This window comes from Polluticoccus soli (genome assembly GCF_029269745.1).
Taxonomy (GTDB): Bacteria; Bacteroidota; Bacteroidia; order Chitinophagales; family Chitinophagaceae; genus Polluticoccus; species Polluticoccus soli.
The window spans coordinates 2,302,198-2,417,540 of the sequence record NZ_JARJHT010000001.1; the positions used below are offsets into that span (position 1 = coordinate 2,302,198).

Below are 115,343 nucleotides of genomic sequence, written 5' to 3' on the forward strand. Positions count from 1 at the left end.
TTGCAAAAGCTTTCATCAAAAACTTTGGACTGAAACGCGGTGCGCTTGCATCTACAGTTGCACACGATTGCCACAATATTATTGCCATAGGTGTTGATGATGATTCACTCTGTGCTGCAGTGAATGCCCTCATCAAAGCAAAAGGTGGTATCTCTGTAGCAGAGAATGCTAAAACGATACATTGCATGCCGCTGCCTGTTGGTGGATTGATGGCAACCGACGATGGCTATAAGGTAGCTGCTGAATATTCGAAGATAGATGCCAAAGCAAAACAGCTGGGTACTCCGTTAAAGGCGCCGTTCATGACGCTTTCGTTTATGGCGCTGCTTGTCATTCCTGCACTAAAGCTGAGCGATAAGGGCTTGTTTGACGGAGCGAAGTTTAGTTTTACAAATGTAGAAGCATAGAAAAAGCCCTCCGGTAGGGAGGGCTTTTTTCGGTGGTGCCAGTTGTTTCCAACTGGTCTTTTATGTGGTGTTAGGTGTTTCCACCTGACGCATTAATTCTTGTAGGTCTTAAGCGCTGCTTCCAGGCAATCCATTGCTCCGTTAATGTCTTCGTTGTTCAACACATAAGCAAGGCGTACCTCGTTTCTTCCTTTACCCGGAGTGGCGTAGAAACCTGCAGCAGGGGCCATCATCACCGTAGCGCCGTTGTGCGAGAATTCTTCCAGCAGCCACTGGCAGAATTTTTCGCTGTCCTCTACAGGCAGTTGCGCCATAGCGTAGAAGGCGCCGCCCGGCACCGGGCACTGAACGCCCGGCATAGCCTGCAGGCGTTTTACCAGCAGGTCGCGGCGAGAAGTGTATTCGGCATGTACACCGTCGAAGTAATCAGAAGGCAGGTCAACCGCAGCTTCGCCCAGTATTTGAGCAAATGATGGCGGGCTCAGCCTTGCCTGTGCAAATTTCATAGCAGCATCCAGCACTTGCTGGTTGCGGGTAACGAAGGCGCCGATACGGCCGCCACATGCACTGTATCGTTTAGATATTGTGTCCAGGAGTATTGCATGGTCTTCCAGTCCTTCGAGTGAAAGGGCTGAGATGTGCCTGCGGCCATCGTAGCAAAACTCGCGATAAGCTTCGTCGCTGAACAGGAACAGGTCGTGCTTCAGACATATTTCCTTCAGTACATCCAGCTCTTCGCGGCTATACAGGTAGCCGGTTGGGTTGTTAGGGTTGCAGATCATGATCGCTTTGGTGCGAGGCGTTACAGCCTGCTCAAACGCATCTATCGGCGGCAGTGAGAATCCGTCTTCAATACCTGAAGGTATCGGAACGATCTTTACGCCTGCGCTGGTAGAGAAGCCATTGTAGTTAGCATAGAACGGCTCTGGTATGATGATCTCATCGCCCGGGTCCAGGCAGCTCATAATGGCAAACAGGATAGCTTCCGATCCGCCTGTAGTTACGATTATCTGGTTGTGGTTAACGTTGATGTTATTGCGGCTGTAATATTCTACCAGCTTTTTGCGGTAGCTTTCAAAGCCGGCGCTGTGACTGTATTCCAGCACCTTCATATCTACGTGGCGCACTGCGTCAAGAATGGCAGTAGGCGTTTCAATATCAGGCTGGCCTATGTTCAGGTGGTACACCTTAGTGCCTCTTTTTTTGGCAGCTTCTGCGTAGGGTACCAACTTACGTATCGGGGATGGCGGCATTTGCGCGCCACGATGAGAAATTACTGGCATGGGCGCAAAATTAGACAAACCTGCGCTTATTCAGCGGCATTTACGCATAAAAAAATAGTCCCGCATTATCTGCGGGACCATTTATTCAAAGTTAGAAATTCGCTTAGTTCTTGGCTTTAGAAGCGTTTTTAGTAGCCGGGTCTTGTGCTGCTACAACCGTTCCTTTGATGTTGAGCGTATAGCGCTCAGAACCGTTAGGGTTGTTTACAGCGTTAGACTGGATGTACACTTCTTTAGCAAATGGGCTAACGTGACCTTGTGTGGTGTAAGTAACCTTTATCGAGCCTTTTTTACCAGGCAGGATCGGCTCTTTAGGCCACTGGGGAACGGTGCAACCGCACGACGCAGACGCATTTTGAATGATCAGCGGGGCATTACCCGTGTTCGTGAATTCAAAAAGGTACTCAGCCGCCGGGCCTTCTTTCAGGGTGCCGAAGTCATGGGTGTCGCCACCTTTGAATTTGAACATCGGACCATTCTTTTTGTCTTGCGCCTGCAGACCGAAAGTGGTCACAGCAAGGAGCATCAAAGTAACAAACAACTGTTTCATATCTCTTCTTCTTATCGGTTTACTTAGTTGGTTTTGATCATTGATGTGTTCGTAGGTACTGATGACTCAGGTGCTTTTTCAACTTCACCCTTGATGGTCAGCATTTTCGTGCCAGCATTCGAAACTACAGTGATAGTTTTTGTGAAAGCATTAGGACGGCCTACTGTAGAGTAAGACGCTTTTACTTTTCCTGTTTGGCCAGGCAGTACAGGTTCTTTAGAGTAAGAAGGTGTAGTGCAACCGCAAGAAGCGTGTACCTGCTGGATGATCAGCGGCTCTTTACCTTTGTTCGTGAAAGAGAATTCGTATTCAGCAGCAGGACCTTCAGGTATCGTACCGAAATCGTGAGTTTCTGTTGCAAATACTACGTCTTCAGGTTTCAGGTTGCTCGCAGGTGCAGTTGTAGTAGCAGCAGGACCATGATCGTGTCCGTCGTGGCTGGCAGCGTTAGCAGCAGCAGCTTTTTGCTCTGGAGTTTCAGGAGCAACAGCAAGTTGTACAGCTTGTGCCTTTGGTGCTTTAGTTTTGTTCTTGTTTTGAGCGAAGCTGACAGAGGCAGCCATTAAAACAACACCTAATGAGAGGATCAGTTTTTTCATATTATCTGGCGTTTTGAAAATGTTGATTACTAAATGAGTGACTACAAATTTAACACATAAGACAATAACAAAGTGCATCACGGTTTGTTAATCAGTTGCCAAAAATATATATTTTAAATCCAAATAAACCTGCGTTGACGCTATATGACGACCAATTTTGAAGATGATATTAAAAACTGCATAAAAGTGCTGGAAGAGGGGGGAACCATACTCTATCCTACTGATACCGTGTGGGGCATCGGCTGCAATGCGCTTGACGAAAATGCCGTGGATAGGGTATTTGACCTGAAACAAAGGCCTCGCCAAAAAAGCCTGATCGTGCTGCTGGCCGACGCCCGGGATATATTGAAATATGTGGCAGCCCCGCACCCCGATATTATCGAAATCGTAGAAGGCTTTGAGGCGCCTACCACGGTGGTGTACGAGGGGGCTTTGGGGTTCCCGGAAAACGCGGTGCACGAAGACGGCAGCATAGCCATACGCGTTACCGACGACCCGTTTTGCAAGTCGCTGATAAAACGTTACCAGAAACCTATAGTTTCCACCTCTGCCAACCTGAGTGGTGAACCCACGCCTGATGTGTTTGGCAAGGTGAGTGACCAGGTAAAAAACGGGGCAGATTATGTGGTAAAACATAGGCAGGACGATAACGAGCCCAAAAGCTCCTCGCGCCTCGTCCGTATCAACGAGGACGGGAGTTTGGACATATTGCGCCCGTAAATCCCGCCCGGTGTTTGTAGATTTGCGCGCAATGGATATTTCGGCCACGCAGGAGGAAAAAATAATATTTGAACGGATAGCCGTCGCTTCTAAAAAACTAGGCGTACGCAGCTACCTGATTGGGGGCTTTGTGCGTGACAAGATATTAGGCAGGGGCTGTAAGGATATAGACGTGGTATGCGATAGTGACGGTATCGAACTGGCCCACGCTGCTGCGGCGCAGTTCCCAAACAAGCCCACCGTCAGCTTCTTTAAAAATTTTGGTACTGCTCATTTCAGGGCGGGAGGTTTTGATATTGAATTTGTAGGCGCGCGCAAAGAATCTTATAAGCACCATTCACGTAAGCCGGAAGTAGAGAAAGGCACACTGGAAGATGACCAGAAACGTCGCGATTTTACGATCAACGCTTTTGCGATCAGCCTGAACGAAGAAGACTATGGCAAACTGATAGATCCGTTCAATGGCCTGACCGACCTGGAAAATAAGATCATCCGCACGCCACTCGATCCCGATATTACTTTCAGCGATGACCCCCTGCGTATGATGCGCGGTATTCGTTTTGCAACGCAGCTTGATTTCAACATTCATACCGAAACGTTCGATGCCATTCGTCGCAATGCGGAGCGTATCAAGATCATTTCGGCCGAGCGTATAGCCGACGAACTGAATAAGATCATACTGACGCCTAAACCATCGGTTGGTTTCGACTTGCTTTACCGTGCTGGTTTACTGAATCATTTCTTTCCGCAAATGGTTGACCTGGCCGGGGTGGAAATAGTAGAAGGCAAGGGACATAAAGACAATTTCTACCACACCCTGCAGGTGCTGGACAATGTTGCTGCACGAAGCACTGACCTCTGGCTGCGTTGGGCTGCCATATTACACGATATTGCCAAACCGCCTACCAAACGTTTTGAGGTCGGTCATGGCTGGACATTTCACGGACACGATGCTGTGGGGGAGAAGATGGTGCCGCGTATCTTCAAGCAGCTGCGCTTGCCGCTGAACGAAAAGATGAAGTACGTTGCCAAGTTGGTAGGACTGCACCTGCGTCCCATTAGCCTGAGCAAAGAAGACATTACCGACTCGGCCATGAGGCGCCTGTTGTTTGATGCAGGCGAAGACCTGGAAGACCTGATGGTGCTGTGCGAAAGCGATATCACTTCGAAGAACCGACAGAAAGTGAAACGCTACCTCGAAAACTTTGAGCTGGTAAAAGAGCGCCTGAAAATAGTAGAGGAGAAAGACCGCATCCGCAACTGGCAGCCACCCATCAGCGGCGAGGAGATCATGCAGATATTCAACCTGCCACCTTCGCGCAATGTGGGCACGTTGAAAACCGCGGTGCGTGAAGCTATTCTTGACGGTATCATTCCGAATGATTATGATGCGGCTTATGCGTATTTGATGCAGAAGGCAGAGGAGTTGGGGATCAGGAAGGAGAATGCGTAAATGCCATTAAAGTGCTGTACGCGGATCAGAGATACATTCATTTCTCACTTTGATGTTGTGATCTTCCAGGGCCTTTTGTAACGATAGCCAGGTTTTGTCGCGCAAGCTCCCCGCCCGGTAGCGCGCGGTTCTGAAATCCTTTAAAATTATTCGCATGGAATTAGGTTGTTTCGGTTCTGTTTCAAATGTGACTTCTGCAATATCCTTTAAAGCATACAATTTCTTTTCCCAGAACCAGTAATGGTTGCGTACGATGAGATGATTATTCGTGATTTGGAAATAATGTAGAAGCCAGCAACTAAACGTAGACCAGAAAATACAGAATATTCCAATGAAAACTAGAGAAATGACAGATGCAGTTTCACTTGCAATTTCTTTAACGAAAATGCTGACAAACATCGCCAACATACTCCATAGCATAATACCGCGAAGGCTAAAAAGCGCATTACCCTTGAAAGTGCTTATGGCATCGGTGGTAACTGTTCTTTCTCTAGCATTTGAATCTACAGAATAATGATTTTTATTTCCAATTACTAACTCATTTAAAAGCAGTTTGACCTCCCACAGATTGGTGTACATATCATCGTAAACCAATCTTTTAGTCCCATCTCTCATCTGAATCGTGATACCCTCCATCCGGAAGTTGATAACATATGGGAAGTTAACCTTCCCAGTCAGGGATACCGTTTCAATTTCATTGAGTGGATATATTTCGCGTCCAATTGTAAGCGATTGATCATCCATCTTAATAATTGGTACATTTTTAAAGTACCTGAATGGTGTATAAATAGCAGCAGCAATCATCAATATTGGGCCAACTAATAGCAAATACTTCTTAGTCTCTTGGTTGTTATTTTCAATCTCATTGAGGAATATAAATAGGCAAGCGGCGCCTATTGCGAGAAAAGCACAAAATCCCACTACGACTGAAAAATAGAAAGTAAAGGGGGGTCTTCGTGTGATAATTTGATTCATGCGTGTAACAACCAAAATAACATCGATTATCCAATAAAAAAAGCCCGCACATCGTGCGGGCTTTAATATTATCAAGAGTGATCTTATACGTGTTGCTTAAAATACTCCAGCGTCCTCTTCAAACCTTCGTGCCTGTCAACCTTAGGTTCCCAGTCGAGTATCTCTTTGGCTTTGGTGATGTCCGGCTGGCGTTGCTTAGGGTCGTCTTGCGGCAGTGGCTCGTAAACGATCTTTGATTTTGAATCTGTCAGTTTCAACACTTCTTCAGCAAACTGCTGCAGGGTGATCTCTGAAGGGTTGCCGATGTTTACCGGCATGTGATAATCTGACAACAGCAGGCGGTAGATACCTTCCACCAGGTCGTCAACATAGCAGAACGAACGTGTCTGCGAACCATCGCCGAATACGGTGATGTCTTCGCCACGCAGCGCCTGGCTCATGAACGTAGGCAGTGCACGGCCATCATCGAGTCGCATGCGCGGGCCATAAGTATTGAATATGCGGATGATCCTTGTTTCAACACCGTGGAAGTTGTGGTAAGCCATCGTGATGCTTTCCATGAAGCGCTTGGCTTCATCATACACACCGCGCGGACCTATCGGGTTCACATTACCCCAGTATTCTTCGGTTTGCGGGTGTACCAGTGGGTCACCATATACTTCTGATGTAGAAGCTACCAGTATCCTTGCATTCTTCGACTTGGCAAGACCCAGCAGGTTGTGTGTACCCAGGGAGCTAACCTTCAGCGTCTGTATCGGCATCTTCAGGTAGTCTATCGGGCTGGCCGGAGATGCGAAGTGCAGGATGTAATCAATGTTACCCGGTACGTGCACGTACTTAGATACATCGTGGTGGTAGAACTGGAAATCCTGCAACGGAAAGAGGTGCGCAATGTTCTGGATGTTACCTGTCAGCAGGTTGTCCATCCCGATCACTTCATAACCTTCTTTGATGAAACGGTCGCACAGGTGAGAGCCAAGGAAGCCTGCTGCGCCGGTAATGAGTATGCGTTTTTTAGCCATGTACTGGTTAAACTGTATAGTGTGATGTATGATTAATCCAGGTTACCTCTTTCCCTTACTACAGTACCTTCCGGAACGTCAATGGTATACCTGATGTTCTCGTGAACTGTTTTGCGGCCAATGCTTTCGTAGTAGAAGCCCAGTTCCTGCATTTTTTCAAGCGTATACACGTTACGGCCATCGAATACCATTGGGTATTTCAGCGACTGGATGATGCGTTCGAAGTTCGGGTTGCGGAACTCGCTCCATTCGGTTACGATGATCAGTGCGTCAGTACCTTCCAGGCCATCGTACTGGTCTTTTGCAAAAGTTATTTTCTCACCAAAGATGCGTTTCACGTTTTCCATCGCTTCGGGATCGAACGCTGTTACCTCAGCGCCTGCATCCAGCAGGTCTTGTATCAGTTCCAAAGCCGGGGCTTCGCGGATATCGTCAGTTTCAGGTTTGAACGCCAGGCCCCAGATAGCAAAGTGACGGCCGCTAAGGTCATTGCCGAACGCATCGCGCACTTTTTTGCCAAGGATGGTTTTCTGCTTTTCGTTCACTTCCATCACGGTGCTGATGATCTGGAAGTCATAGTCCATTTCACGTGCAGTTTGCACCAGTGCTTTCACGTCTTTAGGGAAGCAGCTGCCACCATAACCCACACCCGGGAACAGGAAGCGCTTGCCGATACGGCTGTCGCTACCGATGCCTACGCGCACCATGTCAACATTGGCGCCTGCTTTTTCGCACAGGTTAGCCATTTCGTTCATGAAAGAGATACGCATGGCCAGGTAAGCATTGGCTGCATACTTGGTCATTTCAGACGAACGCTCGTCCATGAAGAATATTGGGTTGCCCTGGCGAACGTAAGGCTGGTACAGTTCTTCCATGATCTTCTTCGCCCTGTCAGACGAAGTGCCGATCACTACGCGGTCAGGCTTCAGGAAGTCATCAACTGCCACACCTTCGCGCAGGAACTCTGGGTTAGAAACCACGTCGAACAGGTTCCTGTCCAGTTTCTGCTCCAGTACAGCAGTTACCTTTTCGGCAGTGCCTACAGGTACGGTGCTTTTATTTACAATTACTTTATAGCTGGTAATAAGCGTGCTCAGTTGGGCTGCAACGTCCAATACATATTGCAGGTCGGCAGAGCCATCTTTACCCGGAGGGGTAGGCAGCGCCAGGAAAATAACCTGTGCATCTTTGATACCTTCTGCCAGGTTGGTAGTGAATTCTATGCGGTTGTCGCGGATATTGCGCTCCAGCAGCACGTCCAGGCCTGGCTCATAAATTGGTGATTTTCCGCTTTTTAGCTGGTTTACTTTGTCTTCATTTATATCGATACAAACCACGTTGTTGCCGGTCTCGGCAAAGCAGGTACCTGTTACTAATCCCACATACCCGGTACCAATGATCGCTACTTGCATAAGGTTTCGAAAATATTTGCGGCAAATGTAGTTTATTTTTTCTGCTAATGCCTTATCCCATACGGCTTTAAAAGCATGGAAGAAAATTATTATTGATTACCTTTAAACCTATTCGATTTCACCACGTCTCAAGTATCAAATATTTTATCTTATGAAACTGAATTTTCCCCTTTACACCGCCGCAGTTTTTGTGGCCTTGCTCAGTCTCAGCGCCTGCAAAAAAGACAGGACCAGTGACAACACACCAACCACACAAGAGGAAGATACACAGTATGCAGACGACATGGCCAAAGCCGACCAGGCGTTTGACGAACTGGACGGGATCGCCGACCAGGCTGATGCCCTCGGTAACGTGGCGCTGAAAGGCGGCTCCAATCCGCTCGGTGGTTGCGCTACGGTTACCAAAGACACTGTGGGTACCCCTGATAGTCTGACTATCGACTTTGGCAGTACCAACTGCCTGTGCAAAGACGGCCGCTACCGTCGGGGGAAGATCATTATTACTCAAACCGGCCATTATAAAGACAGCGCTTTCAACCGCACTTTTGGGTTCAGCAATTATTACGTGAACAATAACCAGGTATACGGCAGCAAGTCGGTAACCAATATGGGGCATAATTCAGCAGGTCACATGTTCTATAGCATAGTAGTGGATGGCCACGTGGTCTTGAACAGCACTAATGATACCATCAGTCATATTGCCAACCGTACGCGCACATTCACGGCAGGTGAGAATACCCCCCAGCTGTCGGACGATGAATATGACATCACAGGTAGTGGCAGCCATACCAAAGCCACAGGTAAAACATACGCAATGAACATTACCAGCCCGCTGCATGTTGCGCTTAATTGCAACTGGATAAAATCGGGTTCTATTTCTATCCTGCCACAGGGCGCAACCTTCCCGCGCGTGTTAGATTATGGCAATGGTAACTGCGACGATTCTGCAACCATCACGGTAAATAATAAGTCTAAGACGATAATCCTGAAGTAAGAAACTAACGGCGGCATAGAACTATGCCGCCGCTGTTTTTTATAAGCATTGAAGCAGCACATTTGCTGCTTTTTTTATTTCTTCTTCGGTAATGGTAAGTGGTGGCGCGATGCGGATACACTCGGGTGCAAACAGGAACCAGTCGGAGAATACCTTATGTTCGATGCAGGTCTTGATCACCTCCAGCACTTTTTCGCTGCTCTCCAGTTCAATGGCCATCAGCAATCCCTTGCTGCGCACCGATTTGATAGAGGAGTGCACTATTTGCTGGCGGAACAAGTTGCCTTTTTCTTCCACTCCGTTAACCATTCCCTCGCGCAGCAACACCTGCATAGCTGCCATACCCGCCGCACATGATACCGGGTGCCCACCGAAGGTGGTAATATGTCCCAGCACGGGGTTATTGGTCAGTGTCTGCATGTTTTCATGCGAAGAGATGAACGCACCCAGCGGCATGCCGCCACCCAGTGCCTTTCCTAATAATAAGATATCAGGGATCACATTATAATGCTCAAATCCCCACAGCTTGCCAGTGCGTCCAAAACCACACTGTATCTCGTCGAAAATAAGGAGGGCGCCGGTTTCCGTACATTTTTGTCGCAGCTTGTCCAGCCATTCCTGTTTGGGGGTGATGACACCTGCCTCGGCCTGTATGGTCTCTATAATCACACAGGCAGTCTGCTCATTAATGGCATCTATTAGTTCATCACTGTTATAGTCATAGTGCCATACGCCCGGTAGCAACGGCCGGTAGGCATTGCGCCAGTATTCGTCACCCATAATGCTGAGTGCGCCCAGCGTAGAACCATGGTAGCTTTTATTACAGGCGATCACATCTGTGCGCCCTGTCACTCTTCTTGCCAGTTTTAAAGCGCCTTCCACCGCCTCTGCGCCGGAGTTGGTGAAATACACGCAATCCAGGTTTTGGGGCAGGTGTCTGGTCAGTAGTTCGGCATAGGCCACCTGTGGGGTCTGTATCAGCTCGCCATACACCATTACATGCAGGTATTTGTCTGCCTGGTTTTTGATGGCGGCTACCACCTCCGGGTGCCGGTGACCTACGTTGCACACGCTGATGCCGCCTATCAGGTCCAGGTACTTAGTACCGTCGGCATCCTGCAGGTAGTTGCCATTGGCATAAACGATGTTCAGGCCCAGTGGTTCGGGGGAGGTTTGGGCCATGTGCTGCTGAAAAAGCTGGCGAATGTTCATATGAGGGTTCAAAATTAGCTCATTACCATCTATATGAAAACAGCTTCCTGATAACCATTTGGTAATCAAAAAGCAACAAATCCCACTTGATTTTACCAGACTTAATATTCGCTTAACATTCAAATGATGTTCGCGTAACATTCGCGTAAAGTGGCGGTAACATTCACTTGTGAATTTTGCGGCAACAAATAAACTATATGCGATTAATCATTATCTTTTTGATGACCCTGGCTTCTTTCCAGGCGTTTGCCAATGGCAAAATTGCCGGTAAAGTAGCAGACGAAAAGACCGGCGATGTTATTATTGGTGCCACCGTAATGGTGCAAGGCACAGGCAAAGGCACGGCTACCGACGTAGACGGCCATTTCCAGTTGGAAGTACCTGCTGGAACTTACACTGTAGAAATAAGGTACATCGGCTACCAGCCCAAAGACATCAGCGATGTAGTGGTGAAAGAAGGTGAAGTAACCAACCTCGATGCCATTATCTCTGAAGACAGCAAAACAACTCTTAAAGACGTAGTAGTTACCGCTTCGCTGAAAAAAGAATCGGTGAATGCACTGTACATCATGCAGAAGAACAGCGTATCGCTGTCGAGCGGTATCTCTGCAGACGTGATACAGCGTACACCTGACCGCAACACAGGCGAAGTGCTGAAGCGCGTGAGCGGCGCCAGCGTAAAGGATAATAAGTATGTCGTTATCCGCGGCCTGAGCGATCGTTATAACCTGGCAATGGTGAACAGCGCCCTGATGCCCAGCACGGAGCCTGATAAAAAAGCGTTCTCTTTCGATGTGATCCCCTCTAACCTGATCGACAACATCATCATCAATAAAACGGCTTCTCCTGATCTTCCTGGCGATTTTGCTGGTGGTATCGTGCAGGTGATGACTAAAGACGTTCCTGAAAAAGATTTTTTCAACGTAGGTGTTGGTTTGGGTTATAATACACAAACTACTTTCAAAGATTTCCGCTCGAGCGATAAGCAAGCTGCTGGCCTGGTTCGTTTCCCGGGTAGCAGTTCAGAACTGCCTTCTGAATTTGGTGATAGCTATAAAGACTATAAAAAACTGCCTGAAGACAAACAACTGGATGCAGCAAAGCAACTTCCTAACGATTATAAGGAAACTGTAGCTGCAGCTATGCCTAACGTTGCGGTACAAGCTTCTTATGGCAAAGCCAGCAACCTGAAGAACGACGGCAAACTGGGTACTGTTATCGGTTTGTCATACCGTAACAACCACAATGCTATTCCAAATTTCATCCGCGGTAAATACGAAACTGAGCGTGTGAGCAGCTACAGCACTGATGATATGTTCCGCAATTCATCGAACCTGGCTGCGCTGGCTAACTTCTCTTATGTAAAAGGCAAATCGAAGATATCGTTCAAGAACCTGTATAATAAGATGTACGACAACACTTATTATGAAAGGAATGGTTACACTACCAGCAACAACCAGGAAGTTAAGTTGTTCTCTTTCGTACCATCAGAGCGCCAGGTGTTCAACACACAGCTGGAAGGCGAGCACGCTATCGGCACTAAGAACAGCAAGCTGACGTGGAACCTGAACTATGCTAACCTCATGGCCAATCAAAACGACCTGCGCACTGCCTTCTACAGCCGCAACGTTAGTTTTGACGCGAACGATGAACCAATATCAGAAACAAGCAGCCCCTATAAGATCGTAGATCGTAACAGCCGCCGTTACTTTGGCAACCAGGTTGACCACAACATTGGTGCAGGCGCTAACTACTCAATGCCATTCCAGGCGTTTGGCCAGAAACAAACCGTGAAAGTTGGGTACATGGGCTTGTACAAAACAAGAACATTTGCAGCCCGCGTATTCCAGTACGAGCCACAGAGCACACTGGATGACAACATTGCCATGCAACCTGTTGGACAGATATTCTCTGAAGAGAACATCGGTGTTCCGGGTGGTTTCAGGTTGAGCGAGATCACTAACCCTACTGATAAGTATGATGCAAGTGGTATGCTGAACGCAGGTTATGCGATGATGGATAATAACCTGGGTGACAAATGGCGCCTGACATGGGGTGTGCGTTTCGAGTCGTACACACAAACACTGCAGGCGATCGACCAGTCTGGTGGTAAGATCAACGACCAGGATATCTTCAACGACATCTTGCCTTCATTCAACCTGTCGCACAACATGAGCGAGAAATCTAAATTCCGCTTCGGTGCTTCACGCACAGTAAACCGTCCAGAGTTCAGGGAGATCGCTCCATTCCAGTTCATCGACTTCGAGAACCTGTGGACAATTACCGGTAATCCTGATCTGAAACGTGGTAACATCAACAACGTTGACCTCCGTTACGAATACTATCCAAACCCGGGCGAAGCGATCACTATCGGCGCATTCTACAAAGGTTTCGAAAACCCGATAGAAGCTAAGATGGACGACCAGTCGAACCTTGACCTGCTGATCTTCAGCTACCAGAATGCAAAAGCAGCAAGTTCTATTGGTGCGGAGTTCGACGTCCGCAAAACACTGGCCTTCCTCGGCGAAGCTAACTGGCTGGCAAATACTACACTAGGTGCAAACTTCACTTATGTACATTCTAAAGTGGATGTGTCTAACATCACTGGCGTGAGCAGCGACAGGCCGTTACAAGGTCAATCTCCTTACCTGGTTAACTTCTCAGCGCTATACAGCGATCCGAAATCAGGCCTTGGTATCAGCGCGATGTATAACCGCATCGGTCAGCGTATCGCAGTTGTGGGTAACAGCACTATTCCTACTACATGGGAAAATGGTCGTGACGTAATTGATCTGCAACTGAGCAAATCGCTGCTGAAGAACAGGGCTGAAATAAAGTTGACTGTTGCAGATATCCTGAACCAACCAACAACGTTCTACTGGAACACTGATGGTAAGAATAGCTATTCTCCGGGCTCAAGCAAGATCGGCAACGGCAACGACCAGATCTTCCAGCAATACCGCATGGGTACAACATTCACCCTTGGCTTCAACTACAGGCTCGGTAAATAAGTTTGAACAGATAAAGTAGGTTTCCTAACACCATATCACGTAAAGGGCGAAGTTCATCTTCGCCCTTTTTTTATTACAGTAAATTCCAACCCCTATCCCCCTAAAGGGGGAACGTAGAATGACATATTCCCCCTTTAGGGGGATAGGGGGTAATAACAGGTATTACGGTTCGCTACACCACGTTTTCGTATGGCTCGCAATACTTAACATAGGCGTAACCTTCGCGTAAAATAGCCGTAACACGGGCAGGATACTTTTGCATCAAAATCAATACTACGATGAAGTTTCCTAAACTGTTACATTTCATGCTGATCGGCGCACTGGCTGTATCTGCAGTTTCTTGCAAAAAGAAAACAACTGACGACGACACAACTCCTGAGACCAATGTTCTTACTGGCGACGTTACAACCAACAAAAGCCTGACTGCTGACAAAACCTGGACACTGAAAGGTTATGTGTATGTAAAATCAGGTGCTACACTGACAATACCTGCTGGTACTGTCATTAAGAGCGATGTGGTAGAAAAAGGTGCTTTGATCGTTGAGCCAGGTGGTAAGCTGGTAGCTGAAGGTACAGCTGCAAAACCTATCGTTTTCACTTCTGGTGTTTCTAAAGGCCAGCGCCGTGCAGGCGACTGGGGTGGTATCATCCTGCTGGGTAATGCTCCTACAAACCGTTCTACTCCTCCAACAATCGAAGGTGGTGTTAACCGCACTTATGGCGGTTCTAACGCTGCTGATAATTCAGGCGTACTGAAATTCGTTCGTATCGAGTTCGCTGGTATCGCTGCAGCTCCAAACTCAGAGATCAACGGTCTTACCTGCGGTGGTGTAGGTAGCGGTACTGTTATCGAGAACGTAATGGTTGCTTATGGCAACGACGACGCTTTCGAATTCTTCGGTGGTACTGTAAATGCTAAAAACCTGATCGCTTACGCTTGCTCTGATGACGACTACGATTTCGATTTCGGTTATACAGGTACTATCACTAACGCTATCTCTTTCAAACACCCACAGGTTGCTGACCCTGCTGATGCTTCTAATGGTGTTGAGTGCGATAACGATGGTACAGGTACAAGCGCTACTCCGTTCACACATCCTAAACTGTCTAACTTCACTTTTGTTGGACCTAACAACGCAGCTAATACACAAGCTAACCACAACTTCGCTAACCGCTGGCGTCGTGCATGTCACTTCACTATCGAGAATTCGATCATGATCGGTCACCAGAAAGGTGGTTTCTCTATCGAGTCTGAAGGCACGCTGACTTCTTACCTGACTGGTACTTCAGTTTTCAAGAACAACCTGGTATACGCTGTTTCTTCTGCTTTCAAAGGTGCTGATTCAACTGCTACTGCACAGATCACTGCTAAGGCTCTTGCTGATGGCAACGTGAAACTGGCTAAAGCTGAAGATGCTGGTCTGACAGATCCTTTCAAAGTAGGTGCTCCGAACTTCGCTCCCAAAGCTGGCTCTGATGCTCAAGTTAAAGGTGTTGGTGCTATCACCGGCACAGACTGGACAACAGGTTGGGCTAACTGGGATCCAAATAATGCCGACTATTAATCGCATATAGATAGGCAATTTACGGCCGCCCATTTCTGGGCGGCCTTTTTTGTTTTTATTCAAACGGGGAGTTGGTGGGACTTAGGGGTTTCTTCTTCCCCTCTTGAGAGGGGCGTGTGAGAGCAATGTGCGCAAGCGGGGTGTGTCCTGTACAACATATCAGGCAGAAAGAGTTCCTGCCCGCACTAACAATCACATAAAAAGATTAATTTCCAGGCACAATGACTTACAGACTATCTAAAACACAAAAAGGCATCCTTTGGACCCTTCTTGGATTTGCTGGTTATTTTATCGTAAAATACCTGATGCTATAAGTACTGTCGTTTTATGAGCTGTATGTGTCCATGCAATATATGCAGGCTACTTCAGCAACGCATCGTACAAATTATAGTTCTCCTCATCAAAGCAAACAAACCGCACTTCTTCCAGTTTGCCTGGGTGTTCTCCGTTAAAACGTTGTACTGTTTCCACTGCGATCTTTGCTGCCTTGTCTTTCGGGAATCCGTATACGCCCGTACTGATGTTTGGGAAGGCTATAGTGTGCACATTATATCTCACCGCCAGCACCAGGCTATTGTAATACGCGTTAGACAGGAATTGACCTTCCTGGTTGTTGCCTCCATGCCAGATCGGACCCACGGTGTGTATCACATATTCCGCCGGCAGCCGGAAACCTTCCGTTATTTTGGCTTCGCCGGTAGCGCAGCCATTTAGTTTTCTGCAGGCGTCCAGCAGGCCGGGACCTGCCGCAAGGTGTATCGCCCCGTCCACACCTCCGCCCCCAAGCAGGGAAGTATTGGCTGCATTCACAATTGCATCTACCTCCTGTAAGGTAATGTCACCTTTTATAACGCTCAGTTTAGCCATGTATTAAAGTTAAGCCGATTTTTAGATGTGTATCTTTAATTTGTTTTAATTTATTAATTGTAGTATATTTGCTATTATTATAAACCCGGCAAAGCAATTGCCACAAAAACGATACCATGAACCCTAAACAACAGGCCTTTGTCTGCGAGATGTTACGTCACGGCAACAGGGCAGAAGCGTACAAGGCCGCTTACCATTCAACATCAAACAACCAGCATTCGCTCCAATCAGCTGCCAACAGGCTGATGAAAAATCCGGAAGTTTCAGGAGCAATCCGTTCCGTGCACGAGCGCATTTACGCCGAAGTGCAGGAAGAATTGAAAGCGCGCATTACACGCGAGGTGCTCACTGTTCAGCGCAAGCGCGAGCTGCTGGCGCAGATAGCCGAAGGCGAGTGGATGCTACAGCCACCACCCGCTGATATGTCAGAACAACGTACAGCTGTTTTGATCCCGACCCTAAAAGAACGGCTGAAAGCCCTCGACATGGATAACAGGATGACTGGTGCATATGAGAAGGAAGAGACAACAAAACACAACAATACGCAACAAGAGCCGCCTGATACCGCCAACAATGATGAGGCTGTTACTCTAGTTCCCGCAACAGAATCTGTACAGCAAACGCCGCAGCCACTGCCACACATTAGAATGCCCTTTATTATTCCCGTCGTTGATACTCACGATCCTCAACTCAATAGACCGGTAACAAGCACAACAGTGTTGTTGCAGCAGCCACCGTGGTTGCAACCCGTCAGGGTATAACAGCTCACGTCAATGGGGGGATACTGCTTGTTATTGGCAAAGCATTAACACCGCTTTGCCATAGCATCGCTAAATTTGATATTGAAAGAAGATTATGAGACACCTACTCCTGGCTTTAGCACTCAGCACCTTGACCTGCACTGCCTTCGCCCAATCGCCAACCGAAGATGCACCTGGTAATGCGCCATTTGTAATGGGCGCTGTTCATAAAATAGCTTCGCGCCAGTTGACGGAAACACGAACGATAAATATCTACCTCCCCGACGGGTATAAAACAAATGACACGGTATATTACCCTGTGATCTACCTGCTCGATGGGTCGGCTAACGAAGACTTTGTGCATATCGCCGGACTGGTGCAGTTCTTCAATATGATGCAGCTGATGCCGCCTGCAATTGTGGTGGGTATCGCGAACATCGATCGCAAGCGTGATTTTACTTTTCCTACAACGATTGAAAAAGATAAAACTGCATTCCCAACTACAGGTGGTTCTGAAAAATTCATATCATTTATTGAGCAGGAACTACAGCCGTTCATCGAAAAGAATTACCGCACCAATTCGTCAAAGACCATTATTGGTCAGTCGTTGGGCGGATTGCTGGCTACAGAGGTATTGTATAAAAAGCCCGCGTTGTTCAATAACTACATTATCGTTAGTCCCAGCCTATGGTGGGATGCACAATCGCTGCTGAAGCTAAAACCTGAATTTGCCAAAGCAGCACAGAATACCAATATCTACCTGGCCGTAGGCAAAGAGGGTGAAGTAATGGAGCGCGACGCGAAAGAATTGTCTAAGATCGTCAAGTCAAATAAGAGCTTCAACACAACATTTCACTACATGCCCGATGAAGATCATGCAACCATACTGCACCATGCAGTATATGATGCCTTCAAAGAAGTGCTGTCAAAGACCAATTAATGCACCAGCTGGTTCTCCAGCTCACGAACAACAGTCTCGTTTACTTTCAATGTATAAGCGGCCGTGTTAAGGCGGGTTAATGCCTGGACGTAACCATTCTCAGCTTCGCGGGTTTCCAGCGTAGTTGCAATTCCTACCCTGAAGCGGGCACGTTGGATGTCCATGTTCTCGCGGGCATAGAGGATGCTTTGGCGTTCGAGGCGGTAAGCGTCTACGCTCACTTCGTAGTTACGCCATGCAGTGCGGTACTGACGGCCCAACTCAGTGTTTTGCCTTTCGTACAGCAACTGGTCGCGCATTGATTGCAATGATGCTACACGCGCCTGCCTCCTGATATTGCCACCCTGGAAGATGGGCACAGAAAGGTCGAGGCCGGCAGATGGGCCACTGCTTTTGTTGAATAGCGAGAAGCCTGCTTCGCTCTTGCTATAGTTGTAGTTATAAGCGCTGCTCAGGTCGAGCGTGGGCAGGTAGTAGGTCTTAGCAATACGGGAGTTCAGTTTTGATATTTGCGCACTGCGGCGAAATACATCCAGCGTCAGGTTCTCGCCCTGTAGGCGTGTATGGTCGGTTGGTTGCAGCGTGGTGTCAATTTGCAAGCTGTCATCTACATCGAACGTAGCGTAAGGGTCGGTACCCATCAGTGCGTTCAAGCTGGCAAATGAGTTGTTGAATGCAGCTTCGCGATACAGTGAGTCGAACTGGCGGGCGTTGTAGTCTACACGAGCCTGCAGGTAGTCTACCTTGGCAGACGTACCGGTCTCATACTTCACCTGCGAGAGCACCATACGCGTTGTGGCCAGTGCAAGAGCGGTATCAATAGTAATGGCTTGCTGCTTTTGCCACACCACCTCCGCATAAGCCTGTATCACTTGCGATACCGTACGCTGCACCTGCTCTTTAAGTTGCATATGCGCCAGGTCTTCCTGCATGTTCAGCTGCCTCTTTGTAAGGAACATGCGGCCACCGTCAAAAAGTCTCCAGTCAAGGTCTATTGAACCGTTGTAGGCAGTTGATCTCGCGCCTTTGCGTATTTGCTCGGTACCGTTGGCGAACTGTGTTTCGGAGTTGGTGCTGGCTACGTTGAGTCCGGCGTTGCCGTTGATATTGGGAAGAGCACCGGCATTACCCCAGGTATTATTGACGGTAGCCTGGTCGGCGGCCACATCAGCTATGCGTATGTCGTAGTTATGTTCCAGCGCGCGGGCTATGGCATCCTCCAACGTGAGTCGTTCCTGCGCCTGTGCACCAAAACCTATAAGTAACAATATGAAACTAAGCCTGCGCATGTACTATTCAGATATTTTGTCGATAGCGGTAACTGCCTGCACCTTCCTGCGCGAGAGGAAGGTGTACATTACCGGTAGGATGAATAAAGATAAGATCAGGGAGAATGCCACGCCATACACGATCACCACGCCCAGCGGTATGCGGCTGGTAGATGCCGCACCCAGCGAAAGTGCCAGCGGCAAAGCACCGAATATCATCGCAAGGCTGGTCATGAGGATAGGGCGCAAACGCATGGTCGCAGCGGTAACCGCAGCTTCCACTTTCGATTTGCCCTGGTCGCGTATGTGGTTGGCATATTCCACTATCAGGATACCGTTCTTGGTCACAAGGCCAATGAGCATGATCATGCCGATCTGTGAGAAGATATTGAGCGTATGCCCAAACAGCCACAGCGACAGCACGGCGCCGGCTATCGCCAGCGGCACGGTCAGCATGATGATGAGCGGATCGATAAAGCTTTCGAACTGTGCAGCGAGGATAAGGTATATCAGCACCAGTGCCAGCACGAAGGCAAACAAAGTGTTCGAAGAAGATTCTACATAGTCTTTTGAAGCGCCGCCCAGCGAGGTGCTGAAGCTCTCATCCACCACGCCACGCTTCTTCAGGCTTTCGTATATCTTGTTCATCTCTGCGATGCCGTCGCCAATAGTTTTGCCGGGTGCAAGGCCTGCAGATATGGTAGCCGACTTGTAACGGTTGTAGTGGTAGATCTGCGAAGGGCTGGTGGTCTCCGCCATCGATATCAGGTTATCGAGCGAGATGAACTCGCCGATGTTGTTCTTTACATAAATGGTTTTCAGGTCAACCGGTGCTTCGCGGTCCTGGCGGGCTACCTGCCCCAGTATCTGGTACTGCTTGCCGTTCATGGTGAAGTATCCGAGGCGGCCGTTACTCAAAGCCAGCTGCAGTGTCTGTGATACGTCTGCAACCGACACGCCAAGTTGCGATGCTTTGGCGCGGTCGATAGAAATGGTCAGCTCTGGTTTGTTGAATTTCAGGTCAGCATCAGTACCCTGGAAGGTCGGGTTCTTAGCCACTTCATCAAGAAACACCGGAAGCGCTTTGGTCAACTTGTCAAAGTTGATGTTCTGCAGCACGAATACCACGGGGTAAGCGCTACCACCACGCTGCACAGAGATGGTCTGCTCCTGTATGGCGAAGGCCTTACCAAAAGTGAACTTGCCAAAATTGCGGTTCACCGCCTGTACGATCTCTTCCTGTGAGCGGGTACGTTCGTTAGGTTCTTTCAGGCGCACGTTGATGAAGCCGGTGTTCACAGCGCCCGAGCCCGAGAAGCTGGGAGCCGTAACTGAAAGAACTACTTCTTTCTCTGGCACAGAGTCGAGCACTACGCCAACGAGGTCGTCCATGTACTTATCCATCGCGTCGTACGAGGTGCCTTCTGGTGCTGATATCTGCGCACGGAAACGGCTGCGGTCTTCGAGAGGTGCCAGTTCCGATTGCAGTTGGCTGCCGATCATAAAGATCACAGCAAAGCAGGCTGCGATACCTGCAATGGCTATCCACTTCCGTTTCATGACCCATTCCACGCCGCGGCGGTAGTTGTGCTCCATGCCGGCGAAGAATGGTTCGGTCTTTACATAGAAACGGGAATGCTTGTGCACCTTGCGGGTCATGAGTACGTTCAGTACCGGTGTCAGTGTTAGCGATACGAAAGCTGAGATCAATACAGCGCCTGCTACTACCACGCCAAACTCCTGGAAGAGTCGCCCGGTAAAACCTTGCAGGAAGAGAATGGGTAAGAATACAACAGCCAGCGTGATGGAAGTAGAGATAACAGCGAAGTATATCTCCTCGCTACCTTCTTTGGCAGCGCGGTGTTTGTCCATACCCTTCTCAATACGTTTGTAGATGTTCTCGGTTACCACGATACCATCGTCCACCACAAGACCCGTAGCGAGCACGATGGCCAGCAGGGTGAGGATGTTGATGGTGAAACCCATCAGGTACATGATGAAGAAAGCGCCGATAAGGCTCACCGGTATATCTATCAAAGGACGAAGGGCGATCAGCCAGTCGCGGAAGAAAAGGTAGATAATGATGATCACTAACACGAAGGAGATCAGGAGCGTTTCTTCCACTTCCGAGATCGACTTCTTGATATAGGTAGTGGTGTCCAATGCAATGTCCACCTTGAGATCGGCTGGTATGTCTTTCTTTAAAGCGCCATATCGTTTATAGAATTCGTCGGCTATGGCCACGTAATTGGAACCGGGTTGTGGCGTCAGCGCCAGTGCGATCATCGGGATAGCGCTTTCCTTCAATACTGACTCCTCGTTCTCCGGGCCGAGTACCGCTTCGCCAATGCTGCGCAGCTGTACGTCGACGCCGTTCACGTTCTTTACAATAAGGTTATTGAAGTCTTCTTCGGTATTGAGTCGGCCAAAGGTGCGAACAGACAGCTCGGTATTGGCGCCAGACAGCTTGCCCGAAGGCAACTCCACGTTCTGCTTGCTCAGTGCAGCCTGTATATCCTGGAAAGTGATGCTGTAGCCGGCCATCTTCAGCGGGTCTAGCCAAATGCGCATGGCATAACGCTTTTGGCCCCATATCTGGATGCTGCTGACGCCAGGGATGGTTTGAAACCTTTCCACCAGCACGTTCTCGGCATACTCAGTCAGCTGCAGTTGGTTGCGGGTGTCGCTTTGAACGGTCATGGAGATGATAGGCGAGGCGTTGGCATCGGCCTTCGATACTACAGGCGGTGCGTCGATATCTTGCGGCAGACTGCGTATGGCTTGCGATACTTTATCGCGTACGTCGTTAGCAGCCGCTTCGAGGTCTATGCCAAGGTCAAACTCCACCGTGATGTTGCTGGCACCCTGTGCGCTTGTGGACGACATGGTCTTGATACCGGCGATACCGTTGATGGATTTCTCCAGTGGTTCGGTGATCTGCGTCTCGACGATGTCGGGGTTGGCGCCCGCATACGAGGTACGTACGTTGATGATGGGCGGATCGATGGAGGGGTAGTCCCTCACCCCGAGGAACATAAATCCGATAACACCGAAGACGATGATAATGATATTGAGCACGATAGCCAGGACAGGGCGGCGCAGCGATAATGAAGGAAGACTCATGAATTACTGTTCTGGAAAACCAGCACAAGATACGGACTTACGAACTTAGCACGAGTCCCCCCAAACGCTTGAGATTCTGAGCATAATGTTAAAACCGGCTGTGGTATTAAAATAATTGTTTTATTGATGAGCATGGAAAATGCCTGAAAAGGTTGATAAACAAAGGATAATAGCAAAAATCATCAACTGCAAAGAACACATGAGTTCTATAGCCGTATTTTAATTAACTATGAAACGGCGCCTAAATATTTGGGCTTTCGCCGGGGCCGTTTAACTTTGGCGCATCATTCTAACCAAACAAACATTCTAGAATATGGCACATTCACTTCCCCAACTTCCATATGCTTTCAACGCGCTCGAACCACACATCGATGCAAAGACTATGGAGATACACCATGGCAAACACCACCAGGCTTATGTTGACAACCTGAACAAAGCACTGGCTGGCTCTGACGGCGAGAACAAATCGCTGGAAGAACTGATGGCAAATATCTCTGCTTTCCCTGCTGCGGTGCGCAACAATGGCGGTGGTCATTATAACCACTCACTGTTCTGGACTATCCTTGGACCTAACGGTGGTTCACCTTCAGGCGATCTCGCGACTGCTATCAATGACGCATTCGGCTCGCTGGACGGTCTGAAAGAAAAAATGAACGCTGCAGGTACTACACGTTTCGGTAGTGGCTGGGCATGGCTGATCGTTAAAGACGGTAAGCTAGAAGTAACTTCTACTCCTAACCAGGACAATCCCCTGATGGATGTTGCTGAAGTAAAAGGTACACCCATCCTCGGCATTGACGTTTGGGAGCACGCTTACTACCTCAACTACCAGAACCGTCGTCCTGATTACCTCAACGCGATCTGGAACGTGATCAACTGGGAAGAAGTTGGCAAACGCTATAGCGCTGCTAAGAAATAAGCTTTAACTACTAGTTTATATAGAAGGGTTGTGTGCAAGCGCAACCCTTCTGTTTTACAATAATATTCGCGACCTTCCGTTCTAAGCTCAAACTACTGTTATGAAGAAAGCGATTCTATCTGCCCTATTGCTCAGCCTGGGCGTTACTGTGTTTGCGCAAGAGGCAAAGGAAGAAACACCTGCCACCAGGAAGTTGCCGGAATTCAGGAAGCATGAATTAGGCATCATGCAGCAATCTGGCGGGAATGATCTGGGCGTTAATCTTGTAGGTGCCCAATATAAAACATGGCGCGATGAACATCATGGCCTGCGATTCATTGCGGCCTACGGCAATCATAATTCGTTCGCGAGCTCAATCGTTTCGCTAGGGTCGGACAGCCTTACAGAAGTTCATTCGGTAACGAAGGTGAATATGCCGGTAATAGGAATGGGCTTCGAGATGCAGCGCCACTTCTGGAGGAGTGTATATTTCTCTGCGGCAGTGGATGTATGGGGCGGGTATGGCAGTGGCAACGTTGATACTTTCTCCTCCACACGACATCGCACTGCTGCCGGTCCGCCAACCAATACTTATGGAGCATCGTTTATTCCTCAGGATGTAAGCATGTCGATGGTTGGGATAGCCCCATCTGTGGGTGCCAAGATACTTACCAATCGTGTAGCATTTAACCTCGAGCTGATGCCGGTGCAAATGGTATTCAAGAGCCTGAACTACGAAAAAGCTCCGTCATCGAGTCTGTTCAATTTCGATGCGGGCATGTACCTGTCGCGGCTTTCTGTGAGCTACCGGTTCTAACTCTATTGTAAGTCCATCAACATAGCACGCGCCTGTTGGTTTTGCGGATGCTTCTTCAGCAGGTGCAGCAATGCTTTCTTTGCCTTGCCATCTTCGGAATTGGCATGATACACCACGGCAAGGTTGATGAGTGTCTGCTCATGGTCGGGATTGAGCATCACCGCGCGTAGCAAATGACTGTAGGCCATGGTCATATTGCCTTGCTGTAGATATAGATAGCCAAGGTTTGTATTGGCCGACTGGTAGTCCGGGTTCTCTGAATAAATAAAGCTGAATACCTTTTGAGCTTCAGCCGGTTTGCCCAGCGCCAACAGGCAGGTGCCATACTTGTTCTGAAAATCGAGTGAATAAGGCCAGATATCAGTTGCGCGCTTATACCAGGGTAGGGCCTTGTCCGCCTGTTGCAGGTTATAATAGCTCTCGCCAATGCGGTATGCTGCCCATGCATCATTGATGTCCTCAGGTTTGAGGGGCGCACCGTACTCAACCACCTTATTATAGTTGTTCAGCAGGAAATAGGCGCGGATGAAATCGCGGTTCTGCTTCTTGGTGGCTTCGTCTTCCTGCTGCGTGTTCAGGTAGCGCAATGCTGAGTCGATGAGACCTGTATTGCCGTTATAGCGTTCGTAGAACTCCATGAAAGCACGTGCAGTTGTGATGGCGTCTACGTTATCATTATTAAAGCACTTCAAGCCAAGGAAGGCTGTGATCTTCTTCTCCAGAGTGTCCTGCAGCGGGCGCTTGCGTATGTAGTGGTCTGTAACCGCAACGTGCGGTATATCGATACTGCCATTTCTTGGCATGTGGCAGGTAACGCAGTCGTCATTCTTCGCAGCTCGCACCGCCATATTTTCTGTGCAGTGCGGTTGTTTCGGTCCGGCGTGGCAGCTATTGCAGGCGTTGAGGTATTGTGTGCGCGGAGTCACTTTCACACTTACGTGCGGATTGTGACAGGTGATGCAGCTCATCTTGCCTGAGTTTACATAACAGGCGCTCTTCTTCATTCGTTCCACATGTGATGCCATGATCATTTTGTCCTGGGCTCCTTCATACTGTGGCATGAATACATTCATCACTTCAGACAAATGCATACCCGGACGGAAGTCAAAGAAGTTTTTGCCATCGTTCAACACGGCAATGCCTTGGAGGTGACAACGCTGGCAGATGTTGTTCTGCATTTCAGTTGACAGCCTGCGCGGATTAACGATAGTATAGTCAGGTCCTTTGGATGTGTCTACGATATTACCTGCACGCTTTTCTTTCACGTGCAGTTCACCGGGCCCGTGGCAACGTTCGCAATCGATGCCGCGTTTCAGTGAAACGTATTTATTCTGGCTATTAGGGATGAACTCGGGCAGACCATTGTGACAGGTCATGCATTCGCTTTCTATCAACCTGCTGAAACGTGTGTTAGTGCCGTTCTCAAAACCCGGGGCAAGGTCCCATTTGCGTTTCTGGGTATAAAAGGTAATGGGTGCCTGGTACAAATAGCCATTGGAGCTGAAGATGTGCGAGTTCGTATGTTGCCCTGAGCCGATGATGTAATCGATCTTTTGCACACGCTTATGTACCGTGTCATTGCCTTCGGTGCGGAACTCCAGGAAATACAAAGAATCATTTTGCCAGAAAGGTTTGTAATAGAAGTCCAGGTCTTTATCGTACACAATAGCATGTGCAGAAAAATCTGCGGCGGACTTTTCATGGGTTGCATCGCCGAACGATTGCCCCATCCCTGTTTGGATGAAGGTCTGGTAAATGTTCTCGTGGCAAGTACGGCATTCCTGCATGCCCACATACCCGATCGTTGTGTCGTATACGCTATTCCAGGGAGATGAATGTTCTCCATCGGCCTGTTTGCCTTCCGGTGTATTGCAGAAAAATGAAGGCAGAACTATTGCAAGGATAGCGCCAACGAGTAAAACAGTTCTGATGATTTGTGTCCGCATAAGCAGGGCAGAAGCCTTCACAAAATAAGAGAAAAGCAGGCACTTATCCTGCATTCATTACATATGCGATTGTATGATGTCTGCCAGCTGCATGGCCGACAAGCTACCCAGGGCCACACCCATGCCGCCCATCCTGTAAGCACCAAATATGCGTTTCGAATGTGCCTTCACTATTGGCTGCTTGGTAGCGCCAAAGGCCATTATGCCTGCCCAGCGCATTTCAATATGGTAGTGGACCCCGGGGATAATGATATCATGCAGTTTCTGCTCAAGGTCTATTTGTATGAGTGAGTTCAGTGCTATATCGGTAGTTGTTTCGCCTTCAAAGTCTAGATTGCGACCTCCGCCTAACAACACGCGTCCGTCTATTTCACGGAAATAATAGTAGCCTTTGTCGAAGTGATAAACGCCTTTGAACTTCAGCCCGGGTATTGGTTGCGTTACCAATACCTGCCCGCGTCCCGGTGTTACATCCTCGCCTGGTAGCAGCTGTGTGGTAAATGCATTAGTACAAAGGCTGAGACTGTTAGTATGAAGCACGAGGTCATTGCCACGTAAAGGGTCGCTGACTGATACAGCAACGTGTGTTTCGTATTCGTCGAATCGTGTGACCTCCGCTCCGGTCTTGATCTCTATTCCTCTGCTTGTTGCCAGATCAGACAGGGCCCGGAGCATTTTGCCTGTGTGCAGTTCACCCTCGCAGGTATTCTCGATCAGCGCTTTTGTGTAGTTCTCTGAAAAGCCAAAAGGTTTGATCTTTTGACTGGCCAACCTAAAAGCCGGCTTTTGTGTTATCGGCAGTAGCAATTCATTTAGTCGGTCTATATGATCTAATGCGCCTAGTTCTGCATTACTTATCAGTTCATAGCTGCCATTTTGGGCATAACCTATCGTGGCATCTCCCAGACGATTGCGTAGACGCTCCAGGCCTTTTTTGCGCTGGTCAAACAGTTCTACTATCTGTGCTTCACTCGAGTATTGACTATCGTCCAATAATTCGGTAAGACTGCCCATGCAGGCAAAACCAGCGTTGCGGCTGCTTGCGCCAGTTGGAAGCAATCCGCGTTCTAACACCAATATACGCGCGCCAGGGAAGCGGTCTTTCAGTTCGATAGCAGTGCTGAGGCCCACTATGCCTGATCCTACTATTATATGGTCGTATTGCAGAAAGCTTTGCTGTTCCCAGTAACTGAGCATGTTGTCTTATTAGCTATTCAAAAGTGAAGAAATTAAAGTGAAAAAGCTAAAAACAGCCAGAGTTATTGTAATTTGTACGCATGAGATATCTGCTAAGCCTGTTGCTGGTATTGCCTTTGGGTGCGTTTGCACAATTACAGAAATTCGGGTTTGAGGGATTTCGCAACCACGATTGCATCAATTTTGTGATAAGTCAGTTTGCCAAAGGCAATGATTCGGTGGTGTGTACGTTGCCGACGAAGATCATGAAACCAGGCACTAAGACTATCTATATTATGAAGACCGACTACTTGAAAAACGTGCCCGAGCATGTAGGAAACTATGATATAAGGGTAGTGGATGTAGAGCAAGACGCTAAAATGCTGTACCATCAGCAGCAGGATAGTAATGCTGTGATCCTGTACCTGAGCGATGGATTGGCCAAACTCTCTTATTGGACCGTTTGGGTAATGCCTATGAATGTGACACGTAAGACTTTTAATAAATACAAGACAGTATTCGACAATAGCGGCGGCTTCAAGTCTGTATTTTTCTTCAATGACGCTACCGCCAAATTTACTTTTGACCGAACAGAGTGTTTTTAGCCACAGGCTTTGCCTGCAGCCTTCTATTCAATAGTTTTGCGCCATGATTGATCTAAGCGGAGCAGTGCTCACTATGCTGTCGGTACACTATGTTGGTAATAAGGGTTTGGGGCAGGAGATCGTGGTATCGAAAAAGCCACAAGACCTGCGCGATAGGGACAGGGCTATTATCAAAGATGCATTTCTGAGTAAGTTCCAGGAGAAGCCAGAGCTGTACTCATTCCACCACCTCACATCGCTCGATTATAATGAGGTATATAACTACTGCCTTGGTGCGTTGGCGGAGATCACTGACTTTCATAAAAAATCAGCCGACATCGCAAAGCATCTTCATGAAGCCACTGTGCACCCGAAAGTAAAACCGGGGGAGTTGTATGTGTGTTATTTCGAGGGTTGTGGAGTGAATGGTGCTATGGTGGAAGCAATCGGGATATTCAAGACAGAAACAAGAACTAATTTCTTTGATCTGAACATCGAAGGCAGCGAGATACAGGGTGAACTGAAAGAAGGTATTGACCTTGGTAAGTTCGATAAAGCATGCTTAGTATTCCCTACTAACGCAGAACAGGGTTTTGACGTGTTGATACACGATAGTAATAGGGGAGAAGAGGCAGTGTTCTGGCGTGAGACATTCCTGAGCGTAATGCCGCAGGCCAATGAATATTTCCAGACCAACCAGTTCATGAATCTCACCAAGCAGTTTATTGCCAAGCAGATACCGCAGGAGTTTGAAATGGAACGGACAGACCAGATCGATCTATTGAACAAATCGGTTGAATACTTCCGCGCTAATGAATCCTTCAATAAAGAAGATTTTGAGAAGACCGTGTTCCAGGAAAGTGGGCTGATCCGATCTTTCCAGCAGTTTGGCGAGAGCTTTTCTGAAGCCAATGATTTCGAATTGCCAGAGCGATTTGATATTTCAACGCAGGCGGTTAAGAAGCAGGCGCGAGTTTTTAAGAGCGTGCTTAAGCTAGATAAGAACTTCCATATCTACATACATGGCGATCGCGACATGATCGAAAAAGGGTATGATGCTGCCGTAGGAAAACACTACTACAAGATCTACTTTGAAGAAGAGACCTAGGTCATGTGCTTGAACTGGAGCATTTCTTCCAGTCGGCCGAAGTCAGCATCCCTGTCCGACGAAAAGCGATAATTCCATTCAAATGATTGCTTTTCATTGAACTGGAAAATAATGGTGTAGTTAAAACCACTTGTTTCCTTGCTGATCGACTTTACATGTTCGATGTTTACTGCCATGTTGTGTATTCGGTACTTGGGATCTTGCTGTGAGCTCACAAATGTTGCCATTGTAATTATGTTTAAGCCGTACTGGTATTGCCTTGTCTAAAATGCGGTGTTGGGGAAAGTTATTCCCCTGTTTGTCTAATATGCTATCTACTAACTAATTTCCGGTATGCTCCGGTTTATCTGTTCCTATCGAATTGAAATGCGCTGTGGGATGCATTATGGCCATTTTTTGTGTTCAGAAGTCGGTTCTATATATGTTACGACATGATATAGAATGTTAAAAGCGTGCCACTGAGCTATGGTATATGAAAAAATACGAGAGCGCGCGCTTCTAAAGGCGTAACTTCACCGTTCTGATTTCCTGATCTGCAAGTTTCCCCTCCTGGTTCTGCTTCCATTTCATATAAAACTTTCAGGCTCAAAAATGAATATAGTGATAAGCAATATGGATAGCCATACGACTGCTGCAGATGTACAGGTATTATTAAAAGAATTTGGTGAGATAACAGTGCGACAGATCAGGTCAGTTGTACACGCCTCCGGAAAATTGCAAACCTCAGCCCACGTGCAGACAGATGATCGTACTACTGGCGAGCAGATCATAGCTAAGTTGAACAAGACAGAGGTGGATGGCAATGTGATAGGGGTTAAAGAGGCAAAGCGCTAAGTCATGTCATCGCCAGTCCAGTTAGTGTTCGACAAGATCCGCGAGATAAGTGCACGTGGAATTGATCCACGACCATTCATTCACTTCGAGGAGTTACGTTCTGAGCTGCGGATCAGTGCCGATGCACTCGGTCCGCTACTGGTGCATTTAAAGAAAATGGGCGTGATCATTTTCGACCGAAAAGCAATGACCGCAATAAAACTTACCTTATTAGGCCTGCAATCGGAATACCATCCTGACTAGTGTGAAGCGATCACTTTTAGATCCTTGTCGATTCCCATCCAGTCAAGCGCGTTTTGGAAAAGCAGCTTATCTTTAGTTGCAGGTGAAAGGTTCGCCATGCTGTCTATCAGGTGGCCCGGATGGTGTTCGCCAAGCGGGAACGGATAGTCACTGCCAAGGCATACCTTATTCTCACCCATCACATCTATGATGTAGTCCATTGCTTTGGGGTAATGCACCAGCGAGTCGATCCAGAACTTGCCCAGGTATTCACGAGGGTTTACGTTATTATCGATCGCAACGAGGTCTGGGCGCACATTGAATCCATGCTCGATACGGCCTATTGTAAAGGGGAAGCTGCCACCACCGTGTGCAAATGCCACACGTAGTTTGGGATATTTCTCGAAGATGCCACCAAAGATCATTGATGCGATAGCACGGGCAGTTTCAGCAGGCATACCCACAAGCCATGGCAGCCAATACCTTCCCATATCGTTTTCGCCCATCATCTCCCATGGATGGACAAATATGCAGCATCCCAATTCTTCGGCAGCCTGCCAGAAGGGATGGAACTTTGGTTCGCTCAGGTTCAGGTTGTTTATGTTAGAGCCAATTTCCAATCCCGGCATTTTCAACTCTTTAACGCAGCGTTCCATTTCTTTGATGGCGAGGTCCACATCTTGCAGAGGCACAGTGCCGAGGCCAACAAACCGTTCCGGGTGGTGTGCGCAGCATTGAGCAATATGATCGTTGAAGAAACGGGATGTTTCCAGCCCGTGTTCGGGCTTTGCCCAGTAGTTGAACAGTACAGGGATGGTCGACAATACCTGCACGCTCACCTCGGTCATATCCATTTCCTTCGTACGCACAGCAGGATCCCAGCAGTTGTGTTCCACCTCGCGGAAAAACTTGTCGCCTTTGATCATGCGGGCGCAGCAAGGTTTGTGGTGTTCCAGGTGTATGAAATCGCCGTAGCCAAACTTCTTGAACCAGTCTGGTATGTGCTCCGGCATTATGTGCGTATGTATGTCGATCTTCATTGTCAAGATTAATTTGTTTGAACTAAACCCTTCCCTGCGAGTTCCTTATAGTGGGCATATGTCATTATGATCTCATTCCACTCTTCAGAAATAGCGCCGTCGAAGGGGCCACATCTGGATTCCAGTGTATTCAAATATTGTTCCGCCTTTTTACTGCCTGAAACATAGGACCAGAAGAGTAAATAGGCAAAGTTGATGGTGGTGTCAGAATTGTTTCCTGGCTTATAGTTTTGATAATTCGTGATGACCCGCTGTATTTCTTTATCGGAATATCTCCTGTGATTACTAAGGTAATAATCGAGCTCTTTTATTGTATTACCCTCATAGTAGAGCTTAGAGATATAGAAGGGCACAGTGTTGAATTCATAGTTCTTTCCTATAGGCCAGTTGCGAAGCGTGGATACGATAAGCGTGTCGTTAGACTTTACCAGGGTACAACTTTGTGTAGCGTCCCATTCTCCAATTATTTTTTCAGTTCGACAGTCATACAAAAGGAACTCAGAAAAAACATTACCATTTTCAGTATACCCCCCACACATGACAATTGTGCCTCCATTAAAGCTAAAGGTTTTAGCGGGCTTCGTTACATTTCCAATGATGGTGCCCGAAGGACAAATGCAGTTCTGTTGCCCGCGGACATATCCTGAGAACAGTATAAAAAATAACAAAGCAAAACGGTACGGCATAACGTAGTTATACTGCTTCGTAAATAATAGCTGCGCCCTGGCCTACGCCAATGCACATCGTAGCTAAACCATATTTACCACCACGGCGCTTCAGTTCGTGCAGTAGAGTAGCGGTAATGCGTGCACCACTACAGCCCAGCGGGTGACCGATCGCAATTGCGCCGCCGTTCACATTTACTTTCTCTTCGTCAAGGCCGAGCTCCTGCATACAAGGGATGCCTTGCGCTGCAAATGCTTCGTTCAGTTCAATTAGATCCAGATCGCTGGCTTGCAGACCTGCACGTTTCAGTGCTTTTTGAGTAGCAGGTACCGGACCAATGCCCATTATAGCAGGATCAACACCAGCTATTGCCATGCTCTTGATCTTAGCGATCGGTTTTAGATTGTATTTCTTTACAGCTTCTTCCGATGCCAGCAGTAGTGCAGCAGCGCCATCGTTGATGCCGCTAGAGTTACCCGCTGTAACGGTGCCGTCTTTTTTGAAGGCGGGTTTCAACGTGGCCAGTTTCTCCAACGTTGTTTCGCGTGGATGTTCATCGGTGTCGAACACCATAGTTTTACCCTTGCCCAGGTCAACAGCCACGGGCGAGATCTCGTCTTTGAATTTACCAGAGGCTTGTGCCGCGAAATACTTTTGCTGGCTTTTCAAGCCGAAAGCATCCTGAGCTTCGCGACTCACTTTATAGCGTTCCGCAACGTTCTCCGCAGTTTCACCCATGGTGAACGGATAGTAGTTGTCCTTATTGAATTTCTTGTTGATGAAGCGCCAACCCATAGTAGTATCGAATACTTCCGGGTTACGCGCAAACGGCCCTTCTGCTTTGGCCATTACAAACGGGGCACGCGTCATGCTTTCTACACCACCGGCAATGTACATTTCACCATCACCGCACATGATAGCACGCGATGCATCCATAATGGCTTGCAGGCCAGAAGCACACAACCTGTTCACAGTATTACCGCCAACAGTAGTTGGAAGGCCAGCCAGCAATGCTGCCATACGTGCTACGTTGCGGTTGTCTTCGCCAGCCTGGTTAGCAGCGCCAGCTATTACATCCTCGATCTCGTTCACATCGATTGAAGGATTGCGTTCTACGAGTGATTTGATTACGTGAGCTAACAGATCATCCGGACGTACTGTTGACAAGCTGCCTCCATATTTACCAACCGGGGTTCTTACTGCATCTACTATATAAACCGTTTTCATTATTGTATGTGTTATTGTAAAGCTTGTTTGAGATCGTTTAATATATCTTCAATATTTTCCAGGCCTACACTCATGCGGATAAGTCCGTCAGTAATACCAAAGCGTACCCGGTCTTCCGGTTTTACGCCAACGTGCGTTGTTGAGGCAGGGTGTGAAACGAGTGTGTCGCACGTGCCGAGTGAAACAGCATTGGTACATACTTTCAGGCTGTTGATAAATTTCAATCCTGCATCGTACCCGCCTTTCAACTCAAAGCTGAGCATAGCGCCCGCATGTTTCATTTGCTTTTTGCTGGTTGCATGGTCGGGGTGTGAAGCCAGACCAAGGTAGTTGACGCGCGCAACTGCTTCGTGCTGTTCCAGGAAGTTGGCCACTTGTTCTGCATTGCTACAATGGCGCTGCATACGCAGGCTGAATGTTCTCAATCCATTTGTAAGTAAATAGGCTTCGAATGCATTGCTATTACCGCCGAGCAGCCTGTGTGTTTTGGTTACCACGCCATTCATCTTCTCCAGATCGCGACCGACCACGATACCGCCCACTGCCGTACCATGACCATTCAGGAACTTAGTTGTCGAGTGCATCACATAATCTACCGCGTACTTAAATGGCTGTTGCAGGTACGGTGTTGCGAAAGTGTTGTCTGCACAAACAATCAGGTTATGCTTTTTGCCTAATGCTGCGGATGCTTCAAGATCGATGCATTGCAGGGTAGGGTTGGCTGGTGTTTCGAGGTACATCAGCTTTATCGTGTTGTCAGCCTTTATAGCTTCTTCAACTGCACTCAGGTTATGGAAATCAAGGATTGTACTGTTGATGCCCAGTGATGGCAGGATCTTGTCGAGCATTTCCTGGGTGCCACCATACAATGACTGGTGAGTGATGATGGTATCACCCACTTTCAGGTTGCTGAGCAGCATGGTGGTGATGGTTGCCATGCCCGATGAGTGAAGAATTGCTTTGAGCTTCAGTGGTTCGCCAGTTGCATCTTTCAAACCGAAAGCTTCGAGCAACGCGATCTTGTCTTCAGCCTCGTTGATAGTGGGGTTGCCAAAGCGACCGTAGATATAACCAGGTTCTTCGTTCCTGAAAACAGCCACACCTTGTTCAGCGCTTTCGAAAGTATAAGTACTGGAGGCGTAGATCGGCGTCAGGTGCGCGCGGTTACTTTCGGTCTTGTGTCCACCATGAATGCAGAGCGTGTCAAAGCCACAGTTTTTCTCATCAGTCATAAACAGACTTCTTATTTTAGTGGATGCAAAGTTAAGAGATTAGATGAAGGAACTATTGTTGCAATATGCTAAATATAATGTGTGGGCCAATAAGCGGCTCATAGAGGTAATAACCAAGCTGGAGGCAGAGCATAGCGAAAAGGAGATCGTTAGCAGTTTCCCGTCTGTTAATGCTACCGCAATGCATATATGGTGCGCAGAGGCGATCTGGCTTCAGCGATTAAACCTGGTGGAACAGCCGGTATGGATGGAGAATGTATTTACGGGAAGCTTTGAGGAAGCTCTTATCGAATGGATAAAAACATCTGAGGGGTTGGTCGCATTTGTAGAAAAGCAATTCGACGACCGAGGATTTGAGCACGTATTACAGTATTACAATCTTCAGAAACGGCCCATGAAGCTGTCTGTGTTTACTGTGCTCACCCATGCGCTCAACCATTCGAGCTACCATAGAGGACAATTGGTGACTATGCTTCGGCAGCTAGGTGTAACCAAGATGCCTTCTCTCGATCTGGTTCAATACGTGGGGTAAATAAAAAAAGAGTTCAATTACGAACTCTTTTTTGCGTCATTGTCCCGGCATTCTCTATTGTCCGGCATCATCTTTATCCCTCGAGTTAGGTTTCCTGCCCTTTTTGTTGTTGTGGTCCTTATAGCCTGCATCCTTGCGCTCGCGGCTATCCAGGTTGTCACGTATCTCGGGCTTAGGTATGTTTACCTTGCCCTGCTTACTTTGCTTATTCCCGGCATTCCTTGCGTTCTTCATAACATTCTCTTTTTCTCAGTAATAGAGGGTAAAAAACGATGCCTCGAAATGCAAATAGCCGGCTCACGCCGGCTATTTTAACATATAGGATATCGTCCTTATTTTACTTCTTCATACTCAGCATCAGCTACGCCGCCGTCGTTGTTGTTGCCGGCAGTTTGCTGGCCTCCGCCTTCGGCGCCGCCACCTTGCTGTTGTGCATTGTAGATGTGCTGGCTGGCAGCTTGCCATGCAGCGTTCAGTTCTTCCATGGCTTTGTCGATACCAGCGATGTCTTCTGCTTTGTGCGCTTCTTTCAGTTTAGCCACTGCGCTTTCAATTACTGATTTTTGGTCAGCAGGTATCTTGTCGCCGTAGTCTTTCAATTGTTTTTCTGAGTTGAAGACAAGACCATCCGCCATATTCAACTTTTCAACGCGCTCACGCACTTGTTTATCTGACTCCTCGTTGGCTTTAGCCTCGTTCTTCATCTTTTCGATCTCTTCTTTGCTCAGACCGCTACCTGCTTCGATACGGATGTTTTGTTGTTTGCCAGTGCCTTTGTCTTTAGCAGTCACGTGCAGGATACCATTCGCATCGATGTCGAAGATCACTTCTACTTGCGGAACACCACGAGGAGCTGGTGGGATGCCATCGAGGATGAAACGTCCCAGAGATTTGTTGTCTTTAGCCATCGGGCGTTCACCTTGTATCACGTTGATCTCAACGCTTGGCTGGTTGTCGCTGGCAGTAGAGAACACTTCACTCTTCTTAGTAGGGATCGTAGTGTTTGACTCGATCAGTTTGGTCATCACACCACCCATAGTTTCGATACCGAGTGACAGCGGAGTAACGTCGAGCAGCAGTACGTCTTTCACGTCGCCGGTCAATACACCACCCTGGATAGCAGCACCAATTGCTACTACTTCGTCAGGGTTCACACCTTTGTGTGGTTTCTTACCGAAGAATTTTTCTACTACTTCCTGAACCTTAGGGATACGAGTAGAACCACCCACCAGGATCACTTCGTCTATTTCGCTGGTGTTCATGCCTGCGTCTTTCAGCGCTTTGCGGCATGGTTCCAGGGTACGCTCTACCAGGCTGTCTGCCAGTTGTTCAAACTTAGCACGGCTCAGTTTACGCACCAGGTGTTTAGGCACACCATCAACAGCAGTGATGTAAGGCAGGTTGATCTCTGTTTCCTGGGAAGAAGACAGTTCGATCTTAGCTTTTTCAGCAGCTTCTTTCAAACGCTGCCATGCCATTGGGTCTTTGTGCAGATCTACTGCTTCGTCTTTCTTGAACTCTTCAGACAGCCAGTCCATGATCACTTTATCGAAGTCATCGCCACCGAGGTGAGTATCACCGTTGGTAGATTTTACTTCGAATACGCCATCACCCAGTTCCAGTACAGAGATATCAAAAGTACCACCACCAAGGTCGAATACAGCGATCTTACTGTCTTTGTGTTGCTTGTCCAGGCCATAAGCCAGGGCTGCAGCCGTTGGTTCGTTGATGATACGACGAACATTCAGGCCCGCGATCTCACCAGCTTCTTTAGTCGCCTGGCGTTGGGCATCGTTGAAGTAAGCCGGAACGGTGATCACCGCTTCGTTTACTTCCTGGCCCAGGAACTCTTCGGCTGTTTTCTTCATTTTTTGAAGAACCATGGCTGAGATCTCCTGTGGCGTATACATACGACCTTCAATATCCACGCGCGGGGTATTGTTATCGCCTTTTATGATCTTGTACGAGTGGTGCGTCATCTCACTGCCAACTTCGTCGAAGCGGCGACCCATATAACGCTTGATAGACATGATGGTATTCATAGGGTTGGTGATAGCCTGGCGTTTTGCCGGGTCACCTACTTTACGCTCACCATTCTTCAAAAATGCTACTACCGAAGGGGTGGTACGCCTTCCTTCGTCGTTAGCGATAACTACCGGCTCGTTACCTTCCATTACGGCAACGCACGAGTTGGTAGTTCCTAAGTCAATTCCAATTATTTTTCCCATAGTATCAGTTATTTCAAAATGTTTTAAGATTGCTCTTTTTTTATGTCAATACATGTGCCAGTGGGGGTTTTTCTGAAATATTGGCAGGAAAACTGACAGGGGTAAAACAAAACAGCCTTTAATGCTGACATTAAAGGCTGTACGTATTTGAGAATTATTTGCTTACTGTGCTCTGCCCTTGATCTTCAATGGTGCAGTTATGTCATTTTTGATCAGCGAGTCTATGGTAGGATCGGTTAGCCTTGCATTCTCATATATCCTGAATGAGCGCGATCCGATCAGGCCGAGAGCATCCTGGCTGGCCATATTGGTGTAGTTAGGCTTGATCTGGTCGCCGGTGAGGCCGCCGCTTTGCGCGCTGTTGATGGCCTCGTAATTTGCCAACTCTAAACTACCAGCATATACAGAAACCTCCACTAAGCCAAGATAACGCTCAACATTTGCGGGTGGCAGTCCGATAGCGTCACGGAGGAATGAATAAAAGCTTTTATTGGCGGTCTCCAAAACGAAAGTCGTAGTTTGGAAACTACCGTTGGTGATCTTTGCCGGGATGAACATTTCTACGTACCTGTTTGTCTCTGAGCCGTCAAGGGCATTTTTGTCGATGTAATTAAAACGCATCTTGCCCTGGAATTTTACGCCGTTCAATGGTTTTGTACCGCTGAGATTCCATACGTGGCTCGCTGTTGTTCTTGAAAAATCAATCTCGTATTTGCTGGCTGAGAACGCGGAGATATAAAATTTGTCGGTACCCTTGCTGGTATCTGTATTAATTGTGCGGAAGAATTGCGAAGTATCGATCTTGCCACTGTTAAGGTTGGTGACGATGAGACGATATTTTGCAAATGGGGTTAACGTCTCTTTGAACTTATAACCATAGTTGGGAGACGTGAAAAAGCCCTGGCTGTTTGCTGCGGGGTCTTTCTGATTACCTTCCAGGTTCATGTCAACCTTGTTAAGGGCAAACTCACGGATCAACTTATCTGCGGTAGTATATTCCTGAACCTTTACAGCAATATTTGGAAAATAACTGGAATCCGGGACCTTGGACATTTCAATGGCACTTTTATTCTCATCCAGAAATGCTTTCTGAATGCGTACGTAGTGCGCGGTGTCTAATGGGTCTATGATACCATACACCAACATAATATCCTTATACGGAGCAGCTACTTCAAAATCTTTTTCACACCCGCTAAGGGCAATAAGGGCTGTCAGCCCTAATAGAAAGAATCTTTTCATGTTATATATAATCGGAAAAGGCAAACAAAGATAAGTTTTTAGGTCAAAGTTTGACCCACCTTTACAAAAGCTTTGGCAATTATGACATATTCCGGACAGTTGCTCCGGCTTTGATATGGATTGTCGGTAAAAAAGCTCAGCGGGGGCCGCTTCTTTAAGTATCTTGCAGGCATGGGATCGTATAGTATCGGCGAAGCTGTCAACCTACTGCTGGAGCGTTCGAATTGGAAAGGTAAGGTGACAGAATTGCGCCTGCGCCAGGAGTGGGAGCAAATAGTGGGCAAAACCATAAGCCGCTATACCCGCAATATGTACCTGAATGACGGGGTGCTGACGGTCTACACCGATATCGCCGGCCTGAAACAGGAACTGTTTTATGGCAAGCAGCAGCTAGTTCAACGCATCAACGAATACCTGGGCGAAACTGCTATTAGAGATATTATCGTAAAATAACTACATATGAAAACGCTGGAAGACTACAACATAGACCTGGGGGTCCTTTTCAAACACCAGGAACTTATTGATGTGCCATCTGTGGTAGACTCTGTAAAAGAGACATGGGCCAACCGTACGCTGACACAGGTAAACGATAGTGTAGTGCGTCTCGGTATGGTGGAGGGTGAATTCCACTGGCATAAGCACGATAACGACGACGAGTTCTTCTTTGTGTTAAGTGGCAGGTTATTTATCGATCTGGAAGACCGGACGATAGAGCTGGGACCTAATCAGGGAACTACGATCAGTAAGGGTGTGATGCACCGTCCGCGTGCGCCTCATAAGACAGTGATGCTGATGGTAGAGACCAGCAACATAATGCCTACCGGGGACTAAGTTTTTTGCCGTCCCAGGCATAGCTTTTCTTCTTCTTTGTTGTTTTAAAGACAGGCTCACCGTTTTTCTTGAGTTTTTCGGTGGCTTCGGCTTCTTCGGACGTCCAGGTAACAATGCCGGGTTTGCCGCCTTTGTCTGCGGGAAATGTGAATTGTTCTGTGTAATAGTATACGCCCGCGTCACCTACTTCGTACAGCTTTGGAAGTGCGTAGAGTTCCTTCCCATTCCACGTGTGCATGAATGTATGAGTGCCTACGCCACAGGCTCCCCCGCCGATACTGATAGCTGGTATCTGCTTTACATTTTCAAGTCTCTTGCCATCCGATATTGCTGTAGACACATAGTCCCCTCCTTCGCCGGCGTCAACTCGGAACGCAGACTCCGCAACCTTGCTCGAATTTATTACGACTTTCAATTTGGCATCGTACCAACGCATGGTGTAGTTGCCATACTCAGACGCAGTGTCTTTTGATAACTTTCTTTCTAAGCCATAGATAAACTTAGTATCGCCACGTCGTAGCCGGCCGAAAGACAGGAGAGTCCTCCACATGTATCCCGTCTTTTCAGATCCATTTCTATTGTAGCTCAGTTTTACCCAGGGAGCAGTAATGCCTCTTACGGTAGCTACTGCTGATGTTGTATGCAGCACGAGTACGTTGTCCCCCACCTGCAAACTGTCGAGAATAGCAGAGTTGAGTGATGTATCGGCACGTATATAAGCTGTCTCTGCGAATACGTAATGTTCAGTAGAGTCCCTAATATCCCACGTGCCGTAGTATTCCTGGCCGCTGCAATAGGCACAAAAAAATAATGCAGCTAATGTCGAGATCAATCTGTTCATAGCTGCATTATTAAAGCAATTTATAAGCCAACCTAGTTGCTCAGGCTGCGGAAGTCCACCGGTACCAGTTTACTTACACCGGCCTCCTGCATGGTCACACCGTATATCACGTCCACAGCAGCCATTGTCTGCTTGTTGTGGGTTACGATGATGAACTGCGAGTTGTTAGAGAACTGGCGAATCATCTGTGTAAATTTACCAACGTTCGCATCATCGAGTGGGGCATCCACCTCATCTAGGATACAGAACGGAGCCGGCTTGATCAGGTAGATGGCGAACAGGAACGCCGTTGATGTCAGCGTTTTTTCACCACCCGACAGCTGTGTCAGTGTGCTCGGTTTTTTACCTTTTGGCTGAGCATAGATCTCGATGCCGCTTTCTGCCACATTCTCCGGATCTGTCAGGCGCAGGTCGCAATTGTCTTCTGCTGTGAACAGCGCCTTAAATACCTCTACGAAGTTCTCGCGAACCTTGTCGAATGTCTCTTTGAACTTGGAATTCGCTGTCAGCTCTACTTCTTCAATGGTAGCTAGCAGAGATGTTTTAGCTTCAACCAGGTCATTCTTCTGTTCTACAATGAAGTCGTGACGCGCCTTCATCTCCGTATAGGCTTCGATGGCGGTTGGGTTTACCTCACCCATATTCTCGAGGCGCTTCTTCATGCGCTCGGCTTCGGCGTTCAGTTCGTCCACACCTAGGGTGCCAGTACGTGCCTGGTCGAGTATTTCGTCGAGGTTTACTTTGAATTCAACGCTCAGGCGCTCTTTCATCCCCGCCAGCTGCAGCTTCATTTCGCTCAGCTTGTCTTTGATGCCGTTCAGCAGTGTTTCAGCCTGTTCTTTTTCGCGACGTTTCTGGTTCAGTGCACTTTCCTGTGTCGAAATGGTGTTACGCATTTCATAGTACAGGCGGTCTTTTTCGTTCAGTTCTTTCTCTTCGGTCTCTTTACGCGTCAGCAATTCATACAACTCGTTATCGCCTGCATGCAGCTGCGTTTCTGTTTCAGACAGCTGTCCGGCTATTTGTTGCAGTTGCTCGCTGTTGGTAGCTATCTGGCGTTTCAGATCATTCAGCTGGTTGCTGCGGAAACTTAGTTCCTGCTTTAATCCTTCCAGCTTGCTTTGCTGGCGGGTGTACTGGATGTTCTGGTTGTTGTATTGCTGCGTAGCCATGTTGAATTCCTGCTCTACAGCCTGGAATTCGCCTTCGGCTTGTTGTATGTTTTGTTGCAGCGATTGCAGTTCGTCGTTTATGTTCTCGAGTTCGGCACGCGTATCTGCAATGCTTTCCTGCGTATGCTCAAGTTGATCCTGCAAATCGGCAAGGCGTTGTTCGCCGGTCTGGTTCAGGTGTTCGAAGTTCTCGATACGGTTGCCCAGGTTGGCTACGTGGTTTTGCAGGCGGTTGATGTCCTGGCGTGTTTGCTCGATGGCTTTATCATTCAGCTCCTGGTTGAAGCCAGTTATCAATACCTGTGTATCAGATATTTTCTGCTTCAGTTCGGCAGTGATGGCTGTGAGGTCTTCAATCTCTTTAGCGAGGCGCTCCAGGTTTTTGGCACGACCTATCTTATTGCCTTCAAACAGGCCGATAGAACCACCACCCAGCGTGTATTTGCCGCGGACCATCTTACCGCTCTTCTCCACTATTACATTGCCGTTCAGCATTTCCTGGCCAACCAGGTTGCCTTCACTTTCGGCAATGTATACATGGCCCAGCAGATGTTGGGCCAACGGTTTGTACTGCTCGTCTACGTTCACCACGCTCAGGGCGGGTATTAAGCCTTCAGGTGTGTTATGTTCTGCAGCGGTGTATTGTTGAAATTTATCGAGGATAAAGAAGTTGGCTTTACCTTTTTTGTTTGACTCCAGCAGGTGTACTGCTTTTGCAGCTTCGTCTATATTATTTACTAAGTAGTAGTTCAGGTAGCTATCTAGCAGGTTTTCCAGCGCTGTGCGGTATTCATTTTGCACAACAAATACGTCTGACAGTAGCGGCGCTTCACTGTTCCATTCTTTGTTCTTCTTCAGGAACTTGATAGAATCCGGATAACCTTCCAGGCTTTCTACCAGCGATTTCAACAGGTCGTGCTCGTTGCGGCGAGAATCCAGTTTACGGTTCTCGTCTACCAGCTGCGCACGCAGGCTTTCTACTTGTTCCTGGCTTTGCAGGATCTTGCCTTTCACTTCTTCGTGGCGGGTAACGAGGTCTTGCAGTTCGTCTTGTTTGTCCTGCAGCTGTCCTTCTGTATCTGTACGTTCGTTGGTCAGTTGTGTGATCTGGCTGCTACGTTGCGCACTTTCTTCCTGCACCTGCTGCATGCTGCGTTGCACGTTCATTACAGAGGTGTCAGCAATAGCCACTTTCTTCTCTGCGTCGAATTGGCCGCGTTGTTTTTGTTGGTATTGGGAGCGGAGTTGTTCCAATACTTTTTTCTTCTCATCGAAGCCTTCACGCTTTTCATCAACCATCGTACGCAATGTCTCCAACTGGTCGCGAAGCGCTTCCATGCTGCCGGTTTCTTCTTCTATCTGCGTTTCGGCAAACTGGATAGATTCTTCCAGGCTTTGCAGCTGCATGCCAGCGCCCGACAGGAACTCGCCCAGGCTTCTTTCACGGTCTTTCAGGTGTTCCAGGCGTTGTGCGGCAAGCTTCTTATCGCTTTCCAACTGGCGTACGCGGTTTATCAGTTCGTTGAACTGCTTTTGCAAGCCGTTCAGCTCCTGCTCTTTCTCAATGAGCTTCACTTTCTGCTGCTCTACCGATGCTTCTTCGGTAGCCACGACTGCTTCCAGCTGTGTCCTACGGTCGGTCTCGCGGTCGTTCTGCTCGTGCAGTTCTTTATACTGGTCATTGAAATGCTCCAAAGAAGCTTTGGCCAGCTCAATGCTTACTTCTTTATATTCCCCTTTTATCTGGAAGTAGCGTTCAGCTTTCTTGGCCTGGCTTTCCAGCGTACGCAGGTTATTGCTGATCTCGAACAGCAGATCTTCGATACGCGCCAGGTCCTGCTCGGTAGCATCCAGCTTTTGCTTAGCTTCCTTTTTACGTGTCTTATATATAGAGATACCAGCAGCCTGCTCCAACATACGGCGGCGGCTGTTGTCCTTATCTTTAATGATATCATCCACCATGCCCAGCTCGATGATCGCGTATGAGTCATTGCTCACACCGGTATCGAGGAAGAGGTTATGAATATCTTTCAGACGGCAGGTAACATCGTTCAGACGGTACTCGCTCTCGCCGTTCTTATAGAACTTACGGGTGATGGTCACCGTAGTGAACTCGGTAGGGAGCAGGTTACGGGTATTCTCAAAGGTGAGCGATACCTCGGCCATGCCCGAACCGGAACGGGTACGGGAACCGTTGAAAATGAGGTCCTCCAGGTTATCAGAACGGAGCGACTTGATCTTGTGCTCACCGATTACCCAGCGGATAGCATCCACGATATTAGATTTACCACAACCATTAGGGCCTACAATGCCGGTAATGGGGTGATCCAGTAACACATGGGTTTTGTCTGCAAAAGACTTAAACCCTTTAATTTCCAACGACTTTAGCTTCAAAACACGGAGATTTTTTGGGGGAAAACAAAAATATACAAATTGCCGGGTTGGCCAAGAAAAGGGCTGGTTTGCCCATCAGTTGTGGGAAATTGGGGTATTAATTAACATCATTTCCCTTGTACGAATTGTCATTTTGTGTATTATGTTGTCTTTTGTTGTCGATTTTGACGTTCGCACCAAGATGACATATTTACTTTTTGACTCTGGGTTGATGTTTCTATTAGCAACTTTCGATTTTTTGAAGCCTTATCACCTAACAGCATTTTCCCGCGTTTTCTCGTCAGGTATGTAGGCAGCTTTAGGCAAAGCTGCTATCTATAGCAAATTTACGAAGAAAAGTATGATTAATGTAAATTATAATGACCGCATTTGTCGGCGGAGGCTTGTTGAAAAGCTTTTAAGGGCGTTCACGGCATCTGCGTGCGTTACTAACATCGTTTCTGCGGTCTGCTTCCATGGAGAGTCAACGAGGTAATTTCCCTCGACGTATTCAAATGTTAGTATAGGGACATCATAGTCCATGGTCTCATAGATCAGGGGAACCGTGGGGTCTGAGTTTAAATTCTGCAGCCAAGCATCAATTGTGTTGGCGAGCTCTAATAAAAGAATCTCGTTTTCAGAAAAGAATAAATTGTTTCCTATGTATATCCGTAGCTCTCCTTCCACAAAAGCAGCGGCATATTTCAGGTGTTGTTCGGTAGGTAGCTCAATTATTTCGAACTCAATATTCATAAATTGCTGTGGGAAATTTTCTCTCTACTGTATATGCGACAGGTCACTCTGTTTTAGCTCTATGCCATTATTGTCGGCATACGACTTCTGGGCGTCGTGCAGGGCATTGAGTTTTACCTGCTCTTCTTTCGAGCTGTTGACAAGATCGGTATAGGCCGCGCTGACGCGCTGCTTGTTGGTGGTATCAGAGAACTCTTCAAAGGCCTTCATTTTCTGGATGATGACATCGCGTTCAAACTGGAGGTAGTCCAGCTCGGCGGTGCGCAGCTGCTCAGACCCGCCAATGTCTTTCATGTCAGCTACATCATCTATGCTTTGTTCTATATAGTCCTGTACTTCCTGTCGCGCGGCAGGAAGCTGGCTGTAGTCACCGGAGTTGAAGGCTATTTTAAATTCCTCTCCCCAAGCCTGCCCTTTGTAAAACAGCGAGTCATTTATGGTGGTCAGCTCGTTGTTCAGGCCAATAATATCCTGCTGCTTATCGGCGCAGGAGGCAAGTAAAACAACAGCGAGCGCAATTGCAGCTAGTCGATAAAACATTGAACCTTTGATTCTCCAAATATAGCTGAAATAACGAATTGACGAGTAGTATGATGCCGCCCTGGCATATACTTCGCCTCGCCAGCTGTGTTACTTCTTAAAATATTCTGTTATTTGACCTCTAATGCACTGATAAACGAAACATTAGCATAGAATTCTCTTTATGGCCTTTCCCGTACCTTTGTGCCCTCAAGACGAATTTAATGGGTAAAATAGCCATCAATATAGCCACAGGCAGCCTGCAGCAGGCTGAGACGATAGTAGGAATAGACCTCGGTACAACCAATAGCCTGATCGCTATTGTGCGCGAAGACACCAGGCAGCCGATAGCTCTCCGCGAAATAGACGGGTTGACGCTGGTGCCATCTATTGTTCACTTTGACCGCAATAGCAGTGCTATGGTAGGGAACGAGGCCAAAGAGTTGCTGATAGATGAACCGGAGCGTACTATCTATTCTGTAAAACGCCTGATGGGTAAGTCTTACAAAGATGTAGGCCACGACTCAAGCTTCTTTGCCTATAATATTATAGACGACGATACAGATTCACTTGTGAAGATCCAGGTGGGCGACAAGTTCTATTCGCCAATTGAGCTGTCATCTTACATATTGAAAGAATTGAAGCATAGGGCAGAACATATATTGAAGACGCCGGTAAACAAAGCGGTGATCACCGTTCCTGCTTACTTTAACGATGCACAAAGACAGGCGACCCGTGATGCCGGACGCCTGGCCGGTCTGGATGTCCTCCGCATAGTGAATGAGCCAACGGCAGCCAGCCTGGCGTATGGCCTTGGTGTAAAACCTGAGGAGGAAAAGACTATAGCTGTGTACGATCTGGGCGGTGGCACATTCGATATTTCCGTTCTGAAGATCACTAATGGCATCTTCGAAGTACTGTCTACCAACGGTGATACTTACCTGGGTGGTGACGATATGGACAAGGCTGTAGTAAAACATTGGGTGGCAGAGCTCGGCATCAGTAATGCAGAATTTGACGGCAATAAATCGCTGGCACAGGCGCTAAGGCTGACAGCTGAGGAAGCTAAAAAGCATTTGAGCAGCAACGACAGTTTCGAAGGAGAAATTGACGGCCGCAAAGTAAGAATCACAAAAGCGAAATTCAACGAACTGGTACAACCGCTGGTAGATCGCACGCTTACAGCCTGTAAGAATGCCCTGCGTGATGCTAAACTGGAAACAAAAGATATAGATGCGGTAGTAATGGTAGGCGGTTCAACCCGCGTGCCGTTGGTAAAAGAAAGCGTACGCGATTTCTTCGGTAAAGAAGTGTTTGACCAATTAAACCCTGACGAAGTGGTAGCATTGGGAGCAGCCGTGCAGGCCGATATATTGGCTGGTAAAAACACAGACATGCTCCTGCTGGATGTTACACCACTCAGCCTGGGTATTGAAACCATGGGCGGACTGATGGATGTGCTGATACCACGTAACAGTAAGATACCCACAAAGGCGGGTCGTCAATATACTACACATAAAGATGGGCAAAGCGGTATGCGCATCTCTGTTTACCAGGGCGAACGCGACCTGGTGCAGGATAACCGTAAACTGGCTGAGTTCAATCTTACCGGAATACCTGCTATGCCAGCCGGACTGCCTAAAGTAGAGGTGACCTTCTTGATAGACGCCGACGGTATCCTGAAAGTAAGTGCTACAGAACTGCGCAGCGGTGTAGCGCAAACCATAGATGTGAAACCACAATACGGCCTAACGGATGAAGAGGTTGAACGCATGCTGATGGATTCATTGACGCACGCAAAGAGCGATATGCAAACGCGCGCCCTGGTTGAAGCCAGCACCGAAGCTGAACAAATGCTGGAGACAACGATGAAGTTTATCAATAAGCACCGTGAGCTGCTGAGTGGCGAAGAAATGGAAGCTACTGAGCTGCAGATGAAGCGTCTGAAAGCCGCGATAGCGGCAAAGGATAAAGACCTGGTGCAGAAAGAGACCGAGTTGTTGAATGACATATCCCGTCCGTTCGCCGAGCGCGTGATGGATGCAGCGCTGAAAGATGCGATGAAAGGAAAGAAGATCGTTTAGTCGACTTGATATAACTTGAACAAGCCTCCGGAAATGGGGGCTTGTTGTTTTTAGGAATAATAATAATTAACCGCATTGTGATGCTAAAAACGGCTTAACTTAGTAGTGCGTTCATTTCTGATATGTACCACCGGGTAGCCCTTGCGCTTTTCCTTATTCTCTTTGTTTCCTGTAGCAGCAGGCAACAAAAGCGACACTCATTTTATTACTGGAAACTGGATAACTACGGTCGAATAGATAGTGCTGAGGTCCGTAAAATAGACAGTATGGGTGTAGAACACTTCTACATTCACATGATGGATGTGGATTGGAGCGAGGTTCGCAAGATGCCCGTGCCTATCAATACTACAGGTAATGTTGACGCGTATGCAACTAGGACGTATACGCCTGTTGTATTTATCACCAATAGGGTATTTGAGCAGATGCCTGACAACTGGTGTGATACGCTGGCGCGAAAAATAAAATTCAAGCTGGCACTGGAAACAGCCAACATTGGCTCCAATAGCATGTATGACAGTATTAGCCAGCGAATGAAACGCATGAAAGTTGAATGGTACGATTCGACATATCAACGCAAATACGATTCGGTAAGTAAAGCGTATAAGAATGAAATGTTGGAGCGCCGTTTGAAAGGTATACAGGTAGACTGCGACTGGACAGCCAAGACAAAGGATAAATACTTTCGTTTTCTAAGGGAGTTGCGTAAGCAACTACCCGGTATGGAACTGTCGGCGACGGTAAGGTTGTATCCTTATAAGTACCGTAAAAAAATGGGTGTGCCGCCCGTTGACCGCGTGGTGCTAATGTGTTATAACCTTGGCGGTATTACGACCCCTCAAACAGTCAACTCGGTTTTCGATCTGAAAGAATTGGAAAAGTACCTCGAGGTGAAAGATTATCCTTTGCCCATGGAGATCGCATTACCCGTATTTGGCTGGTATGCCTGGTTTCGCGGACCGCAATTCAAAGGTGTCATCTATGAAACACCGGAGCTGGTTGCTGCAGGAGCGTTCTCCAAACGGGAGCAAAACAATAGTCTTGTAATAAGAGATACCGTTGTTCAGAACAGATACCTACGCGAAGGCGACATTTTACGCATGGAGTATCCAAATGCAAATGAAGTGGAGCAAGCTGCTGCTTTAATAACACGGAAGATCCCTAATTATAGGGGCATCGTATTTTATCATTGGCACCTGCCATCAGTAAAGCGATATGAAAACGCTATTCAAAATATTTATCGCGCTTATTAGCGTTGTGCTGCTGACTACTATGCCGGAGCGCACGCATAGTTGCGGGCCGAGCCTGGAGACAGATGAAGTGCGGCTTGCCCTCTTCAGGCCTGAGATGATCGGGGATGATGCATTGACGGGCTTCGGGTATACACATGATTACCTTAATGGTGGTCCATCAGTCGGGAACGATTATAAGCTGAATTGTGAAGAATGGCGCACATTTACCCGAGGGGAGGCCAGCGTCGGGGATATCTACCAGGTACAGTACGAAACAAAACCCGACGTGTTTCTATACGCATACAATACCGGCGACTGGTCAGACTTTACAGACAATACATTTGCACGATGGCTCACGCGAAAGCAAAACAAAGAAGCTTTAGAGTATATGGCGATTGCCAAGCGCATAGAGTTTGATCAGATGGACCGTAATGATGACCCATGGGATGATGGGGGTAAAAGTGGACATGCGGATATGGTAGGTTACATGGAGCTGACGGAGAAGCTTGAGAAGCCATTGCCGGAATTTTTGAGGCAGCGTTATGCTTTTCAGGCGGTAAAGGTTGTTTATTACTTGAATCATAGTGTAACACCTTTTAATCATGACAGCACGCTGATATCGATCTATGATAAATATTTGAAAGGCAAAAAGACTATTGTGTCAGATTGGGGGATGCTGTATTATGCTTTTGCACAACCTACCGGAACATTGCAAAATCTTTATTTGTTACGCACTTTCGATAGAAGTGATGAGAAAAAACATTATGCGTATCAATGGTTGGATTCGGAGGGTGTTGATAGTCTGGCGACCTATGTGACGACAAAAGAAGATAGGCTAATGGTAGACGTGATAAAGACCATCAGAACACCCGATAGAGCTCTTGAAAAAATTGGCAAGATCTATACAGCCGATCCTGGTAACAAATATTTGCCTTTGCTGATTACCCGTGAGATAAATAAGCTGGAAGACTGGATATGGTCGCCAGAAGTGCTCGGATTTAGCCCGGAACCCAAAGTCAATGCATTTGAAAAACAATCGCATATACGTAAATCCAGGAATGGTGACTGGGAAGCAGACACCAACTATGCCTATTATCTCGACAAAAATCTTCGTAAAGACCGCGCTTATCTAACCGAAGTGCAAGAGTATTTGAAATACATGCTTGCACATGGTGGTGCAGATCGAAACTTTCTGCGGATGAGCATTGCGCATCTTTCCAACATGAACGGTGATTACGCGGCTGCCAACAGTTATTTGTCGCAGGTTAGTAAAACGGGTAGGGCAGTTTATGACAAGCAGGTAGCTATTGATCGTTTGATCAGCCTGATGCACACAGCAGATATCACGCATCCTGCCGGCAAACAAAAAGTATTTGACCTGTTGCAATACCTGAAGAATGCCGGCGTCGGAATGAAACCTTATGAAGACGGATATTACTGGGCAAAAGAGCCCGATGACGATCTGAATGAATTGCTGGTAATGCTCAGTAAGCGTTACCGCGCGCATGGGGATATAGTTACGGCTGCATTGCTGATGCAAAAGGCACGGATCAATGTTAATGAGTACACCGGCTATCTTGGCAGTGACAGCATTACCTATGTCCGCCTTGCATACTTCGACCGGTACGGCACTACAAATGACATTGACAGTTTGCTGGCATTTAGAAACAAAAGCAACAAGACTGCTTTTGAACAATACATAGCTGAAGAAATAGCAGCGCCGGTAGACTTTTATCTCGATCTGAAAGGAACGATGCTTATCCGCGAAAAGAAATTTCGTGAGGCGCTGACGGTGTTTAACCAGATCAACGATAGTTTTTGGGCACAGAACTATGAATACGAAAGCTACCTACCTAAAATGTATATAGGCAGCGTAGGTACATACATTTCCGGTGTATTGGGACCGCGCAAGCAGTATGCCTATACCAGCAAGAAACTTATCATCAAGGATGTTGTTGCAATAGAAGACGCACTAGCTTCTGCTGTAACCACCGAAAATAAGGCGAGACAAACCTTTTTATTGGCCAATGTATATTTTAACCTGACCTGGGGTGGCAAAGGATGGATGATGTATAGCTACGGAAAATCCAGTCGCGGTGCGTGGGGGGTAAATTATGATTGGGTGAGCTACAACTTCATTTCAAACGACAAGCAAAAAATGAGAGCTTTCTATAACTACGCGGATGCAATGGAGATGTACCGTCGTGCACTCAGTACGACAAAAGATAATGAGCTTGAAGCGCAATGTCTCCTAATGCTCGGCTACTGCGATAAATATGGAGGTAGCAGAAGAAAGGAAATGAAGGGGATAGAATACTATGGCAATGACGACGATTATAAATCGCCTTATTATCGTTCATTCGCCAGCAAGTACGAACACACCCGCACGTATTATTGGGCAGTCGGTTGTCCCGATGTGCAATAAATAAAAAAGCCCTCCGGTCATTTGGTTGCAGGATATAACACCGGAGGGGTTTTGTCTATCTGTAGGAATACAGTTTCTTTATTTGGATAACCGGGTATCGCCGGTTTTAATTATGTACTTAGCCATTGCCAGCTCTCCGCTTCTCATCTTCAGCACCACCGTTTCTGCGACGTACAGGAGCTACCGATTTCTTGCCAAAGCGATACGTCAGTGCTACAGTTACTTGTCTCGTGTCCCGTTCTGCTACAAAATCTTCCTGGTAGCCGCTATATGTGGAGGTAGCACTCGGGTAGCCTTTCCAGAAGATATCCTGCACATTTAGCCTGGCAGTGAACGCCTTATCCCGGAAGTTCTTTTGCAGGCCGGCATTCAGCATCCAGTTTGGGTTCACATCCATATACGCATACAATTGTTGTGCCTGGTAAAACAGGCCCAATTCTGCAGATAAGTCCCATGGCAGGATGAAGGTGTTGTTGGTATAGATGTCAAAAGTGGGGCGTCCGGCATTCAGGCTGGTGTTAGCGATGTTGCCTTCATAGCGGGCATAGTACACATTCACGTTGGTGACATTGGTCCACCATTTAGTGATCTCGGGAGAATAAGAACCCGACACGCCGTAGAAGACCATGCGGTCGAGGTTCTTGTTGGTTTGCACGGTGACAGAATCTTCATCATCACTGGGTTGTATCACTTCGGTGATCACATTGGTGGTGATGCTGTGTGTGAAAGTGGTGATGAATTTCTGGTTGTACGTATGCGATAGTTCAAAGTTGTACGATGACGCAGGTTGCAAATATGGGTAACCTCCATGGTAGGTGGTGCGATCAATGAAACGCTTGAATGGGTTGAGCTGTTGGTAATCAGGGCGCTGTATACGGCGGCTAACGGTGATGCCGACATCGTGTTTCTCAGTTACATGTCGCTGTACGGCCAGGCTTGGGAATAGTTGCGTATAATTGGTGTCGTATTTCTGGTCAGTTACTTTCTGTTCCCATTCGGCATTCGTATTTTCCAAGCGCAGACCCAATTGTGTGCTCCATTTTGTCCAGTCTTTTTTGAAGTTGGTATATGCTGCATTGATGTTCTCGTTGTAAATGAAGTGATTGCTGCGTTTGGTGTCCAATACATATAGGCCATTGATCTGCTCATAAAACAATGGTTCGTTGTCTGCCGTCACATAACTTGCTTTTACGCCTGCGTCGAAGCTGGCGCTGTTTCTCAACGGATTTGAGTAATCTGCCTTTAACGACCGTATCTGTGTTACCCCTGACAGGTTGCTCTTCATCAGGTATGAAGGCATATACATGTTGCCATCGGGTGACAAGTATTCCGTTACGAAATTTTGATTGCTCTGATTGCCGAAGGCTCCATAGTCGACATCCACGCTCAGTTCCTTTCCGGAGGTATCGAACGTATGACGCAGATTTGCATTGCCGGCGTAATTGAAGAACATATTAGTATGACGGCCAGTGGTATTGAAATAGTACATGATGGCATCGTTCTGATCCAGCGCCTTTGAGCGGTTGTCAGCTTTCGGGTTAAAATGGTTGGTGATGCCACTGCCGCTGAAACCAACTGTTGTGTTTTTCGAAAGACTATAGTCCATACCGAACGACCCAACATGATTCTTGAAGTCGAAGACTGTGTAGTTATCCTGCAGGTAGGTAAATAGCTTTTTGCTCAGCTCAGCTCCGGCAGTATCGTAAAAACGCCTGTTCAGCATCAGGTGGTTGTACCAATAACGATATGCATAACTATAGTTGACATACAGGCTCACTTTTTTGTTGCGGTAGTTGAGGTTGATACCGCTATTTGTTTTAGGATAGATTCCTTGTGCATAAGAGGCATTGATAGAGCCGCTCCAGCCAATGCGCTGGTTCCTTTTGGTGCGTATGTTGATGATGCCACCCGTTCCCGCAGCATCATAACGCGCACCGGGGTTACTTATAAGCTCTATCCTGTCAATGGAATTGCTGGGCATACTTTTCAGCATATTGGCCAGGTCTGTTCCGTTCATGTGGGTGATCTTTCCATCTATCATGATAGTAACGCCGGGCTTACCTTTCAGACTAATGTTGTCGTTCTGGTCGACACGTACGCCGGGCGAACGGGCGAGTACTTCCAGTGCGGATGAGCCTGCGTTTACAATGCTGCTTTCTACATTCACCACTATCTTATTGGCTTCTATTTCTATCAGCGGCTTTTGTCCTCTTATAGCTACTTCCTTGAGTGTGCCGGATTTAGGTTGTAAAACAACCTCGGGTATGTTTAGATTATTGCCTGCTATGGTGATCTTTTCTGAGCTGAATGTTTCATATCCGTGAAATGTGATCTTTACGATGTAGCTGCCGTCTTCCAGCGATTCAATTGTGTATAGTCCATTGTCGTTGGTCAGGTCGGCTTTAACCAGCGTGTTGCCTTCTGCTTTGAGTATCACCACATTGGCCGCAGCCAGAGGTTTGCCATCGCTGTCAGTTACTTTGCCGGTAATGTTGCCAGATTTTGCCAATGCAGGAAACTCGAGAATGATCATTGATAGTATGGCTAGTAGAAGACTTTTCATAGCGACCGATTTATGCTCAAATGTATTTCCGCCAATCATTGAAGCCTTCACCCAACGCGGGTGATTTGCATTTTTTGGCACCCCCCGAAAAGGGTGATTTATATATTGAGCTGTACAAATCCACAAAGAATCTGCATTTTGATGAGCAGGAATTGCCTTGGCATCAAAATTTTAAAAGAACTAATTTCACTACTGTAATGAGTGGCAATTATTTGAAGCAATCTATATATCGTGTGCTTGTAGTTATGGCCGTGCTGGTATTGCCGGCTGTTGCGCACGCGCAACGTTTCCCCTTTTTTAATCTGAACGTGGAGAACGGCCTGATACAATCGCAGGCCACCAGCATGGTGCAGGACAGATATGGTCACCTGTGGATAGGTACGCTGGGTGGACTCTCGCGTTACGATGGCAAAGGCTTCGTGAATTACTCTGTGCGCGACGGGATGCTGAATAATACCGTGAATACCCTGGCGACGGACAAAGACGGAAATCTGTGGATAGGCGGGCCAAAGGGATTGAGCGAATTCAATGGTAAGCGATTCAAGCATTATATTTTCGAGTCTCCTGATAATGTGGCCTCGTCAACAGTCAGCGAGATCAAGATATCCGACGATAATACAGTTTGGTTTCGGGCTGCCGGGAGGTTATACGGAATTATTAAAGGGAAAGTAAAGTACTTTCAGCTGCCCGACAGAAACGCTGCTACTACAGCCATACAGCCTGATGGCAAAACGCTATGGGTTGCAAAATCACCGGGTGTTATTTACAGGTTGCTCAATAACAAATGGGACAGTACTGCCTTCGCTGAACCCGGTATGACCGTCCAGCCTACTGCATACGAGATATTCAGAGATAGCCATAAGCAAATATGGTTCACCACCAACGCAGGGTTGTATCAATTAAAGGGCGGACGTCCAGTAGTAGTTTCCTATCATGGAACACCCACATATTTTTTGCCGCCAGTAGGCTCGATAGCTGAATCACGCACCGGCGATCTGTGGCTTGGAACGAATTCGGGCGCCATACGCATTAGAGATAGTGCAGTGCAGTTCTATAATAAACGTAACGGTTTAAGCGACAATTCTATTTCTGCTATTATGACCGATGCGGAAGGCAATGTTTGGCTGGCATCGGACGGACAGGGCGTGTTTCGCTTTTCCGGTAGTTTCTTTACTGTCCTGGACGAGGGTATGGGATTGCCGAGTGCACAGGTAATGAGCATAGCAGCTACCAGCAACGAGCGCCTTTATATTGGCACGTATGATGCGGGCTTGTTCCTTTATCAAAACGGCACGGTTTACGCTATTGAGCTGCCATTGAAACCAGCACCCGCCATTACTGCCATCAAAACACGCCAGGGAAAGAAAGGAAGCGAACTGTGGTTTGGTACACGAGGGGCAGGGTTATGGAAATACAATGGAGCAACTTTCAGTTCGTTTGGCGTGCCTACATTACCGTCCAATTCCGTTACTGCATTATACACTGATACCGGCAACAGATTGTATATAGGTTTTGTCAACGGGGCCATGTTCTTCAATGGGGTGAACTTCTACAGCCTTGGGCTCCGGAATACGTCGGTTATGGATTTTAAACTGATAGGTGAAGACAGCCTGTTGCTGGCAACCACCGATGGTATAAAACTCTGGCACGACAGCACGGTTACAGATTTTGTTACTAAAACGATTGCTGATAATGTAGCTGCACAATGCTTCGCTTTGCGCGGTGATGAGTTGTGGATAGGATCGAGCGATAACGGCATAGCTGTATACAACCTGAAGACAAAGAAAGCTTTCGTCATCAATAAGAACGATGGACTTCAATCTGATTTTATCTACAACATTGTTACCGACAACGACAACAACGTGTGGGTAGGTACCGGTTATGGTATCCATAAGATATCGATAAAACAGGGTAAACCCGTGATATCCTTCTATGGTAAGAACCAGGGGGTAGCTGGTATGGAAAGTAACCACAATGCCGTGCAAAAGATGCCTGACGGCAGTATCTGGTTCGGTACTACCAACGGCGCACTCCATTACAAACCACAATCAAGGATAATCACGCCAAGACCTCTGAGCGTAGTGCTACAATCGGTTAAGGTGTTTGGTGAGAACATCATTGACAGCACCTACTACACGAGCAAGGATCATTGGTATGGAGTGCCACAGCGTTTAAGACTTCCACCAAATAAGAACAATGTCACCTTTACTTTCCAGGCCATATCTATGAGTGGTCTCGAACAGGTGCGTTATCGTTATAAAATGGACGGACTGGATGCCCCGTGGTCTGAATGGTCGGCGGAGAATACGGTTACCTTCTCGGCGTTGCCTCCCGGCAACTATACCCTGCACGTGGCTGCAGTAGCCGGTGATAGTGAGATCAAAGAGTTGAAGTATTCCTTCGAGATCATCACGCCATTCCATAAAACAGGGTGGTTCAAGTTGGCGGTATTAGTGGCCTGCATACTGCTGGGTGTGCTGATACAATATATAGTGAACAGACGTAAACAAAACAGGCTGGCATTGATGGAAAGACTGCGTAGAGAAGAACAGGCAAAGGTCCGCCAGCGTACTGCTGAAGATTTTCACGATGAGATAGGGAATAAGCTTACCAGAATCAATGTACTGACCAATGTGCTGCGCGAGAAGATCCCGAATCCAACTTCTGATACTAAGCGGATCCTGGAACAGATACAGGAAAATACCGGTCAGCTGTATAGTGGTACACGTGATATTTTATGGTCGCTGAAACCAACGAACGATAACCTGTACGAAATACTGCACCGCGTCCGTGACTTTGGTGTTGAACTATTCCAGGACACAGATATTGATTTCATCTTCATTGGCACTGACGAGCGTTGGAAGCGCTACAAGTTGCCACTGGACATGAGCCGCAACCTGATCATGATATTTAAAGAGGCGTTGAATAATGCCCTTAAATATTCGGACGCTAAGCAGGTGAAGCTAGAGGCCTTCCTCAAAGATGACAACGTATTGCAGATGGTGCTGACCGACAACGGCAAAGGTTTCGATATCCATAATTTCAAAAAGGGTCACGGTATCGACAACATGAAAGTGCGGGCCAAGCGTGTTCATGGTATCCTGTATATGGATTCGAGGCCGGAGAAGGGAACCATAATCAACCTCAACTTCAGGCTGCCACCGAAGGATAAATAGCGGTTTTGCCCATATGGTAAAAATAACTTCAATAGGGTGAGCTAAATATGCCCAACTAGCTGGAACTTTAATGTATGAGCAGAGACCTGGACATTCGAGTATGCATCATAGAAGATGACGAGACCATCCGTGAAGGATATTCTTACCTGATAGGCAATACAGCAGGTTATAAAGTTGTCGGAGCTTATCCATCGTACGAAGATGCAGCAAAGAGGATAACACACGACGACCCGGATGTGATACTGCTGGATGTGGAGCTGCCAGGTATATCAGGTGTAGATGCGATCCCAAAGCTCAAGAAGCTGGTGCCTGATGTTTATATCCTCATTCTTACCGTATACGAGCAGGATATGCTCATCTTCCGCGCACTGGGCAATGGTGCCTCGGGCTACCTCACCAAGAACACACCGCACGAAAAGATCATCAGTGCTATACAGGAGGTGATGGAAGGTGGTGGGCCTATGAGCGCGCACATCGCACGTATGGTTATCCACTCGTTCCAGCGCAATGAGCAATCGCCCCTAACACGTCGGGAAACTGAGATATTGGAACAGATAGCTACTGGCAAAAGCCGTAAACGCATTGCTCAGGAGTTGTTTATCGATCTGGAGACAGTGAAGTCGCACATCAAGAACATCTACCACAAACTAAACGTCCACTCGAAGGCCGACGCTATCAAAACAGCTAAAGACAACAAGTTCATCTAGTGAAGGAAAATTACGGCTGCTTATAACCGTATCAGGCATTTCCATCTCTTGGTCATAATTGCTGAGCTATTTTTGCAGCTCAAATTCACCAATTGCAGGATACCAATAACGGGCAACCCCGGCTAGACCGGGCCTTGACACTAACCCAGGCTACGGCTATCAATATGATAGACATGGTGGGGATAGGGCCATTTATTACCATCTCCTTCGTGGTGGGATTGATGCAGGGGCCTGTTTGCATACTGGCCTGGGTACTTGGTGCACTGCTGGCATATATGGATGGCTTGGTGTGGGCGGAGATGGGTGCTAAATGGCCTGAGGCGGGCGGTAGTTATGTGTTCTTGCAGCGGTTGTTTGGAGGACGGTTGGGCAAATTGATGGCATTCCTGTTCATCTGGCAAACGACCATACAAGCTCCGCTGGTGGTAGCAAGTGGTGCTATCGGTTTTTCTGGATACCTGGAATACCTGATACCGTTGGGTTTCTATGGTAAGAAGATCGTGAGCGGTGCATTGGTGATCTTGTTAGTTGCACTGCTGTACCGGGATATCAAGAGCATTGGTAAGATATCTGTGCTGCTTTGGATCATCACGGGCGGCACTATACTCTGGCTTATTTTCTCGGCATACGGACAGTTCAATGCTGCACAGGCATTTGACTGGCACCTCGATAGCAACATGCTGTCTGCGGCTTTCTTTGTAGCGCTGGGTCAGGCATCTTTGAAATCCGTATACTCTTACCTCGGCTACTATAACGTATGTCACCTTGGGGCAGAGATCAAACAGCCGGAGCGTAATATTCCAAGAGCCATCTTCATCTCGATAACCGGTATAGCCATTCTCTACATCAGTATGCAGATTGCCGTACTTGGTGTATTGCCGTGGCAAGAGATAGCGGCTTCGGAGTTTGTAGTGAGCACCTATTTCGAACGCATCTATAATCACACCGCCGGGCAGGTAGCCACTGTACTGATATTGTGCATTGCGCTGGCTTCGCTGTTCTCGGTGATACTCGGGTATTCGCGCATACCGTATGCAGCTGCCAAGAATGGCGACTTCTTCAAAGTGTTTGCAAGGGTACACCCGAGGCTGCACTTCCCACATATTTCATTGCTGGCATTGGGTGGGTTAGCCTTTGTATTCAGCCTGCTGTTCAAAATGAAGGAGGTCATTACAGCAATCATCTCCATGCGGATACTCATCCAGTTTGTGTCGCAAGCTGTTGGTGTGATCGCATGGCATTATAGTCGTCCTAAAGATGAGCGCCCGTTCAGAATGCTATTGTTTCCGATCCCGGCTATCATCAGCATCATCATTTGGCTGTTCATACTATTCACCAGCGAGTGGCAGTACATCTTATTTGCCATAGGCATTATTGTTATAGGCATCATATTGTTCAAGATCAAAGAGCGTTTCAGTGAAGCATAAGTTACTGTACATAATGGATCCGCTGTGCGGGTGGTGTTTTGGTTTCAGCCCGGTAGTACTCAAACTGCGCGACGAGTATAAAGACGTTTTCGATGTGAACGTCATCCCCGGCGGTATGATGATCGGTACACGAGTTGGACCTGCGTCTAATATGGCTAGCTACATCCTGACTGCCTATCAAAGGGTAGAGGATATGGCTGGCGTTAAGTTTGGTGAACCTTACCTTGACATGCTACGCGACGGTACTGAGATGCTGGATTCTGAGCCGCCTTGCCGGGCTATTCATACTTTCCAACAAGCTCATCCTTACCAGGCGCTCGATTTCGCCCACGAGCTGCAGCTCAAACAATTCCAGGAGGGCAAGAGTTTTAATGACCTCAATACCTACCGTGAACTGGCTACCCAGTTCTCAACCGATGCTGACCACCTTGTAAACCAGATGGAGACTGAAGAAGCACGCTACGGTACCCGAGGTGATTTTCAATGGGTGCAGTCTGCAGGCATTACAGGTTTCCCCTTGCCTGGTGCTGCAAAAAGGTGAGGAATACTTCCTTATAGGCCGCGGTTTTGAGCCATATGACGGCGTAGTAGAAACGCTGGAAAGGGCCTTGAAATAAGGATTTTAACATAAGTATAGCCGTTTTACAAATAGGTGACCTAAATCACCTCTATTTTCCTGTGCTACAATGGGTTGTTAACTCTTTTTTTTCAAAAAAAATACCATCTTTGTATAGTTCCCATTATTGATAACATTTTAAACACCCCCGGCCAGGATAGTGGCAGTATGTCTATGACGTTTACAAGCCGAGATCTGAATCAGTTTATAAACAAGTCTTTGCAGTTGATGGAAGAGTTCCTGCACAAAGCAGTACCTGCGGTAAGTCAAAAACGCATGGTACCTCGCTGGCGCAACCTGGGCAGGCCGATAACGCCTTACCATTTTATGCAGCCTGTGCTAGTTCCGGTAAAGAAGAACAACAGAGCATAACTGAAATACAGAGAGAAAGAAAAGAGCTTTAAGGCGTACCGTCGGGTACGCCTTATTTTTTTTGTTACAAATTCTTACATCCTTTTTGCTTCGTCTGTAACATTTTCGCGCTGCTTGCCGTTGGTTTCGCGACCGAAGTTGTAGACAAAGCTGAGGCCATAGTGGATAGTATGGTATTTGAATTGACCGTTGGCAATGACTTCACCCGTATTAGAAGCCCATATATGCCTGTACGCCAGGAATGGATCTTCGATGTTGAGTGCAATGGTACCCGAGTCTTTCAACACTTTTTTTGATACCCCTGCTGATGTCCATATCGCTGGTTTAACACGGGTGTACAAACCATCCTGGTAAGGACCGGTAAAGCCAATATGTGTCTCTGCCTTCCAGCCGTCTTTAAATGCAAACTGGCTATCAAGGTCTACGCCCCAGCCGCTGCCAGATCGATGTTCTTTTGTATTGGCATTATAGAAACTGGTATAGCTGGCCCAGCCGTTGATACTGATCTCCCACCAGTCGAGTAGTTTTTTATACATGCTGGCAGATAAACCTGTATTAGATCCCTCGGCTATATTGATAAACTGACGATAAGCGGTGTTGGGTTTGCTGTCTTTAAAGGTTACGGCGTTCATGCCGCTTGTAGTTTTTGAGTACCATGCGCGTGTCGTGAGCATACTATTGTATACGTGCGTCAGCTCAACATCGGTCGTTATTTCAGGGTTTAGCTCGGGGTTACCTATTTCGTAATAGTACTGCGAGATGTATTCTGCAAAAGGATTTAGCCTGTTATACTGCGGCCTGTTTATGCGGCGACCGCAGTTGAGTTGGACCTCGTTCTTTTTGTTGACGGTGTACGAGATATAAGCTGTCGGGAAGACGTTGGTGAAATGTCTTTCGAAATACTGGTTGCCTATATCCTGCAATCCGCTGGTGTTGGTATTCTCCATGCGCAGGCCAGCCTGTGTTTTCCAGCGCTCGCCAAACTGGTGGTTCACCGAAAAATAAGCAGCGTTGATATTCTCTTTATACACGAATCGGTTAGTGCGTGCACTGTCGTATACCCACCCCTCGGGAGTGTAAATATCGAACATGGCATTGTTGTCAGTTGTTGTGTAACTGCATTTAACGCCGGCTTCTATTTTCGTTGTTTTAGATAGTTCGCCAGTATAGTCAGACTTCAGACTTTTAGCGTCTATGGTTGTGGGTGTCCAGCTCCTCACCAGCAGGCCGTTACCCAGGTCTTCGCCCGACAACTTTTGATTTTTATTGTCTAATAGCTGGCGGCTTTTGGTGAAGTTGCGGGTATAGTCAGCATTGGTGATGATGTTATGCTTGTTGTTGATCTTGTTTTTCAGGTAAGCATTCGCAGCGATCCTTTTACGTAAGAAGCCACGCTCATGCAGGGCATGGCTAAAGAAGGTAGCTGACGACGCTACGTCTGTGATATAATCCTTCGATTCGTCGAGCTGGGTATTGGGATGGTAATTATAGTTTATCAGCACACCGCCGATGGTTTTGTCGTTTACATCATAGTCGGCGCCTGCACGAACCATCGCATCCGAAAAGTGTTCTTTCATAAACGCATCACCTTCCATATGTGTCAGGATATTCTTTTCATCATCTACCAGGTCACGTTTATAGTCGGCCCGTAAAAAGCCTGTGGCTTCCATGTAGCTGGCATTGATATAGCTATTCAGCTTTCCTTTCTTCCACGTTAGGCGGCCATTGTTGTGAAATGTTGGGTAGATACCGTATCCCGGTGTAATATTGATGCTGCCATTGAAACCTTCTTTCCTGTTCTTTTTTTGTACAATGTTGATGATACCACTGCTGCCTTCGGCATCATAGCGCGACGAAGGTTGAGTGATCAGCTCGAGTTGTGCCACATCATCCGACGGCAGCGACTTCAGGTAATCTACCAGCTCTCTTCCCGATAAATATGTCGGGCGTTCGTTAATAAGCACTGTAATGCCTTGCTTGCCTTGTATGGAAATGTTGCCTTGCGCGTCTATTGTTACCCCTGGTGATTTTACTAAAACATCATAAGCTGTGCTACCTATAGCCTGCACCATCGAGCCGACATTCACTACCATTTTGCCCGGACCATTCTCTATGAATGGCTTACTGGCTGTTACAGTCACCTGGTCGAGTGTACCGGCTCGTTTATCCAGCACCACATCCAGCCGGGCCGATTGGCTCTCCGGCACCGCCAGCTTCTTGCTGACAAATCCCAGTGCCTGTATATCCAGTAGGTATTTGCCGTTTACGACCTTGTCAAAGCTGTATTCGCCGTTCTCTGTGGTTAGCGAGGATTGTACCCAGGATGAATCGGAGGCTTGTAGCAAACTGACTGTTGCAGAAACTACAGGAGTGCCGGTGTTGTCTTTGACGGTTCCGGCAAGGCGCCACTCCTGTGCAGACATGCTATAGCTGCATAGCATGAGGAGGCTTGTAAAGATGCGGTTCATAAGGCAGTGTTTGGATGGTTGTCAGCGCACGGGCCAATTGCACACATCCAAGTTATTGGTGATTTGGATAGGGTTGAGGTTTGCCAGTGTTAAAAAATATATAATATGTGGTTTGTTGTCTTTTGTTGTCGGTTTTGGGTTGTGTATGATTGTGTATTTTCTGATTGCTGTTATTCCTATTCCGTGTTACCTTCTTCTATTCTTTTGTCTTGAAACAAAAGAATAGAAGCAAAAGAAAAATTCAAGGCTTGGCAAAACGGCTAAAAATTCATTTCACTCCGTTGTAGCGAAAAAAGCTTACTGTCAACGTTATCGCTTTATTCGGCATTTCTATCGTTCAGCATCGGTTGTCTATTCGTCATTTTCGCTACGGCCACTGCGTTCAATGAATTTTCTTAACGCCTTATTTGCCTATGCCGGTTAAGGATGGGGTTAGATTACAACTGATTTGAGGTTTAGACTGGATTGTTGACATTTGTTGATGTTGTTAGCGCTTTTCCCGATTGATGATTTTAGCAATAATCAATATTATATAAATAGCAAATATTTTACAAAATAACGAAATTGCAAAATACTATCCGGCCTACGGAATGCGAGTTGGCTTCTTCCTCTCTTCTAGTTCTCTTAAGTCCTTTTCCTTCAGCTTTTGCAATAGTTCTTCTACATCCGGTTCTTCTAAAATTGGGTCGCCCCAGGCTTGGAGATTGATGGCTATTCCCAGGTTAAGGTCTACGATTCTTTTGGTTATTTTAGGGTCGACTTTAAGTTGGCCGAGATTCCAGTAGCCGCTATAGTAAAGGCAGGTTGCGACGATATACGTTTCGGCTTTTTGAGCCAGCGCGCGTATGCCTTCTTTGTCATCATCAAGAAGGTCAACCAGCTGAAGTAGTTTATCATCAAAAAATCCTGGGTTAGGATTAGGTTCAATAAAAATAGCACTGTCCTTGTGTTCAACCTTTGCCTTAGGCGATTTGAGCTCTCCTATTCGACGTGCGACCTGCGTGTCGAGTCTGGTAAGCGCTGCCATTTCTTCAGCTGTCAATGTTTCGGATTCGGCAAGGAGGAATATATCGATCTTCGGAAGCGCATCCATCCAGTTCAACTGTATCTCATCTTTCGTATCTACCCACGCACCGTAGTAAAAGTCTTGTCCGCGTACGGCAAGATAGACTAACGCCCTTTCTGGATTGGTCATGTCTATATGCACTACCTTCGGTTTGCCATTCTCGTAGTCTATCTGATGAGCAGTGAGAAATTGTTCGAGCATTGCCCATGTAGGATTATTAACCTCGGCAAAAACTTTTTCCAGTATCAGGGCTTCTTTGTTTTGTTGTTCCATCGCTTCAGTTAAATCAGAGAGTTCAGCTCAATCTCGACTATTCTAAGGTTCTCATCGGATTGTTAACATTTGTTGACGTTGTTAGCGCTTTTTTTAATTATTGAAAATGCTAACAATCAATGTCTGTTTGCTCTTCGTTTTATCTATAACAAATATACAAAGAAAAATTATTTTAACCAAATTTTCACCTGCTGAGTTTTGGTGGAGGCACAGAATTTGAGCCTTTTATTGTGTAAAATATTTCACCATGAACAGGGGCTATAACGAAGAGCGGTATCGCCCGCTCGATGATGACTGGCAGAACCAACCGCGAACGACAAAGACCTCACGCTCTGATGAGTCTGAGGATGATGAAAAACGCCTGGAACATAAAGACGAAAGAACCAGGCATTCACCTGAGTCGGATTCGAATGAGCAGGAAAAGGATAGTGAGGCGCCTGAGTAACTCTAGAATATCTCCAGCAACTCCTGCAGGCTTTCTACCTCGTGTGTGGGATTGTGATCGTGCTCTATGCGGGCCGGGTTGTAGTACACCTGGTCCCAACCGGCGTTGTAGGCACCCTTGATGTCTATTTCCAGTGCATCACCTATCATGATGCTATCGTTAATAGTGCCGCCGGTAGCTTTCAGCGCGTAATCAAAGATGTCAGTATGAGGCTTGAGGCAATTGCTTTTCTCAGACGTGATGATCTCTTTGAAATAAGATGCAATGCCTGAATATTGCAGCTTCATCCACTGGGTGTTTTCAAACCCGTTAGTGATGAGGTGCAACTCATATTTCTTACTGCAGTGCTCCAGCACTTCTTTGGCATGGGGAACCAGTAAGGTTTGCGTGGGCAGCATCTCGAGGTAAGCGCTGCTCAGCTCATGCGCCAGTGCAGTGTCACCTATTTTGAAATCGAGTAGTGTCAGCCAGAAACGCTTCCAGCGCAGTTCATCGCGCTTGATGTATCCCGAGCGGAAACGCGTCCAGAGTCTATCGTTGTGGTAATTGAAGATATCGAGGAACTCTGTGAAGGGCGCAATGTTGCGTTCTTCCAGCTTGTACTCGTTATACAAATGCAGCAGTGTCACTTCTGAGTTTTTGTCAAAATCCCAAAGCGTGTGATCAAGGTCAAAAAAGAGGTGCTTATACTGCTGTGTCATTCTTCTGCAAAGTTACCGGAAACTAATAAGCCGCGCGGACGCGGCTTATTGAAAAATATGATCAGGATGTAAAATCCTCGGTGTGCTACTACTTTTTACGGTGGTAGATCTTGTCTTCGTTGAATTCTGTAATAGATTGGAGCGAAGGATTAGCCATACGCTCATAGATACGAGATATCTCGATCTGCTCTTTATTCTCGTGAATTTCTTCCAGGTTGTCCGCATGAACGGTAAACTCATCGAGCTTGCGGTGCAGTTCTTCCTTCATGGTAACGGCAAGCTGGCTGGCGCGGCGCGATATTACCACGATAGACTCGTACAAGTTGCCTGTTTTTTCTTTCATGGCAACCACGTCACGTGTCTCGATCAGGGGATTAACTGACGCTAATGCTTTTTTACTTGTGCTCATTGCGTATTTTTTTTATTTGATAGTCTGCTAATGTAAATACTTTTTCAGCATCGCGAAGATACGTAGACTTCGGATAGGTGTCAACTAATTCTTTATAAGCCTCCACAGCGCTGGCATAGCGCTCTTCCTGCTTGGTGGTGATGCTGGCTTTTGCATAGCGGTACCATGCACGTACGATCATGTAGTGGTAGAAGTCAGCGTAGGCTGATTCAGGGTAGTTGCGCAACAGGTTTTTGTAGGCAACACCGGCAGCTTTATAGTGGCCAATGTTGTAATATAACTTAGCTGCATCCGCATCCTTGGTTTCCAGCTTCTGGCGGCCTTCAAAGATGATCTTGTTGGCCTCTGCCACGCGCTTGGATTCCGGGTGAGTATTGATGAACGACTGCATAGCCTCCAGTGCTTTTATCGTATTGGTCTGCTCCAGCGATGGCTTAGGAGACAGCTTATACAGGGCGTAAGAGTGCATATATTCCATATCTTCCGCATCCTTGCTGTTGGGGAAGAAGTCGACGAAGTTCCTGAAGTGGTAAGATGCCGACAAGTAGTCTTTCAGGTTGTAATAAGACCATGCGTACCTATAGTACATAGGCTCATAGTTCTTGGTGTTCTTCATTACGGGAATCAGGTTCTCGTACACCGCAATTGCCTGGGCATATTGCTTCTTATCGTAATACTGGTTGGCCTTTGTCAGCTTGAAGTTGACATCATTGCTTTTCAGGACCTTCTCGTAGCTGTTACAAGCTGCGAACGAAACGGCAATGGCCAGAAGGATGAATAAATTTCTAACGCGTAGGAGCATAGAGGGCTGCAAAAATAGCTAAAATAGATGTTGTGTCCTAATGGCCTATATAAAGGTCTGTTAAAACGTTGCCAATCACGTAATTCACCGGTTTTCCACATTAATCCACAGGTTTTTCACACTGAGTTGCGCACATGGTGTGCTTATTTGGCTCAAAGCATTGACTGTAAAGGGTTTTCGCCACAATCAGTTTGTGGAAAAATAGGAAGTGTAATATTTGTGGTAGTTCGTGGGAATTTGTGTTATTTTGTGGGTAAATCAGGTAATTCCAGTAATGACAAGCTTTTTAGGCGAATATGAAGTAGCGATGGACTCCAAGGGGCGCTTTTTGCTCCCTGCAGGTTTCCGCAAGCAACTACCGGAAGGTAGCGGCGAGCGCTTCGTTATTAACCGTGGCTTCGAACACTGCCTGACCATGTACACCATGGATAGTTGGAATGTATTATCAGAAAAGATCAATCGTCTGAACGATTTCAATCCTAAGGTTAGGGAATTCAAAAGGCTCTTCCTGAACGGGGCGACAATTATTGAGGTAGATAGCGCTGGTAGGGTGTTGTTGCCAAAGCCGTTGCAGGAATATGCGGGCATGAAGAAAGATGTCATAATGTCTGCGCAGGGCAATAAAGTGGAATTGTGGGATAAAGATACTTATTACAACTACATAAATCAGCATGCTGCAGGGTTTAGCAACCTGGCGGCAGAAGTGGCCGGTGGCGATTTTATTAACCCTTTTGAAGGTTTATAATATGAGCGATCCCACTTTTTACCACACAACGGTTCTTTTGAAGGAGGCTGTGGACGGTTTGGCTATAAAAAAGGACGGTGTGTATGTAGATGCAACGTTTGGCGGTGGCGGACACAGCCGGGAGATCTTAAAAAATTTAGGTGAGCAAGGCAAGCTGATAGCTTTTGATCATGATGCCGATGCCTGGAGGAATAAACCAGAAGACAGCAGGTTGCTGCCGGTGACAGAAAACTTCAGGTATATCAGGAAGTTTCTGAGGCTGCATGGTCAACCTGAAGTTGACGGCATACTGGCCGATCTCGGGGTAAGCTCTTTCCAGTTCGATACGGCAGAGCGCGGTTTTTCCATCCGCTTCGACGGTCCGCTGGATATGAGGATGGACAAACGCATAGAACTGACGGCCGAGCAGGTATTGAAAACCTACAGTGAGCAGGAGCTACATAAAATGTTTGAGCAGTACGGTGAAGTGAGGAATTCGAAGCAGCTGGCAAAGCATATAGTGACGAATAGGGATAAGGTGAAACTGAATACCATTGATTCTTTGAAGGCTATGCTCGCGCCAATAATGAAGGGTAATCCAAACCGTTATCTGGCACAGGTTTTTCAGGCTTTGCGCATTGAAGTGAATGATGAAATGGGGGCGCTGAAAGACTTTCTGCAGCAAGCGGCACAGAGCCTGAAACCTGGAGGAAGATTAAGTGTGATCACCTTCCACTCGCTTGAGGATCGACTGGTGAAGCAGTATATGAAAAAAGGGACCTGGGACGAAGTGGAGACAGATGTGTTTGGCCGGGTAACAGAAAAGCCGGTGCTGAAGCTGGTGACGGCAAAACCTATAGAACCTACAGAAGAAGAAATAAAAAACAATCCACGTGCGCGCAGTGCACGTTTGAGAATAGCAGAGAAAGCAGAATGAGCGAGCAAGTAAATGTACAGGAGCAGGGGCAGACGCCTGTACAGCGTGTCCGGAACGACTGGAAGACGCTGGTGGAGAAAATATCCTACAATGCGATAGTGAGCAATGTGCCCTACCTGGCTTTTGTGGCGGTACTGTGCGTGCTGTACATCAACAACACACAACGCGCAGTAGAAATGCAACGCGAGCTGAACAAGCAGAACAAGATACTGAAGGAATTGCGCTGGAAGTATATGGACATAAAGACCCAGCTGATGTATACGAGGATGGAGACACAAGTGATCAGAAATGCATCGGCTATTGGGCTGAAACCATTGATATTGCCGGCGTACACGATAGAAAAAGATTCAGCGGCCACAAAACCTGTTGACTAAAAATTGAAAGTTAAAAAAGACATACGGTTCCGTGTTTATGTTGCCTTCACCTGCATTTGCCTGCTGGGTGTTGCGGTGCTTATAAAAGCTGCACACATACAGGCGGTGGAAGGGCCGAGGCTGAAGAAGATGTCGCAGGAAATGCACACCCGCACCACTAATCTGCCTGCTGAACGTGGTAATATATATACCGAGGACGGCCAGTTGTTGTGTTCCACTATACCCCAGTTCGATGTGCGTATAGACTTTAGTGTTATTGATAAGGATACATTCAATGCAAAAGTGGATAGCCTGGCCCTGTGCCTGTCGCAGCTGTTTCGCGATGGTTCGCCCGAAGCATATAAGCAACAACTTACACTGGCGCACAACCAGAAGAAGCGTTACTTCCTGCTGAAAAAAAATCTGCCTTACTACCAATACCAGACGGTAAGGTCGTTCCCGATTTTTAATAAAGGCAAACGCAGGGGTGGCTTTATTGAAGAGCCGAAGAGCAAACGCATCAACCCGTATGGCATGCTGGCTTATCGTACAATCGGCCTGTGGCGTGCTAACAGCCAGGCCATCGGTATGGAGGCCACTTATGACAGCGTGCTGAATGGTGAAGACGGCACCCGTATAGAGCAGAAGATGACCGGTAACGTTTGGGTGCCGGTTGAAGGTGCTGAGGTAGAGCCGCAGGATGGCAAGGACCTGGTTACAACATTAGATATAGGCATACAAGATGTAGCTGAGCATGCTATGATGAGCGTGCTGCAACAATACGAATGTTTGTATGGTACCTGCATCGTGATGGAAGTAGAAACAGGAAAGATCAAGGCACTGGTAAACCTGGGCAGGCAAAGGAATGGTAGCTACTGGGAAGATTTCAACTACGCAATGATCCCAACTGAGCCAGGCTCAACATTCAAGCTGATGACCCTGATATCGCTGTTGAACGATGGTTATGTAAACGTGGAGAATAAAGTGGACTGCCAGGGCGGACAAATGAGGTTTGGTAACCGTACAATGCGTGACTCGCACCTCGGTCTAGGCTCGCTGACTATTCGTGACGCCTTCGCGCATTCATCGAACGTAGCCATGGCCAAGCTGGCGTATCAATATTATTATAAGAATCCGCAGCACTACGTAGATAACCTGAAGAAACTGCACCTGCACGAACGTACTGGTATCGATATAGCTGGTGAACGCAGGCCACTGGTAAAATCGCCGGCAAGCAAAAGCTGGAGCGCAACGACGCTGCCCTGGATGGCGCACGGTTATGAAGTGTTGATCAGTCCGCTGCACACCTGCATGATCTATAATGCAGTTGCCAACAACGGCAGGCTGATGCGTCCTTACCTGATCAGCGCCGTGCGTGAATATGGTAAGAATGTGAAAACATTCCGTCCGCAGGTGATAGAAGACGCAATTGCTGATTCAAGCTCTATCAGGCAGCTGCAGGCGTGTATGCGCGAAGTAGCCATCTCGGGTACGGCGAAACATATTCAAGGTCCGTTCTACAATATAGCAGGTAAAACAGGTACTGCGCAGGTAGCAGATAAAGGTATCAAGTACAGCGACCGTGTTTATCAAGGTTCGTTCGTGGGTTACTTCCCGGCTGAAAAGCCTAAGTATACAGTTGCAGTTGTTGTTCGTACCAAGCCGCACTCGGGTGCTTATTATGGTGGTACCATTGCTGCGCCTGTGTTCCGTATGGTGGCCGACAAAATATTTGCTTCGTCGAACGGTGCGTGGGGTGGTCCACTGGACAGCCTGGCCGGTATTAGCAAGAACAAGATGCTGGCGCAACAGGCTACAGCGCGTGCTTACTACACGCTGCTCGGTAGCCTGGGTCAGAAGGTGGAGATCGAGCCGGGTAACCAGATAGCCCAGTTGGTATCTGACACGGTGAAAAAGCAAATGCAGCTGCAACCGGGTAGTGTAGTGAAAGGTCTCGTGCCGGATGTGAGCGGACTGGGTTTGAAGGACGCTGTGTATTTATTAGAAAAAGAAGGACTGAACGTACACATAAAAGGTCGCGGAAGGGTGACGATGCAATCGATAGCACCGGGTAGTCCTGCGGCAAAAGGACAAACTATAGTACTGCAACTAAGCTAATGGTAACGCTAAAAGACATATTGCTTCCCCTGCAACCGGTAAAAACGGTTGGTGATACTTCTGTGGAAGTAAAAAGCATTGCCATTGACTCGCGCAAGGTGCAGCAGGGAACTGTGTTTGTTGCCGTGAAAGGTACCGCTGTTGATGGTCACCAGTTCATTGAGAAAGCGATCGAGCTGGGTGCTGTTGCGGTTGTTTGTGAAACAATGCCATCGTCGCAGAAAGAAGGCGTGGCTTATGTGCAGGTAAAAGATACCGCTGAAACTGCAGGTCTGATGGCTGACGCGTTCTATGGCAATCCGTCTATGCAAGTGAAGGTAGTAGGTGTTACCGGAACTAACGGTAAGACTACAGTTGCTACCTTATTATATAGGCTGTTTTCAGGGTTGGGTTATAAATGTGGACTGATCTCTACTGTGCAGAATCATATCGGTGATGAAGTAGAGGTGTCAACCCACACGACTCCTGATGCAATATCAGTGCAATCGCTGCTCGCGAGAATGGCAGAAGCAAAATGCCAGTATGTGTTCATGGAAGTGAGCTCACATGCCGTGCACCAGCGCAGGATAGCGGGGTTAAAATTTGCTGGCGCGTTGTTCACCAATATCACGCACGACCATCTTGATTACCACAAGACATTTGACGAATATATAAGAGTTAAGAAAAGGTTCTTTGACGATCTGGGCGAGGACGCTTTTGCGCTCACCAATGCTGATGACAAACGAGGCAGCGTGATGTTGCAAAACACCAAAGCAGAGAAAAACGCCTACAGCCTGAAGGCTCCGGCCACTTTCAAAGGAAAGATACTGGAGAATAACCTGACTGGCTTGGTGATGACGGTCGACAATCATGAAGCACACTTCAGGATGATCGGCACATTCAATGCCTACAATCTCCTGGCTGTTTATGGTGCTGCGGTATTGCTGGGTGAGGATAAAATGAAAGTGCTTTCTGTGCTGAGCGATCTGCATGGTGCGCCGGGAAGATTTGAGACCTATATGTCACCGAATGACAAGGTGCTGGGTATAGTGGACTATGCCCACACGCCCGATGCCTTGATCAATGTTCTGGCTACTATCAACCAGCTGCGCACAAAAGGTCAGCAGGTGATAACAGTTGTAGGCTGCGGCGGTGACAGGGACAAAGCAAAGCGTCCCATTATGGCGGAAGTGGCCTGCGAACACAGTGACAGGGTGATATTGACAGCGGATAATCCGCGTAGCGAAGATCCCGAAGCGATACTGAATGAAATGGAGGCCGGTCTGACTGCCGCGCACAGAAGAAAAATGCTGCGCATCACCGACAGGCGCGAAGCGATAAAAACGGCATGTGCTCTGGCTCAGCCCGACGATATACTGTTGATAGCAGGAAAAGGGCATGAGACATACCAGGAAATAAAAGGAGTGAAAACACATTTTGATGATAGAGAAGTGTTGACAGAGGCTTTTAAAACACTTAATAAGTAAGAGAAGATGTTATACTATTTGTTTACATACCTGCGTGAGCACTTCGGCATGTTCGGAGCGGGGGTGTTTTACTACATCACCTTCCGCACGGCGATGGCTATCATGCTCTCGTTGTTCATCACTACGGTGTGGGGCAAGCAGATGATCAACTATCTGCAGCGTAAGCAAATAGGCGAAACTGTGCGCGACCTGGGCCTTGAAGGTGAAAAGACCAAACGCGGTACGCCAACTATGGGCGGACTCATTATTCTCTCCGGTATCCTGATACCGACACTATTGTTCTCGCGTTTTATCAATGTGTACGTGATCCTGATGATCGTGTCGACAGTGTGGCTGGGCGTGGTTGGGTTCCTGGATGATTACATAAAGGTGTTTAGGAAGAATAAGGAAGGTCTTGCTGGTCGTTTCAAGATATTGGGTCAAATAGGCCTGGGCCTGATCATTGGTCTGACCATGTATTACAACGACAACGTAGTAGTAACCCGCCAGGTGATAGAAGGGCAGCCAATTATTCAAAATGAGACGGAGGAGATCATCTCTAAGCCTTACACGCGTAAAGATGAGACTGGTACTAATATCAAATACGTAACAATTAAAAGCGAGACCACCACTATTCCATTCGTTCGCTCGCACGAACTGAGTTATGCGGAAGTGGCATCGTGGATAAGTGAAGGTGCTGTGAAAACACTGGCTCCGATCATTTACGTACTGTTCGTCATCTTCATTATTGTGGCTGTATCGAACGGTGCGAATATCACAGATGGTATTGACGGCCTGGCAACAGGAACGTCGGCTATAATTGGTTTGTGCCTAGGCGTGTTTGCTTATGTGTCGGGTAACTACATTTTTGCCCAGTACCTCGGCATCATGCACATCCCTAACCTCGGCGAGCTGTCGATTTTTATTGGTGCATTTGTTGGTGCGTGTGTAGGATTCTTATGGTACAATGCCTACCCGGCGCAAGTATTCATGGGGGATACCGGTAGTCTTGCATTGGGTGGTATCATCGCTTCGCTCGCCATCATCGTAAGAAAAGAGCTGCTGATACCTATTATATGCGGCATCTTCCTGGTGGAGAATCTGTCGGTGCTGTTGCAGGTAGCTTATTTCAAGCATACCAAGAAGAAATATGGCGAAGGCCGGAGGATCTTCCTGATGTCGCCGCTGCATCACCACTATCAAAAATTAGGTTATCACGAAAGTAAAATAGTAACACGATTCTGGATCATCTGTATCATACTGGCGATACTAAGCATTGTAACATTAAAGCTGCGATAAAAAGTTGGACACACACACAAATAAACGACTGGTTGTTCTTGGTGCTGCTGAGAGTGGTATCGGTGCTGCGCTGCTGGGTAAACAGCAGGGTTGGGATGTGTTTGTGAGCGACGGTGGCAACATCAAGGAACAGTATAAAAAAACACTGCAGGATGCGCAGATAGCATTTGAAGAAGGCGGCCACACGCTGGATAAGATATTGAATGCTGAGGTGCTCGTGAAGAGTCCCGGTATTCCTGAGAAGGTGGAGATCATGAAGAAGGTGCGTGCGGCAGGTATTGAAGTGTGCAGCGAGATAGAATTTGGATACAGGTATAAAGGCGATAGCAAGATAATAGCCATTACGGGTAGTAATGGCAAGAGCACAACGACGAAGCTGACGCATCACTTGCTGACAGATGCAGGGTACGATGCGGCGCTGGTAGGCAACATAGGTTACAGCTTTGCCCGGCAGATAGCAGAAAGACCGGCAGAATGGTATGTGATGGAGATAAGCAGCTTTCAGCTGGATGATATTCACCAATTCAGGCCCGACGTGGCAGTGCTGCTGAATATCACACCCGATCACCTGGATAGGTATGATTACAAGTTTGAAAACTACATAGCATCAAAATTCCGTATCGCCGAAAACCAACGACCACAAGACTATTTTATCATTAATAAAGACGACCAGGTAATTACTAACTATCTCACAACCCATTCTATTAAATCACACCCAATCAAATTTACGATGAGCGAACAACTACAAACGAAAGAAGGTGGATACATCAGCGGTAATGATATGCATATTCAATTCGGCGGCGAAGATCTGAATATGTCAATTCACGACCTGGCATTAAAAGGAAAGCACAATCAATCTAACAGCATGGCAGCAGGTATTTCGGCACGTATCGCAGGTATCCGTAAAGAGAAGATCAGGGAGAGCTTTAGTTCGTTTGAAGGCCTGGAGCACAGGTTGGAGTTTGTGGCAACTGTACGCGGGGTGGATTTCATCAATGATAGTAAAGCAACCAACGTAAACTCAGTATGGTTTGCGCTGGAAAGTATGACCAAGCCAACCATTTTGATACTGGGTGGCCAGGATAAAGGAAATGATTATAACGAGATCATGGAACTGGTCGAGGAGAAAGTAAAGGCCATCGTATGCATGGGGATCGACAATGCACCTATACATGCTGCGTTTGAAGGTAAAGTGGGTTCAATAGTAGATACAAAGAGTGCAGTAGAAGCAGTGCAAGCTGCTTATTCGCTGGCTGACAAAGGTGATGCAGTGTTGCTGTCGCCGGCATGTGCCAGCTTCGATCTGTTCAAGAATTACGAAGACAGGGGCACGCAGTTCAAAGCTGCTGTGCACGAACTATAATAAAAGGTAACAATAAGCGCCAGTGATGAAGAAGATATTTCAAAAGACGAAAGGAGACCAGGTGATCTGGGCGGTAGTACTGATACTATCGTTCATCAGCCTGCTCGCTGTGTACAGCTCCACTGGTACGCTTGCTTATCGCATGGATAAAAATGCGAGTTACTATTTAGTGAAACAATTATTGGTACTCGGCCTTGGCCTGATGATCATTTACTGGGTGCACAAAGTGAACTATACCAAGTTTGCTAAAATAGCGGTGCTGTTATATATGATCAGCCTGCCGTTGCTTGTGTACACGCTGTTCTTCGGCGCCAAGATCAATGAAGGTTCACGTTGGATCAAGCTGCCGGTTATTAACCTTACGTTCCAGAGCTCGGATCTTGCCAAGCTGGCGCTGTTCATGTTCCTGGCGAGGTTGCTGAGCATGAAGCAAGGTGTGATCAAAGATTTCAAGAAAGGGTTTATCCCGGTGCTGGTGCCTGTAGGCCTTACCTGCATACTCATTGCCCCGGCCAACCTGTCTACAGCCTTGATGTTGGGTCTTACCTGCTGTATCCTGTTTTTCATTGGCAGGGTAGATGTAAAGCACATTGCTTTGCTGGCCTTTGGAGGATTGATCGGTGTGATACTGCTCTTTACAATATCTAAAGCAACCGGTTTTGGCCGTGCGGCAACCTGGGAAAAACGTATTGAAGATTTCGTTGGTAGTGATAAGGATGGCGTAGAAAAAGAAGATGTATACCAGGTGTTGCAGGCGAAGATCGCCATTGCAAACGGAGGAGTTACAGGTATGGGGCCTGGCAATAGCATGCAGCGTAACTACCTGCCTGAGGCGTATTCAGACTTTATCTTTTCGAGCATCATCGAAGAGTATGGACTGATAGGTGCGGCGGTGCTGATATGTTTATACCTGCTGTTCCTGTGGCGAAGCATTTTGATATTCAGAAGATGTCCTTATGCGTTCGGGGCCTTCCTGGCAGTTGGTTTGAGTATCACCCTGGTGTTCCAGGCCATGCTGAATATGGCGGTGAACGTACACCTCGTACCGGTTACGGGTCTGACGCTGCCACTGGTGAGCATGGGTGGTTCTTCTATATGGTTCACCAGTATCGCGATAGGTGTTGTGTTGAGCGTGAGTCGCTATGTAGACGAGAATGAAGGAAAAATAAAAGCAGAAAAGGCAATAGCAGAAGAACCTGCAGAAAACGAAGAGGAAAAAGAAGCAGCAGCAAAACCAAGAACAAGAAAACCGAAAGTAGCTGTATCGTAATATGAAAAAGATGCGCGTTATAATAGCAGGTGGTGGCACAGGGGGGCATATATTTCCCGCTGTGGCTATAGCGCATGCTTTGCAGCGCCTGCAGCCTGATACAGAGCTATTGTTTGTAGGTGCGCTGGGTAAGATGGAAATGGAGAAAGTGCCGCAGGAAGGTTTTAAGATAGTAGGGCTAGACATAGCAGGGTTTAACCGAAGCAATATGCTGAAGAACCTGATGCTTCCGTTCAAGATATTCAAGAGTCATTTGAAAGCTAAGAGCATTATTAAAGAGTTTCAGCCGAATGCTGTGGTGGGTGTTGGTGGTTTTGCCAGCTTCCCAATGCTGAATGCTGCACAGTCGATGGGCGTACCTACGCTGGTGCAGGAGCAGAACTCTTATGCCGGTAAAAGCAACAAGATACTCGGCAAAAAGGCTAAAGCGGTTTGTGTGGCTTATGAGCACATGGAGAAATTCTTCCCTGCCGATAAGCTGATACTGGCAGGTAACCCGGTGAGAAAAGTGATCTCGGGCTCGACCGTGAGTAGAAGCGAAGGGCAGGCTTTTTTCAAACTGGATCCAAACCGTAAAACAATATTGATAGTAGGTGGTAGCCTTGGTGCCAAGTCTATCAACGAAGCGATAGACGCAGGGCTGGCAGACTTGACCAAGGGAGACGTGCAGTTGGTGTGGCAGACAGGTAAGCCATATTTCGAACAAGCGAAGAAAGCAGCTGAGCCTTATGGTGATAAAGTGAGAGTGTTCGAGTTCATCCGCGACATGGATAAAGCTTATGCGGCGGCCGATATGATCGTGTCACGCGCGGGTGCTCTGGCCATAGCTGAGATGTGCATCGCAGCAAAGCCGGTGATCTTCGTTCCGTATCCGTACGCGGCTGAAGACCACCAGACGAGCAATGCGATGGCTTTGGTCGAGCACAATGCAGCACAGATGGTGAAAGACAACGAAACAAAAACTGAACTGGTAAAGAAAATAAAAGCACTCCTGCACAATGCATCGATGCAGGAGATCATGCAGCAGAGTTTGAAGAAGATGGCGATCAAAGATGCAGATGAAAGGATAGCGGCAAAAATCATTGAAATAGCAGCGTAATATGAACGTGCAGGAATTGAAACGGGTTTATTTTGTGGGTATCGGTGGCATCGGTATGAGTGCGCTTGCGCGCTTCTTTAACGAGCGCGGTGCCGTAGTGAAGGGTTATGACCGCACTGAAACTGAGCTGACGAAAAAGCTGGCCGAAGAGGGTATGGAAATACACTATACCGATGATGTAGCCCTGCTGGACAAAGAAGCCGAACTGGTGGTGTATACCCCTGCTATTCCTAAAGAGCATACAGAATTCAATTGGTATAAAGACAACGGTTATCCGGTATACAAACGCAGCGACGTGTTGCAGTGGATATCTGAAAAGATGTTTGCGGTGACCGTTGGTGGAACTCATGGTAAGACGACCATCTCAACTATGACCGCCTACCTGCTGCGTGAAACAGGATATGGCTGTAATGCTTTCCTGGGTGGGGTTTCGGTGAATTATGGCAAAAACTACTGGAGCAGCGATAACCAAACTGCCGTGATCGAAGCGGACGAGTATGATCGTAGTTTTTTAAAGCTCCGTCCTGATATAGCTGTGTTAACAGCAATGGATGCCGACCACCTGGATATCTACGGTACGGTAGAGGAGTTGGAGAAAGCGTTCATTCAATATACACAAAACATTAAGAGCGGTGGCACATTGTTGGTGAAACATGGGTTAGAAAAGGCGCATGCTTTGAAAGCACCTAATACTATCACCTACAGCCTGCAAAACGATGCAGCGGGAGTATATGCAGCCAACATAGTTCAGAAAGAAGGCGGCTATATCTATGATGTTATTGGCTCTGATTGGAAGATAGAAGGTGTACGCCTGCCGATAGGCGGAATGCATAATGTTGAGAATTCAGTTGCGGCTATCGCCGTTACCCAGCTTTTAGAAATAGATGGAGAAAAAGTAAAAGCCGCGCTTGCCGGATTCAAAGGCATTAAGCGCAGGTTTGAGTATATCGTGAAGACCGAAAAGATGGTGTATATAGACGACTATGCACACCATCCCGAAGAGTTAGCGGCACTTATTGCCAGTGCTAAGCGCCTGTTTCCCGGCCGTAAATGCGTGGTTGCATTCCAGCCGCATCTGTTCAGTCGTACCCGCGACCTGGCAGATGGCTTTGCGCACAGCCTGGACATGGCCGACGAGGTGATACTGCTGGACATCTACCCTGCGCGCGAGCTGCCTATGGAAGGCGTAACCTCGCAGATGATCGCTGGCAGGATGGGTAACCCGAGCCATACGATACTATCGAAAGAAGGATTGCTGAAATACGTTGAAGCCGCGCCGCTGAGCCTGTTCATTACAGCAGGCGCCGGTGATATAGATAAACTGGTAGACCCCATCAAACAGATACTGGAAAGTAAATGAGCGTAAAGCGTAAAATATCGATCCGCAAAATATTGCAGCTGTTCGTTACCATAACGGTGACAACAGGCAGCGTCATGGCAATACTCAGCGCTTCTTCTGTACAAAAGCAGAAGAAAGTAGCCGGCATCGATATCCGCATCAAGAACAGCCAGTACCATTTCATAGACCGCGAGCAGGTGATGGAAATGCTGCAGCAGGAGCGGAATATGGACCTGTCGAATATCAGGCTGAACAAGATCAACGTACACCAGCTGGAAAGCGTGCTGGACGCCAATCCTTGGGTGGCGGATGCACAGGTTTACGTGGATGCAAAACAATATCTACATGTGTGGATAACTCAGCGCGTTCCGGTAGCCCGTTTGTTTGAACAGGATGGCAATAGTTATTATCTTGACGAAACTCTAAAGGCGATGCCTTTATCCAGCAAATACAGCCACTATACTACAGTGGTGACCAATGTTCCGGTGTTGAAAGATGATAGCCTTGGCAACGCGCTGAAGGCCCAGGTGGTGTCTCTCGTAAAATTCATAGACAAAGACAGTTTCTGGAATGCCCAGGTGTCGCAGGTGATCATGACCGACGACAGAAAATTTGAGCTGGTGCCAGTACTTGGCAACCACCGCATCCTCTTCGGCGATACGACGCTGATGGAAGATAAGTTCAGTAATCTGTTCGCCTTCTACAAAAGAGTGCTCAACAGGATAGGCTGGGATAAATACGAAACACTGGATGTCCGGTATGCAGGTCAGCTGGTGGCTTCTCCCGCCCTCGAGTGGAAAAAGCCTGCCGACAAGATGATGAGCAATATGGATTGGGTGAAGAGCATCATCGGCAACGAAGCAGCGCCTTCTTACTCGGATACGCCAAATATTGTCATCACCAATACGATAGTGAATGTGACAGCGCAGACACCAGTGCCAGCTAAGCCGGCAGCACAACCTGTACAGGCTGCTGTGATCACTAAGCCTGTGCCAGTAGTTGCAGCTGCGAAAGTTGTTACAGCGCCAGCTAAACCAGTGCCACAACAAGTGAAGGTACTGCCTATGGCAAAAGCTGCGCCAATACCACAGCCTGTAAAGGCAGTCGCTAAAGCGCCGGTAAAACCAGCGGTTCAGCCAATAGCTAAACCCACAGTGAAGCCTGCAGCGCAACCTGCAAAAGCTGTCGTTGCTAAGAAGCCAGTGCCGCAGCAAGCAAAAGTTGTAGCTAAAGTACCTGCAAAACCAGCAGCACAACCTGCAAAAGCTACGGTAGCTAAGAAGCCAGTAACACAACCGGCAAAGGTTGTAGCAAAAACTCCGGCAAAACCTGTACAAAAAACGAAAACGCCGCTGGCTGCAAAAGCAACCACCGCTGCAAAAAACATCAAGACAACAAAGGCACCTGTTAAGCAGGTAGCTCAGAAAATAGAACCTAAGAAACCGGCAGAGAAACCTACTGCGCAAACCACCGTGAAAACACGCGCTGTAGAAGCACCGAAGGTTGATAAGAAAGAGAAAAACACAAAAGAGAAACAAACAACAGAGAAGTCGCCTAAGTATATATACCAGGGCAACTAAAATGACTCAGTAAAACGCGCAATATGAACACAAAAGAGCAACCCATCATTGTCGGCCTCGACATCGGAACTACCAAAGTGGTAGCCATTGCCGGGCGCAAGAATGAATTTGGAAAACTGGAGATCCTTGGCTTCGGACGGGCGGAGTCAACGGGTGTGAGCCACGGTGTGGTAATGAACATCGAACAATGTATCCGTTCTATCGAACAGGCGATAGATAAGTGCATCCAGTCGAACCCCAACCTCCAGATCAAAGAGGTGTATGTGGGTATAGCCGGACAGCACATCAAGAGCCTGCAGACACGCGGCGACAGGGTTCGTTCTCGCACCGACGAAGAGATCAACAAAGAAGACATTGACCTGCTGGTGCGCGACCAGTATAAAACTTATATCCCTGCCGGCGACCAGATCATCGATATCGTGCCGCAGGAGTTTACGGTAGACAATACGCCAAGCGTATTGGATCCGATAGGTATGAGTGGCGTGAAGATCGGCGCCAACTTCCATATCATCACCGGAGACCGCAACGCGATACGCAATATCAAGCGTTGTGTTGACAAGTCGCAGCTCATTACCCGTGACCTGGTGCTGCAACCACTGGCGTCTGCAGCCGCAGTAATGAACGACGAAGACCTGGAAGCAGGTGTTGCTATAGTTGACATTGGTGGTGGTACTACCGATATGGCCGTATTCTATGACGGTATCCTGAAACACACAGCCGTGATACCTTATGCAGGTGTGAACATCACCAACGATATCCGTAACGGTCTTGGTGTATTACGCGCACAGGCGGAGCAAATGAAAGTGCAGTTTGGTACGGCGCTGGCTGAAGAAGCCAATGCGAATGCATACATCACCATCCCTGGCCTGCGTGGTTTGCCACCGAAAGAAATATCGGTGAAGAACCTGGCGCACATCATACAAGCGCGTATGCAGGAGATACTGGACTACGTGGTGTATCACCTGAAACAAATAGACCTGGATAAACGTCTCTATGGCGGTATCATCCTTACAGGTGGTGGTGCTCAGTTGAAACACATCATTCAGTTGACGGAATATGTAACCGGTCTTGGTGCACGTATCGGTCTGCCGAACGAACACCTGGCTGGTGGACACAATGACGCCATGATGAACCCGATGTACTCAACCTGTATCGGTCTGATACTGCGCGGTTATCATGACTTCGAGAACGGACGTATGCGTTTCATTGGCGAAGGTGGCAACTACATGCACATCAGCGAAGAGCAAATGAAACCTGTGGTAACTGAAATGAAACAGCAGGCTGCAGAGGTAGAAGAGGAAGAAGACACAGAAGCATCGGAAGCTGCACAGCAAAAACAACAAAGGCGCAACGAGAAGATGAAGAGCCTGTTCGACGGACTCAAAGGAAAGTTCATGAGCTTCTTTGAGGAAGTAGAAGACCAGGAAATAGAATAACGAATCCCATTAAATCGACAATAAAACCATTTAAAAATTACTAACCCAACAAAATAAACCGGTATGATACACTTCGAAATTCCAAAAAATCAATCGTCCATCATCAAGGTGATAGGCGTTGGTGGTGGCGGCGGAAACGCTGTTAACTACATGCACAATCTCGACATTGAAGGTGTTGATTTTATCGTGTGCAATACAGACTCGCAGGCGCTGGCGCTGAGCCCGGTGCCGAACAAGATCCAGTTAGGACCGCACCTTACACAAGGGTTGGGAGCCGGTGCGAATCCTGAGATCGGTAAGCAGGCTGGTGAAGAGAGCATGGAGGACATCTCTAAAATTCTGAAAGTAAATACGCGCATGGCATTCATCACTGCAGGTATGGGTGGTGGCACCGGTACCGGTGGCGCGCCAGTAGTAGCTAAAATATGCCGCGATCTCGGTATCCTGACGGTGGGTATCGTTACTACGCCATTCACTTACGAAGGACGTAAGCGTATGAAGCAGGCACAGGAAGGTATCGACCGTATGCGTGAGCATGTTGATACGATCCTGATCATCTCAAACGATAAGCTGCGCCAGCAGTTCGGCAACCTGCCGTTCACACAGGCGTTCGCTAAGGCTGATGATATCCTGGCTACAGCTGCAAAATGTATCACAGACGTTATTAACACTACCGGTCAGATAAACGTTGACTTTGCTGACGTTTGCACGGTAATGAAGAACGGCGGTGTGGCTATCCTCGGTAGCGCATCAGTAGCTGGCGACAACCGTTCACTGCATGCAGTAGAACAAGCGTTGAACTCTCCGCTGCTGAATGATAACGACATCCGTGGTGCTAAATGGATACTGCTGAACATTACTTCTGCTGCAGGTGAATTTGAACACACCATGGACGAAGCAGAAGCAATACAAGCATACGTACAGCAAATGGCTGGCGATGATTGCGATGTTATCCTAGGTATGGGTCACGACCCTGCCCTGGGCGATAAGATAGCTGTAACGGTAATTGCAACTGGCTTCAATCACAAAGAAGTACTTGCTAATATGCCTGCGCGCCGCAGCAATGAGCCTGAAAAGATCGTAGTGAAACTGGGTGATGTGGCTAGCGTTACTCCTGCGCCTGCGGCACCAGCTGCTCCTGCCCAGGATGTGACAAACGCTTTAGCGCCTACGCTGGTAGAAATGGAAGCGCCTAAGAATGCATACTCTATCGATCCAAAGCCGGCTTTCCCTGTACAGGAAACACAGCGCGAAATGTTCACGCTGGATGTTATTCCAGCAATGGAAGCTCCGGTGGCTAAAGTAGAAGAAACGAAAACTGTTGAAGAGCCAGCACTGCAACTTGTTATTAAGAATGAAGAGCCGGTACAGCCTGCGCAACCTGAACCAGTAAGATATGGTAGCCATGTAATGACCGAGTTTGAACTGGAAGAGAAAAGGCGCTTTGAAGAGCAAAAGCGTGCGCTGGAAGAGCGTGCTGAACGCCTGCGCCGCATGAGCTTCAACGTAAAGGGTAACGAAACTACAGATGATGTAGAGAACGTGCCTGCTTACGTTCGTCGAAATGTGGACATAGACAGCAATGGCGTTGCATCTTCACAAACCTTCTACAGCGGATACAGTGTTGGCGTAAATGGCCAGCAAAACAACAACCAGGCTTCTATCCAAACCATCAATACTTTCCTTGATGGCAAGAAGCCGGACTAACTAGTCTCTTTTGTTATATTTTCATATTGCACAAAGCCCCTGTTGTCTAACGGGGGCTTTTCATTTTATTTAACACGGACCATATTAAACTCTTTTGTGCAGCTCAGGTCTATTCTTGTATAAACACGAAGAGAAGATATGAGACAGATGATTTTTGCGGCTACACTGGCAGGGGCTCTGCTCCTGGGCAATTTCGCCAATGCCCAGCCGCGCGGTAAACAAGACAACCGCAAAAAGAGCCAGCAAGAGCGTATACAGGACGGCGTTCGTAACGGAAGCATCACCCACAACGAGGCAATGCGCCTTCAGATGCAGCAAGCCAAGCTGCGCGGCTACAGGCAAATGGCCAAAGCTGATGGAAGGGTGAACCGTAAAGAACGCGGCCTGATGCGCAACGAAATGCAACGTGCCAATAGGAACATCTACCACGCAAAGCACAACGGTCAGTTCCGCAAAGGTGGTGGTTATGCCCAAAAGGGTGGACAGGGATTCAATGGGAGAGAAGGATTCCGTGGCGGTCACGGCGATTTTCATAGAAGAGGCGGTCAGATGGCTTTCAAAGGGCAAGGATTCCGGGGCAATGATGGCGGCCAGTTCCGTAAAGGAGACGGCGGCAACAATTTCAAAAGTCAGGGCTATCGCGGACGGGATGGATTCCGTGGCGACTACCGCAAGGGAGGACAGGATAATAAGAAAGGTGGAACTGAACGCCTGAAGGACGACAAGGCCGAAGGCAAAACGACCTGGCAGTTGAACAATGACAGCCGGAAGGGTTCCTGGGAGTTGAAATAAATAGGGTGTGTTTTATATATAGGTAAGGTTTAGAAGGACCAAGCCCGCCATTTTTGGCGGGCTTTTTTGTCATATTAATATCATTAATTAAAAAATCTCTCAGGCTACCCAACTATAACCTATTGTTTTTCAGTCTTATTTTAGACCTTTAGGCAAAATCCAAGGTTAACGGAACAGGCTGGTTCTAAATTGTTTAGGAAATTGGCGCAAAATTTGTTTTAACTTTTTCGCAACTTTTGATACTAAGAATTCGGCTCTAACGTTAATATCTTTCTAAAACCAAAAACGGAGAAACTTATAAGCAATACCTCTACTTAAAAAAATTTACTGTGCATGGCGTAACCTGTACGTTATTCAAAAGGTAGAAGTATATGCAAATGATCCATCAACTCTCCGATGCCGAATTGATCCACGACTTTCTCCAGGGAAAAGACAGTGCATTGGAAACCCTTATATTCCGCTACAAGGATAAGATATACACATCTATCTACATGCTGGTAAAGGATAAGTATATCGCTGAAGATATATTCCAGGACGCTTTTTTAAAGATGATCAAAACCATGCGTGAAGGCCGGTATGCCGAGCAAGGTAAATTCCTGCCCTGGGCTATGCGCGTAGCGCACAACCTGTGCATGGACCATTTCCGTAAGGTGCGCCACAACGTGCCGGTCACCCTGCCCGATGGGATGGATATCACCCAGCTGATCGGCGGACCTGCTGAAACAGCATCGGACAAAATGGAGCAGCGCCAGGTTAATGCCAGCGTACGCAAACTCATCGAGCAATTACCAGAAGAGCAACGCGAAGTAATAGTGTTGCGTATGTACGGCGACCTTAGCTTTAAAGAAATAGCCGACCTTACTTCTGTGAGCATCAACACAGCGTTGGGCCGTATGCGTTATGGTTTGCTAAACTTGCGCAAGATGATCACCGAAAATCAAATGGTTTTGCGCTAACGGCTGAATTGGGCTACATTAGCTGCATGGCTTCATTGTCGTTGTTTTTTCATGATGGGGTATTGCAGCAGGGCAGCGAGATACAGCTGGCCGAAGATAGCGCCCGCCATATAGTACAGGTGCTGCGCATGCAGCCCGGCCATAAACTGGAACTTACCGATGGCAAAGGCCATCTCGCCACCGCTTCCATCGCACGAGCTGAAAAGAAAAAATGCAGCGTGCTGATAGAAGCGGTGCAATATTTTGAGCCTGCGCAGCCACAACTGCACATGGCTATAGCCTTTACCAAAAATGCCAGCCGTAACGAGTGGTTGCTGGAGAAGTGTACGGAGATGGGCATCACAACGATCATTCCCCTGATGGCTCATCGCACAGAGCGTGAAAAGATCCGCTACGACAGGTGGACAAACATACTGGTGTCTGCCATGATGCAATCGAAACAGTTCCATCTCCCATTACTAAAGGAAGCTACTCCGTTCAAACAAGTGGCTGAACAATATAGTAGTGTGCCGCAAAAGATTCTCGCACACTGCATTGAAGAACGTTCGCGCAAACGTATAGCTGATGCGATCATTCCTCACAAAGAAACCTTAATATTGATAGGGCCTGAAGGTGACTTTACCGGTGAAGAGGTAGCTTTGTGTGAGGCTGCGGGTTTCACTGCTATGTCGATGGGCACGAATCGCCTGCGTACCGAAACTGCTGCCATGGCAGCCTGTGCCTACTTTAATATGATCAACCATGCTGAATAGGTTTATAGCATTTGCATTTCTTCTTGTTGTATCGTTCGGTGCGAATGCACAAAGCATGAAACTGGCGCTGCTAAAATATGGTGGTGGCGGCGACTGGTATGCAAACCCAACATCGCTCAAGAACCTGGCAGCATTTTGCAATCAGCAATTGCGTACGCGTTTTGATGCACAAGAGGCACAAGTGGATGCAGGTAGCCCGGAAATATTTAATTATCCTTTTGTGCACATGACAGGTCACGGTCGCTGGGAAGTAACAGAAGCAGAAGCGCAAAACCTGCGTAAGTATATGGAAGCAGGCGGTTTTCTGCACATAGACGATAACTACGGCCTCGACCAATACGTTCGTCCTGTATTGAAAAAAATATTCCCAGAGCTGGCGTTGGTGGAGTTGCCTTTTACTCACCCGATCTACCATCAGAAATTTACGTTCTCAAACGGCCTGCCCAAGGTGCACGAGCACGATAAAAAGCCACCGAAAGGTTATGGTCTGATCTATAAAGGCAGGTTAGTATGTTTCTACAGTTTCGAGACCGATCTTGGTGATGGTTGGGAAGATCCTGAAGTGCATAAAGACACTCCTGAAAAACATACGCTCGCTTTGCAGATGGGTGCCAACCTGGTGCAGTACGCTTTTAATGGCGCTTCGGCGAAGTAGATTCAATTACTGAGAGGATCTTTTTAGCAATATTTCCGAAATAGTAAATTTCGTAAAAACTAGCCGGCACATTGGTTGGGGTATTTATTGCCGTTACGACATCGTTAGTAAACGCATCCCAATTATGATCTGCGCTGATGCGAAGATTTTCGCCGCACACTTCAGGCTTTAAGCCTGTGGCTCCGCTTACACAGCTTACTACGCGTTTATTATATCCTAACGCTTCTACCGCTTTTGTTTTTATGCCGCCGCCGGTCAGTACCGGGTTCAGCATGACGTCGCAAGCTTTGAGAAATATGTCAAGATCGTTGACGAAGCCGGAATAGGTGATGTTGGGCGTTGCAGAAATGCGCTGCTGCAATTGTTCATCCAGGCCCTTTCCTGCAAGTAGTATTTCGTATGTCAGTCCGCGATCGTTTAGCCTCGGCATGATCTCGTCCAGTATATACACTATCGCATCTCTGTTCGGTGCATAGTCGAGTGCCCCCAGGAAGTATAGCCACGGTTTAGCTGCGTCCAACGCTAGCTCTGCAGCTACTTGTTGCTTTTCTTTGCCTGTTACAGTTGGTTTTTCATTTAAGGTGGTACCATATGGAATAAAGTGGCATTTCTCCCGGCTGATGCCGTAATGTTGTACTGCCCATGAGGCATCCTCCTCCGTAACAAACAACAAGCCTGCCGCTTTTTTCATCGCAAACCTCTCAAAAGAGCGCATGATCGGCCACCATGGCTTTCCCAATGTGCGAAAACGTTCAGACTCAATGTTATGACTGCGCATTATCCAATTGATTCCCAGTGTATGAGCTAACCTCATTGCTGTTAGCGACATATACGGATGGTCGCAGTAAATAGCGGAAACGTTGTATTTCCGGCCTATTTCCAGTAAAGTATGATAGTTGTTGTAGGGTATATATCGCTTAGGGTCAGCAGGAAAAACAGGGTGTAGCCGAAAGCTATATTGTTGCCTTGGTTCATTGTCAACTGTGCAAGCCAGGTGATCGGTACAAAGACGCCCCAGGTATTCATGAATGAGTACTATGCCCAGATGTCCCCCCGTTTTCGGGGGTAAAACTTTATATGGCGCAAGAGAAAGAATGCTGAGGTTCATGAGGTGGTAAATATAAAAAAGTTAGCCGAGGGTTATGTGATATCAGTACAACGCTCCCGTTATGGCATAGTGTTTTTGCAAATTGTTTAGACTTTGCCCGGCTGTTCAAGCAACGTTTGCATAGGCCGGACGATCAAAACAAGACCAGTACCATCTTCAACCAATAAAAAGCCATTATGAAACCGTTACAACTCATTCTTTCATTTGCCATTGTGGCGGCGATGCCGTTTCAGTCGCTCGCCCAATCCGAACGTGCCAAATCAGTAGCCACGACCAGGGAGGCGGAGTTTTGTGAGGACGCTTTAGAAGACAACGCAAAAGAAATAGCCATGCTGGAAATGGGTATGGATAAAGCTACGGACCCGGAAATAAAGGAGCAAGCCGAGCATATGCTGAGCGATCACCTGACGATCGACAGCGTTTTGAACTCATACGTGACTCGCAGGAAGGTACAGATCATGGGAGAAATAGATGAGCCTGATGAAAAGCATATTGAGACAAAAACTACCCGCGCCTGGGATGAAGAGTGGGCCGATGAACTGGGCAATATGCAACGTAAAATGATCACCCGTTTTGAAAAAGCTCAGGGTTATATACGCGATGAGGAATTGCAGACCATTATAAAAAATACGCTGCCTGTATTGCGTCAACACCGCGATGTGGCTATAGCACAACAACGGCGGATGAAAGCCATGAAAGAATAGCATATAAGCGGTAAGAAGTCTGAACGGTTGCAATGCAGCCGTTCTTTTTTATGAGCTCTGCTACAGGCATGATTATGTTGTGATTAGAGTAGGAGCTTACTTACCATGCATAGTAAGTTGAAACCATGACTCACCAGGTTCTCTCATATCAGATAGCAGATAGCATTGATATAAAGGGCTTTAAAGCCAGTTTCAAGGCCGACATTCATTTTAGCGATGCAGATGAGCTGTTCTACCGGACAGATAGCAGCAGGTTTGTCTGTGTTTTCAAATATGGTGTTGTTTGCTTCCTGAATTACGATCCTGTCAAAGTCACGGAGTTCATACAGATGATCACACCGTTTTGTAAGTATCCGCTGGGCGAACACCTGAACGAAGAGTACCTGATCGAAACAGATGCTGCTGAGTATAAGATCGGTAACAATAAGATCGAAGTAATGCGTGCTGACGCTGACGTGATACGGCTGGTGATGATGAATGTATCGCAGTCAGTAGCGCTCGACTATTATACCGAGCTGATGGACAGGCTGCTGGAAGAGACGAACCTCCATACCCAGCGCCTGGAGCGGAAGGGCAGCCTGGCTATCAAAGGCATTAAGCTGAAAAAATACATAGGTCGCACCCTGTTGTTAAAGAACCGCATTGCCGAGAATCTGTACATCTTCGACTCTCCACCCGAGACATGGGAAGATGAAAGCCTGGATAAAATAGACATTGGACTTAAACGAACTTTTGACCTGCAGGAACGCTCCCGTAATATTCATGAAGGTCTTACGATTATCCGCGATAATCTTGACCTGTTTAAAGATCTGTTGCAATACCGGCATAGCACTGTGCTGGAGTGGATCATTATCATTTTGATACTGGTTGAAGTGATTAACATGATCATTGAAAAGATCTTCGGTGTGAAATAGTAGGTGAGAAACAGGGGTAAGGTCCGCATTGGAGTTTTCGTTTATTTTGTAAAGACGAGAGTGCAAGACTGAAAACTATCCGGTTATTAATTGCGGTGCTACCGCTTTGACCCTAAATAATGCACTTATGACAAAACGGACCGTCTACCTGCTGGCCATTCTCTTTTTTGGACTCGAAACGCATTCGTTCGCGCAGGACACGAGTACAACTTGCCGGCAACGGTATTTTACTTTCGGCGCCGGTATCACCGGTCAGTCTTTTTACGACGAGGCCATATCTAATATCTGGTACAGCAATACTGGCATGGCACCGTTGCTTGGGCATTTCAAGATAAAGAACGGCCACCTCTCGCAGCTGCTGATAGAGCCATCATTCCTGTCGTTGCGAACAAAGAGAAGCGGAAAGCTGACGCCGATGAAGGTAAGTACCGTGAGAGTGGTGACCGACTACCAGCTGCTATACGACATAGACAAATGGAGCAAGCGGTATGACGTGAAGCTGGGCGGACTAGCCTCGCTGGTAGCTGAATATAAGGAAGCGCCTCAGCTAGATAATTCGGCCATTGTGTACGATTATGCTTTGAGCTTGGGTGTAAGTGGTCGCGCTGCAAGGCAGGTGCGCGTATTGAAACATGACGCCGAACTATCGCTGCAACTAAGTATGCCGTTAATAGCGCATGCGGCCCGTCCCCAATACCTGAACAGGATAGAGTTTTTGGATCCAGAAAATGATTTGCTAGGCGATGTTTTTTCTAATGCCCATATCGTGACGTTGAATAAGTACTTGCGAGTAAACAGTCAGCTGGCGTTGCGGTATCATCTCAACAGCGGTAATGACCTTCGCCTGGCCTATCACTGGGATTTTTATAGGTTGAAGGATATCAACCGCGTCTTTGCGACTGAGCACCTTGTATCATTTATGTTCATGTTCAGATATTAAATCACTTCAACAACGAAAGATGAAGAAGTTATTATGGCTCTTGCCGGTGCTGTTTATGCTGTCGTGCGAAAAGATCGTTTCACCGTCTACAAAGCCCGATGATCCCGTGGCGATATTCGATGAGCTCTGGAAGACACTGAATGAAGGTTATTCGTTCTTTGATTATAAAGGCGTGAACTGGGATTCAGTATATACTGTGTATCGCCCCCAGGTGCATGTAGGTATGACCGACCGTGAGCTTTATGAGGTAAGCGTTGCAATGTTGAACACACTCAGGGATGGACACATTAACCTGCGCACTGGGTTTGCACGCTCTTACTATAACTACTATGCAGATTATCCACCCAATTTCAACCGCGAGATATTGGAGCGTAACTACTGGCGTGGTTTCGAGATAACCGGCCCGCTGATACACACCATTATTGATTCGGTCGGATATATCTACTACCGCAGCTTTGCCAGCAATTTTTCTGATGAGCAGCTCGATGTGGTGCTGCAACGCTTCAATGACTATCCCGGTATCCAGGGTGTAGTGATCGATGTGCGTAATAATGAAGGTGGTAATCCTGAGAACGCATATCGCTTTCTAAGGCGAGTAGCAACAGAACGCACACTTATATACAGAACTCAATACAAAGACGGTCCTGCGCACAATGAGTTTACCGAACTGGAGGAAAGCTACATCGATCCCAACGACAAGGTGGCTTTTCCTGGAAAGGTTGTTGTGCTGACCAACCGCACGTGTTACAGCGCTTGCAATTTCTTTGCTGCATCGGTTAAGGCTTTTAGCCAGGTGACAGTTATCGGAGATACTACTGGTGGCGGTGGTGGCCAACCCGTTGGTCATGAGTTCCCTAATGGCTGGGCAGTCAATTTTTCAGGGTCGATAACCTATATGCCGGATGGCTTTATCATCGAGCACGGTGTGCCACCGCATAAATACGTAGCACTGCTGCCCGCCGACGAAGCTCTGGGAATAGATACCATACTGGAATATGCCATTGCCTTTATCCGGCAATAAAGTATAGAGGCGAAACCCGTTTGTCAAGAGGGTAACAATTTGGTAATGGTTCTTTCACGCAACAGTAAACCATTGCTAACATTGCCAAAACGTTTTGGTAACACTACACTGAGACTTTTGTGACAGAAAATCACAAAATCTTATGAAGCAATCATTACTCGTTGCGACGTCTTTACTGGCATTGGCCCAGACTGATGTTATGGCCCAGGTTACAACAGGCCCAAGCACCGCACAGTCACCTTATGTAGTTCCTGTCGCTGCTGATGTTAAAACTACTTCTATCTTGTCCGCCGGCGAAACAGTGAACGGCTACAAAATGTCTGGTTTGCCTGATGGCTCCGGCGCATGGGATAACGGCGACGGTACTTTTACGCTGTTAGTAAACCATGAAATAGGCAGCACGTCAGGTGCTATACGCGCCCACGGTTCTATCGGTGCGTATGTTTCCAGGTGGATCATCAAAAAATCAGATCTGACCGTATTGAATGGCAGCGACCTGATAACCAAAATAAATCTTTGGAACCCGAGCACGCTGAGCTATGCTACTTACTACGCTTCAAATCCTTCTACCAGCGCTGCGCTTAACCGCTTTTGTTCTGGTGATCTTCCTGCAGTTTCTGCATTTTACAACCCGCTTACAGGTGCCGGTACACAAAACCGTATCTACATGAACGGTGAAGAGAATGGTACTGAAGGTCGTGCTTTCGGCCACATTGCCAGCGGTCCTGATGCCGGTACTTCTTACGAACTGCCTCACCTTGGTAAATTCTCTTTTGAGAACTCTGTTGCCCGTCCTAACAGCGATGATAAAACAGTTGTTATCGGTATGGATGATGCTACTCCGGGCCAGGTTTATATCTACATTGGTACTAAGACCAACGTTGGTACTGATATTCATAAGGCAGGTCTTGCTAACGGTAAACTGTACAGCGTAGCTGTTCAGGGTATGCTGATCGAAACCAGCGCCAGCTTCCCTGCGCCTGCCACACCGTTTACTATGGTTGACCTCGGCAACGTGAGCACTATCACTGGTGCTACACTGCAAACAAATAGCAACAACGCAGGTGTTACACAATTCCTGCGTCCTGAAGATGGCGCATGGGACCCATCAAACAACCAGGATTTCTATTTCGTGACCACTAACGCTTTCAACAGCCCAAGCCGCCTGTGGAAATTACATTTCACTAACGGTGCCGACCTGACACAAGGTGGTACTATCACCGCGGTATTGGATGGTACTGAAGGTCAGCAAATGTTGGATAACATGGGTATCGACCACTACGGTCACATCCTGCTACAAGAGGACGTAGGCGGTAACGCACACATCGGTAAGATCTGGCAGTACACTATTACAAATGACTCTTTCAAAGTGATCGCTGAGCACGACAACTCACGCTTCCTGACAGGTGGCGCTAACTTCCTGACACAAGACGAAGAGGCTTCTGGTATCTTCGACGCACAGGAAATACTGGGTTCAGGTATGTGGATAGGCGTTGACCAGGCGCACTATTCGCTTCCTTCTCCTACAGTAGAAGGCGGACAACTGTTTGCACTGTTCAACCCGGCTTCCTTCAACTCTAATCCTGAAATAAGCCTGGAAGGTAACGGCAATGTGATCATAACTGGCGACAATACACCAAGCACTTCTGACAATACAGATCTGGGCAACATCGCCGTAGGTAGTACCATTACGAAAACTTTCACCATCAAGAATGCTGGTCCTGCCAGCCTGACTGTTACAGGTGCTGCGATCTCTGGTGAAAACGCAAACGAGTTCACCATTATGGGTGGTACTTTCCCAATGACCATCGCAGCTGGCGCATCGCAAACGATCACAGTTGAATTCAAACCAACTGCATTGGGTCTGCGCAAAGCCGTACTGAACGTTGCCAGCAACGACTTCGACGAAAGTGCTTACGTAGCAAGCCTACAAGGTGTTGGTTTGAACACAACCGATATAGCTAACCTGGATGGTGCTTCTACCATGAAGTTGTATCCTAACCCAACGGGTGATGCTGCAACAGTTGAAATATCACTGAAAAATCCTGAGCAAGTTGTTGTTACTGTATTGGATATGCAAGGCCGTGTAACACTGCAGCCAATTGCTAACAAATTCTCTACCGGTGCTCAGAAGGTGATGATCAATACATCCAACCTGGCTAATGGTACTTACTTCGTACAGATAGCTGTGGGCAACGTGACTACAAAAACCAAACTGGTTGTAGCGCACTAAGAAACGATTTGGCAAATAAATAAATCAGGGGGTGCGCTTTCCAGCGCGCCCTATTGATATTTTAAACGGAGATCGGATAAAAGAAAATAACAATGAGAAAGGTGAGTGTGTTTACGCTGATCATAACTGCCCTGGCCACAGTGCTGGCGGCATTTAAAAACAGTAGTGAGCCTGAGTTGTACCTATCGGTGTACAACAACCAGCTGGAACAGTTTGATAACAGCCAGTTGACGCTGCTGACTGCAATAAACCGTGCCGACCTGCAAAATGAGGCTGATATAAGTAATATCAGGAAGCTGATACTGCAGGCCCGGATGGAAATGAAGGGCATGGACTTCTGGTTCCGTTACCTGGAACCGCTGGCTTATAAAAAGATCAACAGTCCCTTGCCGGTAGAGTGGGAGACAGAAGTGTTTGAAAAGTTTGAAGCGCCTTACAAACGTGAAGGCGCGGGCCTGATGCTTGCTTATCTATATCTTGATGAAGAAGGCGCAACAAAAGACTCGCTGGCTTCGCTGGTGCGACAGTCTGTAGAAGCCTCTAAAGTATATGCTGCAGATAGCATTACCAGCCAGCTCACAGACTACCATCATTTTTATCTCTGCAATCGCCTGTACCTCCTCAATCTTGCGGCTATCTACACCACAGGTTTTGAATGTCCTGATGGTGCAGCAGTGGTGCCTGAGCTGCGCAGGATGATGAACAAGGTAGATGGCATCTATCAGGCATTTAACAAAAGCTATCCCGCTACAGCGCTGACTGATGAGTACATGTTGCGGTATAAGTCTGCATTGGCATTTGTACAGGCGCAGCCCGATGATAATACCGCATTCGATCATTATACCTTCCTGCGCGAGTATGTGAACCCGTTATTCACCATGAACCAGGAACTGGTAGGCAAGTATAAAGTAGTGACAAAAAGCCTGGTCGATTATTCTCTAAGCAAAACAGCCAGGTCCATCTTTGATAAAGCGCTGTATCGCGGACAAAATCCCAAAGGCATTTTCCTGCGCGTGCAGGATAGTGCAACGCTGGCAGAGATAGACAGAGTAGGGAAGGAGTTGTTTTATGATCCTGTTCTGTCGGGCAACAATATGCGGAGCTGCGCATCGTGCCACAAACCAACCGAGCACTTTACTGACACAATGGTTACTGCTTCGGTGCAGTTCGATCGTGCGGCAGGCGCGCTGGCACGCAATACGCCGACGCTGCTCAATGCCGAATACAATCACCTGCTGATGATGGATGGCAAACATACCACCCTGCAAAACCAGGTAAAGGATGTGGTGCACAATGCTGTAGAAATGAACTGCTCTGATAAAGACGCGCTCAGCAAGATCCTGAGCTGCAAAGAGTACAAACAGGGGTTTGCAAAATTGCTGAAATACACCCCACAGGAAAAAGAGGTGACCTTTGAGCACGTGTCATCGGCTATTACTTATTACTACGCAAAGTTCAGCAAGTACTATTCACCGTTCGATGAAGCGATGGAACACAGGGGTGAACTGACAGAATCTGCGAAGAAAGGTTTTAACCTGTTCATGGGTAAGGCGCAATGCGCTACCTGTCACTTTGTGCCGCAGTTCAACGGTGTGAAGCCTCCGTATATAGGTTCAGAGTTTGAAGTGCTGGGTACGCCTACTGATACCGGTTATCATAAGCTGAGCGTTGATAGAGGCCGTCATGCTGTCAATCCCGCGCAGGAAACAATGAACGCCTTCAGGACCGGTACTGTGCGTAATAGCGCGTACACTAAGCCGTACATGCACAATGGTGTATTCAATACGCTGGAGCAGGTCGTAGATTTTTATAACGATGGCGGTGGTGCAGGTCATGGACTGAACGTGCCTAACCAGACACTGGCGGCAGATTCGCTGAAACTGACACGCGATGAAAAATCACAATTGATCAGCTTCATTCGGTCGCTGAATGAAGAGGTGCAATTTGAATTGCCGCCTGCAACACTACCCTCATCAAACATGAAAGCATTGAATTCAAGAAAAGTTGGAGGCGTTTATTAAACATCAATTATGAAGAGAGTATTACTTATTGCATTGTTATTCGCTGCTGCCGAAAGCAGGGCGCAGCAAAAGATGGAATATGATTTCCCGAAAGAAATGGCGGCCCCTGTTAAAGTGGAGTATGTTAAGTTTTGCGACAAAGGGCGCGCGTTGTATGCCATAACCTGTGCTAAGTGCCACAGCACGTATGCAAGGAGGAAAGAGATCATTCCTGATTTTACGCAGGAACAACTCAAAGGATATGAGATGCGTGTGATGAACCAACAGCATGAGGCGAGTATGCCCGATGAACTGGTGACCGCTGAGGAGCTGAGCCTCATTTCTACTTTCCTGATCTATAAGAAAAGGAACCCACCCATAGCTGCTGCGAAACGTAAATAGATTGAGAATCATTGCAAAGTGAATTAATTGGCTGAAGCAGCTGAAACCTGTACATTTGAAACACCACAAAACGATAGAACATGAACAACACCACCACTTCGGTTACCGTAGAAACAACCGTAAAAGCACCTGTTGAAAAAGTATGGCAATACTGGACCGCGCCTGAGCATATCATGCAATGGAACAGTGCATCGCCCGACTGGCATACACCTTCTGCTACCAACGACCTGCGCACTGGCGGCAGCTTCACTTCCCGCATGGAAGCTAAAGACGGCAGTTTTGGTTTCGACTTCGGAGGGACTTATGATGAAGTGATCGACAACAAGCGCATCGCGTACACCATGGGTGACGGCCGTAAAGTGGTTGTTGATTTTACCGACAACGGAAACGAAACAATTGTTTCAGAGACCTTCGATGCAGAAACGCAGAATCCTGTTGACATGCAGCGCGCAGGCTGGCAGGCTATCCTGGATAATTTTAAGAAGCATACAGAGTTGAACTAAGTTAATACACTTAAAAAAGGGACCGGCTAATAGCCGGCCCCTTTTTTTATTCAAAACGCCCCTCCTCAGATGAGGAGGGAACACCGGCAGAGGGCGAACAGCCCGTTGCCGGTCGGGGTGGTTGAAAAGCTGAGTGGCTATTCATTAGCTGAAGGAACGCTCTTCAGCCGTCCAATCACCCCGGTTTGCAACGAACCCTTCAGGCTCTCTGCAAACTCCTCTCCTTAGCTAAGGAGAGGAGTTCTGATTTTTTATTACAATTTCTCCACCTTCACTACACTCCTGCTGCCATCACTGCCCGTTAGATAAAGCGCATAGTTGCCCGGTGGCAGCTGCGATATGCTGATCACTTCTGTATTGTTGTTCAGAACACCATGATACACCTGTTGCCCTAACAGATTCAATACGGTTACTTGCATCCCGGCTTTCGCACCCTCTACCGTAAGCAGATCAGTCGCAGGGTTAGGGTATATTTTCACTCCGCCCACAACGGTGGTATTTACCGACGCAGGCCACATATCGCCATACTTTACCAAAAACCAGTCTGTATCGCCACCGGTACTTGTTATCTTGCCGGCAGCATTAATAACCATATCACCGCCAAAATCCCCTCCAATATATACATTGCCTTTGCCGTCGGACACCATACGCGCTGGGTATTCGTAAGAGCCGGTGGTACTTGCCATCCTATCCACATTCCAAACCCACCCGTTGCTTGTATCAAAACGGGTAATAAATACATCATAGACATCACTGGTTGTTAAACCCGGCCCGACAAAGCCTGGCCAATCTACTGGACCAGCATAGCTTCCTGCAATGACTACTTCTTTTCCTCTTAAGGCAATGGCACTTGCCGAACATGACGCTCCCTTTGCATCTGCGTCCTTCGACCATATATGATTGCCATTTTTGTCCATTTTAGTCACGAATGGAGCACCGTGTATACTCTGATGCGTAGCAGTATAACCATTGAAGACTGCTGGGGGCTTCGTACTACTCTTTCCACTTGCACTCCCGGCTAAATAAACATTACCTGCACCATCAATAGCGGCTCTAGAGCCAAACCCACCTCCCCCGGAAGTGAAAGTCCTCTTCCAAAGGAAACTTCCGTCCAGTTTAAAGCAGCCGATATAACCCGTTTTTATCGTGTCTCCGGCCATAGTTAAAACACCATCTGGATAGACTCCTCCTGATAAATAAAAGCGGCCGTTGGCATCGTCTAAAGTCATATACATACCTTGTGCACCCATTGGATTTACAAAAAAACTAGAAGGCTTTATATAAGAAAAGCTTCCGGACGCGCTATATTTAATAAGATACATACTAAGCGCAGGCACTACCAGCGCGCCATTTCCATATACACCAGGGTATAATTGCATTAGCCAATAAGTATTGCCTGCATCATCTACGTCCATCACTAAGGATCGGTTATAACTCCAGGTTGTGGTTGTACTTAAAGTATCTGCTTCTGGATGTCGATACCATTGGAAATTTCCAGCAGTGTCGTATTTTACAAGAATAAAACGCAGATAACTTGTTAGTGTCGTTGCATCGGTATCGATATTAGCAGGCCAATCGTCAATAGACACCTCGCAGGAAAAATATACTCCATCCTTGTTATCAGTTCCAAGCCAGTATGAGCGCTCGTCATCTCCATTGCCTATTAATTTCTTCCAACGCAAAGTTCCATCCGGCTTAAAACTAGCCAGCAATACATCTCTGCCTCCATAACCTTTAATCGGCAGTCCGGCTATGTTCATCCCTTGTTTCATAACGTGTGTTAAGATATAGACATTGCCGTTCCTGTCGGTAGCCATATCCCTGATCGTTTCCAGCTTCGGGCCATTACCAGGCTCCACGCTGCCACCACTTCTACCCCAGAGAAAGTTCTGCGCTGAGCTGCACAATGAGAAATGTAAAATGCAAAACGTACAAATGGCGTAGAATGCAAAAGTTCTTTTCATTGCTGGTTTTAGGAACGTACGTTTATAAAAATAGCAACAACACATTATTATTTATACCGTTAAAACACGGTATCAGTCCCGGTTAACAAAAAAATGACAGAACGATTGAGAAGGAGGCAGGATGATTTCTTTCCCGGCGGGTCTCCCAACAGGGACCCGCCGGCATTAATGGGCCAGGCTGAGTCTAGAACAAGAGTTGATTGATTATGTTATTTGTCGTATATTTGTAATAAAAAAAACACCATGAAAACCCTCAAGCCAGCCCATGTTGTGTTCATCAACGGCATGGTCACCCACCGCAACCGTGTCCGGGCATATATAGAAGCTTACCCGCGTTCTTCGGCCTCAGCTGCAAAAGCTAATGCCTGTCGCCTGATGAAGAACCCGCTTATCCGTCAATACATCGATCATTATCATGAGATGGAAGAGGCCAGGAGAGATCGCGAACACATAGAGCAGGTGAAAAAGCGATTTACAGATTTTATGGATAGCCAGGAGGTATTATGGGATGTAGCGAGTGGCTACCCCATACCGAAGACTACTGCAACCGGACTGAAGGTAATGAGGTATCCATCGGTAGGCGAACGTCTTTCTGCTATATTCACAGCCCTGGGCAACGAACGGCGCTTTTTGCGTGAATACCCGCAATATGCATCGTGGCTGGAAGAAGGGGACGAAACAGCACAACTGCAGCCAGAAGATATCACACCCATAAAGGAAAGTACTAAAAACGAGGTCCGCGACATGCTTTTGCCCAGACAACAAAGGTTATCAATTTATCTGCAACATGTTCCCCGTCAAACACTGTACAGGAAAGGGGTATAGCGGATTTGTTGCCCAAATGGGGACTTTTTAAAACGGTAAAAACGGCAACAAAGGTTATCATTTTAATCCCGCTTATCTTTGTACCCAGATGAGAATATTAATGGTCTGCCTCGGTAATATCTGCCGCTCGCCAATAGCGGAGGGGGTGATGAGGCATAAGATACGCCGGCACGGGTTGGATTGGGAAGTGGCTTCTGCAGGTACACTGCCGTATCATATTGGCGAAGCGCCGCATAAGTACTCGCAGAAAGTATGTAAGGCCAACGGCGTTGATATATCTTCGCAGCGGGCGCAGAAGTTTACGGCAAAGCATTTTGAGCAGTACGACAGGATATATGCCATGGCCGATGATGTGTATGACGAGATCAGGCGCATTGGCGGCCACACGGCAGACATGACGAAAGTAGACTTGTTCCTGAATGAGCTGGAACCGGGCTGCGATGGCTGCGTGCCCGACCCCTGGTATGGTAACGAAGATGGCTACCTGCCAGTATATGATATGATAAACCGCACCTGCGACGCAATAATAGAAAAATACAACAACCGGAATGTCTAACAAACCATCGATACCTCAAGGCACACGCGATTTTTCACCTGCGGAAGTCCGCAGGCGTCAATATATATTCAATACCCTCCGCGATATTTTCGAGAACTACGGTTTCCAGCCGCTCGAAACTCCTTCTATGGAGAACCTTACAACCCTGATGGGTAAGTATGGTGAAGAGGGCGACAGGCTGATATTTAAGATCCTCAACAACGGTCTGAACAAAATCGAAGGTGAAAAAAGAGAAAAACTGAATGCTGAGTGGAGTAAAGTTCTGGAGAAGTCGTACTCTACGCCTGTAGTTACAGAGCGTGCTCTGCGTTATGATCTGACTATCCCGTTTGCACGCTATGTAGTGATGCACCAGAACGACCTGGCATTCCCGTTCCGCCGCTACCAGATGCAACCGGTATGGCGCGCCGATAAGCCACAAAGAGGACGTTACCGGGAGTTCTGGCAGTGTGATGCGGATGTGGTTGGTAGCACTTCGCTGATCAACGAGGCGGAGCTGTTGTGCATCTACCAAAGCGCTTTCCATAAGCTTGGCGTACCACAGGTAACTATCAAAGTAAACAGCCGCAAGTTGCTGGCCGGTATTGCCGAAGTATGCGGCATGCCTGAGCTGATGATGGACATTACCATAGCCATGGACAAGCTGGATAAGATTGGTTGGGAGGGTGTAAGCAAAGAGCTTGGTGAGCGTGGTATCAGCGCTAACGGTATCAACCAAATAAAGGACTTTGTCTATCTAACGGGAGATAACGAAACGAAGCTCTCGGCCCTGGAAAATATCATGCAGTCGTCTGAAAGCGGCAAGCAAGGTGTTGCAGAACTGAGGCAAACACTTGCTTATCATAAAGACCTGGCTAATGCAGAATGGCAGGCCGACGTAGTTGTTGATATTAGCCTTGCACGTGGTCTTAACTATTACACAGGCGTGATCGTAGAAGTAGTAACCAGTGCGGTTAAGATGGGCAGCATCGGAGGCGGTGGCCGTTATGATGATCTTACAGGTTTGTTTGGTTTGAAGGGACTGTCGGGTGTTGGTGTATCCTTCGGTATCGACAGGATATACGATGTGATAGAGGAGCTGAACCTGTTCCCACAGGAATTAGTAGCAGGTACTAAAGTGATGCTGGTAAACTTCGGCGGAGCTAACGAACAGTATGCTCTAAAAACAGTACAGCAACTACGCAATGCAGGTATCGCTGCTGAGGTATATCCTGATGCTGCTAAGTTTGATAAACAAATGAAATACGCCAATAAGCGCGGCATTCCGTTCGTGATATTGCCAGGCGATGAAGAGCGCGAGAAACAAATGCTCAGCCTCAAGAATTTTACTACCGGTGAGCAAAAGATGATGACCTTACCAGAAGTTCTTAATTTATTGTCCTCTTAAGTTCCCCCTTTAGGGGGCGGAGGGGGTAAATAAAAAAGCGACCACTCTGGTCGCTTTTTTTCTTATCCCTTTCATGTGAAGGAGAGGTCGTATGAGGTGCTTACCTGCGGAAGAAGGCCGGGCAGTGTGCCTGCCAGTAATCGTTCAGGTTGCCGAATGCTTTCAGGTAGATACCAACGGTGATATTTGCGAACATATACCAGTCGTTAGACTGGCTTTCGCCACGCTGAAATTTATAGTTAGGATAGTTGCCATCGAAGTTGCGGCTTTCGTCGCCACGGAAGGCAAGGTCTACTGCCTGCTGGCCACGATAGGCGCGCAGTGTATCCAGGTTAACGTATGATTTGCTCACATCATCCAGGTAGTCTGTGTTTGTCCAGCGGAAGCCAACTTCACCTGCCATCATCAGGGTCTTACCAACGAAGAACTTAACACCACCACCAAATGGGAATGACACGTTCACAATGCCGTATTCTTTCCTGTCAGGATATACCGGAATGTTTTGTCCTTCAGTGCTCAGCGGACGCAGGAAAACCTTTTCGCCCGACAGGCCGTCTGTATACGGGTTGAACGAGAAGATGCCGATACCACCGAAGATGTAAGGAGAGAACTTCATGCGGTCTGTTTCAACCGGGAAAAGGTTGATCTCAATACCACCGTTCACTTCGAAGATGTTAGAACCGAAACGGAGGTTGCGCTCTTGCTTCACCTTCGCAGTAGACAGGCTGTCAGCACCAGTGATGTTGCCATAGTTAGCTCCGAAACGAAGCCCCACGTGGGGATTCATAAAGAATTTATAAGAGAGGCCACCCATTGGCCTGTTGGTATAACTGTCGAAAATCCTGTCCTGTAGGTCTCCGTAGTAGTTGGCAACCCCTGCACTTAACCCGATCTCGTGGTGAGGCTGGGCATAAGACAGTAGGGGCATCAACAGCGCAAAGCAGAGTATAATCCGTTTCAAGGCCTAAATTTTTGTTAAGAGTGTATCCGAAAGATAGAAACAATTTTCGAAAAACAAAACAAGCCTTTAATTAAAAGCTATATATGTTATTTTGGATGTATATATGTAGGGCCGTGAGGTTTCGGAATATGGCTACCCGCCGAACGACTCTAAAGCTTATTTTTGCCCCGTTCGATATTTAAGAAAGACTCATGAACCTCATTAAAGAATTACAAGAAAGAGGCCTGATACAGGACATCATGCCGGGCACCGAAGAGCAGCTGGAAAAAGAGATGACGTCCGGCTATGTGGGCTTCGATCCTACTGCTGATAGCCTGCATGTGGGCAACCTGGTGCCTATTACCCTGCTGATGCGTTTGCAACGTGCTGGCCATAAGCCATTTGCGTTGGTTGGCGGTGCTACCGGCATGATCGGCGATCCGTCCGGTAAATCGGCCGAGCGCAACCTGCTGGACATGGATACCATCACCAAAAACTGTGAAGGGATCAAAAGGCAGCTGGCAAGGTTCATCAGCTTCGGTGAGGATATACCTAATGGCGCGGTGATGGTCAACAACTATGACTGGTTCAAAAACTTCAGCTTCCTTGATTTTATCCGCGATGCAGGTAAGCACATCTCGGTGAACTATATGATGGCCAAAGATTCGGTACAGAAACGCCTGGAAACGGGTTTATCCTTTACCGAATTTACTTACCAGCTGATACAAGGTTACGATTACTACCACCTGAATAAAGAGAACAACGTAAAGCTGCAAATGGGCGGTGCCGATCAGTGGGGTAACATTGTTACAGGTACTGAACTCATTCGTCGCAAAGGTGGCAGTGATGCATTTGCGTTTACTTGTCCGCTGGTAACTAAGAGTGACGGTAGCAAGTTTGGTAAAAGCGAACAAGGCAATGTCTGGCTGGATGCAGAACGTACTTCGCCATACCAGTTCTACCAGTTCTGGCTGAAGCAGGCGGATGATGATGCAGCGAAGTTCTCGATGATCTTCTCTTTCCGTCCGGTTGAAGATATTAAAGCGTTAATAGAAGAACACAAAACTGCACCACACCAACGCAAGCTGCAAAAAGCACTGGCCGAGGAGTTGACCATAATGGTTCACAGCAAAGAAGATCTTGAGTTCGCACAAAAAGCTTCTGATATATTGTTTGGTCAGTCGACAGTAGATGCACTGCGCGCACTAAACGAAAAGCAACTGCTTGAAGTAATGGATGGTGTACCCCAAGTGTCAGGTACAAAAGAAGCCCTGCGCGAAGGTCTTGACCTGATCAGCTTCCTGGCCGATCGTGGCGTGTTCTCATCAAAAGGTGAAGCACGTAAGATGATACAGAACGGCGGGCTGAGCCTGAACAAAGAAAAGATAGCAGGCGCTGAATTTATCTTGAAAGAGGAACATCTGCTGAATGAGAAATACATGCTCATTCAGAAAGGTAAGTCTAACTATACGCTGGCTATATTCAATTAGTCAAACTGTTTTAAGGCGATTACTACTTCACCGATGGGCAGGCCCATCACGTTGTAGTAATCGCCATTTATTTTTTCGATGCCCACCATGCCTATCCATTCCTGTATTGCATAAGCGCCGGCTTTATCAAAAGGTTTGTAGTTGGTTACAAAGTGGCGGATCTGTTCTTCAGTCAGCTTCCTGAAGTATACTTCTGTCGTCACCGAAAAGCTCACTTGTTTATCGCCTTTTTGCATACACACACCCGTTACCACTTCATGCATTCGGCCTGATAGCCTCGTTAGTATTTCTACTGCATTCTCTTCGCTGGTTGGTTTGCCAAGAATATGGTCGTCTAGTAATACCACTGTATCGGCAGCAATAATGATAGCATCGTGTACGCGCTCTTCAATAGCCGCCGCTTTCTTTTTAGCCAGGTGTTCCGGCACAAGATGGCCGGGCATGCCCGGCGGATTGGTCTCATCGACATCTGCAATGATGATATCGAAATCGAGTTCCGCTGCTTCCATCAATTGTTTCCTGCGGGGAGATTGAGAGGCGAGTACGATCTTATGCATGTGCTTCGATGTAGTAGATAATGAGTGAAAGTATGCCGGCTACCATGATGCCTTTCAGCTGTGTAGCGGCAGAGTGGTAGTGTTGTTGCGTGGTTTTCTTGCCAAGCACGATCATCCATATGATCAACGGAATGACCAGCGCAACGAGTGTGTAACATCCTAGTATCGTCCAGCCAGACATGATAAGTTTGATGCCCGCCTGTAGCAATGGTAGGGTCGCAACAACTCCAATTGCCTGTGTGAACCATTCTGACTTTTGTAATCCCCATTTGATAGGCATGGTCACGCAGCCCTGTTCTGCATCGCCTTTAAAGTCTTCCATGTCCTTCACTATCTCGCGCATCCAGGTGAGCATGAAGGCAAAGAAGATGTAAACGCCCAAAACCCAAACCGGGTTGGGCATTGCAGAAGTAGCTGTGCGAATGATGGCAGGCTGGCTGATATAACCGTGCAATGCTGGTTCGTACAACATCAACGCAGTTATGGTAAACGCTGATAGCAAGGCAACGGTAATATTACCCGACATGAATTGCCTTTTCAGGTGCGTGGAGTAGAACCAGAGCATCCCGGTACAAACCAGCTGCAGCAATACCCACGAATAATGGCCGCCCCTGCGTGCTACCACCAGTGCCAGGATAATACCCGCTACATTCAATACGGTGTGCATTACGATGGCTGACTTGAGCGGTATGCGCTTTTCAAGCACCACTTTATCGGGCCGATTGATGGCGTCGATCTTGATGTCGAAATAGTCGTTGATGATGTAGCCGGCTGCTGCGATAAGTACGGTAGAGACAGCCAGCATGAAGAAATTACCTGCGCTTAATAGTAGGTTGCTATTAGCGTGCTGCTGCATGGGTAATATCACCAATCCCCAGGCAAAAAGCTGCGTCAGGAAAATGATGACCAGATTATACCACCGTACCAGTTTTAGCCAGGCCATTGTTTTGTTTGATGAGTGGTCGGATTTATTAAGGATCAGGTCAATCGGGTTAATCTTGAATTAACCCAATTGACCTGAGTAGAATCTATTTGCCCCAGGTGCCGGGGTCTATACGCCATTGCTCCAGCGTTTCTTTTTGTGCCGATTGTACGAGCTTTTGGTCTTCGGCCACTTCCATCAGTGCACCGTAGTTGCTGATCGTCCTCAGCGGCACCATAGCTTTTTCAAATGCTTCTGTCGCAACTGGGAATCCATAAGTGAACAAGGCGCACATGCCGATCACCTCCGCGCCAGCTTCACGCAGTGCATCCACCACTTGCAGGCTGCTTTTGCCTGTAGATACCAGGTCTTCGATAACTACAACCTTTTTGCCAGGCTCCATGAAACCCTCGATCTGGTTACCCATGCCGTGCTCTTTCGGTTTGCTACGTACATAGATGAATGGCAGCTTCAGCAGGTCGGCAGCCATTACGCCATGTGCGATACCAGCAGTAGCTACGCCGGCAATTACTTCAGCGTCGGGGAAATGTTCCAACACCATGTTGGCCAATTCGCTCTTCACGAAATCGCGTACATGGGGGAATGACAATACTTTACGATTGTCGCAGTAAACAGGCGAGCGCCAGCCCGACGCCCAGGTATATGGTTGTTGCAGGTTGACCTGCAAAGCTTTAATTTGCAACAGCTTTTCAGCAAAATGTTTTTGGGTACTCATAACCGCCCAAACCTACACCAATTAAGCAAGTTTATCAAACGCAGCCAATGGACACTACACAAAAAATATACTATAATAACAAGCCATTGGTGCTGACGAACGACGCGGCAGCATACGTGGAAAGTGAGCCTGAGGCGACCAGTTATAAGTTGTATGACGGCGCATTTACCGGCAATTTCCGCATGGCAATACACCACCTTGATGAAGCCGGAACGCAGGGAGCAATAGTAGAAGACAGGCAAACCGAAAAGCTGTGGGAAGAGCTGTATAAGCTTTACGAGCCGATAGATGCCGGGGGCGGGGTAGTGCTGAATGAAGACGGCCATGTTTTGATGATCTTTCGTCGCGGGAAATGGGACTTGCCAAAAGGAAAGCTGGATGACGGCGAGGACATTGCCGACTGTGCCCTCAGGGAGGTGAGCGAAGAAACGGGGCTGAAGCACCTGGAATTGAAAGAAAAAGTGTGTGACACGTATCACATATACTCCCAATACGGGCAGAACCTGTTAAAGCACACTACCTGGTTCAAAATGCTGGGAACATCGAAAGATAAACTGGAACCACAAGAGGAGGAGAATATCCTGGAAGTAAAATGGATACCCGAAGGAGAACTCCACCAGGTAATTGACAAGTCGTATGATGCCATTCGTGAAACGCTGCAGCAAAGCGGTTTTAGATGGTAGGGATATAAAATCAGCATTACATAATGTATTTTGGCGGCGATGATCCAAAATGAAACCACACGTAAGGTAATTTTCATAACACTTGCAGTATTATGCCTTACACCGCTCATCACACCCCCGGTAGCATTGCTGCTGGGTTTGCTTGTAGCGCAGTTTGTAGGTCACCCCTACCTGAAGCAGAACAAGAAATACACCACGATGCTGTTACAGATATCTGTGGTGGGACTGGGCTTTGGCATGAACCTGCACAGTGCTATGGAAGCAGGCAAACAGGGTATCAGCTTTACTATCGCATCTATAATAGGCACCTTACTACTGGGTGCATTATTGGGTTATTGGCTGAAGATCGATAAAAAGACATCTCATCTTATTTCGTCAGGCACAGCTATCTGCGGTGGTAGCGCCATTGCTGCGGTTTCTCCCGTAATACATGCCGAGGAAGAACAGATATCTGTGGCTCTTGGTATCGTGTTCATTCTCAACTCGATCGCTCTTCTTATTTTCCCACCAATCGGGCATGCGTTGGGCCTGACACAGAAAGAGTTTGGCATGTGGGCTGCTATTGCCATACATGACACTAGTTCGGTTGTGGGGGCCGCCAAGGTTTACGGACAGGAAGCACTAGAAGTAGCCACAACTGTTAAGCTTACAAGAGCTCTTTGGATCATACCCTTAGCGCTGGGTACAGCCTTGGTTTATAAGGACAATACTAAAAAGATCAAGATCCCATACTTCATTGGGTACTTCATAATAGCCATGGCCATCAATACCTATGTGCCTGCTATTCATCCTGTTTCGCCTTTTATAGTGCAGGCTGCTAAGGCAGGATTGACCCTGACCTTGTTCTTGATTGGCGCTGGATTGTCAAAGAAAACCATCCGTTCTGTAGGGGTAAGGCCGTTCATTCAGGGCATCATTCTCTGGGTGGTAATCTCATCAACGGCGCTCTGGGCGGTACTTTCGCTGGTCGATTAATTAACTTTTTATATTTAAGAAGTTAACAAAGCCTCAACAATATCCACTATAATTTTGTCCTCAAATACTAGAAGGAGATGGGCAAATTTACCCCCGTGCGTCAGGTTAAGAATATGCGTCATGCAGTGGATCTGTTTAACAACAGGAAGACGCTGATGCAAATGCTGAAAGAAGTATTTAACGGTAGTTACCGCATGTCATTTCTTTCCAACATGGCCGTATTGCTAGGCGTGTTGTACGTTCTATTCCCGTTTGATGTAATAACCGATCTTATCCCAGTTCTTGGCTGGGCCGATGATGGCTTTGTGATCTTCCTGGTGGTGAAAAGGCTGCAGAAAGAAACGCAGCGCTTCAACCGGTCGAAGGCGATGGGTAGGAGAGGTTTCTAGAACTTCACCTCGCCTGGCACAAACAGGCTTACGTTTCCTTTGTTACGGATAACATCGCGCACCAGCGTTGACGAGATCGTAGAATACTCCGGTGAGCAAGTAAGGAATATCGTTTCAATATCCGGCGCCAGCATACGGTTCATATCGGCTATTGCCTTCTCGTACTCGAAATCGCTTATATAACGGATGCCGCGAAGAATGTAATTGGCATTTACCTTCCTGCAATAATCAATGGTCAGCCCTTGGTAACCCGATACTTCTATTCGTGGTTCGTTCTTGAATATTTCCCTGATCCAGTTGCAACGTTGCTCTACGCTGAACATTGGCTGCTTGGATGAATTGGTACCGATACCGATAACCAACTTGTCGAATAGGCCTACTGAACGCTGTATAACATCCACATGCCCTTTTGTGATGGGATCGAATGTGCCGGGAAATAGACAGATACGTTGCATAGCTTATTCGGAAGGTTGCGTAAAGAAACTGAATATGGTGGTGCCGTAATTTTTCATTCGGGTAAAACGCGGGTGCTGTTGGTAGTCGTTACGGGGCGTGTGCTCTAATACAAAGATGCCGCCCGGTGCCAGCATATTCTTTTCAAACACCAGCAAAGGCAGGTCGTCTATGTTTTGCAGCGCATATGGCGGACCGGCAAATATGAAGTCATACTGCTCGGTACTCTGCTTCATGAACTTGAATACATCGCCGCGGATGATCTGCAGCTTATTGTCAATGCCCAGGGCCTTGGATGTCTTTTTAATGAAATCAATGTTGCCCAGGTCGCGTTCTATCAGAACCAGTTCTCCTGCACCACGTGACGCCAGTTCGTAGCTAATGCTGCCGGTGCCGCCAAACAGGTCGCAGGTCTTGATGTCTTCCAGGTCAATCATGTTCTCCAGTATGTTGAACAGACCTTCCTTGGCCACATCGGTAGTGGGCCGCGCCGGCGTGTTGGTGGGCGGGCTAAACCTTCTGCCGCTAAACTCTCCGCCTACTATACGCATGAGTACAACTGTTGAAATAAATAAACCGCTGCTTGCCATGGACCTTCCTGCACATCCATCTTGCCGGTGCCTATCTTCAGGTTCGGGAAGTAGCCGAACAGCTCGTGTATGCGGCGTGTGAGTATATTGGTCTCGGCTGCAGCGATGATGGCCAGGTGCTCTTCGTCCAGGTTTTGCTGCTGGCAAAGGAGTTTAACCTGGTAAGCTACATCCTCTACCGAGTTGTAGTTAGCCACCTGGTGCCATTGCAATTTCCTGTCTTTATATAAAGTGAGGTACACTTCACCCTCAGTGAATGTGCACTGTAGTACCTGCGACGTTTTATAGTGCTTATTGAACTGGTGCGCTGCAAACGGCATGATGCGCGCCTTAGGAAAGTAGCGGATCATCAGGTCCCTTGTCGCCAGTGGAAAGGCGAACAGGTATTGCGCCTTATCGTCTCTCAGCGAATATTCATGCACCGCTTCGTCTTTGCCTACAAAGTGCAGGTCGTTCAGCCACTCGGCGGCAGTGTCTTCTTTATAGATAGCCTTGGGTACCAGCAGTTGTTTAGGAGCGGTCACAAATATGTGGCTCACTTTGCCGGTATGCGTCAGCAGGGGCTCGTTGGTGAAGTTGCGTTCAAGGAAATCCGGCCTTCCATCATATGGATGGCAGCGGATGGTGAGCACCTCGCCCGAGCTGCTGAAACCAGCTACGTGCATGCTGTTGCCCGACAAAACCACGAACACTTTATCTACCTGCTGTAACAGGTTGCCCTTCTTATCGGCAGCATATACCTGCTTCTCTATATTGCTATTAATAATATCCGGCATAGAAACACGCAATTATAGAATAAATTTGCGACACTTTGATTTCAGGGGTGTCGCCAAGGCGCATCCTTCATTTGATTTGTTCCTGTGAAAGTATCGGTTTCCAATAAAGACATCATCCGGCTGGCATTGCCCATTTCGCTGGCGCTGCTCATACCACAGATCAACTTTCTTACTAATACAGCCTTCCTGGGCCGTTTGGGAGAAACTGAGCTGGGGGTGAACGGTATTGCCGGCATCTTCTACCTCACCCTGGCGATGATCGGGTATGGGCTGAGTAACGGTATGCAGGTGCAGATGGCGCGCAGGGCGGGCGAGGGCGACAACGAAGGATTGGCCAAAACAATGACCAATGGCGTGATGCTGGCTGCCTTGCTGTCGCTGGTGCTGATGGTCATGTCGATGTGGCTGGCGCCGCTGATATTCGGGCTGAGCCTGCGTAGTAATGAGAATGTGTTCCTTAGCGTCAACTTTATATATATACGCGTCTGGGGCTTGCCCTTCCTCATGATCACGCAACTGTTCAACGCCTTTTATATATCCATCCACAAGTCCAAGTACCTGATATACGACTCCATAGCCAGCACTATCATGAACGTGGTGCTCGACTACCTGCTGATCTTTGGTAAAGGCGGTTTCCCGGAAATGGGGCTGCAGGGTGCTGCGGTGGCATCGGTCATAGCTGAGATGTTTGGCTGCATGGTGATGTTTGGACTGTTCTATTTCAACAGGCTGGGGCGAGAGTTCCCGGTCATGAATTACCTTAATTTCGATAGCCAGCTGTCGCAGCGCACGCTGAAGGTGTCATCGCCGCTTATCGTCCAGTTCCTGTTCAGTATTGGCGGATGGCAGGTGTTCTTCATCTTCATAGAGCACCTGGGCGAGCGGGAGCTGGCGGCGTCGCAGATATTGAGGAGCGTCTTCGGTATCGTGAGCATTGGTACATGGGCCTTTGCCGCTACCTGTAACAGTATGGTGAGCAACCTGATAGGTCAGGGCAAGCAGAGCCGGGTGATACCGCTGATAAAGAAAGTGGTGAAGCTCAGCTTCATTTACGTGGTCATCATATCCATCCTGCTGCTGGTGTTCTCCGATGCCTTCCTATCGCTGTACCGCGACGACCCGGCACTGGTGGCTTTTGCCAAGCCTAGCCTGAGGGTGATCGTTACCGCTACGCTCATTATGGCCATATCCACAGTGGTGTTCAATGGAGTGGTGGGCACGGGCAATACGGTGGTCAATCTCCTTATTGAGATCATCTGCGTAGGCAGCTACCTGGTATACTGCTCTATTGTAATAGAACAGTTGCGCATGCCACTGCACTGGGCATGGGGCTCAGAGTTCGTGTACTGGACCTCGTTGCTGGTGACCTGCCTGATCTACCTGCGCTCAGGTAGGTGGAAAGGCAAGAAGATATAGCTAGGCAGCTTTAACCTGCTCTACGATCTCGTCCATGCTGATGCCGTTGTGGCTCTCATCATATACGCATTCGCCATTTTTGATCACCAGCACCTGTGGAGATTCGTGGTGCACGTCAAACACCTCAGCGATCTTGTTAGATACCGGGCGGAACTGGATCAGGTCGAGGTAATAAAAGGTCACATCCTCAGGCGCTTCAGCGCGTTCCAGCCTCGATTTGGCCATGGTGCTGATAGAACAGCGGGTGCTGTGTTTAAAGATGACTACCGGCTTTTCCGCGCTTTCGTTTTTAATAGCGTCCAATTGTTCTTCGGTTGTAAGCTGTGCCCATTTCATAGGTGCAAAGGTACTACTGCTGAGGCTAACAGATTGTGAAAACTGCCTATGGGAACATAGACGGAACTTAACGTTTTGTTGGTCGTTGACTGTTTTGCCTTTATTTTCGCCCTCGCAAACAAGACATATGAAGCACGCATATATATTCCCCGGACAGGGTTCCCAGTTTCCGGGCATGGGTAAAGAGCTGTACGAGAACAACACGCTGGCTCGCGAGTACTTTGAGCAGGCCAACGAGATCCTCGGTTTCCGCATTACCGATATCATGTTCAACGGTACAGAGGCAGACCTGAAACAAACCAAGGTGACGCAACCTGCGGTTTTCCTGCATTCTGTGATCCTGTTTGAAACCACCCCCGATCTGAAGCCTGACATGGTTGCGGGCCACTCGCTGGGTGAGTTCTCGTCACTGGTTGCCAACCGCGTACTGTCTTTCCAGGACGGCCTGAAGCTGGTGGCCAAACGTGCTGCTGCTATGCAACGCGCCTGCGAGATCAACCCTTCAACCATGGCTGCCGTTCTCGGACTGGATGATGCCAAGGTAGAAGAGATCTGCAAGGAGTTTACTACCGAAGTAGTAGTGCCTGCCAACTACAACTGCCCCGGCCAGCTGGTGATCAGCGGTAGTATCGAGGGTATCAACCAGGCTTGCATCCGCATGAAAGAAGCCGGCGCTAAACGTGCACTGGTACTGCCTGTAGGTGGCGCTTTCCACTCGCCGCTGATGGAGCCTGCTAAAGAAGAACTGCAGGACGCTATTGCCGCTACTCATTTCTACAATCCTACTTGCCCTGTTTACCAGAACGTAGACGCACAACCGTATATCGATCCGAACATCATCAAACAAAACCTCATCAACCAGCTCACTGCTCCTGTGCGTTGGACACAGACTGTACAGCACATGGTTGCTAATGGTGCTACTCACTTTACCGAGATCGGTCCGGGTGCTGTACTGCAAGGCCTGGTAAAGAAGATCTCGAAAGAATCTGAGACTAAGGGTATTAACTAAGACTCCCCTCCAAACCTTCCTTCAAAAGGGAGGCTTACATATTTGTCCCTTCCGTTTTTGTTACAAAAGGCGGAGGGGATTTTTGTTTGTGTCCTCTCTGCATTGTTGTGATTTGTTGTGTTTTGTAGTGAAATCTGGAACGCAACATAAATTTTCTGTTGTTAGTGATTGTTGTGTTTTGTTGCTTTTTGTAGTGCAATGCAGAAACGCAACATGAAATTACCGGTGTTGCTTTTTGTTGTGTTTTGTTGCGAAAATGAGGCGTCATTTCGACCGCAGGGAGAAATCTCCTGAAGTGCTGCGATGTTGCTGATTGCATACTCTCGGGAGATTACTTCGTCCATTATGATTTCAATTGCCTCAGTGAGGTAGTTTCTCTCTTCGTTGCGCTACGCTGCACTCCGTTCGAAATGACGGCCTTGATTGGTTTTTGTGTCAAAGAGCTTCAATTTCCTCTAGTTTCCTTTCTATAGCAAATATACGTAAAATTATTGTTTAATGTGCCTTTGTCAGAGAATATCTAAAACCTGACAAAAGTCATGTTTTATCCCGGACCGGTTATTCACCTTTACGCACTGAACATAGTTTTGATTCATCACTACTGGGCCATTTCTTCTGGCTGAGTATTACCAAGGGCAGGATTCTTCCTGCCCATTTGTTTTGTGATTTCTTCAAAACTGATAAAAGTCATAGTTTCTTCTTCTATTATGCTACATCTTTATTCCTGTGTAATGGAAAGCGTCTTCAATAATTAGCCGTTCCCTGGCTAAATGCTCCAAGGGCGGGATTCTTCCCGCCCTTTTGTTTGCAAGATTTCTTCAGGAAACTGACAAAAGTCATAGATTGAATGGATAGCTCCGCGCATCTTTGTTTCAGTGTACGATGGCTTAATCGACTCGAAATGGTTCTTTTTTCTAGGTAAAAAAAGTGCTACAGGGCGGGATTCTTCCCGCCCTTTTTTTTACCACACAATATCCCACTTCCCATTATCATCTATAAAATAAGCTAGCCCATTGCTCATCTCATGCACTTCTTTATTGGCTTTGGGATGCAGGTACACCCGCTTCTCGTACACACGCACACCGTTGTTTTCCCTCGTCAGGTAATTGATGAGCGCATTCATAGTTGGGTCTATATCGTGCAGCCATTGGGCGTCGTCTTCTTTTACAAATGCCTGTGACATAAGCGGCGTTTCTGTGTACAGTTCTTCAAAAACTGTTCCGCAAAGGTGTGATACATTCATATAGACCGGCTAATAAATTGTATAAATAGTGGTAGCATAAAGCACTATTTTGTAGACGTGCTGGCACGATAACAGTGCGAGCGGTAAAAATGGTAGTAATGAAGAAGATAACTTACGGTATAGGTCTTGCATTGTATATGGCGCTGGCGTCGTGTGCCGGCGGCGGTGACACGGGTGAGAGCTATAACAGCACTAAAAAAAGCGACCTGAACCCAAACCCCAATGCTGGGCTTACGGATACTGTCTCGGTTGTACCGGTACCGGGCACTGATACAGGGATGCCGCCGGTACCACCGTCCGCCACAGATACGGCTACCACGAACGTGAACAGGAGTGGTGCACGCTAGGGTTATACCTGCTTACATCCTGCCGAAAAATAGTTAGCTTAGTAGTTACTACTAAGCTAAAACTGTATACACTATGTTCTCATTTCCTACAAAACTGAAGCTTGCCGGTATCATCGGCTTGATGGTAATCGGCCCATTATGTTTCGCACAATCGGGCAAGGATGTAAACCAACGCCATGTCAGTTCTGATATGATCCTCAAGATCGACAACATGAACCAGGACAAGAAGAAAGTGGTGATCCAGTATCACGACGACCCGGAGACAAAGAACCTGGCGACAGAACTAAAAAATATGCTTGCGAAAAAGAAATATACTGTTGCTCCACTCGAGCCATTTAAAGGCAAGGAAAAAGGGGAAGCCACTGAACGCTCTAACGTATTGTATAAAGTAGAGGCGTCGCAGTTTGTGATAACGGCGTTTGCTCAGAATAAATAGCGTTAGTCATTTTCAGAACCTTGCAATTGGTAAGTAAAGGCCGTTTTGCTGGTTGACTCCAGCGAATAGATATCAGTGCCGTCTTCAAACTTGTTATAGATAAGGAAATCGCTGATGCCATCGTCGTTGAGTGTCACTTCGGCAACAGAATCAAAATAGCCGTCCAAAGATGTTTTCGACAGTATTTCGGTTTCACCGTAATACATGGCGAGGTTGGCAGCGCTGTCGGAGAAACCGGCAGCAAAACTGTAGTCGCCAAACCGGAATATTTTGGGCTCCAGGAATTGGTGGGCACCATATTCTTTGCCTGATGTAAACCTCGGGTCGTTATATATTTTCTTTTCGATCGACGTTGTTTTGCACGCAGTAGCAGCGAGGAGACAGGCAAATAAAACGGTGGTCTTCATGGTCATAGCGTAAAAATAAAAAAGGCGGGAACAAGTCCCGCCGAAAGTATTTTCTCACGCTAGCGTATCAGTGTCACATCCCCTTTGAGCACTACTTCATCGGTGTTGGCTCCTGCGGGCAGATCGGGCTGGTATTGCACGAGGAATTGGTAAGTGCCTATATCGCATAACTCACCGTTGTATGTACCATCCCACTTGATGTTTTCATCGGTACTGTGAAATACCATTGCTCCCCACCTGTTGTATACGCCGAAGCTAAACTTCTTCATGTTGCAACGAACAATGGGGCTAAACCCGTCATTCTTTCCATCATTATTTGGTGAGAATGCAGACGGGATCAAAATGCAGTTGTCGCAGGGAACAGTGGTGATCGCGACCGTATCTGATACGCTTCCGCAGAAATTTGTTTTCGTAAGAATATAAGCGCCCTTTTGTGCTACTGAAAGACAACAGGCAGTATCACCATTGCTCCACGAATAGCTGACAGAATCTTCTTCCTTGCCGATCGTTACAGTTTTGCCTGCGCACAATTCTATATCCGATCCAAGGTTGGTGGCGGGAAGATGCAACACATTGACAATTGTTTCTGCAGTCGCTGCACAACCGTCTTTTATCACCTTTATTTGGTAGCGGCCGGCCTGCTGGTTATTTACGGCAGCAATAACAGCTGACTGCATGTCTGACGTATAGTCTGGCCCCGACCAGTGATAAAACACTGAATCAAGATCACTGAATGCAAAAAGTTTCAGTGTATCGCCTGCGCACAAAGGACTGTTGCTTAGTGTGGAAATTAACGGAACCGGTTTTACTCTTACATATACGCTGTCGTTTGTAAAACAACCATCAAGCCCTGCTTTTATCCTGTAATACCCTGCGTGTGTCGCGAGCACAGGATCGATCTCCGCTGTTGCTGATGACGAAGAGAATCCATTAGGCCCTGTCCATGTATAGTCGGTTGCATTTGATCCTGTGGCGATCAGTTTCAGATGTTCTCCCTCACAAACAGGGGTATTGCTCGTAGCATCAACCGGGCTGGGCAATGGGTTGACGGCAATCGTTATGGTATCGCTTGCTTCACATCCATTGAGCGTATGCTTAATAACATAGTCGCCTGCGTTCGCTTTAGTTGCTGGCGATATCACCGTGGCATTGCTACCGCTGCTAAAGCCACCCGGGCCCGCCCAGGAATATGTTGCACCCCAAACTCCGCCTGAAGTAAGTTTTATGGTATCGCCTTCGCAAATGGGGCTGTTGCTTCCGGCCATGGGGACGGACAAGGGTTTTATCACAACATAAGTGTTGGCCATAGACGAGCACCCATTCAACGAGGCACTTACTGTATAATAGCCCGACATAGCAGTCGAGGTGCCGGACACAACCGGATTTTGCACCGGCGAGAAAAATGCGCCGGGCCCTGACCAGGAGTAACTAACACCCGGCGTAGTGCTGGATGATGTCAGCAACAAAATGTCTCCGCTGCACAACGGCCCATTGTTTGCTGCTGCCGGGATAGCAGGAAGAGGGTTTACTACTACCACAGCATTAGTGCTTACAGAACATCCGTTGAGCGATACGGTGACCTTATAGTTTCCGGCAGCAGCTGGCGTTACATTCGGGAACAATGACGATTGCGACGAAGACGTAAAACCATTTGGCCCTGACCACAGATACGATACGCCTGCTGTGATGCTGGACGCAGAGATATTCAGGATATCGCCTGCACATACCGGGCTATTGCTGACAATGGTCGCAGCGGCGGGCGATGTCTTTACTGCAACCAGTACAGAGTCTTTACCCGTGCAGCCATTATTGTTGAAGGTGATTACATAATAACCCGACTGGATACCCGCGGCGTTTAATATCGTTGCATTTTGAGTGTTGGCGCTGAAGGAGGCAGGGCCTTGCCAGAGATAGCTGATTCCAGGAAAGCCACCACTCGACGACAGCTTAACCGTGTCGCCTGTACAAACAGGCCCGTTGGCAGCTGCTGCGGGTTGTGGTACCTGATGTATTGTCACATTTACGGTATCAGGCGCTGAACTACACCCGTTAAGCGATGCTGTTACGATATACATGCCCGACATTGCTGGCTGGCTGTTTGCACGCGAAGGGTT

At 47.5% G+C, this 115,343-nt stretch carries 105 protein-coding genes (2 of these 105 only partly in view); 62 read left to right on the plus strand and 43 right to left on the minus strand.

What is annotated here, in order from left to right; translation table 11 throughout:
• Positions 1–407: the 3' end of an adenine deaminase gene (gene ade, locus P2W83_RS10035; RefSeq protein WP_276133588.1), read on the plus strand. 1,234 nt of this gene lie to the left of the window's left edge; only the last 407 of its 1,641 coding nucleotides appear in the window; its start codon lies beyond the left edge, outside the window; it ends in the stop codon at positions 405–407.
• 92 nt (positions 408–499) lie between these two features.
• On the opposite strand, the gene P2W83_RS10040 is transcribed toward ade, so the two are convergent.
• The 3 genes from P2W83_RS10040 to P2W83_RS10050 form a co-directional block, all read right to left on the minus strand.
• On the minus strand, positions 500–1,690 hold the full coding sequence (locus P2W83_RS10040) for a pyridoxal phosphate-dependent aminotransferase (RefSeq protein ID WP_276133589.1): 1,191 nt from the start codon (positions 1,688–1,690) through the stop codon (positions 500–502).
• Between the two features lie 103 nt (positions 1,691–1,793).
• Positions 1,794–2,240, minus strand: coding sequence for a DUF1573 domain-containing protein (locus tag P2W83_RS10045; RefSeq protein WP_276133590.1), 447 nt, complete (start codon positions 2,238–2,240; stop codon positions 1,794–1,796).
• A 23-nt stretch (positions 2,241–2,263) separates the two neighbouring features.
• A complete protein-coding gene (locus P2W83_RS10050) occupies positions 2,264–2,839 on the minus strand; it encodes a DUF1573 domain-containing protein (protein ID WP_276133591.1) in 576 nt (191 codons plus the stop codon).
• 144 nt (positions 2,840–2,983) lie between these two features.
• On the opposite strand from P2W83_RS10050, the gene P2W83_RS10055 reads away from it, so the two are divergent.
• Positions 2,984–3,559: an L-threonylcarbamoyladenylate synthase gene (locus P2W83_RS10055; RefSeq protein ID WP_276133592.1), complete on the plus strand. Its 576-nt coding sequence runs from the start codon at positions 2,984–2,986 to the stop codon at positions 3,557–3,559.
• Positions 3,560–3,590: 31 nt separating this feature from the next.
• Positions 3,591–5,012: a CCA tRNA nucleotidyltransferase gene (locus P2W83_RS10060; RefSeq protein ID WP_276133593.1), complete on the plus strand. Its 1,422-nt coding sequence runs from the start codon at positions 3,591–3,593 to the stop codon at positions 5,010–5,012.
• A gap of 6 nt (positions 5,013–5,018) precedes the next feature.
• Here the strand turns inward: P2W83_RS10060 and P2W83_RS10065 are convergent, their stop codons facing one another.
• From P2W83_RS10065 to P2W83_RS10075, 3 genes are all read right to left on the minus strand, one after another.
• Complete coding sequence (locus P2W83_RS10065) at positions 5,019–5,987, minus strand: hypothetical protein (protein WP_276133594.1); 969 nt, start codon at positions 5,985–5,987, stop codon at positions 5,019–5,021.
• Between the two features lie 83 nt (positions 5,988–6,070).
• Positions 6,071–7,009: a UDP-glucuronic acid decarboxylase family protein gene (locus P2W83_RS10070; protein ID WP_276133595.1), complete on the minus strand. Its 939-nt coding sequence runs from the start codon at positions 7,007–7,009 to the stop codon at positions 6,071–6,073.
• Between the two features lie 32 nt (positions 7,010–7,041).
• Complete coding sequence (locus P2W83_RS10075; protein ID WP_276133596.1) at positions 7,042–8,421, minus strand: UDP-glucose dehydrogenase family protein; 1,380 nt, start codon at positions 8,419–8,421, stop codon at positions 7,042–7,044.
• A 151-nt stretch (positions 8,422–8,572) separates the two neighbouring features.
• Between P2W83_RS10075 and P2W83_RS10080 the strand changes: the two genes are divergently transcribed.
• Complete coding sequence (locus P2W83_RS10080) at positions 8,573–9,415, plus strand: hypothetical protein (RefSeq protein WP_276133597.1); 843 nt, start codon at positions 8,573–8,575, stop codon at positions 9,413–9,415.
• 39 nt (positions 9,416–9,454) lie between these two features.
• On the opposite strand, the gene P2W83_RS10085 is transcribed toward P2W83_RS10080, so the two are convergent.
• On the minus strand, positions 9,455–10,627 hold the full coding sequence (locus tag P2W83_RS10085) for an aspartate aminotransferase family protein (RefSeq protein ID WP_276133598.1): 1,173 nt from the start codon (positions 10,625–10,627) through the stop codon (positions 9,455–9,457).
• A 197-nt stretch (positions 10,628–10,824) separates the two neighbouring features.
• Here P2W83_RS10085 and P2W83_RS10090 point away from each other — a divergent pair, with 197 nt between their 5' ends.
• A complete protein-coding gene (locus P2W83_RS10090) occupies positions 10,825–13,638 on the plus strand; it encodes a TonB-dependent receptor (RefSeq protein WP_276133599.1) in 2,814 nt (937 codons plus the stop codon).
• 278 nt (positions 13,639–13,916) lie between these two features.
• The gene (locus tag P2W83_RS10095; RefSeq protein WP_276133600.1) at positions 13,917–15,203 is read left to right on the plus strand and encodes a hypothetical protein; all 1,287 of its coding nucleotides are present in this window, start codon (positions 13,917–13,919) and stop codon (positions 15,201–15,203) included.
• Positions 15,204–15,563: 360 nt separating this feature from the next.
• On the opposite strand, the gene P2W83_RS10100 is transcribed toward P2W83_RS10095, so the two are convergent.
• The gene (locus P2W83_RS10100) at positions 15,564–16,070 is read right to left on the minus strand and encodes an O-acetyl-ADP-ribose deacetylase (RefSeq protein ID WP_276133601.1); all 507 of its coding nucleotides are present in this window, start codon (positions 16,068–16,070) and stop codon (positions 15,564–15,566) included.
• A gap of 116 nt (positions 16,071–16,186) precedes the next feature.
• Between P2W83_RS10100 and P2W83_RS10105 the strand changes: the two genes are divergently transcribed.
• Both P2W83_RS10105 and P2W83_RS10110 read left to right on the plus strand, forming a co-directional pair.
• Entirely contained in the window at positions 16,187–16,831 is a 645-nt protein-coding gene (locus P2W83_RS10105) for a terminase small subunit (protein ID WP_276133602.1), read from the plus strand.
• 94 nt (positions 16,832–16,925) lie between these two features.
• The gene (locus tag P2W83_RS10110) at positions 16,926–17,750 is read left to right on the plus strand and encodes an alpha/beta hydrolase (RefSeq protein ID WP_276133603.1); all 825 of its coding nucleotides are present in this window, start codon (positions 16,926–16,928) and stop codon (positions 17,748–17,750) included.
• Here P2W83_RS10110 and P2W83_RS10115 read toward each other — a convergent pair.
• Both P2W83_RS10115 and P2W83_RS10120 read right to left on the minus strand, forming a co-directional pair.
• Positions 17,747–19,039, minus strand: coding sequence for a TolC family protein (locus tag P2W83_RS10115; RefSeq protein WP_276133604.1), 1,293 nt, complete (start codon positions 19,037–19,039; stop codon positions 17,747–17,749). The two genes, P2W83_RS10110 and P2W83_RS10115, sit on opposite strands and share 4 nt — an antisense overlap.
• Positions 19,040–19,042: 3 nt before the next feature.
• Entirely contained in the window at positions 19,043–22,141 is a 3,099-nt protein-coding gene (locus P2W83_RS10120) for an efflux RND transporter permease subunit (protein WP_276133605.1), read from the minus strand.
• Between the two features lie 313 nt (positions 22,142–22,454).
• On the opposite strand from P2W83_RS10120, the gene P2W83_RS10125 reads away from it, so the two are divergent.
• Positions 22,455–23,060 (plus strand): superoxide dismutase, encoded by a 606-nt coding sequence (locus P2W83_RS10125; protein ID WP_276133606.1) that lies wholly within the window; start codon positions 22,455–22,457, stop codon positions 23,058–23,060.
• Positions 23,061–23,160: 100 nt separating this feature from the next.
• Positions 23,161–23,856 (plus strand): hypothetical protein, encoded by a 696-nt coding sequence (locus P2W83_RS10130; protein ID WP_276133607.1) that lies wholly within the window; start codon positions 23,161–23,163, stop codon positions 23,854–23,856.
• Between the two features lie 2 nt (positions 23,857–23,858).
• Here P2W83_RS10130 and P2W83_RS10135 read toward each other — a convergent pair whose 3' ends face one another.
• Positions 23,859–25,802: a tetratricopeptide repeat protein gene (locus tag P2W83_RS10135; protein WP_276133608.1), complete on the minus strand. Its 1,944-nt coding sequence runs from the start codon at positions 25,800–25,802 to the stop codon at positions 23,859–23,861.
• Positions 25,803–25,859: 57 nt separating this feature from the next.
• Entirely contained in the window at positions 25,860–26,999 is a 1,140-nt protein-coding gene (locus P2W83_RS10140) for an NAD(P)/FAD-dependent oxidoreductase (RefSeq protein WP_276133609.1), read from the minus strand.
• 80 nt (positions 27,000–27,079) lie between these two features.
• On the opposite strand from P2W83_RS10140, the gene P2W83_RS10145 reads away from it, so the two are divergent.
• Both P2W83_RS10145 and P2W83_RS10150 read left to right on the plus strand, forming a co-directional pair.
• Complete coding sequence (locus tag P2W83_RS10145) at positions 27,080–27,583, plus strand: hypothetical protein (protein ID WP_276133610.1); 504 nt, start codon at positions 27,080–27,082, stop codon at positions 27,581–27,583.
• Between the two features lie 43 nt (positions 27,584–27,626).
• Positions 27,627–28,670 (plus strand): nucleoid-associated protein, encoded by a 1,044-nt coding sequence (locus P2W83_RS10150; RefSeq protein WP_276133611.1) that lies wholly within the window; start codon positions 27,627–27,629, stop codon positions 28,668–28,670.
• Here the strand turns inward: P2W83_RS10150 and P2W83_RS10155 are convergent.
• On the minus strand, positions 28,667–28,897 hold the full coding sequence (locus P2W83_RS10155) for a hypothetical protein (protein ID WP_276133612.1): 231 nt from the start codon (positions 28,895–28,897) through the stop codon (positions 28,667–28,669). The two genes, P2W83_RS10150 and P2W83_RS10155, sit on opposite strands and share 4 nt — an antisense overlap.
• A gap of 364 nt (positions 28,898–29,261) precedes the next feature.
• Between P2W83_RS10155 and P2W83_RS10160 the strand changes: the two genes are divergently transcribed.
• Positions 29,262–29,504, plus strand: a complete 243-nt coding sequence (locus P2W83_RS10160) for an RNA-binding protein (RefSeq protein WP_276133613.1) — start codon at positions 29,262–29,264, stop codon at positions 29,502–29,504.
• A gap of 3 nt (positions 29,505–29,507) precedes the next feature.
• On the plus strand, positions 29,508–29,747 hold the full coding sequence (locus tag P2W83_RS10165) for a hypothetical protein (protein ID WP_276133614.1): 240 nt from the start codon (positions 29,508–29,510) through the stop codon (positions 29,745–29,747).
• Here the strand turns inward: P2W83_RS10165 and P2W83_RS10170 are convergent.
• Genes P2W83_RS10170 through P2W83_RS10185 form a run of 4 tightly spaced genes read right to left on the minus strand, consistent with a single transcriptional unit; the run spans position 29,744 to position 33,891 of the window.
• On the minus strand, positions 29,744–30,766 hold the full coding sequence (locus tag P2W83_RS10170) for an amidohydrolase family protein (protein ID WP_276133615.1): 1,023 nt from the start codon (positions 30,764–30,766) through the stop codon (positions 29,744–29,746). The genes P2W83_RS10165 and P2W83_RS10170 overlap by 4 nt on opposite strands.
• 8 nt (positions 30,767–30,774) lie before the next feature.
• Complete coding sequence (locus P2W83_RS10175) at positions 30,775–31,452, minus strand: hypothetical protein (RefSeq protein WP_276133616.1); 678 nt, start codon at positions 31,450–31,452, stop codon at positions 30,775–30,777.
• A gap of 7 nt (positions 31,453–31,459) precedes the next feature.
• Positions 31,460–32,659, minus strand: coding sequence for a 3-oxoadipyl-CoA thiolase (gene pcaF, locus P2W83_RS10180; protein WP_276133617.1), 1,200 nt, complete (start codon positions 32,657–32,659; stop codon positions 31,460–31,462).
• A gap of 11 nt (positions 32,660–32,670) precedes the next feature.
• Entirely contained in the window at positions 32,671–33,891 is a 1,221-nt protein-coding gene (locus P2W83_RS10185; RefSeq protein ID WP_276133618.1) for a trans-sulfuration enzyme family protein, read from the minus strand.
• Positions 33,892–33,934: 43 nt separating this feature from the next.
• On the opposite strand from P2W83_RS10185, the gene P2W83_RS10190 reads away from it, so the two are divergent.
• The gene (locus tag P2W83_RS10190; RefSeq protein ID WP_276133619.1) at positions 33,935–34,423 is read left to right on the plus strand and encodes a DinB family protein; all 489 of its coding nucleotides are present in this window, start codon (positions 33,935–33,937) and stop codon (positions 34,421–34,423) included.
• Between the two features lie 54 nt (positions 34,424–34,477).
• On the opposite strand, the gene P2W83_RS10195 is transcribed toward P2W83_RS10190, so the two are convergent.
• The 3 genes from P2W83_RS10195 to P2W83_RS10205 form a co-directional block, all read right to left on the minus strand.
• Positions 34,478–34,657 carry a hypothetical protein gene (locus tag P2W83_RS10195; protein ID WP_276133620.1) on the minus strand — a complete coding sequence of 60 codons (180 nt, stop codon included), beginning with the start codon at positions 34,655–34,657 and terminating at the stop codon, positions 34,478–34,480.
• Between the two features lie 98 nt (positions 34,658–34,755).
• The gene (dnaK, locus tag P2W83_RS10200; protein WP_276133621.1) at positions 34,756–36,651 is read right to left on the minus strand and encodes a molecular chaperone DnaK; all 1,896 of its coding nucleotides are present in this window, start codon (positions 36,649–36,651) and stop codon (positions 34,756–34,758) included.
• A gap of 162 nt (positions 36,652–36,813) precedes the next feature.
• Positions 36,814–37,890, minus strand: a complete 1,077-nt coding sequence (locus tag P2W83_RS10205) for a hypothetical protein (protein WP_276133622.1) — start codon at positions 37,888–37,890, stop codon at positions 36,814–36,816.
• A 171-nt stretch (positions 37,891–38,061) separates the two neighbouring features.
• Between P2W83_RS10205 and P2W83_RS10210 the strand changes: the two genes are divergently transcribed.
• Together P2W83_RS10210 and P2W83_RS10215 are read left to right on the plus strand one after the other, a co-directional pair.
• Positions 38,062–38,343, plus strand: coding sequence for a DciA family protein (locus P2W83_RS10210; RefSeq protein ID WP_276133623.1), 282 nt, complete (start codon positions 38,062–38,064; stop codon positions 38,341–38,343).
• 6 nt (positions 38,344–38,349) lie between these two features.
• Positions 38,350–38,721, plus strand: a complete 372-nt coding sequence (locus P2W83_RS10215) for a cupin domain-containing protein (RefSeq protein WP_276133624.1) — start codon at positions 38,350–38,352, stop codon at positions 38,719–38,721.
• Here P2W83_RS10215 and P2W83_RS10220 read toward each other — a convergent pair.
• From P2W83_RS10220 to P2W83_RS10235, 4 genes are all read right to left on the minus strand, one after another.
• Positions 38,708–39,562: a hypothetical protein gene (locus P2W83_RS10220; protein WP_276133625.1), complete on the minus strand. Its 855-nt coding sequence runs from the start codon at positions 39,560–39,562 to the stop codon at positions 38,708–38,710. The genes P2W83_RS10215 and P2W83_RS10220 overlap by 14 nt on opposite strands.
• 32 nt (positions 39,563–39,594) lie before the next feature.
• On the minus strand, positions 39,595–43,128 hold the full coding sequence (gene smc / locus P2W83_RS10225; RefSeq protein ID WP_276133626.1) for a chromosome segregation protein SMC: 3,534 nt from the start codon (positions 43,126–43,128) through the stop codon (positions 39,595–39,597).
• A 354-nt stretch (positions 43,129–43,482) separates the two neighbouring features.
• The gene (locus P2W83_RS10230) at positions 43,483–43,860 is read right to left on the minus strand and encodes a DUF7878 domain-containing protein (RefSeq protein WP_276133627.1); all 378 of its coding nucleotides are present in this window, start codon (positions 43,858–43,860) and stop codon (positions 43,483–43,485) included.
• Between the two features lie 24 nt (positions 43,861–43,884).
• Positions 43,885–44,400, minus strand: a complete 516-nt coding sequence (locus P2W83_RS10235) for a hypothetical protein (protein WP_276133628.1) — start codon at positions 44,398–44,400, stop codon at positions 43,885–43,887.
• Between the two features lie 203 nt (positions 44,401–44,603).
• On the opposite strand from P2W83_RS10235, the gene hscA reads away from it, so the two are divergent.
• From hscA to P2W83_RS10250, 3 genes are all read left to right on the plus strand, one after another.
• Positions 44,604–46,463, plus strand: a complete 1,860-nt coding sequence (hscA, locus tag P2W83_RS10240; RefSeq protein WP_276133629.1) for a Fe-S protein assembly chaperone HscA — start codon at positions 44,604–44,606, stop codon at positions 46,461–46,463.
• A 122-nt stretch (positions 46,464–46,585) separates the two neighbouring features.
• Complete coding sequence (locus P2W83_RS10245; protein ID WP_276133630.1) at positions 46,586–47,713, plus strand: glycoside hydrolase family 18 protein; 1,128 nt, start codon at positions 46,586–46,588, stop codon at positions 47,711–47,713.
• Entirely contained in the window at positions 47,676–50,117 is a 2,442-nt protein-coding gene (locus tag P2W83_RS10250) for a hypothetical protein (RefSeq protein ID WP_276133631.1), read from the plus strand. The genes P2W83_RS10245 and P2W83_RS10250 overlap by 38 nt, the downstream gene beginning before the upstream one ends.
• A gap of 118 nt (positions 50,118–50,235) precedes the next feature.
• Here the strand turns inward: P2W83_RS10250 and P2W83_RS10255 are convergent, their stop codons facing one another.
• On the minus strand, positions 50,236–52,680 hold the full coding sequence (locus P2W83_RS10255) for an outer membrane beta-barrel protein (RefSeq protein ID WP_276133632.1): 2,445 nt from the start codon (positions 52,678–52,680) through the stop codon (positions 50,236–50,238).
• A gap of 197 nt (positions 52,681–52,877) precedes the next feature.
• Between P2W83_RS10255 and P2W83_RS10260 the strand changes: the two genes are divergently transcribed.
• The 5 genes from P2W83_RS10260 to P2W83_RS10280 all read left to right on the plus strand — a co-directional run bounded on the left by P2W83_RS10260 (position 52,878) and on the right by P2W83_RS10280 (position 58,978).
• On the plus strand, positions 52,878–55,856 hold the full coding sequence (locus tag P2W83_RS10260; RefSeq protein ID WP_276133633.1) for a ligand-binding sensor domain-containing protein: 2,979 nt from the start codon (positions 52,878–52,880) through the stop codon (positions 55,854–55,856).
• A gap of 74 nt (positions 55,857–55,930) precedes the next feature.
• On the plus strand, positions 55,931–56,563 hold the full coding sequence (locus tag P2W83_RS10265) for a response regulator (RefSeq protein WP_276133634.1): 633 nt from the start codon (positions 55,931–55,933) through the stop codon (positions 56,561–56,563).
• 92 nt (positions 56,564–56,655) lie between these two features.
• Entirely contained in the window at positions 56,656–57,990 is a 1,335-nt protein-coding gene (locus P2W83_RS10270; protein ID WP_276133635.1) for an APC family permease, read from the plus strand.
• Positions 57,980–58,531, plus strand: a complete 552-nt coding sequence (locus tag P2W83_RS10275; protein ID WP_276133636.1) for a DsbA family protein — start codon at positions 57,980–57,982, stop codon at positions 58,529–58,531. The genes P2W83_RS10270 and P2W83_RS10275 overlap by 11 nt, the downstream gene beginning before the upstream one ends.
• A 303-nt stretch (positions 58,532–58,834) precedes the next feature.
• A complete protein-coding gene (locus P2W83_RS10280; RefSeq protein WP_276133637.1) occupies positions 58,835–58,978 on the plus strand; it encodes a hypothetical protein in 144 nt (47 codons plus the stop codon).
• Between the two features lie 74 nt (positions 58,979–59,052).
• Here P2W83_RS10280 and P2W83_RS10285 read toward each other — a convergent pair whose 3' ends face one another.
• Positions 59,053–61,446, minus strand: coding sequence for a TonB-dependent receptor (locus P2W83_RS10285; RefSeq protein ID WP_276133638.1), 2,394 nt, complete (start codon positions 61,444–61,446; stop codon positions 59,053–59,055).
• 583 nt (positions 61,447–62,029) lie between these two features.
• Positions 62,030–62,785 carry a DUF4279 domain-containing protein gene (locus P2W83_RS10290; RefSeq protein ID WP_276133639.1) on the minus strand — a complete coding sequence of 252 codons (756 nt, stop codon included), beginning with the start codon at positions 62,783–62,785 and terminating at the stop codon, positions 62,030–62,032.
• A 247-nt stretch (positions 62,786–63,032) separates the two neighbouring features.
• On the opposite strand from P2W83_RS10290, the gene P2W83_RS10295 reads away from it, so the two are divergent.
• Positions 63,033–63,230 (plus strand): hypothetical protein, encoded by a 198-nt coding sequence (locus P2W83_RS10295; RefSeq protein ID WP_276133640.1) that lies wholly within the window; start codon positions 63,033–63,035, stop codon positions 63,228–63,230.
• Positions 63,231–63,232: 2 nt separating this feature from the next.
• Here the strand turns inward: P2W83_RS10295 and P2W83_RS10300 are convergent, their stop codons facing one another.
• The 3 genes from P2W83_RS10300 to P2W83_RS10310 all read right to left on the minus strand — a co-directional run bounded on the left by P2W83_RS10300 (position 63,233) and on the right by P2W83_RS10310 (position 65,142).
• Positions 63,233–63,931, minus strand: a complete 699-nt coding sequence (locus P2W83_RS10300; protein ID WP_276133641.1) for a YjjG family noncanonical pyrimidine nucleotidase — start codon at positions 63,929–63,931, stop codon at positions 63,233–63,235.
• Positions 63,932–64,019: 88 nt separating this feature from the next.
• Entirely contained in the window at positions 64,020–64,340 is a 321-nt protein-coding gene (locus P2W83_RS10305; RefSeq protein WP_276133642.1) for a DNA-directed RNA polymerase subunit omega, read from the minus strand.
• Positions 64,327–65,142, minus strand: coding sequence for an outer membrane protein assembly factor BamD (locus tag P2W83_RS10310; RefSeq protein ID WP_276133643.1), 816 nt, complete (start codon positions 65,140–65,142; stop codon positions 64,327–64,329). Before P2W83_RS10310 ends, P2W83_RS10305 begins: the two co-directional genes overlap by 14 nt.
• A 274-nt stretch (positions 65,143–65,416) precedes the next feature.
• On the opposite strand from P2W83_RS10310, the gene mraZ reads away from it, so the two are divergent.
• The 17 genes from mraZ to P2W83_RS10395 all read left to right on the plus strand — a co-directional run bounded on the left by mraZ (position 65,417) and on the right by P2W83_RS10395 (position 84,967).
• A complete protein-coding gene (gene mraZ, locus P2W83_RS10315; protein WP_276133644.1) occupies positions 65,417–65,887 on the plus strand; it encodes a division/cell wall cluster transcriptional repressor MraZ in 471 nt (156 codons plus the stop codon).
• 1 nt (position 65,888) lies between these two features.
• Positions 65,889–66,803 carry a 16S rRNA (cytosine(1402)-N(4))-methyltransferase RsmH gene (rsmH, locus tag P2W83_RS10320; protein WP_276133645.1) on the plus strand — a complete coding sequence of 305 codons (915 nt, stop codon included), beginning with the start codon at positions 65,889–65,891 and terminating at the stop codon, positions 66,801–66,803.
• Complete coding sequence (locus tag P2W83_RS10325) at positions 66,800–67,177, plus strand: FtsL-like putative cell division protein (protein ID WP_276133646.1); 378 nt, start codon at positions 66,800–66,802, stop codon at positions 67,175–67,177. The genes rsmH and P2W83_RS10325 overlap by 4 nt, the downstream gene beginning before the upstream one ends.
• A 3-nt stretch (positions 67,178–67,180) precedes the next feature.
• Positions 67,181–69,274 carry a penicillin-binding protein gene (locus P2W83_RS10330; protein WP_276133647.1) on the plus strand — a complete coding sequence of 698 codons (2,094 nt, stop codon included), beginning with the start codon at positions 67,181–67,183 and terminating at the stop codon, positions 69,272–69,274.
• Positions 69,274–70,740 carry a UDP-N-acetylmuramoyl-L-alanyl-D-glutamate--2,6-diaminopimelate ligase gene (locus tag P2W83_RS10335; protein WP_276133648.1) on the plus strand — a complete coding sequence of 489 codons (1,467 nt, stop codon included), beginning with the start codon at positions 69,274–69,276 and terminating at the stop codon, positions 70,738–70,740. The genes P2W83_RS10330 and P2W83_RS10335 overlap by 1 nt, the downstream gene beginning before the upstream one ends.
• Before the next feature lie 6 nt (positions 70,741–70,746).
• The gene (mraY, locus tag P2W83_RS10340; protein ID WP_276133649.1) at positions 70,747–72,018 is read left to right on the plus strand and encodes a phospho-N-acetylmuramoyl-pentapeptide-transferase; all 1,272 of its coding nucleotides are present in this window, start codon (positions 70,747–70,749) and stop codon (positions 72,016–72,018) included.
• A 4-nt stretch (positions 72,019–72,022) separates the two neighbouring features.
• On the plus strand, positions 72,023–73,381 hold the full coding sequence (murD, locus tag P2W83_RS10345; protein WP_276133650.1) for a UDP-N-acetylmuramoyl-L-alanine--D-glutamate ligase: 1,359 nt from the start codon (positions 72,023–72,025) through the stop codon (positions 73,379–73,381).
• A 25-nt stretch (positions 73,382–73,406) separates the two neighbouring features.
• Entirely contained in the window at positions 73,407–74,651 is a 1,245-nt protein-coding gene (locus P2W83_RS10350; RefSeq protein ID WP_276133651.1) for an FtsW/RodA/SpoVE family cell cycle protein, read from the plus strand.
• A 10-nt stretch (positions 74,652–74,661) separates the two neighbouring features.
• A complete protein-coding gene (gene murG / locus P2W83_RS10355; RefSeq protein ID WP_276133652.1) occupies positions 74,662–75,750 on the plus strand; it encodes an undecaprenyldiphospho-muramoylpentapeptide beta-N-acetylglucosaminyltransferase in 1,089 nt (362 codons plus the stop codon).
• Position 75,751: 1 nt separating this feature from the next.
• The gene (gene murC, locus P2W83_RS10360) at positions 75,752–77,110 is read left to right on the plus strand and encodes a UDP-N-acetylmuramate--L-alanine ligase (protein WP_276133653.1); all 1,359 of its coding nucleotides are present in this window, start codon (positions 75,752–75,754) and stop codon (positions 77,108–77,110) included.
• The gene (locus P2W83_RS10365; protein WP_276133654.1) at positions 77,107–78,669 is read left to right on the plus strand and encodes a cell division protein FtsQ/DivIB; all 1,563 of its coding nucleotides are present in this window, start codon (positions 77,107–77,109) and stop codon (positions 78,667–78,669) included. Before murC ends, P2W83_RS10365 begins: the two co-directional genes overlap by 4 nt.
• A gap of 23 nt (positions 78,670–78,692) precedes the next feature.
• Complete coding sequence (ftsA, locus tag P2W83_RS10370) at positions 78,693–80,105, plus strand: cell division protein FtsA (RefSeq protein ID WP_276133655.1); 1,413 nt, start codon at positions 78,693–78,695, stop codon at positions 80,103–80,105.
• Positions 80,106–80,168: 63 nt separating this feature from the next.
• On the plus strand, positions 80,169–81,812 hold the full coding sequence (gene ftsZ, locus P2W83_RS10375) for a cell division protein FtsZ (protein WP_276133656.1): 1,644 nt from the start codon (positions 80,169–80,171) through the stop codon (positions 81,810–81,812).
• 138 nt (positions 81,813–81,950) lie between these two features.
• Positions 81,951–82,604, plus strand: coding sequence for a hypothetical protein (locus P2W83_RS10380; RefSeq protein WP_276133657.1), 654 nt, complete (start codon positions 81,951–81,953; stop codon positions 82,602–82,604).
• 377 nt (positions 82,605–82,981) lie between these two features.
• The gene (locus tag P2W83_RS10385) at positions 82,982–83,560 is read left to right on the plus strand and encodes an RNA polymerase sigma factor (RefSeq protein WP_338090244.1); all 579 of its coding nucleotides are present in this window, start codon (positions 82,982–82,984) and stop codon (positions 83,558–83,560) included.
• Positions 83,561–83,586: 26 nt separating this feature from the next.
• Positions 83,587–84,312 (plus strand): RsmE family RNA methyltransferase, encoded by a 726-nt coding sequence (locus P2W83_RS10390; protein ID WP_276133659.1) that lies wholly within the window; start codon positions 83,587–83,589, stop codon positions 84,310–84,312.
• Positions 84,302–84,967, plus strand: coding sequence for a DUF4159 domain-containing protein (locus P2W83_RS10395; protein WP_276133660.1), 666 nt, complete (start codon positions 84,302–84,304; stop codon positions 84,965–84,967). The genes P2W83_RS10390 and P2W83_RS10395 overlap by 11 nt, the downstream gene beginning before the upstream one ends.
• On the opposite strand, the gene P2W83_RS10400 is transcribed toward P2W83_RS10395, so the two are convergent.
• Positions 84,945–86,075 (minus strand): glycosyltransferase, encoded by a 1,131-nt coding sequence (locus P2W83_RS10400; RefSeq protein ID WP_276133661.1) that lies wholly within the window; start codon positions 86,073–86,075, stop codon positions 84,945–84,947. The two genes, P2W83_RS10395 and P2W83_RS10400, sit on opposite strands and share 23 nt — an antisense overlap.
• A 176-nt stretch (positions 86,076–86,251) precedes the next feature.
• On the opposite strand from P2W83_RS10400, the gene P2W83_RS10405 reads away from it, so the two are divergent.
• From P2W83_RS10405 to P2W83_RS10440, 8 genes are all read left to right on the plus strand, one after another.
• A complete protein-coding gene (locus tag P2W83_RS10405; RefSeq protein WP_276133662.1) occupies positions 86,252–86,779 on the plus strand; it encodes a DUF4142 domain-containing protein in 528 nt (175 codons plus the stop codon).
• 125 nt (positions 86,780–86,904) lie between these two features.
• Positions 86,905–87,693, plus strand: a complete 789-nt coding sequence (locus P2W83_RS10410; RefSeq protein ID WP_276133663.1) for an RMD1 family protein — start codon at positions 86,905–86,907, stop codon at positions 87,691–87,693.
• Positions 87,694–87,820: 127 nt separating this feature from the next.
• Entirely contained in the window at positions 87,821–88,633 is an 813-nt protein-coding gene (locus P2W83_RS10415) for a hypothetical protein (protein ID WP_276133664.1), read from the plus strand.
• Between the two features lie 19 nt (positions 88,634–88,652).
• Positions 88,653–89,654, plus strand: coding sequence for a S41 family peptidase (locus P2W83_RS10420; RefSeq protein ID WP_276133665.1), 1,002 nt, complete (start codon positions 88,653–88,655; stop codon positions 89,652–89,654).
• Positions 89,655–89,796: 142 nt separating this feature from the next.
• Complete coding sequence (locus tag P2W83_RS10425) at positions 89,797–91,887, plus strand: choice-of-anchor D domain-containing protein (protein ID WP_276133666.1); 2,091 nt, start codon at positions 89,797–89,799, stop codon at positions 91,885–91,887.
• A gap of 92 nt (positions 91,888–91,979) precedes the next feature.
• Positions 91,980–93,908 (plus strand): cytochrome-c peroxidase, encoded by a 1,929-nt coding sequence (locus tag P2W83_RS10430; RefSeq protein ID WP_276133667.1) that lies wholly within the window; start codon positions 91,980–91,982, stop codon positions 93,906–93,908.
• A gap of 9 nt (positions 93,909–93,917) precedes the next feature.
• Positions 93,918–94,289 (plus strand): hypothetical protein, encoded by a 372-nt coding sequence (locus tag P2W83_RS10435; protein ID WP_276133668.1) that lies wholly within the window; start codon positions 93,918–93,920, stop codon positions 94,287–94,289.
• Between the two features lie 80 nt (positions 94,290–94,369).
• The gene (locus P2W83_RS10440; protein ID WP_276133669.1) at positions 94,370–94,792 is read left to right on the plus strand and encodes an SRPBCC family protein; all 423 of its coding nucleotides are present in this window, start codon (positions 94,370–94,372) and stop codon (positions 94,790–94,792) included.
• A 254-nt stretch (positions 94,793–95,046) separates the two neighbouring features.
• Here the strand turns inward: P2W83_RS10440 and P2W83_RS10445 are convergent, their stop codons facing one another.
• Positions 95,047–96,756 carry a T9SS type A sorting domain-containing protein gene (locus tag P2W83_RS10445; RefSeq protein ID WP_276133670.1) on the minus strand — a complete coding sequence of 570 codons (1,710 nt, stop codon included), beginning with the start codon at positions 96,754–96,756 and terminating at the stop codon, positions 95,047–95,049.
• A gap of 243 nt (positions 96,757–96,999) precedes the next feature.
• On the opposite strand from P2W83_RS10445, the gene P2W83_RS10450 reads away from it, so the two are divergent.
• The 3 genes from P2W83_RS10450 (at position 97,000) to hisS (ending at position 99,524) form a co-directional block, all read left to right on the plus strand.
• Positions 97,000–97,581, plus strand: a complete 582-nt coding sequence (locus P2W83_RS10450; RefSeq protein WP_276133671.1) for a hypothetical protein — start codon at positions 97,000–97,002, stop codon at positions 97,579–97,581.
• Positions 97,582–97,669: 88 nt separating this feature from the next.
• The gene (locus P2W83_RS10455) at positions 97,670–98,137 is read left to right on the plus strand and encodes a low molecular weight protein-tyrosine-phosphatase (RefSeq protein ID WP_276133672.1); all 468 of its coding nucleotides are present in this window, start codon (positions 97,670–97,672) and stop codon (positions 98,135–98,137) included.
• A complete protein-coding gene (gene hisS / locus P2W83_RS10460; protein WP_276133673.1) occupies positions 98,130–99,524 on the plus strand; it encodes a histidine--tRNA ligase in 1,395 nt (464 codons plus the stop codon). Before P2W83_RS10455 ends, hisS begins: the two co-directional genes overlap by 8 nt.
• Before the next feature lie 100 nt (positions 99,525–99,624).
• Here the strand turns inward: hisS and porG are convergent, their stop codons facing one another.
• The gene (gene porG, locus P2W83_RS10465) at positions 99,625–100,485 is read right to left on the minus strand and encodes a type IX secretion system protein PorG (protein ID WP_276133674.1); all 861 of its coding nucleotides are present in this window, start codon (positions 100,483–100,485) and stop codon (positions 99,625–99,627) included.
• A gap of 191 nt (positions 100,486–100,676) precedes the next feature.
• Here porG and tyrS point away from each other — a divergent pair, with 191 nt between their 5' ends.
• Positions 100,677–101,954 carry a tyrosine--tRNA ligase gene (gene tyrS / locus P2W83_RS10470; protein ID WP_276133675.1) on the plus strand — a complete coding sequence of 426 codons (1,278 nt, stop codon included), beginning with the start codon at positions 100,677–100,679 and terminating at the stop codon, positions 101,952–101,954.
• On the opposite strand, the gene P2W83_RS10475 is transcribed toward tyrS, so the two are convergent.
• The 3 genes from P2W83_RS10475 to pyrE form a co-directional block, all read right to left on the minus strand.
• The gene (locus tag P2W83_RS10475) at positions 101,951–102,511 is read right to left on the minus strand and encodes a Maf family protein (protein ID WP_276133676.1); all 561 of its coding nucleotides are present in this window, start codon (positions 102,509–102,511) and stop codon (positions 101,951–101,953) included. The genes tyrS and P2W83_RS10475 overlap by 4 nt on opposite strands.
• Positions 102,504–103,454, minus strand: a complete 951-nt coding sequence (locus P2W83_RS10480; RefSeq protein ID WP_276133677.1) for a geranylgeranylglycerol-phosphate geranylgeranyltransferase — start codon at positions 103,452–103,454, stop codon at positions 102,504–102,506. Before P2W83_RS10480 ends, P2W83_RS10475 begins: the two co-directional genes overlap by 8 nt.
• An 85-nt stretch (positions 103,455–103,539) precedes the next feature.
• On the minus strand, positions 103,540–104,169 hold the full coding sequence (gene pyrE / locus P2W83_RS10485; RefSeq protein WP_276133678.1) for an orotate phosphoribosyltransferase: 630 nt from the start codon (positions 104,167–104,169) through the stop codon (positions 103,540–103,542).
• Positions 104,170–104,216: 47 nt separating this feature from the next.
• On the opposite strand from pyrE, the gene P2W83_RS10490 reads away from it, so the two are divergent.
• The 3 genes from P2W83_RS10490 to P2W83_RS10500 all read left to right on the plus strand — a co-directional run bounded on the left by P2W83_RS10490 (position 104,217) and on the right by P2W83_RS10500 (position 106,216).
• Positions 104,217–104,852: an NUDIX hydrolase gene (locus P2W83_RS10490; RefSeq protein ID WP_276133679.1), complete on the plus strand. Its 636-nt coding sequence runs from the start codon at positions 104,217–104,219 to the stop codon at positions 104,850–104,852.
• A 39-nt stretch (positions 104,853–104,891) separates the two neighbouring features.
• A complete protein-coding gene (locus P2W83_RS10495; protein ID WP_276133680.1) occupies positions 104,892–105,827 on the plus strand; it encodes a YeiH family protein in 936 nt (311 codons plus the stop codon).
• Between the two features lie 77 nt (positions 105,828–105,904).
• Positions 105,905–106,216, plus strand: a complete 312-nt coding sequence (locus P2W83_RS10500) for a YkvA family protein (RefSeq protein ID WP_276133681.1) — start codon at positions 105,905–105,907, stop codon at positions 106,214–106,216.
• On the opposite strand, the gene coaD is transcribed toward P2W83_RS10500, so the two are convergent.
• The 3 genes from coaD to P2W83_RS10515 are packed head-to-tail and all read right to left on the minus strand — an operon-like array spanning position 106,213 to position 108,035.
• Positions 106,213–106,671, minus strand: a complete 459-nt coding sequence (gene coaD / locus P2W83_RS10505; protein ID WP_276133682.1) for a pantetheine-phosphate adenylyltransferase — start codon at positions 106,669–106,671, stop codon at positions 106,213–106,215. The genes P2W83_RS10500 and coaD overlap by 4 nt on opposite strands.
• A gap of 3 nt (positions 106,672–106,674) precedes the next feature.
• On the minus strand, positions 106,675–107,220 hold the full coding sequence (locus P2W83_RS10510; protein WP_276133683.1) for an RsmD family RNA methyltransferase: 546 nt from the start codon (positions 107,218–107,220) through the stop codon (positions 106,675–106,677).
• Positions 107,211–108,035, minus strand: a complete 825-nt coding sequence (locus P2W83_RS10515) for a DUF3822 family protein (protein ID WP_276133684.1) — start codon at positions 108,033–108,035, stop codon at positions 107,211–107,213. The genes P2W83_RS10510 and P2W83_RS10515 overlap by 10 nt, the downstream gene beginning before the upstream one ends.
• An 84-nt stretch (positions 108,036–108,119) precedes the next feature.
• Here P2W83_RS10515 and P2W83_RS10520 point away from each other — a divergent pair, with 84 nt between their 5' ends.
• On the plus strand, positions 108,120–109,451 hold the full coding sequence (locus tag P2W83_RS10520; RefSeq protein WP_276133685.1) for an MATE family efflux transporter: 1,332 nt from the start codon (positions 108,120–108,122) through the stop codon (positions 109,449–109,451).
• Here the strand turns inward: P2W83_RS10520 and ytxJ are convergent, their stop codons facing one another.
• Positions 109,452–109,787, minus strand: a complete 336-nt coding sequence (gene ytxJ / locus P2W83_RS10525) for a bacillithiol system redox-active protein YtxJ (protein ID WP_276133686.1) — start codon at positions 109,785–109,787, stop codon at positions 109,452–109,454.
• Positions 109,788–109,914: 127 nt separating this feature from the next.
• Between ytxJ and fabD the strand changes: the two genes are divergently transcribed.
• Complete coding sequence (fabD, locus tag P2W83_RS10530; protein ID WP_276133687.1) at positions 109,915–110,796, plus strand: ACP S-malonyltransferase; 882 nt, start codon at positions 109,915–109,917, stop codon at positions 110,794–110,796.
• A 961-nt stretch (positions 110,797–111,757) separates the two neighbouring features.
• On the opposite strand, the gene P2W83_RS10535 is transcribed toward fabD, so the two are convergent.
• A complete protein-coding gene (locus P2W83_RS10535; protein ID WP_276133688.1) occupies positions 111,758–112,039 on the minus strand; it encodes a hypothetical protein in 282 nt (93 codons plus the stop codon).
• A gap of 98 nt (positions 112,040–112,137) precedes the next feature.
• On the opposite strand from P2W83_RS10535, the gene P2W83_RS10540 reads away from it, so the two are divergent.
• Both P2W83_RS10540 and P2W83_RS10545 read left to right on the plus strand, forming a co-directional pair.
• Positions 112,138–112,386 carry a hypothetical protein gene (locus tag P2W83_RS10540; RefSeq protein ID WP_276133689.1) on the plus strand — a complete coding sequence of 83 codons (249 nt, stop codon included), beginning with the start codon at positions 112,138–112,140 and terminating at the stop codon, positions 112,384–112,386.
• Positions 112,387–112,459: 73 nt separating this feature from the next.
• Positions 112,460–112,822: a hypothetical protein gene (locus P2W83_RS10545; protein ID WP_276133690.1), complete on the plus strand. Its 363-nt coding sequence runs from the start codon at positions 112,460–112,462 to the stop codon at positions 112,820–112,822.
• A gap of 2 nt (positions 112,823–112,824) precedes the next feature.
• Here the strand turns inward: P2W83_RS10545 and P2W83_RS10550 are convergent, their stop codons facing one another.
• Positions 112,825–113,235, minus strand: coding sequence for a hypothetical protein (locus tag P2W83_RS10550; protein ID WP_276133691.1), 411 nt, complete (start codon positions 113,233–113,235; stop codon positions 112,825–112,827).
• Between the two features lie 53 nt (positions 113,236–113,288).
• Positions 113,289–115,343: the 3' portion of a T9SS type B sorting domain-containing protein gene (locus P2W83_RS10555; RefSeq protein WP_276133692.1), read on the minus strand. The gene runs 1,374 nt beyond the window's last position; the window shows 2,055 of its 3,429 coding nt (coding positions 1,375–3,429); the start codon falls outside the window, past its right edge — the gene reads right to left on this strand; the stop codon is at positions 113,289–113,291.

Coding starts and splice junctions, on each gene's coding strand:
- P2W83_RS10255 (WP_276133632.1), bottom strand. CDS start 52,680: ATGAAAAGTCTTCTACTAGCCATACTATCAATGATCATTCTCGAGTTT.
- rsmH (WP_276133645.1), top strand. CDS start 65,889: ATGAGCGATCCCACTTTTTACCACACAACGGTTCTTTTGAAGGAGGCT.
- ftsA (WP_276133655.1), top strand. CDS start 78,693: ATGAACACAAAAGAGCAACCCATCATTGTCGGCCTCGACATCGGAACT.
- P2W83_RS10445 (WP_276133670.1), bottom strand. CDS start 96,756: ATGAAAAGAACTTTTGCATTCTACGCCATTTGTACGTTTTGCATTTTA.
- P2W83_RS10430 (WP_276133667.1), top strand. CDS start 91,980: ATGAGAAAGGTGAGTGTGTTTACGCTGATCATAACTGCCCTGGCCACA.
- P2W83_RS10070 (WP_276133595.1), bottom strand. CDS start 7,009: ATGGCTAAAAAACGCATACTCATTACCGGCGCAGCAGGCTTCCTTGGC.
- P2W83_RS10545 (WP_276133690.1), top strand. CDS start 112,460: ATGTTCTCATTTCCTACAAAACTGAAGCTTGCCGGTATCATCGGCTTG.
- P2W83_RS10550 (WP_276133691.1), bottom strand. CDS start 113,235: ATGACCATGAAGACCACCGTTTTATTTGCCTGTCTCCTCGCTGCTACT.
- pcaF (WP_276133617.1), bottom strand. CDS start 32,659: ATGAAAACGGTTTATATAGTAGATGCAGTAAGAACCCCGGTTGGTAAA.
- P2W83_RS10065 (WP_276133594.1), bottom strand. CDS start 5,987: ATGAATCAAATTATCACACGAAGACCCCCCTTTACTTTCTATTTTTCA.
- P2W83_RS10165 (WP_276133614.1), top strand. CDS start 29,508: ATGTCATCGCCAGTCCAGTTAGTGTTCGACAAGATCCGCGAGATAAGT.
- P2W83_RS10100 (WP_276133601.1), bottom strand. CDS start 16,070: ATGGCTAAACTGAGCGTTATAAAAGGTGACATTACCTTACAGGAGGTA.
- P2W83_RS10055 (WP_276133592.1), top strand. CDS start 2,984: ATGACGACCAATTTTGAAGATGATATTAAAAACTGCATAAAAGTGCTG.
- P2W83_RS10285 (WP_276133638.1), bottom strand. CDS start 61,446: ATGAACCGCATCTTTACAAGCCTCCTCATGCTATGCAGCTATAGCATG.
- P2W83_RS10210 (WP_276133623.1), top strand. CDS start 38,062: ATGGGATCGTATAGTATCGGCGAAGCTGTCAACCTACTGCTGGAGCGT.
- P2W83_RS10290 (WP_276133639.1), bottom strand. CDS start 62,785: ATGGAACAACAAAACAAAGAAGCCCTGATACTGGAAAAAGTTTTTGCC.
- P2W83_RS10385 (WP_338090244.1), top strand. CDS start 82,982: ATGATCCATCAACTCTCCGATGCCGAATTGATCCACGACTTTCTCCAG.
- P2W83_RS10295 (WP_276133640.1), top strand. CDS start 63,033: ATGAACAGGGGCTATAACGAAGAGCGGTATCGCCCGCTCGATGATGAC.
- P2W83_RS10535 (WP_276133688.1), bottom strand. CDS start 112,039: ATGAATGTATCACACCTTTGCGGAACAGTTTTTGAAGAACTGTACACA.
- P2W83_RS10095 (WP_276133600.1), top strand. CDS start 13,917: ATGAAGTTTCCTAAACTGTTACATTTCATGCTGATCGGCGCACTGGCT.
- P2W83_RS10160 (WP_276133613.1), top strand. CDS start 29,262: ATGAATATAGTGATAAGCAATATGGATAGCCATACGACTGCTGCAGAT.
- P2W83_RS10495 (WP_276133680.1), top strand. CDS start 104,892: ATGATCCAAAATGAAACCACACGTAAGGTAATTTTCATAACACTTGCA.
- P2W83_RS10260 (WP_276133633.1), top strand. CDS start 52,878: ATGAGTGGCAATTATTTGAAGCAATCTATATATCGTGTGCTTGTAGTT.
- mraY (WP_276133649.1), top strand. CDS start 70,747: ATGTTATACTATTTGTTTACATACCTGCGTGAGCACTTCGGCATGTTC.
- P2W83_RS10475 (WP_276133676.1), bottom strand. CDS start 102,511: ATGCATAAGATCGTACTCGCCTCTCAATCTCCCCGCAGGAAACAATTG.
- P2W83_RS10335 (WP_276133648.1), top strand. CDS start 69,274: ATGGTAACGCTAAAAGACATATTGCTTCCCCTGCAACCGGTAAAAACG.
- P2W83_RS10365 (WP_276133654.1), top strand. CDS start 77,107: ATGAGCGTAAAGCGTAAAATATCGATCCGCAAAATATTGCAGCTGTTC.
- P2W83_RS10435 (WP_276133668.1), top strand. CDS start 93,918: ATGAAGAGAGTATTACTTATTGCATTGTTATTCGCTGCTGCCGAAAGC.
- P2W83_RS10120 (WP_276133605.1), bottom strand. CDS start 22,141: ATGAGTCTTCCTTCATTATCGCTGCGCCGCCCTGTCCTGGCTATCGTG.
- P2W83_RS10080 (WP_276133597.1), top strand. CDS start 8,573: ATGAAACTGAATTTTCCCCTTTACACCGCCGCAGTTTTTGTGGCCTTG.
- hisS (WP_276133673.1), top strand. CDS start 98,130: ATGTCTAACAAACCATCGATACCTCAAGGCACACGCGATTTTTCACCT.
- P2W83_RS10205 (WP_276133622.1), bottom strand. CDS start 37,890: ATGAAAAGATTCTTTCTATTAGGGCTGACAGCCCTTATTGCCCTTAGC.
- P2W83_RS10280 (WP_276133637.1), top strand. CDS start 58,835: ATGGAAGAGTTCCTGCACAAAGCAGTACCTGCGGTAAGTCAAAAACGC.
- P2W83_RS10440 (WP_276133669.1), top strand. CDS start 94,370: ATGAACAACACCACCACTTCGGTTACCGTAGAAACAACCGTAAAAGCA.
- P2W83_RS10455 (WP_276133672.1), top strand. CDS start 97,670: ATGAGAATATTAATGGTCTGCCTCGGTAATATCTGCCGCTCGCCAATA.
- P2W83_RS10490 (WP_276133679.1), top strand. CDS start 104,217: ATGGACACTACACAAAAAATATACTATAATAACAAGCCATTGGTGCTG.
- P2W83_RS10235 (WP_276133628.1), bottom strand. CDS start 44,400: ATGTTTTATCGACTAGCTGCAATTGCGCTCGCTGTTGTTTTACTTGCC.
- fabD (WP_276133687.1), top strand. CDS start 109,915: ATGAAGCACGCATATATATTCCCCGGACAGGGTTCCCAGTTTCCGGGC.
- P2W83_RS10540 (WP_276133689.1), top strand. CDS start 112,138: ATGAAGAAGATAACTTACGGTATAGGTCTTGCATTGTATATGGCGCTG.
- P2W83_RS10135 (WP_276133608.1), bottom strand. CDS start 25,802: ATGCGGACACAAATCATCAGAACTGTTTTACTCGTTGGCGCTATCCTT.
- P2W83_RS10405 (WP_276133662.1), top strand. CDS start 86,252: ATGAAACCGTTACAACTCATTCTTTCATTTGCCATTGTGGCGGCGATG.
- P2W83_RS10050 (WP_276133591.1), bottom strand. CDS start 2,839: ATGAAAAAACTGATCCTCTCATTAGGTGTTGTTTTAATGGCTGCCTCT.
- P2W83_RS10170 (WP_276133615.1), bottom strand. CDS start 30,766: ATGAAGATCGACATACATACGCACATAATGCCGGAGCACATACCAGAC.
- P2W83_RS10060 (WP_276133593.1), top strand. CDS start 3,591: ATGGATATTTCGGCCACGCAGGAGGAAAAAATAATATTTGAACGGATA.
- murG (WP_276133652.1), top strand. CDS start 74,662: ATGCGCGTTATAATAGCAGGTGGTGGCACAGGGGGGCATATATTTCCC.
- P2W83_RS10220 (WP_276133625.1), bottom strand. CDS start 39,562: ATGAACAGATTGATCTCGACATTAGCTGCATTATTTTTTTGTGCCTAT.
- murC (WP_276133653.1), top strand. CDS start 75,752: ATGAACGTGCAGGAATTGAAACGGGTTTATTTTGTGGGTATCGGTGGC.
- P2W83_RS10175 (WP_276133616.1), bottom strand. CDS start 31,452: ATGCCGTACCGTTTTGCTTTGTTATTTTTTATACTGTTCTCAGGATAT.
- P2W83_RS10245 (WP_276133630.1), top strand. CDS start 46,586: ATGTACCACCGGGTAGCCCTTGCGCTTTTCCTTATTCTCTTTGTTTCC.
- P2W83_RS10140 (WP_276133609.1), bottom strand. CDS start 26,999: ATGCTCAGTTACTGGGAACAGCAAAGCTTTCTGCAATACGACCATATA.
- P2W83_RS10450 (WP_276133671.1), top strand. CDS start 97,000: ATGAAAACCCTCAAGCCAGCCCATGTTGTGTTCATCAACGGCATGGTC.
- P2W83_RS10265 (WP_276133634.1), top strand. CDS start 55,931: ATGAGCAGAGACCTGGACATTCGAGTATGCATCATAGAAGATGACGAG.
- P2W83_RS10145 (WP_276133610.1), top strand. CDS start 27,080: ATGAGATATCTGCTAAGCCTGTTGCTGGTATTGCCTTTGGGTGCGTTT.
- P2W83_RS10515 (WP_276133684.1), bottom strand. CDS start 108,035: ATGCCGGATATTATTAATAGCAATATAGAGAAGCAGGTATATGCTGCC.
- P2W83_RS10300 (WP_276133641.1), bottom strand. CDS start 63,931: ATGACACAGCAGTATAAGCACCTCTTTTTTGACCTTGATCACACGCTT.
- P2W83_RS10115 (WP_276133604.1), bottom strand. CDS start 19,039: ATGCGCAGGCTTAGTTTCATATTGTTACTTATAGGTTTTGGTGCACAG.
- P2W83_RS10130 (WP_276133607.1), top strand. CDS start 23,161: ATGAAGAAAGCGATTCTATCTGCCCTATTGCTCAGCCTGGGCGTTACT.
- P2W83_RS10500 (WP_276133681.1), top strand. CDS start 105,905: ATGGGCAAATTTACCCCCGTGCGTCAGGTTAAGAATATGCGTCATGCA.
- dnaK (WP_276133621.1), bottom strand. CDS start 36,651: ATGGGAAAAATAATTGGAATTGACTTAGGAACTACCAACTCGTGCGTT.
- P2W83_RS10110 (WP_276133603.1), top strand. CDS start 16,926: ATGAGACACCTACTCCTGGCTTTAGCACTCAGCACCTTGACCTGCACT.
- P2W83_RS10125 (WP_276133606.1), top strand. CDS start 22,455: ATGGCACATTCACTTCCCCAACTTCCATATGCTTTCAACGCGCTCGAA.
- P2W83_RS10150 (WP_276133611.1), top strand. CDS start 27,627: ATGATTGATCTAAGCGGAGCAGTGCTCACTATGCTGTCGGTACACTAT.
- ftsZ (WP_276133656.1), top strand. CDS start 80,169: ATGATACACTTCGAAATTCCAAAAAATCAATCGTCCATCATCAAGGTG.
- P2W83_RS10090 (WP_276133599.1), top strand. CDS start 10,825: ATGCGATTAATCATTATCTTTTTGATGACCCTGGCTTCTTTCCAGGCG.
- hscA (WP_276133629.1), top strand. CDS start 44,604: ATGGGTAAAATAGCCATCAATATAGCCACAGGCAGCCTGCAGCAGGCT.
- P2W83_RS10305 (WP_276133642.1), bottom strand. CDS start 64,340: ATGAGCACAAGTAAAAAAGCATTAGCGTCAGTTAATCCCCTGATCGAG.
- P2W83_RS10155 (WP_276133612.1), bottom strand. CDS start 28,897: ATGGCAACATTTGTGAGCTCACAGCAAGATCCCAAGTACCGAATACAC.
- tyrS (WP_276133675.1), top strand. CDS start 100,677: ATGAACCTCATTAAAGAATTACAAGAAAGAGGCCTGATACAGGACATC.
- P2W83_RS10380 (WP_276133657.1), top strand. CDS start 81,951: ATGAGACAGATGATTTTTGCGGCTACACTGGCAGGGGCTCTGCTCCTG.
- P2W83_RS10045 (WP_276133590.1), bottom strand. CDS start 2,240: ATGAAACAGTTGTTTGTTACTTTGATGCTCCTTGCTGTGACCACTTTC.
- P2W83_RS10085 (WP_276133598.1), bottom strand. CDS start 10,627: ATGAACATTCGCCAGCTTTTTCAGCAGCACATGGCCCAAACCTCCCCC.
- P2W83_RS10510 (WP_276133683.1), bottom strand. CDS start 107,220: ATGCGTATAGTAGGCGGAGAGTTTAGCGGCAGAAGGTTTAGCCCGCCC.
- P2W83_RS10350 (WP_276133651.1), top strand. CDS start 73,407: ATGAAGAAGATATTTCAAAAGACGAAAGGAGACCAGGTGATCTGGGCG.
- P2W83_RS10420 (WP_276133665.1), top strand. CDS start 88,653: ATGAAGAAGTTATTATGGCTCTTGCCGGTGCTGTTTATGCTGTCGTGC.
- pyrE (WP_276133678.1), bottom strand. CDS start 104,169: ATGAGTACCCAAAAACATTTTGCTGAAAAGCTGTTGCAAATTAAAGCT.
- P2W83_RS10075 (WP_276133596.1), bottom strand. CDS start 8,421: ATGCAAGTAGCGATCATTGGTACCGGGTATGTGGGATTAGTAACAGGT.
- P2W83_RS10105 (WP_276133602.1), top strand. CDS start 16,187: ATGAACCCTAAACAACAGGCCTTTGTCTGCGAGATGTTACGTCACGGC.
- P2W83_RS10410 (WP_276133663.1), top strand. CDS start 86,905: ATGACTCACCAGGTTCTCTCATATCAGATAGCAGATAGCATTGATATA.
- coaD (WP_276133682.1), bottom strand. CDS start 106,671: ATGCAACGTATCTGTCTATTTCCCGGCACATTCGATCCCATCACAAAA.
- P2W83_RS10390 (WP_276133659.1), top strand. CDS start 83,587: ATGGCTTCATTGTCGTTGTTTTTTCATGATGGGGTATTGCAGCAGGGC.
- P2W83_RS10195 (WP_276133620.1), bottom strand. CDS start 34,657: ATGAAGAACGCAAGGAATGCCGGGAATAAGCAAAGTAAGCAGGGCAAG.
- ytxJ (WP_276133686.1), bottom strand. CDS start 109,787: ATGAAATGGGCACAGCTTACAACCGAAGAACAATTGGACGCTATTAAA.
- P2W83_RS10185 (WP_276133618.1), bottom strand. CDS start 33,891: ATGACTGATGAGAAAAACTGTGGCTTTGACACGCTCTGCATTCATGGT.
- P2W83_RS10395 (WP_276133660.1), top strand. CDS start 84,302: ATGCTGAATAGGTTTATAGCATTTGCATTTCTTCTTGTTGTATCGTTC.
- P2W83_RS10325 (WP_276133646.1), top strand. CDS start 66,800: ATGAGCGAGCAAGTAAATGTACAGGAGCAGGGGCAGACGCCTGTACAG.
- P2W83_RS10040 (WP_276133589.1), bottom strand. CDS start 1,690: ATGCCAGTAATTTCTCATCGTGGCGCGCAAATGCCGCCATCCCCGATA.
- P2W83_RS10400 (WP_276133661.1), bottom strand. CDS start 86,075: ATGAACCTCAGCATTCTTTCTCTTGCGCCATATAAAGTTTTACCCCCG.
- P2W83_RS10310 (WP_276133643.1), bottom strand. CDS start 65,142: ATGCTCCTACGCGTTAGAAATTTATTCATCCTTCTGGCCATTGCCGTT.
- P2W83_RS10250 (WP_276133631.1), top strand. CDS start 47,676: ATGAAAACGCTATTCAAAATATTTATCGCGCTTATTAGCGTTGTGCTG.
- P2W83_RS10415 (WP_276133664.1), top strand. CDS start 87,821: ATGACAAAACGGACCGTCTACCTGCTGGCCATTCTCTTTTTTGGACTC.
- mraZ (WP_276133644.1), top strand. CDS start 65,417: ATGACAAGCTTTTTAGGCGAATATGAAGTAGCGATGGACTCCAAGGGG.
- P2W83_RS10215 (WP_276133624.1), top strand. CDS start 38,350: ATGAAAACGCTGGAAGACTACAACATAGACCTGGGGGTCCTTTTCAAA.
- P2W83_RS10480 (WP_276133677.1), bottom strand. CDS start 103,454: ATGGCCTGGCTAAAACTGGTACGGTGGTATAATCTGGTCATCATTTTC.
- P2W83_RS10425 (WP_276133666.1), top strand. CDS start 89,797: ATGAAGCAATCATTACTCGTTGCGACGTCTTTACTGGCATTGGCCCAG.
- P2W83_RS10230 (WP_276133627.1), bottom strand. CDS start 43,860: ATGAATATTGAGTTCGAAATAATTGAGCTACCTACCGAACAACACCTG.
- P2W83_RS10190 (WP_276133619.1), top strand. CDS start 33,935: ATGAAGGAACTATTGTTGCAATATGCTAAATATAATGTGTGGGCCAAT.